This is a genomic window from Henriciella pelagia, assembly GCF_002088945.1.
In the GTDB taxonomy this organism is placed as follows: domain Bacteria; phylum Pseudomonadota; class Alphaproteobacteria; order Caulobacterales; family Hyphomonadaceae; genus Henriciella; species Henriciella pelagia.
The window spans coordinates 110,964-221,993 of the sequence record NZ_NCSU01000008.1 but is presented as its reverse complement, the minus strand read 5'-3'; the positions used below and the strand labels follow the sequence as shown (position 1 = coordinate 221,993).

104 protein-coding genes, 3 tRNA genes and 3 rRNA genes (1 of these 110 cut by a window edge) are annotated in these 111,030 nt (G+C 59.4%); 52 read left to right on the top strand and 58 right to left on the bottom strand.

The features are described 5' to 3' along the window. Positions 1-69: 69 nt before the first annotated feature. A protein-coding gene (locus tag B8746_RS09165; protein ID WP_095380815.1) for an IS3 family transposase occupies positions 70-1,418 on the bottom strand; the annotation gives its coding sequence in 2 pieces (ribosomal slippage) (positions 70-1,085 and positions 1,085-1,418; 1,350 coding nt in all). 248 nt (positions 1,419-1,666) lie between these two features. On the opposite strand from B8746_RS09165, the gene B8746_RS09160 reads away from it, so the two are divergent. Further along, entirely contained in the window at positions 1,667-5,125 is a 3,459-nt protein-coding gene (locus B8746_RS09160; protein WP_158084579.1) for an SIR2 family protein, read from the top strand. A 77-nt stretch (positions 5,126-5,202) separates the two neighbouring features. On the opposite strand, the gene B8746_RS09155 is transcribed toward B8746_RS09160, so the two are convergent. Together B8746_RS09155 and B8746_RS09150 are read right to left on the bottom strand one after the other, a co-directional pair. Next, the gene (locus B8746_RS09155) at positions 5,203-6,096 is read right to left on the bottom strand and encodes a hypothetical protein (protein WP_143434567.1); all 894 of its coding nucleotides are present in this window, start codon (positions 6,094-6,096) and stop codon (positions 5,203-5,205) included. A 4-nt stretch (positions 6,097-6,100) separates the two neighbouring features. Then, entirely contained in the window at positions 6,101-6,934 is an 834-nt protein-coding gene (locus tag B8746_RS09150) for a TIGR02391 family protein (RefSeq protein WP_084393399.1), read from the bottom strand. Between the two features lie 196 nt (positions 6,935-7,130). Between B8746_RS09150 and traG the strand changes: the two genes are divergently transcribed. Further along, positions 7,131-9,053, top strand: coding sequence for an IncP-type conjugal transfer protein TraG (gene traG, locus B8746_RS09145; protein ID WP_084393375.1), 1,923 nt, complete (start codon positions 7,131-7,133; stop codon positions 9,051-9,053). A gap of 3 nt (positions 9,054-9,056) precedes the next feature. Beyond that, the gene (locus tag B8746_RS09140) at positions 9,057-9,434 is read left to right on the top strand and encodes a hypothetical protein (RefSeq protein WP_084393374.1); all 378 of its coding nucleotides are present in this window, start codon (positions 9,057-9,059) and stop codon (positions 9,432-9,434) included. A gap of 15 nt (positions 9,435-9,449) precedes the next feature. Here the strand turns inward: B8746_RS09140 and B8746_RS09135 are convergent, their stop codons facing one another. Together B8746_RS09135 and B8746_RS09130 are read right to left on the bottom strand one after the other, a co-directional pair. Beyond that, the gene (locus tag B8746_RS09135; RefSeq protein WP_084393373.1) at positions 9,450-11,207 is read right to left on the bottom strand and encodes a phospholipase D-like domain-containing protein; all 1,758 of its coding nucleotides are present in this window, start codon (positions 11,205-11,207) and stop codon (positions 9,450-9,452) included. Then, on the bottom strand, positions 11,204-14,710 hold the full coding sequence (locus B8746_RS09130; RefSeq protein WP_084393372.1) for a DEAD/DEAH box helicase: 3,507 nt from the start codon (positions 14,708-14,710) through the stop codon (positions 11,204-11,206). Before B8746_RS09130 ends, B8746_RS09135 begins: the two co-directional genes overlap by 4 nt. Positions 14,711-14,938: 228 nt before the next feature. Here B8746_RS09130 and trbB point away from each other — a divergent pair, with 228 nt between their 5' ends. The 12 genes from trbB to B8746_RS17600 all read left to right on the top strand — a co-directional run bounded on the left by trbB (position 14,939) and on the right by B8746_RS17600 (position 26,277). Further along, positions 14,939-15,919 (top strand): P-type conjugative transfer ATPase TrbB, encoded by a 981-nt coding sequence (gene trbB, locus B8746_RS09125; protein ID WP_084393371.1) that lies wholly within the window; start codon positions 14,939-14,941, stop codon positions 15,917-15,919. Positions 15,920-15,931: 12 nt separating this feature from the next. Next, a complete protein-coding gene (locus B8746_RS09120) occupies positions 15,932-16,264 on the top strand; it encodes a TrbC/VirB2 family type IV secretion system protein (protein WP_051602683.1) in 333 nt (110 codons plus the stop codon). After that, positions 16,264-16,518 carry a VirB3 family type IV secretion system protein gene (locus tag B8746_RS09115; RefSeq protein WP_084393370.1) on the top strand — a complete coding sequence of 85 codons (255 nt, stop codon included), beginning with the start codon at positions 16,264-16,266 and terminating at the stop codon, positions 16,516-16,518. Before B8746_RS09120 ends, B8746_RS09115 begins: the two co-directional genes overlap by 1 nt. Next, a complete protein-coding gene (gene trbE / locus B8746_RS09110) occupies positions 16,512-18,950 on the top strand; it encodes a conjugal transfer protein TrbE (RefSeq protein ID WP_084393369.1) in 2,439 nt (812 codons plus the stop codon). Before B8746_RS09115 ends, trbE begins: the two co-directional genes overlap by 7 nt. Positions 18,951-18,960: 10 nt before the next feature. Next, entirely contained in the window at positions 18,961-19,662 is a 702-nt protein-coding gene (gene trbJ, locus B8746_RS09105) for a P-type conjugative transfer protein TrbJ (RefSeq protein WP_084393368.1), read from the top strand. A 6-nt stretch (positions 19,663-19,668) separates the two neighbouring features. Then, positions 19,669-20,988 (top strand): P-type conjugative transfer protein TrbL, encoded by a 1,320-nt coding sequence (gene trbL / locus B8746_RS09100; protein WP_084393367.1) that lies wholly within the window; start codon positions 19,669-19,671, stop codon positions 20,986-20,988. A gap of 4 nt (positions 20,989-20,992) precedes the next feature. Next, on the top strand, positions 20,993-21,688 hold the full coding sequence (gene trbF, locus B8746_RS09095) for a conjugal transfer protein TrbF (RefSeq protein ID WP_035552024.1): 696 nt from the start codon (positions 20,993-20,995) through the stop codon (positions 21,686-21,688). Then, positions 21,685-22,692, top strand: coding sequence for a P-type conjugative transfer protein TrbG (gene trbG, locus B8746_RS09090; protein ID WP_084393366.1), 1,008 nt, complete (start codon positions 21,685-21,687; stop codon positions 22,690-22,692). The genes trbF and trbG overlap by 4 nt, the downstream gene beginning before the upstream one ends. After that, the gene (locus tag B8746_RS09085) at positions 22,689-23,945 is read left to right on the top strand and encodes a TraB/TrbI/VirB10 family type IV secretion system protein (protein WP_084393365.1); all 1,257 of its coding nucleotides are present in this window, start codon (positions 22,689-22,691) and stop codon (positions 23,943-23,945) included. Before trbG ends, B8746_RS09085 begins: the two co-directional genes overlap by 4 nt. Continuing rightward, positions 23,945-24,181 carry a DUF2274 domain-containing protein gene (locus B8746_RS09080; protein WP_084393364.1) on the top strand — a complete coding sequence of 79 codons (237 nt, stop codon included), beginning with the start codon at positions 23,945-23,947 and terminating at the stop codon, positions 24,179-24,181. Before B8746_RS09085 ends, B8746_RS09080 begins: the two co-directional genes overlap by 1 nt. Positions 24,182-24,183: 2 nt before the next feature. Then, on the top strand, positions 24,184-24,495 hold the full coding sequence (locus tag B8746_RS09075) for a DUF736 domain-containing protein (RefSeq protein WP_013301538.1): 312 nt from the start codon (positions 24,184-24,186) through the stop codon (positions 24,493-24,495). 195 nt (positions 24,496-24,690) lie between these two features. Next, a complete protein-coding gene (locus B8746_RS17600; protein ID WP_370371246.1) occupies positions 24,691-26,277 on the top strand; it encodes a recombinase family protein in 1,587 nt (528 codons plus the stop codon). Here B8746_RS17600 and B8746_RS09060 read toward each other — a convergent pair. The 7 genes from B8746_RS09060 to B8746_RS09025 form a co-directional block, all read right to left on the bottom strand. Next, positions 26,234-26,310: transfer RNA gene (locus tag B8746_RS09060), tRNA-Met, on the bottom strand. The genes B8746_RS17600 and B8746_RS09060 overlap by 44 nt on opposite strands. Before the next feature lie 177 nt (positions 26,311-26,487). Beyond that, a 5S ribosomal RNA gene (gene rrf, locus B8746_RS09055) occupies positions 26,488-26,602 on the bottom strand. Between the two features lie 120 nt (positions 26,603-26,722). Continuing rightward, positions 26,723-29,497 (bottom strand): 23S ribosomal RNA (locus B8746_RS09050). Between the two features lie 280 nt (positions 29,498-29,777). Then, positions 29,778-29,853 (bottom strand) — tRNA-Ala (locus B8746_RS09045). Between the two features lie 53 nt (positions 29,854-29,906). Beyond that, positions 29,907-29,983: transfer RNA gene (locus B8746_RS09040), tRNA-Ile, on the bottom strand. Between the two features lie 182 nt (positions 29,984-30,165). Continuing rightward, a 16S ribosomal RNA gene (locus B8746_RS09035) occupies positions 30,166-31,619 on the bottom strand. The 16S, 23S and 5S rRNA genes sit together here with 3 tRNA genes alongside, the layout of an rRNA operon. 820 nt (positions 31,620-32,439) lie before the next feature. Continuing rightward, the gene (locus B8746_RS09025) at positions 32,440-32,868 is read right to left on the bottom strand and encodes a CBS domain-containing protein (RefSeq protein WP_084393362.1); all 429 of its coding nucleotides are present in this window, start codon (positions 32,866-32,868) and stop codon (positions 32,440-32,442) included. Between the two features lie 255 nt (positions 32,869-33,123). Between B8746_RS09025 and hfaA the strand changes: the two genes are divergently transcribed. The 3 genes from hfaA to hfaD are packed head-to-tail and all read left to right on the top strand — an operon-like array spanning position 33,124 to position 35,799. Then, entirely contained in the window at positions 33,124-33,543 is a 420-nt protein-coding gene (hfaA, locus tag B8746_RS09020) for a holdfast anchoring protein HfaA (protein WP_084393397.1), read from the top strand. Beyond that, complete coding sequence (gene hfaB / locus B8746_RS09015; protein ID WP_084393361.1) at positions 33,536-34,534, top strand: holdfast anchoring protein HfaB; 999 nt, start codon at positions 33,536-33,538, stop codon at positions 34,532-34,534. Before hfaA ends, hfaB begins: the two co-directional genes overlap by 8 nt. A gap of 38 nt (positions 34,535-34,572) precedes the next feature. Then, positions 34,573-35,799 (top strand): holdfast anchor protein HfaD, encoded by a 1,227-nt coding sequence (gene hfaD / locus B8746_RS09010; protein ID WP_084393360.1) that lies wholly within the window; start codon positions 34,573-34,575, stop codon positions 35,797-35,799. A gap of 80 nt (positions 35,800-35,879) precedes the next feature. On the opposite strand, the gene B8746_RS09005 is transcribed toward hfaD, so the two are convergent. Then, the gene (locus B8746_RS09005; protein ID WP_158084578.1) at positions 35,880-36,629 is read right to left on the bottom strand and encodes a DUF4328 domain-containing protein; all 750 of its coding nucleotides are present in this window, start codon (positions 36,627-36,629) and stop codon (positions 35,880-35,882) included. A gap of 112 nt (positions 36,630-36,741) precedes the next feature. Here B8746_RS09005 and B8746_RS09000 point away from each other — a divergent pair, with 112 nt between their 5' ends. Then, positions 36,742-37,137, top strand: a complete 396-nt coding sequence (locus tag B8746_RS09000; protein ID WP_084393358.1) for a DUF4345 family protein — start codon at positions 36,742-36,744, stop codon at positions 37,135-37,137. Between the two features lie 37 nt (positions 37,138-37,174). On the opposite strand, the gene B8746_RS08995 is transcribed toward B8746_RS09000, so the two are convergent. Together B8746_RS08995 and B8746_RS08990 are read right to left on the bottom strand one after the other, a co-directional pair. Then, positions 37,175-39,739: a TonB-dependent receptor gene (locus B8746_RS08995; protein WP_084393357.1), complete on the bottom strand. Its 2,565-nt coding sequence runs from the start codon at positions 39,737-39,739 to the stop codon at positions 37,175-37,177. 202 nt (positions 39,740-39,941) lie between these two features. Further along, positions 39,942-40,904: a hypothetical protein gene (locus B8746_RS08990; protein WP_143434565.1), complete on the bottom strand. Its 963-nt coding sequence runs from the start codon at positions 40,902-40,904 to the stop codon at positions 39,942-39,944. Between the two features lie 199 nt (positions 40,905-41,103). Between B8746_RS08990 and B8746_RS08985 the strand changes: the two genes are divergently transcribed. Next, positions 41,104-41,658 (top strand): PAS domain-containing protein, encoded by a 555-nt coding sequence (locus B8746_RS08985; RefSeq protein ID WP_158084577.1) that lies wholly within the window; start codon positions 41,104-41,106, stop codon positions 41,656-41,658. Here B8746_RS08985 and B8746_RS08980 read toward each other — a convergent pair. Next, entirely contained in the window at positions 41,655-42,188 is a 534-nt protein-coding gene (locus B8746_RS08980) for a gamma carbonic anhydrase family protein (RefSeq protein WP_084393354.1), read from the bottom strand. The two genes, B8746_RS08985 and B8746_RS08980, sit on opposite strands and share 4 nt — an antisense overlap. 244 nt (positions 42,189-42,432) lie before the next feature. On the opposite strand from B8746_RS08980, the gene B8746_RS08975 reads away from it, so the two are divergent. Then, complete coding sequence (locus B8746_RS08975) at positions 42,433-43,233, top strand: PhoH family protein (RefSeq protein ID WP_084393353.1); 801 nt, start codon at positions 42,433-42,435, stop codon at positions 43,231-43,233. 94 nt (positions 43,234-43,327) lie between these two features. On the opposite strand, the gene B8746_RS08970 is transcribed toward B8746_RS08975, so the two are convergent. The 4 genes from B8746_RS08970 to B8746_RS08955 all read right to left on the bottom strand — a co-directional run bounded on the left by B8746_RS08970 (position 43,328) and on the right by B8746_RS08955 (position 45,532). Next, positions 43,328-43,534: a DUF3126 family protein gene (locus tag B8746_RS08970; protein WP_084393352.1), complete on the bottom strand. Its 207-nt coding sequence runs from the start codon at positions 43,532-43,534 to the stop codon at positions 43,328-43,330. Positions 43,535-43,610: 76 nt separating this feature from the next. After that, complete coding sequence (locus tag B8746_RS08965) at positions 43,611-43,991, bottom strand: hypothetical protein (RefSeq protein ID WP_084393351.1); 381 nt, start codon at positions 43,989-43,991, stop codon at positions 43,611-43,613. 65 nt (positions 43,992-44,056) lie between these two features. Next, positions 44,057-44,860 (bottom strand): serine O-acetyltransferase, encoded by an 804-nt coding sequence (gene cysE, locus B8746_RS08960; RefSeq protein ID WP_084393350.1) that lies wholly within the window; start codon positions 44,858-44,860, stop codon positions 44,057-44,059. Positions 44,861-44,935: 75 nt separating this feature from the next. Continuing rightward, on the bottom strand, positions 44,936-45,532 hold the full coding sequence (locus B8746_RS08955) for a PilZ domain-containing protein (protein ID WP_233124128.1): 597 nt from the start codon (positions 45,530-45,532) through the stop codon (positions 44,936-44,938). Between the two features lie 158 nt (positions 45,533-45,690). Between B8746_RS08955 and B8746_RS08950 the strand changes: the two genes are divergently transcribed. After that, the gene (locus B8746_RS08950) at positions 45,691-47,334 is read left to right on the top strand and encodes a choline dehydrogenase (RefSeq protein WP_084393349.1); all 1,644 of its coding nucleotides are present in this window, start codon (positions 45,691-45,693) and stop codon (positions 47,332-47,334) included. On the opposite strand, the gene B8746_RS08945 is transcribed toward B8746_RS08950, so the two are convergent. The 4 genes from B8746_RS08945 to B8746_RS08930 form a co-directional block, all read right to left on the bottom strand. Then, complete coding sequence (locus B8746_RS08945) at positions 47,331-47,858, bottom strand: hypothetical protein (protein WP_084393348.1); 528 nt, start codon at positions 47,856-47,858, stop codon at positions 47,331-47,333. The genes B8746_RS08950 and B8746_RS08945 overlap by 4 nt on opposite strands. 102 nt (positions 47,859-47,960) lie before the next feature. Continuing rightward, entirely contained in the window at positions 47,961-51,086 is a 3,126-nt protein-coding gene (locus B8746_RS08940) for an efflux RND transporter permease subunit (protein ID WP_084393347.1), read from the bottom strand. Between the two features lie 6 nt (positions 51,087-51,092). Beyond that, positions 51,093-52,274 (bottom strand): efflux RND transporter periplasmic adaptor subunit, encoded by a 1,182-nt coding sequence (locus B8746_RS08935; protein WP_084393346.1) that lies wholly within the window; start codon positions 52,272-52,274, stop codon positions 51,093-51,095. A gap of 2 nt (positions 52,275-52,276) precedes the next feature. After that, entirely contained in the window at positions 52,277-52,942 is a 666-nt protein-coding gene (locus B8746_RS08930; RefSeq protein ID WP_233124126.1) for a TetR/AcrR family transcriptional regulator, read from the bottom strand. A 144-nt stretch (positions 52,943-53,086) separates the two neighbouring features. Here B8746_RS08930 and B8746_RS08925 point away from each other — a divergent pair, with 144 nt between their 5' ends. The 3 genes from B8746_RS08925 to B8746_RS08915 all read left to right on the top strand — a co-directional run bounded on the left by B8746_RS08925 (position 53,087) and on the right by B8746_RS08915 (position 57,124). Beyond that, positions 53,087-53,755: a nitroreductase family protein gene (locus B8746_RS08925; protein ID WP_233124124.1), complete on the top strand. Its 669-nt coding sequence runs from the start codon at positions 53,087-53,089 to the stop codon at positions 53,753-53,755. A 92-nt stretch (positions 53,756-53,847) separates the two neighbouring features. Further along, on the top strand, positions 53,848-55,860 hold the full coding sequence (locus tag B8746_RS08920) for a hypothetical protein (RefSeq protein ID WP_084393344.1): 2,013 nt from the start codon (positions 53,848-53,850) through the stop codon (positions 55,858-55,860). Between the two features lie 55 nt (positions 55,861-55,915). Next, positions 55,916-57,124: an MFS transporter gene (locus B8746_RS08915; protein ID WP_084393343.1), complete on the top strand. Its 1,209-nt coding sequence runs from the start codon at positions 55,916-55,918 to the stop codon at positions 57,122-57,124. Here the strand turns inward: B8746_RS08915 and B8746_RS08910 are convergent. Further along, entirely contained in the window at positions 57,121-58,887 is a 1,767-nt protein-coding gene (locus B8746_RS08910; RefSeq protein WP_084393342.1) for an acyl-CoA dehydrogenase, read from the bottom strand. The genes B8746_RS08915 and B8746_RS08910 overlap by 4 nt on opposite strands. A gap of 120 nt (positions 58,888-59,007) precedes the next feature. Here B8746_RS08910 and B8746_RS08905 point away from each other — a divergent pair, with 120 nt between their 5' ends. Genes B8746_RS08905 through B8746_RS08880 form a run of 6 tightly spaced genes read left to right on the top strand, consistent with a single transcriptional unit; the run spans position 59,008 to position 64,590 of the window. Next, entirely contained in the window at positions 59,008-59,628 is a 621-nt protein-coding gene (locus tag B8746_RS08905; RefSeq protein WP_233124122.1) for a YceI family protein, read from the top strand. Positions 59,629-59,657: 29 nt separating this feature from the next. Continuing rightward, on the top strand, positions 59,658-60,398 hold the full coding sequence (locus B8746_RS08900; protein WP_084393340.1) for a YceI family protein: 741 nt from the start codon (positions 59,658-59,660) through the stop codon (positions 60,396-60,398). 17 nt (positions 60,399-60,415) lie between these two features. Then, entirely contained in the window at positions 60,416-61,609 is a 1,194-nt protein-coding gene (locus B8746_RS08895) for a cytochrome b/b6 domain-containing protein (protein WP_084393339.1), read from the top strand. Positions 61,610-61,633: 24 nt separating this feature from the next. Beyond that, positions 61,634-62,569: an L-threonylcarbamoyladenylate synthase gene (locus B8746_RS08890; RefSeq protein WP_084393338.1), complete on the top strand. Its 936-nt coding sequence runs from the start codon at positions 61,634-61,636 to the stop codon at positions 62,567-62,569. Between the two features lie 9 nt (positions 62,570-62,578). Continuing rightward, positions 62,579-63,184 carry an FMN-binding negative transcriptional regulator gene (locus B8746_RS08885; protein WP_084393337.1) on the top strand — a complete coding sequence of 202 codons (606 nt, stop codon included), beginning with the start codon at positions 62,579-62,581 and terminating at the stop codon, positions 63,182-63,184. Continuing rightward, complete coding sequence (locus B8746_RS08880) at positions 63,181-64,590, top strand: FAD-binding oxidoreductase (RefSeq protein ID WP_084393336.1); 1,410 nt, start codon at positions 63,181-63,183, stop codon at positions 64,588-64,590. The genes B8746_RS08885 and B8746_RS08880 overlap by 4 nt, the downstream gene beginning before the upstream one ends. Before the next feature lie 32 nt (positions 64,591-64,622). Here the strand turns inward: B8746_RS08880 and B8746_RS08875 are convergent, their stop codons facing one another. Together B8746_RS08875 and B8746_RS08870 are read right to left on the bottom strand one after the other, a co-directional pair. After that, a complete protein-coding gene (locus B8746_RS08875) occupies positions 64,623-65,786 on the bottom strand; it encodes a zinc ribbon domain-containing protein (protein WP_084393335.1) in 1,164 nt (387 codons plus the stop codon). A 70-nt stretch (positions 65,787-65,856) separates the two neighbouring features. Then, on the bottom strand, positions 65,857-66,396 hold the full coding sequence (locus B8746_RS08870) for a cupin domain-containing protein (RefSeq protein WP_084393394.1): 540 nt from the start codon (positions 66,394-66,396) through the stop codon (positions 65,857-65,859). Positions 66,397-66,569: 173 nt separating this feature from the next. Between B8746_RS08870 and B8746_RS08865 the strand changes: the two genes are divergently transcribed. Beyond that, positions 66,570-67,466, top strand: coding sequence for a fatty acid desaturase family protein (locus tag B8746_RS08865; RefSeq protein ID WP_084393334.1), 897 nt, complete (start codon positions 66,570-66,572; stop codon positions 67,464-67,466). Between the two features lie 87 nt (positions 67,467-67,553). Here B8746_RS08865 and B8746_RS08860 read toward each other — a convergent pair whose 3' ends face one another. From B8746_RS08860 to B8746_RS08835, 7 genes are all read right to left on the bottom strand, one after another. Next, the gene (locus tag B8746_RS08860; RefSeq protein ID WP_084393333.1) at positions 67,554-67,985 is read right to left on the bottom strand and encodes a hypothetical protein; all 432 of its coding nucleotides are present in this window, start codon (positions 67,983-67,985) and stop codon (positions 67,554-67,556) included. 39 nt (positions 67,986-68,024) lie between these two features. After that, complete coding sequence (locus tag B8746_RS08855; RefSeq protein WP_084393332.1) at positions 68,025-68,549, bottom strand: hypothetical protein; 525 nt, start codon at positions 68,547-68,549, stop codon at positions 68,025-68,027. 158 nt (positions 68,550-68,707) lie between these two features. Then, positions 68,708-69,043, bottom strand: a complete 336-nt coding sequence (locus tag B8746_RS08850; RefSeq protein ID WP_084393331.1) for a YegP family protein — start codon at positions 69,041-69,043, stop codon at positions 68,708-68,710. 88 nt (positions 69,044-69,131) lie between these two features. Next, positions 69,132-69,296 carry a hypothetical protein gene (locus tag B8746_RS17120; protein ID WP_158084576.1) on the bottom strand — a complete coding sequence of 55 codons (165 nt, stop codon included), beginning with the start codon at positions 69,294-69,296 and terminating at the stop codon, positions 69,132-69,134. Next, positions 69,289-70,329 carry a cytochrome d ubiquinol oxidase subunit II gene (gene cydB, locus B8746_RS08845; protein WP_084393330.1) on the bottom strand — a complete coding sequence of 347 codons (1,041 nt, stop codon included), beginning with the start codon at positions 70,327-70,329 and terminating at the stop codon, positions 69,289-69,291. Before cydB ends, B8746_RS17120 begins: the two co-directional genes overlap by 8 nt. A gap of 12 nt (positions 70,330-70,341) precedes the next feature. After that, positions 70,342-71,760 carry a cytochrome ubiquinol oxidase subunit I gene (locus B8746_RS08840; RefSeq protein ID WP_084393329.1) on the bottom strand — a complete coding sequence of 473 codons (1,419 nt, stop codon included), beginning with the start codon at positions 71,758-71,760 and terminating at the stop codon, positions 70,342-70,344. Between the two features lie 129 nt (positions 71,761-71,889). Beyond that, a complete protein-coding gene (locus B8746_RS08835; RefSeq protein WP_084393328.1) occupies positions 71,890-72,399 on the bottom strand; it encodes a hypothetical protein in 510 nt (169 codons plus the stop codon). 130 nt (positions 72,400-72,529) lie between these two features. On the opposite strand from B8746_RS08835, the gene B8746_RS08830 reads away from it, so the two are divergent. The 10 genes from B8746_RS08830 (at position 72,530) to ctrA (ending at position 80,211) form a co-directional block, all read left to right on the top strand. Next, positions 72,530-73,150 (top strand): HAD-IA family hydrolase, encoded by a 621-nt coding sequence (locus tag B8746_RS08830; RefSeq protein ID WP_084393327.1) that lies wholly within the window; start codon positions 72,530-72,532, stop codon positions 73,148-73,150. 91 nt (positions 73,151-73,241) lie between these two features. Then, entirely contained in the window at positions 73,242-74,420 is a 1,179-nt protein-coding gene (mnmA, locus tag B8746_RS08825) for a tRNA 2-thiouridine(34) synthase MnmA (protein ID WP_084393393.1), read from the top strand. 208 nt (positions 74,421-74,628) lie between these two features. Then, positions 74,629-74,901 carry a CtrA inhibitor SciP gene (sciP, locus tag B8746_RS08820; RefSeq protein ID WP_095380862.1) on the top strand — a complete coding sequence of 91 codons (273 nt, stop codon included), beginning with the start codon at positions 74,629-74,631 and terminating at the stop codon, positions 74,899-74,901. A 128-nt stretch (positions 74,902-75,029) separates the two neighbouring features. Then, the gene (locus tag B8746_RS08815) at positions 75,030-75,704 is read left to right on the top strand and encodes a hypothetical protein (RefSeq protein ID WP_084393325.1); all 675 of its coding nucleotides are present in this window, start codon (positions 75,030-75,032) and stop codon (positions 75,702-75,704) included. Further along, positions 75,701-76,645, top strand: coding sequence for a flagellar motor switch protein FliG (locus B8746_RS08810; protein WP_084393324.1), 945 nt, complete (start codon positions 75,701-75,703; stop codon positions 76,643-76,645). The genes B8746_RS08815 and B8746_RS08810 overlap by 4 nt, the downstream gene beginning before the upstream one ends. After that, a complete protein-coding gene (locus B8746_RS08805; protein WP_084393323.1) occupies positions 76,642-77,007 on the top strand; it encodes a hypothetical protein in 366 nt (121 codons plus the stop codon). The genes B8746_RS08810 and B8746_RS08805 overlap by 4 nt, the downstream gene beginning before the upstream one ends. Before the next feature lie 90 nt (positions 77,008-77,097). Further along, a complete protein-coding gene (locus B8746_RS08800; RefSeq protein ID WP_084393322.1) occupies positions 77,098-77,358 on the top strand; it encodes a FliM/FliN family flagellar motor switch protein in 261 nt (86 codons plus the stop codon). 143 nt (positions 77,359-77,501) lie between these two features. Beyond that, positions 77,502-78,509, top strand: coding sequence for a flagellar biosynthesis protein FlhF (locus B8746_RS08795; RefSeq protein WP_233124120.1), 1,008 nt, complete (start codon positions 77,502-77,504; stop codon positions 78,507-78,509). Between the two features lies 1 nt (position 78,510). Further along, a complete protein-coding gene (locus tag B8746_RS08790) occupies positions 78,511-79,362 on the top strand; it encodes a nucleotide-binding protein (RefSeq protein WP_084393321.1) in 852 nt (283 codons plus the stop codon). A 123-nt stretch (positions 79,363-79,485) separates the two neighbouring features. Further along, on the top strand, positions 79,486-80,211 hold the full coding sequence (gene ctrA / locus B8746_RS08785) for a response regulator transcription factor CtrA (protein ID WP_084393320.1): 726 nt from the start codon (positions 79,486-79,488) through the stop codon (positions 80,209-80,211). An 84-nt stretch (positions 80,212-80,295) separates the two neighbouring features. On the opposite strand, the gene B8746_RS08780 is transcribed toward ctrA, so the two are convergent. Both B8746_RS08780 and dnaK read right to left on the bottom strand, forming a co-directional pair. Continuing rightward, positions 80,296-81,663 (bottom strand): mechanosensitive ion channel family protein, encoded by a 1,368-nt coding sequence (locus B8746_RS08780; protein ID WP_084393319.1) that lies wholly within the window; start codon positions 81,661-81,663, stop codon positions 80,296-80,298. 74 nt (positions 81,664-81,737) lie between these two features. Beyond that, positions 81,738-83,651 (bottom strand): molecular chaperone DnaK, encoded by a 1,914-nt coding sequence (gene dnaK, locus B8746_RS08775; protein WP_084393318.1) that lies wholly within the window; start codon positions 83,649-83,651, stop codon positions 81,738-81,740. 364 nt (positions 83,652-84,015) lie between these two features. Here dnaK and B8746_RS08770 point away from each other — a divergent pair, with 364 nt between their 5' ends. Beyond that, complete coding sequence (locus B8746_RS08770; protein WP_084393317.1) at positions 84,016-84,294, top strand: DUF2061 domain-containing protein; 279 nt, start codon at positions 84,016-84,018, stop codon at positions 84,292-84,294. A gap of 45 nt (positions 84,295-84,339) precedes the next feature. Here the strand turns inward: B8746_RS08770 and B8746_RS08765 are convergent, their stop codons facing one another. Next, positions 84,340-84,939 carry a nucleotide exchange factor GrpE gene (locus B8746_RS08765; RefSeq protein WP_084393316.1) on the bottom strand — a complete coding sequence of 200 codons (600 nt, stop codon included), beginning with the start codon at positions 84,937-84,939 and terminating at the stop codon, positions 84,340-84,342. Next, the gene (hrcA, locus tag B8746_RS08760) at positions 84,936-86,033 is read right to left on the bottom strand and encodes a heat-inducible transcriptional repressor HrcA (protein ID WP_084393315.1); all 1,098 of its coding nucleotides are present in this window, start codon (positions 86,031-86,033) and stop codon (positions 84,936-84,938) included. Before hrcA ends, B8746_RS08765 begins: the two co-directional genes overlap by 4 nt. 98 nt (positions 86,034-86,131) lie before the next feature. Between hrcA and B8746_RS08755 the strand changes: the two genes are divergently transcribed. Genes B8746_RS08755 through B8746_RS08745 form a run of 3 tightly spaced genes read left to right on the top strand, consistent with a single transcriptional unit; the run spans position 86,132 to position 89,116 of the window. Beyond that, positions 86,132-87,526 (top strand): MFS transporter, encoded by a 1,395-nt coding sequence (locus B8746_RS08755; protein ID WP_158084575.1) that lies wholly within the window; start codon positions 86,132-86,134, stop codon positions 87,524-87,526. After that, complete coding sequence (gene rph / locus B8746_RS08750; RefSeq protein WP_095380857.1) at positions 87,519-88,244, top strand: ribonuclease PH; 726 nt, start codon at positions 87,519-87,521, stop codon at positions 88,242-88,244. Before B8746_RS08755 ends, rph begins: the two co-directional genes overlap by 8 nt. Before the next feature lie 44 nt (positions 88,245-88,288). Then, positions 88,289-89,116 (top strand): hypothetical protein, encoded by an 828-nt coding sequence (locus B8746_RS08745; protein WP_143434564.1) that lies wholly within the window; start codon positions 88,289-88,291, stop codon positions 89,114-89,116. On the opposite strand, the gene B8746_RS08740 is transcribed toward B8746_RS08745, so the two are convergent. The 4 genes from B8746_RS08740 to B8746_RS08725 all read right to left on the bottom strand — a co-directional run bounded on the left by B8746_RS08740 (position 89,082) and on the right by B8746_RS08725 (position 91,308). Further along, positions 89,082-89,918 carry a DODA-type extradiol aromatic ring-opening family dioxygenase gene (locus tag B8746_RS08740; RefSeq protein ID WP_084393312.1) on the bottom strand — a complete coding sequence of 279 codons (837 nt, stop codon included), beginning with the start codon at positions 89,916-89,918 and terminating at the stop codon, positions 89,082-89,084. The genes B8746_RS08745 and B8746_RS08740 overlap by 35 nt on opposite strands. Positions 89,919-89,987: 69 nt before the next feature. Further along, on the bottom strand, positions 89,988-90,494 hold the full coding sequence (locus B8746_RS08735) for a CreA family protein (protein ID WP_084393311.1): 507 nt from the start codon (positions 90,492-90,494) through the stop codon (positions 89,988-89,990). 45 nt (positions 90,495-90,539) lie between these two features. Continuing rightward, the gene (locus B8746_RS08730) at positions 90,540-90,785 is read right to left on the bottom strand and encodes a helix-turn-helix domain-containing protein (RefSeq protein WP_084393310.1); all 246 of its coding nucleotides are present in this window, start codon (positions 90,783-90,785) and stop codon (positions 90,540-90,542) included. Positions 90,786-90,801: 16 nt separating this feature from the next. Continuing rightward, positions 90,802-91,308: a DUF2975 domain-containing protein gene (locus B8746_RS08725; protein ID WP_233124117.1), complete on the bottom strand. Its 507-nt coding sequence runs from the start codon at positions 91,306-91,308 to the stop codon at positions 90,802-90,804. Between the two features lie 139 nt (positions 91,309-91,447). Here B8746_RS08725 and rdgB point away from each other — a divergent pair, with 139 nt between their 5' ends. Next, positions 91,448-92,050, top strand: coding sequence for an RdgB/HAM1 family non-canonical purine NTP pyrophosphatase (gene rdgB, locus B8746_RS08720; RefSeq protein ID WP_084393308.1), 603 nt, complete (start codon positions 91,448-91,450; stop codon positions 92,048-92,050). Beyond that, positions 92,047-93,204: a radical SAM family heme chaperone HemW gene (gene hemW / locus B8746_RS08715; RefSeq protein WP_084393307.1), complete on the top strand. Its 1,158-nt coding sequence runs from the start codon at positions 92,047-92,049 to the stop codon at positions 93,202-93,204. The genes rdgB and hemW overlap by 4 nt, the downstream gene beginning before the upstream one ends. A gap of 31 nt (positions 93,205-93,235) precedes the next feature. Here the strand turns inward: hemW and B8746_RS08710 are convergent, their stop codons facing one another. Beyond that, positions 93,236-94,051 (bottom strand): SDR family NAD(P)-dependent oxidoreductase, encoded by an 816-nt coding sequence (locus tag B8746_RS08710; RefSeq protein ID WP_084393306.1) that lies wholly within the window; start codon positions 94,049-94,051, stop codon positions 93,236-93,238. Beyond that, positions 94,041-95,129 carry a class I SAM-dependent methyltransferase gene (locus tag B8746_RS08705; RefSeq protein WP_084393305.1) on the bottom strand — a complete coding sequence of 363 codons (1,089 nt, stop codon included), beginning with the start codon at positions 95,127-95,129 and terminating at the stop codon, positions 94,041-94,043. The genes B8746_RS08710 and B8746_RS08705 overlap by 11 nt, the downstream gene beginning before the upstream one ends. Before the next feature lie 158 nt (positions 95,130-95,287). Here B8746_RS08705 and B8746_RS17250 point away from each other — a divergent pair, with 158 nt between their 5' ends. Beyond that, complete coding sequence (locus tag B8746_RS17250) at positions 95,288-96,055, top strand: hypothetical protein (protein WP_084393304.1); 768 nt, start codon at positions 95,288-95,290, stop codon at positions 96,053-96,055. A 91-nt stretch (positions 96,056-96,146) separates the two neighbouring features. Here the strand turns inward: B8746_RS17250 and B8746_RS08695 are convergent, their stop codons facing one another. The 4 genes from B8746_RS08695 to B8746_RS08680 all read right to left on the bottom strand — a co-directional run bounded on the left by B8746_RS08695 (position 96,147) and on the right by B8746_RS08680 (position 100,688). Then, positions 96,147-97,691 (bottom strand): acetolactate synthase large subunit, encoded by a 1,545-nt coding sequence (locus B8746_RS08695; protein WP_084393390.1) that lies wholly within the window; start codon positions 97,689-97,691, stop codon positions 96,147-96,149. A 63-nt stretch (positions 97,692-97,754) separates the two neighbouring features. Then, a complete protein-coding gene (locus tag B8746_RS08690; RefSeq protein WP_084393303.1) occupies positions 97,755-99,620 on the bottom strand; it encodes a feruloyl-CoA synthase in 1,866 nt (621 codons plus the stop codon). Beyond that, the gene (locus tag B8746_RS08685) at positions 99,617-100,399 is read right to left on the bottom strand and encodes an ion transporter (protein ID WP_084393302.1); all 783 of its coding nucleotides are present in this window, start codon (positions 100,397-100,399) and stop codon (positions 99,617-99,619) included. The genes B8746_RS08690 and B8746_RS08685 overlap by 4 nt, the downstream gene beginning before the upstream one ends. 46 nt (positions 100,400-100,445) lie before the next feature. Next, positions 100,446-100,688 (bottom strand): hypothetical protein, encoded by a 243-nt coding sequence (locus B8746_RS08680; protein WP_084393301.1) that lies wholly within the window; start codon positions 100,686-100,688, stop codon positions 100,446-100,448. 216 nt (positions 100,689-100,904) lie between these two features. Here B8746_RS08680 and B8746_RS08675 point away from each other — a divergent pair, with 216 nt between their 5' ends. The 3 genes from B8746_RS08675 (at position 100,905) to B8746_RS08665 (ending at position 103,759) form a co-directional block, all read left to right on the top strand. Next, positions 100,905-101,573, top strand: a complete 669-nt coding sequence (locus B8746_RS08675) for a Crp/Fnr family transcriptional regulator (protein ID WP_084393300.1) — start codon at positions 100,905-100,907, stop codon at positions 101,571-101,573. Between the two features lie 114 nt (positions 101,574-101,687). Continuing rightward, a complete protein-coding gene (locus tag B8746_RS08670) occupies positions 101,688-103,376 on the top strand; it encodes a S41 family peptidase (protein ID WP_084393299.1) in 1,689 nt (562 codons plus the stop codon). Beyond that, positions 103,373-103,759 (top strand): hypothetical protein, encoded by a 387-nt coding sequence (locus B8746_RS08665; protein WP_084393298.1) that lies wholly within the window; start codon positions 103,373-103,375, stop codon positions 103,757-103,759. The genes B8746_RS08670 and B8746_RS08665 overlap by 4 nt, the downstream gene beginning before the upstream one ends. Before the next feature lie 103 nt (positions 103,760-103,862). On the opposite strand, the gene B8746_RS08660 is transcribed toward B8746_RS08665, so the two are convergent. The 10 genes from B8746_RS08660 to B8746_RS08615 form a co-directional block, all read right to left on the bottom strand. Next, a complete protein-coding gene (locus tag B8746_RS08660; protein WP_084393297.1) occupies positions 103,863-105,275 on the bottom strand; it encodes a M20/M25/M40 family metallo-hydrolase in 1,413 nt (470 codons plus the stop codon). A 94-nt stretch (positions 105,276-105,369) separates the two neighbouring features. Then, complete coding sequence (locus B8746_RS08655; RefSeq protein ID WP_084393296.1) at positions 105,370-105,897, bottom strand: hypothetical protein; 528 nt, start codon at positions 105,895-105,897, stop codon at positions 105,370-105,372. Positions 105,898-105,983: 86 nt separating this feature from the next. After that, positions 105,984-106,766, bottom strand: coding sequence for a hypothetical protein (locus B8746_RS08650; RefSeq protein ID WP_084393295.1), 783 nt, complete (start codon positions 106,764-106,766; stop codon positions 105,984-105,986). Positions 106,767-106,770: 4 nt separating this feature from the next. Further along, a complete protein-coding gene (locus B8746_RS08645; protein ID WP_084393294.1) occupies positions 106,771-107,259 on the bottom strand; it encodes a hypothetical protein in 489 nt (162 codons plus the stop codon). Further along, positions 107,256-108,008, bottom strand: a complete 753-nt coding sequence (locus B8746_RS08640; RefSeq protein ID WP_084393293.1) for a hypothetical protein — start codon at positions 108,006-108,008, stop codon at positions 107,256-107,258. The genes B8746_RS08645 and B8746_RS08640 overlap by 4 nt, the downstream gene beginning before the upstream one ends. Then, the gene (locus B8746_RS08635; RefSeq protein ID WP_143434563.1) at positions 108,005-108,730 is read right to left on the bottom strand and encodes a hypothetical protein; all 726 of its coding nucleotides are present in this window, start codon (positions 108,728-108,730) and stop codon (positions 108,005-108,007) included. Before B8746_RS08635 ends, B8746_RS08640 begins: the two co-directional genes overlap by 4 nt. Before the next feature lie 41 nt (positions 108,731-108,771). Beyond that, complete coding sequence (locus tag B8746_RS08630; RefSeq protein WP_084393291.1) at positions 108,772-109,503, bottom strand: hypothetical protein; 732 nt, start codon at positions 109,501-109,503, stop codon at positions 108,772-108,774. Further along, positions 109,500-110,291, bottom strand: coding sequence for a hypothetical protein (locus B8746_RS08625; RefSeq protein ID WP_084393290.1), 792 nt, complete (start codon positions 110,289-110,291; stop codon positions 109,500-109,502). The genes B8746_RS08630 and B8746_RS08625 overlap by 4 nt, the downstream gene beginning before the upstream one ends. Beyond that, positions 110,288-110,869: a GNAT family N-acetyltransferase gene (locus B8746_RS08620; RefSeq protein WP_084393289.1), complete on the bottom strand. Its 582-nt coding sequence runs from the start codon at positions 110,867-110,869 to the stop codon at positions 110,288-110,290. The genes B8746_RS08625 and B8746_RS08620 overlap by 4 nt, the downstream gene beginning before the upstream one ends. Next, positions 110,866-111,030, bottom strand: partial view of a hypothetical protein gene (locus tag B8746_RS08615; protein WP_084393288.1) — the 3' portion only. Its footprint extends 327 nt past the window's final position; the window shows 165 of its 492 coding nt (coding positions 328-492); the start codon falls outside the window, past its right edge; its stop codon occupies positions 110,866-110,868. The genes B8746_RS08620 and B8746_RS08615 overlap by 4 nt, the downstream gene beginning before the upstream one ends.

Below are 111,030 nucleotides of genomic sequence, written 5' to 3'. Positions count from 1 at the left end.
TGTCCGTCGTCAGGTATTTGAGACTTCAGGCTGCCTGACTTAAGGAGGGTCTGGCGCATCTGGGTTGAGTTAAGCAGCGGATTGGGCGTGCTGCAAGCGCCGTAGTTTCATGGTCCTCCTTTTGATTTTCTCACGTTCCAGCAGAATGGTCTGGCCGCGGCCCGTATAGACATCTGCCGGAGTGAGATTGTTCAGGCTCTCGTGATAGCGCTGGTGGTTGTAGTAGCCAACGAACGCGTCGATCTGCGCTTCGAGGTCTCCCGGCAGGAAGTAGTTTTCCAGCAGGATGCGGTTTTTCAGGGTCTGATGCCAGCGCTCGATCTTGCCCTGGGTCTGGGGATGATACGGCGCGCCGCGCGTATGCTTCATTCCCTTGTCGGCAAGATACTCAGCCAGATCGCCAGAGATGTAGGAAGGTCCGTTGTCTGAGAGTAGTCTTGGGCGATGGATCACGTTTACTTCATCGAGTCCGGAAGCCTCAAGCGCCAGGTTCAGCGTATCCTGCACATCGCTCGTCGCCATGCCGGTACAGAGCTTCCAGGCAATGATGTAGCGGGAGAAGTCGTCAAGCACGGTGGAGAGATAGAACCATCCCCAGCCGATCACTTTCAGATAGGTGAAGTCGGTCTGCCAGAGCTGGTTCGGCCCGGTGGTCTTCTCCCTGAACTCATCAGCCGCTTTCATCACGATGAAAGCCGGGCTCGTGATCAGGTTGTGCGCCCTCAAAAGCCTGTAAACACTGGCCTCGGAGACGAAGTAGTGCTTCTCATCGGTGAACGTCACCGCCAATTCCCGGGGAGATAGTTCCGGTTGATCCAGGGCCATTTCCAGTACCTGCTGACGCACCTCGTTCGGGATGCGGTTCCAGACCCGGCCGGAGCCGCTGCGCCGATCCTCAAGCCCGGCTTCACCGAACCGCCGGTAAAGGTCATACCAGCGATAGAAGGTCGGACGTGACACGCCGATCTGTTCCAGTGTCTTCTTCACCGGCTGGTGTGATTGTTCGACCAGCCGGATGATCTCCAGCTTCTCAGAGGCAGGGTATCTCATTCGGTATCCTCCCCATCCCCGATCACGCTTTTTTTCAGAATGCGGTTTTCCAGCGTCAGGTCGGCCACGACTTCCTTCAGATCCCGCATCTCGCGCTTCAAGCCGCTCACCTCACCGGACGTCGCCTGGCGCTCGGTATCGCCGGAGAGCCGCCTCTTTCCCGCTTCGAGGAATTCCTTCGACCAGGTGTAATAAAGGCCCTGGGCGATCCCCTCACGCCGACACAGTTCGGCAATCGAATATTCTCCGCGCAGGCCTTCCAGAACAATGCGGATCTTCTCTTCGGCAGAGAATTTGCGCCGGGTCTTACGGCGTATCTCTTTCACATGTTTTTCGGCCGATCCTTCCGGCCCGGATTTCTGTCTCATCTTCGCTCCCTTGGCGGGCTACGATGTGCCAGAAATCCTCCTTAAGCAATTTGGCCGATCTGTCTCATGGTCGCTGACGGGGAACAGTCGGTCAGTCCGTCGAAGATCAGCATAAACTATCTGGTGTCGTTACATCAGATAGGGTTTTTGGCCTGCTGGAGCGAGAGTTCACACGAACTCAGATTGAAGCCGCAGTCGCAGAAGCGCTATCGAGCGTCGGCGAAGTTGACCTCGGTGCTCATCGAACCTTGCTCAAACTGAGCACCCTGCTAACCGGACAGATTCGTATTGTAACGACGAACTTTGATCGGTTGTTTGAGACGGCCGGGAAGAACCTGATCACATCGACTCGGTCAAATCTTCCTCACATAGCTTTCAATGAGGCGGACTGGGGCATCGTACATCTTCATGGTGTCGTTGACAAAGACTATCGCGGAGCAACACAGGATGGGTTCGTCCTTTCAAGTGCTTCATTTGGCGATGCCTATCTCGCGGCGGGTTGGGCACGGGAGTTCGTTAAAAATGTACTTGATAGGCATGTCGCCGTGTTTGTCGGCTATTCTGCTGACGACCCCCCGATCCGTTACTTGCTGGAAGGACTAAGGCAATCCGATGCCTCGCAAGGACGGGCTTATGCATTTCAGGACGCGAGTGATCCTAAAGCAATCGCCGAGTGGGACGAGAAAGGCGTTGATCCCATCCTCTACGACACACACAGCGGATGCGGGCATCGTACTCTATGGGACAGTCTTGAAGTTTGGGCAAAGCGCTCAGTCAACCCATCGAAGTGGCGATCCAAAACACTAAAATCTGCGGCACGAGGACCACGAAGACTGACCCCTGCGGAGCGAGGCGCAGTTGCCCATATCGTTCGTTCGACGGCGGGAGCAAAAGCATTCGCTCAGTATAGCCCGCCGCTCCCATCTGAGTGGCTCTGCGTGTTCGACCCCGTTATTCGATATGGGGAGCCTGCACCAGAAGACGGCTCCTATGATAAAACGAAAAACATAAACCCTTTCGACCTTTACAAGCTGGATAGCGATCACCCGCCACGAAAAGAAGAACAAGGTGGGATGCGGGTAGGCCGTATTCCGCCGGAAACATGGGATGCATTCTCCCCTACGCCTAAGGATCTCCGCAGTATATCGCATGACAATGTAACTCACCTGCGTGGATACTATGCGGATGAAGTGCCACGCCTCCCGCCACGCATAGACTACTTAGCTGATTGGATAGGTCGGGTTGCATATGAACCTGCATGCGCTTGGTGGGCGGGCCAGCAGGGCAATATCCATCGTCGTGTAATGGATGGCGTCGATTTCTCACTGTTTCGCAAACAGGAGGAGGGAACCAGTCAGGCGGTTCTCGACGCCTGGCGCGCGATAAGGGAATTTCATTCTTTAAAAGCCGACAAGGATAAGGCCTATGCGCTCACGCTACACACGGGAAATACAGGATGGTACGAATCGCTTGCACGGGAATATGCGGACATATTCAGTCCATGCCTAAAACTAACAAATTACCGCCGTCGCCCCGTTCCGCCCAAACTATCCAAAAAACTTAAGACCTCCGACCTTGTGCAAGTTGAGGTGGACTATTCAGAAGGGATTCGTCAGGTCGCAGTTCCGGATGAGTATCTTCCAGCGCTACTGCCCAAGTTGAAATCTTCACTGGAGTTTGCCTGGGACCTTGAAAGTCGCCGCTCGTCGTGGGTGGACATTTGCTCTATCGAGCCTGACGAGCCGAACGAAGATGAGGGAGATTCCAGCTTTCATCGAAGCTACAAGCTCTCCGGGCACGTGATCCTCTTTACGGACCTCTTCAAACGTATGGCGGCTATCTCACCCGCGCAGGCGCTCGCCTTGCTCAGAAGTTGGCCGACTGGTGGAAGAATGTGGGAACGCTTGCGCGTTTGGGCATTCGGGAATTTGGATATTGCACCTGCAGACGAATTTGCTGACGTTTTGTTGGCGTTGAGCCGTGATGCATTCTGGCCGTTCAAAGGTGAGCGAGATTTGCTTCTCGGACTGTCAAGGCGCTGGAACGAGATTAGCATCGAGAAGCGAAAGCAAATCGAAAAGCGTATTCGTGCAGGTCGCGCGAAGACCAAGCGCGGGACAAGAGATGATCAGAAAGCCTACGTCGCTCATTCTGTTCTGCGACGACTGATATGGCTCAACACCCAAGGGTGCTCGTTCACATTTGACCTCGACAAAGAACTCGAACTTCTAAGAAAGGATGCCCCCGACTGGAGTGACACATATGCGCAAAGCGCCGCAAGTGCTCACGACGGAGGTGGTGGAATGGTCCGCATCGATACGGATTTTGGTATTTTAAAAGGCGTCGAAAGCGCAGATATCATTCCAATGCTTCTGGATATGAATCGAAGGCCTGTGGGTAAGTTGGTCGAGTACCAACCTTTTAGCGGCTTAAGCGCTGCTGAACCCCGGAGAGCACTGGATGCGCTGTGTGCACGTCTTTCAAGCGGCCATTTTGAAGAGGAGTTTTGGGACAAGTTCCTTCGGGTGGAAAATCGGAAAGGTGACACAACTGCCTTTCGCAAAGAGATTATTGCCGCTCTATGCAAGCTCTCAGCAGAACAGTTTTCAAGCCTGTCTCACTCCGCTTCATTCTGGTTTGAATCAGTGGCTCCCGCTCTCCTGAGCGATGCCCCAGAGAGCTACCAGAAACTTTGGGCGCTATTTGTTGAAACTCTGAAGCAGTGCAACACTGCTGGACAGAGTGCAATAGTCGACACAGAACGTAAGCGTGACTGGGTGAGTGCGGCGATAAATTCTTCCCCCGGAAGGCTGGCCGAAATGCTGGTGAGCGTTATTGGCGATAAGGAGTTTGAAAAAGGCGAAAAACTTCCTGCATCCTGGAAACGAAGCGCCGAACAACTTCTTGCCCTGCCTCAAGACACAAGAGCATTTTGCATTTGTGTGTTCTGCCTGCGCATTCGTTGGTTCAACTATGTTGACCCATCATGGACGCAAGACAACCTCCTTTCCGTCCTGCAAGATGGCTATGATGACTGCCGCGATGTTGAAGCATTCTGGGCTGGCGTGTTCAGTAGCGGCTCCATTCCACAAATACCTCTCTACACTACGCTCCGCCCCCACCTTGAAGCTGTTGTGCGAACACAGGAGGACGATGAGAATAGGAATTCCGAATTCCTGGCTGTTTTCTTTTTGTCGGGGTGGAAAACAACAATCGACGGAAAACGTGTGGTTTCCAACGAAGAACTACGTTCTCTGATCATCGAGGGGAGTGATCGGTTCCAGAGCAACATTCTATGGAGAATAGACCGTTTCTCACGTAAACAAGAAGAATGGTCGGAGGATTTGGTCGAATTCCTTCGCAACGTGTGGCCGAAGCAAAAATCATTGCGCACCAGTAAGATGTCAGCACGCCTTGTAGAGTTGGCTCTAGCTCAGAAAGACAAATTTCCGGAAATTGCAGAGATTGTAGCAACCCTGGTCACAAAAGTCGGCGATGATCGGCTTTTCATCCCCGAACTCCGTAAAAGCGATGAAACGATTGCCGGACAACACCCAACCGCCATGTTGACCCTGTTGTATGCGGTCCTTCCCGATGACAAGTCACGATGGCCTTATGGGGCTGAAACTGCTTTGTCAGTTCTTGCAGAAGCCGATCCCTCGTTGCGATCCGATTCTCGCCTTATCGAACTTAGTCAACGATTGTAGACGCTCTGAGATAGGCAAACGTGGCCAGGCCGCTCTTCTGCATCCGAGAGAAACAACAAGAAGACAGCGCAGGTTCATTATTGGCGGAGATACCACACTATGTTGTCTTCCGGCGGCACTTTTGACGGTGCAATCAAGGTCGGATCACGTTCGTTGTAGAGACGAGCGAACTCGGCATCGGAAACCTCTCGATCCTCGGTGTCTTTAAAGTCGAAAAAGCCGATGCCCTGAGGCAGGAAGTTGATCGAAAACATCGGGCTGACAAGCGGGCATTGGGGAAGATAATACTTCACCAGGAAGGGGTCGGCTTCACTGTCCTTCTTAATGAAACGGTTTCCTTTCGTGCCAGGCAGCATCCATCTGGCCGCCCCGTCAAATCCAAACTGTACGCGGATTATCGACGCCAAATGCTGCAAAGCGCTGAGGGCGTCTTCACGCAACGTTCGATACGTCTCAGGAGAAAAGTGAACAGAACGGTGCCGAAGTCGTTTTAAGGCGCGGAAATCGGCGGTGACGCAATCGGCTTGAAAGATATCCCAAGCCTCAAGAGTGCTGATCGCAACGTCCCAATTATCAAACGAGTTTCTCCTAGCAACCTTTCGGTATTGCTCTGTGCCACTGAACTCGTCCCTCAGGTCCAATATCATATGATTGAGCATACGCTCTCCCAAAGCACAGGCGGCCAGAAGCGCGGGATAGTAATACCCATGATAAAACGCGTACCGTGCCTGATGGTACAATGGGTTGTGATACGAAACGATGGAAAATGGTGCTGATCCGCAGTCTCTAACATTCTTCAACTTCATATCGAAGTTGTGGTCACCAAGTTCCTTGCGAAGGCTCGCCTCAAGACTCTCCCTATTTGTGCGCCATTGCGCCTTTATCTTCTCTTCCCATGAATCTTGAATTTCCGTGCGCAACAACTCGGCGCGCGTGTCAAAGTCAAACGGATAAACCAAATACCTCTTCATCTTCTTAGTTCTTAGCTGTTGTCCTGTCAGGCATATGCGACGCATCAACCCGGCGATGAATCAACGAGACCAATGACAACAAATCCGTCGCATCATCCTTGCTCATGTTCCAATTCTTGCGAGCTTCGTGCGCGGTGGGATTCCGAAACATCCCGAATGTTCCTTTGACGAGGTTGGCAAAACCCTTTTGCTCAGACCTTTCGCTTTCTGTTTTAAGCGGATTTATCGCGAGCATTGGCGGGTTACCGCATAGTGCCCGGTCAACGAGAACGCCTCCATCGTCTTGCAAGCCCGTTCTGGTACGAAGCTTGTCACCGATGCTTTTCGTCGCCTCTAGGACCGCGTGAAAGTAATTGTCCGCGAGAAGCTCTTCCTTGCAGAAAGCCAACACATCAGGATGAACACCGCGATCTTTCAGATCAGCGCGTAGATCATTTGCGCGCCGCCGGGCATCTGAGATAGTGCTTGCCGTTGTTGTTGGAACCAATTTACCCCGATCATCCACCAGCATCCCCGAGAACAGCAAAACGCCATTGAGGTTTCTGCGGAGGGTCTCAAACCTTTCCGGCGATCTCATGTATTTGACCGGCGCCATCGCTCTACGGATGAACTCAAGTACGTTAGTGCGATTTTGCTTGCGGTTCTGCACTTCAGCGAAAGCGTTATATATCCGCTTCCATTTGGTGCCCGGTCCAGGATCAACCATTCGGCACTCGACGATCAGCCGATCAATCTCGCTGTTCGTTAAGCCGTCTTCTGTATCCCCCAGAGCTTGCGCAATCGCCTCAAGTTGGGATTGGGGCAGTGTTCTGCTTTCGCTCTCTTTTGCTTGATCCATGGCCATACTTATACCCAGGCCAGAACAATTGAGGAACAACAAATTGCGTTGGACATTAAGCAATCGCTCTGAACCTAGCCAGTCCTTGCCCCGCGTCCCCGAGACCTCTGGTTCCCTGGAACTCCTCAAGCTCCATGTCGCTTGATGTAGCTTGGCGGGCAATTCTCCTACCGGTTCTCAATCGGACGGGCGGATCATGACCCCTACCAAATTCCTCTTTGGCCAATTTCTTCTGACGCTTTTCCTGATCACCTGTTCGGTGTGGATTGCGACGCAGTGGGTGGCTGGGGTTCTAGACCATCAACCTCGTTTGGGCGGAGCCTGGTTCGAAGTGGCGGGTCAGCCGGTCTACAAACCCTGGCGGCTGTTCCAGTGGTGGTATGCTTATGATGCTTATGCCCCAGACGTGTTTGCACGGGCCGGTGTGATTGCCTCGCTCGGTGGAATCGCCGGGATTGTGATGGCGATCATCGCATCGCTATGGCGGGCAAGACGCGAGAAGAATGCGACGACTTACGGCTCGGCGCGCTGGTCATCGGTTCGGGATGTTCGGCAATCTGGTCTGCTGGGTTCGTCAGGTTTGGTGCTGGGACGGTTCAAAGGGCGCTATCTCCGGCACGCTGGCGCAGAACATGTCATGGCCTTTGCGCCGACACGGTCAGGCAAGGGTGTGGGGTTGGTGATCCCTACCCTTCTTTCCTGGACCGGCAATGCCATCATTCACGACATCAAGGGAGAGAACTGGGCGCTGACCTCAAAGTGGCGATCGAGCTTCTCTCGCTGTGTCCGTTTCGATCCGACGGATTTGTCGAGTTCGCGGTTCAACCCATTGCTTGAAGTGCGGCTCGGCGCGCACGAGGTTCGCGATGCGCAGAATATTGCGGACATACTCGTCGATCCGGACGGCTCCCTGGAGCGACGTAGCCATTGGGACAAGACGGCGCATTCACTGCTTGTTGGCGCCATCCTGCATGTTCTTCACGCCGAGGACGACAAGTCGCTTGCGGGCGTGGCGACGCTGCTCTCTGATCCGACCCGGCCGATCGATGACACGCTGGAGCGAATGCTTGAAGCGAACCATCTCGGAAGCCGCGACCGGCCAATGACGCATCCGGTTGTGGCGGAAGCAGCGCGTGAGCTTTTGAACAAGTCCGAGAATGAAAAGTCGTCGGTCGTGTCGACGGCGGTTTCATTTCTGGGACTCTACCGCGACCCAATCGTTCAGCGGGCGACATCCGGTTCGGATTGGCAGATTGAGGATCTTTTTCGGAGTGGGAAACCTGCGTCATTGTACTTGGTTGTTCCGCCCTCTGATCTCTCGCGAACCAAGCCCTTGATGCGGTTGATCCTCAATCAGATTGCACGGCGGCTTTGTGAAGAGTTGCCCGATGGGCAAGATCGCCGGCAGACGCTGCTTATGCTGGATGAGTTTCCGGCGCTCGGACGGCTCGACTTCTTCGAGAGCTCGCTCGCCTTCATGGCGGGCTATGGGATCCGCGCCTTCCTGATTGCTCAGTCTCTGAACCAGGTAGAGAAGGCATACGGGCAGAACAATTCGATCCTCGATAATTGCCATGTCCGGATCGCGTTCGCGACGAATGACGAGCGCACCGCCAAGCGTATTTCCGACATGCTCGGAACCACGACGGAGCAGCGAAACCAGAAGAATTATACTGGTCACCGGCTCGCGCCCTGGCTCAGTCATGTCATGGTCTCGCAGCAGGAAACACAGCGTCCGCTCCTGACACCCGGCGAAGTGATGCAGATGCCGGCCGATGACGCGCTGATCTTTCTGGCGAGCCATCCACCGATCCGCGCGAAGAAACTCCGCTACTATGAAGACCGGAATTTCACCGAGCGGGTCGGTGCTCTGCCGAGTGTGGCTGCCAGTGCCAATACATCGTGGTTTGGCGGATATCATCAGTCTGGTCCGTCGCCCTCTAACGACGATGCAGGTGGGCTGGCGCGGTCCGTAGGCCCTGACATCGGCGATGAGGATGAGGCCACGCAGGATATTGCGGCGGAGGAAGAACGCGCACCGCAGCAGCGTGGTAGCATCCAAGACCAGATTGCGCGCTACTACCTGCATGCCCAGGAAAATGGCGGACGGGAGATCTAGGACATGGCGCGCAATCCCAGGCTTCATATCCGCGTCTCCGAGACGAACCATCGCAAGGTGAAGCAGTTCTCTGCAGAGCATGGCGTCCACGTCGGCACCTTGATAGATGAGGCGCTGACCCTGCTGTTCACGCCGCCTGAAGATCGGCCCGATGCGGCGATCATCCAGCGGCTGGAGCGCGTTGAAGACCAGATCGAGAAGCTGGAGACCGGAACAGCGTTCCAGACGGACCTCTTGGTCGAATTCATCTTCGAATGGCTGAGGCAGCGGCCGGGCAATAACCCGTTCGAAACGCCGGCGGATGCAGCTCGTGCGCGAAGCGAGCTCGAAGCGCTGACCAAACGCGTCGTCGACCGCTCCAACCCGCATATCTGGAACTAATCGTTGCAGGACCGGCTAGCTTGCATACTCGCGCTTAACCTGGAACTGTTCCCGTAAGTGCCGCGCCGAGCCAGGGGAACGGATCATGACGCCCATTTCTTGGTGTGGCCGCGCATTCGAGGTATCGGCGGATAGCCAATTGAGGCTGGTTATGATCCCATGATCGTCATCGCGCAGGAGCATCTTCGCATGTACTCTTGGAGAGTAAACGGGGGTGATACTGACGCCCTCGCCCTGGTAGCCATTCCGCACCTCTTGTGAGTCTTCGCTGCTTACAGGCCCGCTTGCTTTTGAATAGAACAGGTTTGTCTGTATACCCCTTGCCCGTGTCGCTGACACCATGGGCAGGATAATTGCTGGCACGGCTGTGACGCCAAGCCTGTGACTAATGACGTCGACTTGCCGCTGCGCATTGTCCCTAGCATCAAGCACGCAATCATCGTGCTCTTCCCCAATCAAGATCTTTACCTCGGAGGTCCCATTCCTAGGTGAGCGGATCGCGAGCGTTCGGGCGAGTTGTAGAAAATTGACGCCAATATCGGTAAAGTCCCGATTTGACGTTCGCACCATTTCAGCCAGCTCGAATAACACATCCGAGACCAGTCGCGGGTCGCGCAAGATAACGGACGCTTCAAAGCTGTCGAAACCGGAATACAGCCAGTTGCACGATCCGATCGTAGCGGTAAAATCACCGCTGCCGTCATCGGCTAAGAGTATCTTGGCGTGAGAATTGGTCGAAGCGTTGTGAATTGTTATGTTGGAATTTAACCCCCAGTTCCCTAACTGTATGCGTAACCTTTCCGCTTCGGCCCTCGAACTGGCGGCCTCCGTAGCGCTGTCACCCTGCCCCCAGAACACATGGATCTTTGCACCGCGATTCACTGCTGCCCTGAAATCCTCTTGGAGGGCGAGGAAAGCCCCCTCGCGCAGGAACGTGGTATGAATAACCACTAGTTTCCGAGCCTTGCGCAGCGTCCGTTGTATTAGGCTACGGTGATCAGCTCCGCCTAGGACATAATCCGCATGCCTCACCGCCGTATGACGGACCGGCCGGACTTGTTCCTTGTCCGGTGCAATTATCTTGACCTGTTTGGCCGCCCCATCTGCTTTTGCCTCGCTTGGCACTCTACTGGCTGCTTCAAGTATCGAACCATTCAGTCCGGCTGCATCTCTGGGCAAGCCTTCAACATTATCCCCCCGCACGAGGAATACTGCCAGCCTATCCAAAGGAGGATGGACTGATGGCTTTATTCGAACGACATCTTCATCTTCCCGAACCAACGCCCGGATCAGTGGCGCTGTATGGCCAAAATCAGTATTGCTGATATCTGGCTTGGAGACTTCAACTGCAACTTTCGCTTCTGCAAATTCGCGCCATTCATCGGGTCGCATGAGCTTGAGTTCGCGCTTGTTGAGGACTTTGCCCGACACTAGATCCACTGCAAAGCTCAGCCGCCTGGTTTTCGTTTCTGTCGTGAATGGCAGATCTTCATACATTGCTACAGTCCGTCCGCGGTCCGTCGCGGAAAAGTGGACTTCGCTTGCAGCTTGGCTCAACTCGACCCATCCGGCCCTCATTAGCCGGATGAGTGCTTCGAGTGCGACCCGCCGAGGCATGTTGCCCGCCCGCGAAATATCGCCGGCGGACTGGGCCTTCTGGCAAATCGCTTGGAGGATTAGGTGCTCGACTGCATTCCAGCGCCGACCGCTCTCAAGTTCAAACTCGTATGACTGCTGCAACATGGGCATCGCAACATAGACGGGCCGTTTCATGCCTTGATATCCTCGATCCGGACGTCCCTCACCCTGTGCTGTCCGCTTTTGCCCAACTTGCCGGTCACTTCCAGGTAGGTTCTCAGGAAGGCAGCGTCCTGCCTGGATTCCAATCCCAAAGGTTCTGAGATTGTCTTCAGGAACTCACGGCTTCCCACAAAAACTAGGCGCTCCCGGGCTCGGCTGAGTAGGACATTGAACCGGCGCTCATCAGCTATGAATCCCAACGCACGGCGGATTGTTGCTGCCCGGTTGTTCCTCACAAGTGAGAATACGACCACGTCTGCTTCGTTCCCTTGAAAACTATCGACAGTTGCCACCCAACCACCATCTGGCAAGACTGACCGGAATTGCTTGAGGGATTGCTTGGCATTTTCCGAGTCGTTGATTTCGCGACGAATTAAACGGACCTGCTCCAAGTAAGGGGTCAGCACCACAAGCGAGGGTAATCCCAGCCGGTGCTCCTGGACCGAAAGGTTTGCGATAGCTTCAAGGACGACTTGACATTCCGAGGGGTTTGTAAATCTCGGCTCATGTTCAAACCGGCCCGCACCGATTTCCGTCCTTTCATATGGCATATTGAGTGAGACAATAGGTGCAGATGGCAACTTCGACGGGTCCTTGGTTCCGATCCAAGACTCATTTCGCTTCGCTGAGACCTCCCTTCGCCCAGACGTCACGAGCTTGTTATCATAGAAACACTTCGACACGACTTCACAGATCGCAGGGTGCATCCTGTGCTGTTCCGTCAGCGCCCCTCCGGTCTTCCGGCCCGGCCTCCCTGTTGATTGCCGGTCGATCTCGTCCAACAGGATAGACTTGAACAGCGAAAAGGCTTGAGCGGCCTGTCCGCAGGTTTTCTCCATTTCTTCGACTGAATTCCCAAGGCGTACTTCAATCTCGTCGTCAAGGAGGTGGGCCACGCTGCGGTCCAAGAGCGAAGGCAGGGATACAACTATTTCTTTCAGCCTGGAGGGGTCGCCCAGCAACCTGTCCACTTCGCGCGTGCCGAATGGCGGGAGTTGCTTGTGGTCACCAATTAGCAAGCGCCGGTGGGACAACATCATTGGTGAAAGAAGCTCACTTCCGGTGGCCTTTGCAGCTTCCTCAATGATTGCCCAATCGAACTGGGCATGCTCATCCAACAGCGTCGCCAAGCTTTCAGAGTTGGTGGTTGCCAAGACGATGTTCGCAGACCTGAGAATAAGCGCCTCAAGCGCACGTCCTTCCCGCTCGCCGCTCCCCGATCCCGACGCACAGTCCTGCAGGCGCTGCTCGACTTGACCGGAAGCAACACTGATCAAGCTGGAAGACGTAATACCAGTCGCCAATTTTTTTCGCACACTGTCAATATCGTAGTCGGAGGGAGGACTCCGGTTGAAACGAGACTTGCACCTGACAGTAAGCGGCTGTTCTTCACCAGATTCCTGCCAACCCGAATGGAACTCATGCAGCAAATGATCTAGCGCGTGATTGCCTTGGGAGCTCACCAATAGCCTCGAAGTCTGGTCGCCCCTGAAGCGGCGTTCCAAGAGATCTCTCAGCAGGAAAGTCTTCCCAACCCCCGGCGGCCCCTGGAGCGTGAACAAGGGCAATACCGAGAGGATATCCTCGAGAGCCCTTTGTTTGGGTAGATCCAGTTCTTGGAATGAACTGTCCTTTTTCACCCGCTCATGCGTATCCGAGATACGGCTCCTGGGATCAACCAGGGTTCCAACTAGCTCGGTGTGCTCGCTTAAGAGTTGCAGCGCCTTGGAGCGCCTTTGCAACTGCGTAAAGGTCCCGACCAGGTCCAAGGGTTGCAGGTACCCTTTCCGGCCTGGAATATTGACCCCCAACTGTTCCGTAAATGTATATAGCGGATCATCAGCCGGCTCTTCAGAGAGATGCGCAAATTCGAGTTCAATGTTTGATTGGCTGGTACGCCCAATATTGAGCGACTCACTGAGAATCCAACCATCACTGCTGTCCAATTCCTCTTCGGCAAGCGCTTGCGCGAGGCGTTCAGCAGGATGTTCCATACCCAGGGCGCTTGAGAGCCGCTCAAGCGACGAATCGCGCCTGTATTTTAGGCTGATAGTTCGCTCTTGGGATTGGTGGGATACAATTTCGACTGGAAATGCGAGAGTGGCGGCAAGCGCCACATCGATCGCGTGCAATAAATGGAATCCGGTTACCAGGCGGTCGGATGGACTCGAGAAGTCCTTGTCCGAGCTGTTGAGGGTCGAAAACAGCGTCTCCCAATCCGGTGCCTTGTCGATCACCCTGTCAAACGCTTCATGTGCTTTCCCGATATCAAACAGCCTCAACGCATCTACGCGAATTGGCACTTCGACTTCGGACGGCTTTATGAGTTCTCCTTTCGGAATGCCTTTTGACACAAACGCCATGCGCCAGCTCGGGGTTCGCTTCCTCGAATCGAATTGGCGCAATTCAAAGGCAAGCTCCCTGCCCTTGAGCCAGAAGCGCTTACGACCATCATGCTCCGTGGAAACAAGCATTGCACTCGGGGACAGATCGTCGCTGATCCATCTCAGCTGTCCATCCTTGTCGTCCATTTCCACTTCCTGCGACGACGCTTCCCTCACTGTCCTTGAGAGAGGGCTTGTTTGCGACAAGTTGAAGACAAGGAGCCAGGACGCTTCATTCGCGACCGAGAAGGCTTGAAGGTTAGTAATTATTTCCTTGATGCGTTGCCGGACTTGGGAGCTATTGAAATTGTCGAACAGGCCGGGGGCTCGCATGTCCCTCAGCAGGCGCACTTCGGCGGCTGTTATGTGCTCATGGACACGATGGTCGGCGATCTTGGGGTCACCGAGTCGCTGCTCTTCAATGTTGAACAGGCGGGCAATCAAGAGCGCCAAGTCATGCCAATCCCTAGCAAAGGAAATTACGCCACTATCACCCAATAAATCGTCAAGCTTCTTGTCAGTAGTGCTGCTCAGCCTGAGGGACCATTCGAAACCAGTCAGCTGGAAGTCGGGTTCATCCCCTGCGGACGTCAAGATAGCCCATTCGTCTAGGTTGCGATGAACTATTCCCTCTTTGTGGAGGATCCCGATCCCATCCACGATACAAAGAACATTTTTCCAAATGCGGATGCGGTTTTGGGGTTGGGAGAGCCCGCGCAACCACGCGGCGCGTGAACTTGTACTTTCAAGGAACACTTTCAGTGGGCGGCGTTGGGACGGGCTAAGAACAATATAATAAGAGTCCTTGTCAAATCCGGCTGCAGCAACCTGGCAAATCAGTTCGCTAGCCCCCGGATAGCCGGCGAGCCGATAGAGCTGCCGGAGCTCGTGTTTCCAAATCTCCACGAGATCTTCGTCACCGGCTTTTCGTCGCCACTCGCGAACAATGACTTCATCTCCAGCCGGTGAAAACCCTTCCAGTATTCCCGCTCGGCCACTTCTTGCGTCGGGCGGGACGAGGTATGTCTCGCCAAGCTGGTACCTGTCGAGAAACTCAATTTTTTTCCTTCGCTTTGACGCCGCTTTAGCCAATGAAAGTCGCCTTTGTTGTTTCAACCCCTAGGTACCAAGATTCTCCCGGGTATTCTTCAACTCATTTTCCACAACGCCACAGCGTTGGCAAAACTTCGGCGTAGATACTGGCCCGTTTGGGCTCCTTCCCTATCCTTCCCCATCCTTCGGTCCCCTTCTAGCCCATCTGTGCAGCGACCGGCAACGACGTGATCTTGGTCTCATCAGCGATGAGGACCACGCCCTGCCATGTCTGCCATGCCCCAGCCCAGCGAGACCGAGACCCGCCGCACGGCGATGCTCCGCACCGCCTTTGATGGGCCGGTTGGGGCAGCACTCGCAGCGCCCGATACAATCGAGATCCTCGCCAATCCCGATGGTTCAGTCTGGGTCGAAAAGGCGGGTTTTGGTTTGCGCCGTGCATCCGAGACGCTCGGCCGCGCTGAACGCGAGCGGATCATCCGGCTTGTCGCCTCCTCTGTCGGGGAGGCCTGCGACCGGGCCTCACCCATTGTGTCGGCCGAACTGCCAGGCTCCGGCGAACGGTTCGAAGGCATCCTGCCGCCAATTGCCGAAGCGCCCTGCTTTGCGATCCGCAAACCTGCCGGTTGTCCGATTGCTCTTGATACATATGTCGAGACCGGCGCGCTGACACCCGCTCTCTGCGCCGGACTGCGCCAGGCGCTGGAAGACCGGCTTAACATTGTTGTCGCGGGCGGAACCTCGTCGGGCAAGACGACCTTCACCAATGCGCTCCTGTCTGAGCCCGCTCTGGCAGACGACCGGATTGTCATCCTGGAGGACACCCGCGAACTCCGTTGCTCAGCAGAGGACGTGACTCAGCTCAGGACGCACCGGTCCGGCATCACACTCCGCGATCTCGTGCGCTCAACCATGCGGCTCCGACCTGACCGGATCATCGTCGGCGAGGTGCGCGGCGGCGAGGCGCTCGATCTCCTCAAGGCCTGGAATACCGGCCATCCGGGCGGGATCACCACGCTTCATGCAAACTCAGCCTCCGGCGCACTCACGCGGCTCGAACAGCTGGTCGAGGAAGCGACGACTGCCCTTCCCCATGCCCTGATTGGCGAAGCGGTCGACGTGGTCGTCTTCATGTCCCGCGCGAGCGGCGCGCGCCGCGTCGAGCAGGCACTCCGGATTACCGGCTTTGACGGCGCCGAATACCGGACCGAGCCGCTGGCTGCCCCTTTTCTCAACATTGTCAATTAAGGAGACCGACCGATGTTCTACGACCAGATAAAGGCCCTCAACCGATCGCTTCACGCCGGCGTACTGCTGGCTTCGGTGAGCGTGTTATCGCTCCCCGCCCATGCCGCGGGCACGGGCATGCCCTGGGAAGGCCCACTCGACCAGATCCTGCAATCGATCGAAGGCCCTGTCGCCCGGATTGTCGCGGTGATCATCATCACGCTGACCGGGCTGACGCTCGCATTCGGCGAGACCTCTGGCGGATTCCGCAAACTGATCCAGATCGTGTTCGGCCTGTCGATCGCCTTTGCGGCCACATCGTTCTTCCTGACCTTCTTCAGCTTCGGCGGCGGCGCGGTGCTCTGATGCTCGATGGCTACGAGATCCCCCTCCACCGCTCGCTCGCCGAACCCATCCTGATGGCCGGCGCGCCACGTTCGGCCGCCATCGCCATCGGGACCCTCGCGGCAGCTTTGGCCCTCGGCCTCCGGCTCTGGATACCGGGGCTTGTGGTCTGGGTGGCGGGACACTCGCTAGCCGTCCTCATGGCCCGGTCCGATCCGGATTTTCTCCCCGTCGCAATCCGGTCTGCCCGTCACAAGGAACATCTTTCATGCTGAACCTTTCCGAATACGCGGCGAAACCGGCACACCTCTCAGACTACCTCCCCTGGGCGTGCCTCGTCGCGCCGGGCGTCGTCCTCAACAAGGACGGCGCCTTCCAGGCAAGCTTCCGCTATCGGGGCCCCGACCTTGAAAGCTCGACAGAAGCCGAACTCGTTGCAGTCACTGCACGGGTCAACAATGTTCTCCGCCGGTTCGGGTCCGGCTGGGCGCTCGTCTTCGAAGCGGTGCGGGCGGAAGCCGTATCGCTAGAGGAAAGCTCTTTTGAATGCCCGGCAGCCTGGCTGATTGAGCAGGAACGACGCGCAGCCGCCGAAGAGACCGGCGCCCAGTTCGAGAGCGCCTATTATCTGACGCTGCTCTGGCTCCCGCCGGCCGATGCGACGGGCCGGGCCGAGAAGGCGCTGATCGAGCGGCCCGAGAAGCGGGATGGTGAGGACTGGCGCCAGCGGCTCGAACATTTCCAGACACGCGCCGCGCAGACGCTCGATCTTCTTGCGACGGCCCTGGATGAGATCCATCCGCTCTCGGATGAAGAGACGCTTACCTATCTCCATGCCTGTATATCGTCGAAACGGCACAACGTGTCGGTTCCGGAACTGCCAGTTTTTCTCGATGCGGTGCTCGCCGATGAAAGCTTTGCAGGCGGGCTGGAGCCGCGGATTGGCGAGGCGCACCTCGCGACGCTGACCTTGCTGGGCTTTCCGGCCTCGACACTGCCCGGCATGCTGGATGAACTCAACCGGCTTGGCTTCGCCTATCGCTGGACAACGCGATACATCGCGATGGACAAGGCCGAGGCCGAAAAGCTCCTCGCCAAGAAGCGGCGACACTGGTTTGCGAAGCGGAAATCCGTCGGCGCGGTCCTGCGGGAGACACTGTTCAACGAACAGGCCGCACTTCTCGACAATGATGCCGACAACAAGGCCGCCGATGCCGATGCAGCGCTGCAGGAACTCGGCTCGGATCTTGTCTCCTATGGCTATGTCACGACCACGCTGACCTTGATGGGGTCCTCGCGTGAAGAAGTCGAAGAGCGCACACGCGCCGTGGAGCGCGTGATCAATGGGCGCGGGTTCACGACGATCCGCGAGACGCTGAACGCCGTCGAAGCCTGGCTTGGGTCTCTGCCGGGGCAAGTCTATGCCAATGTCCGCCAGCCGATCCTGCATACGCTGAACCTCGCTCACCTTGTGCCGATCTCGTCGGTCTGGGCCGGCGATGCGTGGAATGTGCATCTAGCAGATCGCGCCCTGATCGAAGCGCAAACCGAAGTCACGACACCGTTCCGGCTCAACCTGCATGTCGGCGATGTCGGACACACGTTGATTGTCGGGCCGACCGGGTCCGGCAAATCGGTGCTCTTGTCGCTCCTGGCATCGCAATGGCAACGCTACGAGGACGCGCAGGTCTTCGTGTTCGACAAGGGCCGTTCGGCGCGCGCGATCACACTGGCCATGAATGGTGCCTGGCTGCCGCTTGCCGGTAAGGAACGCCCCAGCCTGCAACCGCTCGCGGACATCGACACCGATCGCGGCGCGAGTTTCGCGGCTGACTGGCTGATCGGACTAGTGGAAGCCGAAGGCGTAACGATCACACCCGATCTCAAATCCACGCTTTGGGAAGCGCTGAAATCTCTGGCTTCGGCCCCCCGCGCCGAACGCACCCTGACGGGGCTCTGCCTCATCCTCCAATCGGACACGCTGAAAGCGGCCCTCCATCCCTACACGCTGGAAGGCGCATACGGGAATCTGCTCGACAGCGACAGCGAGGCCCTCGACCTGTCATCGGTCGCCTGCTTCGAGATGGACGAACTGATGCAGACCCCGTCTGCGGTCGCGCCGGTGATCACCTATCTCTTCCATCGTCTGGAAGACAGGTTTGATGGCAAGCCCACCCTGCTCATTCTTGATGAGGCCTGGCTGTTTCTCGATCATCCGGTATTTGCCGCTCGCCTGCGCGACTGGTTGAAAACGCTGCGCAAGAAGAATGTTGCGGTCATGTTTGCGACCCAGTCGCTTGCTGACATTGAAGGGGCATCCATTGCGCCCGCCCTGATCGAGTCCTGCCCGACGCGGATATTCCTGCCGAATGAGCGAGCACTCGAACCGACTGCCCAGGCGATCTATCGCCGCTTCGGGCTGAACGACCGCCAGATCGACATTCTCGCCAAGGCCATCCCGAAGCGGGACTATTACTATACCTCGCCGCTTGGCTGCCGGCTATTCGAGCTGGGCCTCGGCGAAGTCGCGCTTGCCTTCTGCGGCGCCGCCTCCCCTGCCGACCAGAAGCTCATGGATCAGTGTCTTGAGGCCGACGCGGAAGCGGGCTTCGCCCGGAGCTGGCTGGAGCTGAAACAGCTTGGCTGGGCCGCCGACCTGCTGGCCGAGCAGCCGAGCGCACCCCTCCCACAAATCGCCGCTGAATAGGAGCCCCCAAATGAAAGCCCTTCTGTCTTCCGTCGCGCTTGTTGCCATTCCGCTGTCTGGCCTGATGGCCCCGCCCGCCTCGGCGCAGCTTGCTGTCTACGACCCGGCCAACCACGCCCAGAACATCCTGCAGGCCGTGCGAGCGCTTCAGGAAATCGATAACCAGGTTCGCCAGCTCACCCATGAGATCGACATGATCGAGAAAATGGCGCGGGATTTGGAAACCCTGCCTGTCGAAGTTGCCCGCGCCATCATTGCCGACCGCATCCGCCGCATCGGAGAACTCATGCGCGACGCCGAAGGGATTGGCTACGGCGTCGAGGAGGTCGAGGAGGAGTATGAGAACCTCTATCCTGAAACCTATGGCGACACACCGCCTCAGTCCGATGTACTTGTAGAGGATGCGCGCGCCCGCTGGCGCCAGTCGCGCAATGCCCACAAGCACACGCTCCTCATGGTCGCTGAGACCGTGCGCAACAATGCCGAGGATTCCGAGGCACTGACCGGCTTGGTGGATGAGAGCCAGACAGCCATCGGCAATCTCCAGGCCCTGCAGGCCGGCAACCAGATCGGTGCACTCTCGGCCGAACAGCTGATCCAGATGGAAGCGCTGATGGCCGCCCATTACCGGGCCATAGCCTTCGACCGGGCACGTGAGCTTGAAGAGGCCGAACGCGGCCGGGCCCGTCTTAAATCCTTCCTCGGAGACTGACCCGTCATGGAAGAGATGGGCGTCATCGACCGGTTCCTCGAAACCTTCATTGCCTATATCGATTCAGGCTTCGGCCTGCTTGCCGGCGATGTCGCTTACCTGACAACCACACTGATAGTCATAGACATCACGCTCGCCGGTCTCTTCTGGGCGCTGTCGCAGAATGCCGACGTCATGTCGGGCCTCCTCAAGAAGGTGCTCTATGTCGGCTTCTTCGCCTTCATCATCGGCAACTTCACCCTGCTCGCCAACATCGTGTTCGAGAGCTTCGCGAGCCTCGGTGTGAAGGCGGGCTCCAGCACGCTGACGGCAGGCGACCTTATGCGACCGGGCTATATTGCCGGGGTTGGGTTCGAGGCGGCAGAACCCTTGCTGGCCGAAATCGGCGACATGCTCGGCCCGATCAGCTTCTTTCACAATTTCATCCTGATTGCCGTAATGTTTCTTGCCTGGACGATCATCCTCGTCGCCTTCTTCGTACTCGCGGTGCAGCTTTTCGTGGCGATCCTGGAGTTCAAGCTAACGACGCTGGCTGGGTTCGTGCTGATCCCGTTCGCGCTCTGGAACAGGACCAGCTTTCTCGCCGAACGCGTCCTCGGCAATGTCGTCACATCCGGTATCAAGCTCATGGTCCTCGCTGTCGTCATTGGCATCGGCTCGACCCTCTTTACCTCCATCACCGATGCTTTCACCGGCCCGGGCGACGTCACCCTTGCGCAAGTCATGGGGACCGTTCTGGCCGCCATCGTCTTTCTCTGGATGGGCGTGTTCGCACCGGGCATTGCGTCAGGCCTTGTCACCGGGGCACCGCAGCTTGGCGCCGGTTCGGTCGTCGGCACAACAGCCGCTGTGGGTGCGGGCGCGATCCTCGCAGGCACAGGCACAATCGCTGCTGGACGCGCCGCAATTGGCGGGGCGTCGGCAGCGGTCAAGGCCGGGGCCTCAATGTCGGGCGCGGCTCGCACCTCGTATGACCTTGGACGGCTTGGTTCCGGCGCCACCGGCTGGCGCGGGCATCTCGCTGGAGCCACAGGTATGGCGCAGGCTGGCTCGGACGCCATGCGGCGCATGGCCGGACGGCCCTTGCAAGGCGCCCGAAATGCTTACAGGCGCGGCAGTGAAGCCGCCTTTGCGGCAACCGGCGGGAGCACAGCATCTACGGGCGTCAGCGATGCCGGAACCAGCGGTTCAAGCCCGGCCTGGGCCCGGCGCCTGCGCACAGAACAACGCCTGCAGCATGCCGGCGCGATCACTGTGCACGCTCTAAAAGATGGCGACCGCGGCATGGCTGGTGAGAACCCGAAACTTCAAAGAGACGAGGACTGATCCCATGTTCAGGCGAACTTCCACCCATTACGGGCAAAGCCCGCATCCCGAAACGCCTTACCAGAAAGCCGGCCAGATCTGGGATGACCGGATCGGATCTGCCCGCGTACAGGCCAGGAACTGGCGGCTGATGGCACTCGGGTTGCTGGTCCTTCTGACGGCCTCTTCAGCCGCCCTTGTTTGGCGCAGCCTGCAATCCACAGTGACGCCATATGTGGTCGAAGTGGACGACACAGGCTCTGTGAAAGCCGTCGGCCCTGCCCTCGCCAATTACGACCCGACCGATGCGCAAGTCGCCCATCACCTCGCCAACTTCATCTCCGATGTCCGCAGTCTTTCCATCGATCCGGTCATTGTCCGGCAGAACTGGTTGGCGGCCTATGACTATGTGACCGACAAGGCCGCCATCACGCTCAGCGATTATGCCCGCGACAATGACCCCTTCGCCGAGATCGGACGTCGCTCGCGCAGTGTCGATGTCGTAAGTGTCGTCCGCGTCTCGGACGAGTCCTTCCAGGCGCGCTGGCTTGAGAAGACCTACGAGAATGGCGCGCTGACCGGCGTCAAACGGTTCACCGGCCTCTTCACCCTGATCCACTCCCCGCCGCGCGATGCGCCGACGCTCCGCGCCAACCCGCTCGGCCTCTACATCCACAGCCTCAATTGGGGCGAAGACCTTGTCACAGGAGACAACCCATGATCCGCACTCTCACACTGGTATCCACACTTGCCCTTGCCACCGCCTGCGCCAGCGTTCCGGAGGCCGCGCCGATCGAGCCGGAACTGTTTGTCGCCGCCGCGCAGGTCGAGGACGCAGAGCCCCGTCCTGTCGAGATCGTCGAAACACCAACACCTTTGCCGCTTCCCGGCCAGATGAAACCGGTCGACGGGGTCAAGCGCACGGTAACCCGTGTCTATACCTCGCCCTCCGAGACGATCCGCAAGGGCACATCAGAAGCCCGGATCGAACCGTCCGTGGACGGCTATGTAAATGCCATTCAGGTCTATCCCTATACAGAAGGGGCGCTGTACAGATTGTATGCCGCGCCGGGACAGGTCTCCGACATTGCGCTGCAGCCCGGCGAGACGCTGGTCTCTGTCTCGGCTGGCGATACGGTGCGCTGGATTGTGGGAGATACATCCTCCGGTTCAGGCGGAACAGCACGCGCACATGTTCTGGTCAAACCGATCGGCGCCGGCCTCTCGACCAATCTCATGATTGCGACAGACCGGCGGACCTATCATCTGGAACTGGAGAGCGGTGACGGCACCTATATGGCGGCGTTGTCTTGGCGCTATCCGGCCGACGAGCTCTCGCAACTCATCTCTCGCAACAGCGTAGCGCTCGCACGGGAAGAGACATCAATCATGCCGGGTGTTGCACTCGACCGGCTGGACTTTGATTACCTGATCGATGGTGACCGTCCAGACTGGCGACCCGTCCGCGTGTTCGATGATGGGCGGCAGGTTTTCATCCAGATGCCGGAAGGGTTGTCGACCATGGAGGCCCCGCCCCTCTTTGTCCTTGGCGTTTCTGGCGAGGCCGAACTCGTCAATTATCGCCTCAAGGGCAATTACTACATTGTCGATCATCTCTTCCGGGCCGCTGAGCTTCGCCTTGGTGAGAAATCCCAGACCGTGGTGCGGATCCGCAAACGCGAACCGAGGTCTGGTCTCGCGAGCCTGTTCGGGAGCAAGGGATGAGCGAGCCAGCCCCTTTCCCGCAGCAGGCCGATGCCCTGAAACTGCGCGCGCGGCCGCGACCCGTCACACGGATCAACCGGAAAGTCCTGATGGTCGGCGCCGGGCTCGGTGTGCTGGGGCTTTTTGCTGCCGCCTCCATTGCGCTCGATCCGCCCAAGGCCGCCGATCCCGCGGATCGCCAGGAACTTTACAACACGGCCACGAAGCGCGCGCCGGATGGACTGGCAGAACTTCCCTCGTCGTATGCGACCTGGACGCCGTCGCCCGGAACGCCAAAGCTTGGCGCACCCATGGCCGGCGACCTCGGCGGGACAGTGGTTTCGGAGGAACGCGAATGGGGGCTCGATCCGGAGTGGGATGTCGCAGCCTCGGATGATTTCAGGCCCTCGCCTGAAGATGAAGCCCTTCGGGCCGAACGTCTTGTCGCGGCTAAGCTTGCCGACGCAGCGGGCAAATCCTCCGTATTCTTTGACATTGGCGCTGGGCCGAGCATCGGGCCGGCATCCCTGCCGTCTGCCGGAGTTCCGGCCTCGTTCGGCTCTGAGCTGCTGGCGCTCGCTAGCCAAAGCGCCGGTGCCTTGCCGACAGGTCCAGGTAAGGATGACAACTTGCAAGCCCGCAAGATCGCCTTCGCGGACGAGGCACGCGATGGGGCGATTTACAACCCGCATGATCTCGAGACACCGGTCTCGCCCTACCAGGTCATGGCGGGCACGCTTATCCCGGCTTCGCTTGTGACAGGCCTCAACTCGGATCTGCCAGGTTCGGTCATCGGGCAGGTCACCCAGCCGGTCTATGACACCGTCACCGGAGCTTATCTTCTCATTCCGCAGGGTACCCGGCTGATCGGGCGCTACCAGTCCGAAATCTCATTCGGCCAGCAGCGCGCACTATTGATCTGGGACCGAATGATCTTCCCGGATGGCAGTTCTGTGCAGATATCTGAACCTGCCGCAGACAAGCGGGGTTTTGCGGGCCTTTCTGACCGCACAGACCATCACTGGGACCGGGTATTTGTCGCCGCTGGTCTTGCGACCGTTCTCGGCATCGGCGCGGAACTAGGATCAGACGAGGATGATATCGAACGTGCCATACGGCGCGGGTTCGGCGACAGCGTGTCTGAGGCCGGGGAGCGCGTCGTTGATCGCAACCTCGGCATCCAGCCGACCCTTCGTATCCGGCCCGGCTGGCCGGTGCGGGTCATCGTGACGCGTGATCTCGTGCTGCGGCCTTATTCTCAGGGAGGCCGCTGATGAGCCTTCGCATTGCCCAACTGCCGGATCGCACGCCGGTCAAACTGACCCTCTCTGTTGAACCCGATCTCGCGTCCGCGCTTGCCGACTATGCGGCGATCTATGCCGAGACCTATGGCGCCGAAGAGAAACCCGAAACCCTGGTTCCTGTCATGCTGGAAACCTTCCTCGCATCGGATGCCGGGTTCAAGCGGGCCCGCAAGGCCCTTCATGCCAGAGCCAGCAAAGGAGAATAGCAATGGCGACAATTGGCACCTTCAGCCAGAAGGATGGCAAATGGACCGGGACGATCCGGACCATGACAATCAATGTGAAAGCCCAGATGGTCCCGGTGACCGAGAAAGCCGAAGGCGGCCCGGACTATCGGATCTTCGCCGGAGGCGCAGAACTCGGCGCCGCCTGGCGCGAGGAAAGCAAGGATGGCGAAACTCCATACCTGGCCGTCAAGCTGGATGATCCGGGGTTCGAGAAGCCACTGAGAGCTGCCTTTTTCGAGAAGGAAGAAGATGGCAGCGGCGTGCTGGTCTGGAACCGTCAGAAGCTGAACTAGATCAGCTTCTGCCTATCGGACCGTGAACCGCAAATACCCCAAACTCGTGTCTCGCGGTCGCCTTCCAAAGGCGATCGCGAAGCCAACTGAACCTCCCGAGGACGAATTTTCTGGGGAAATAGCCCCATCTTGGGCGATTGATCTCGCCGAAGCGCTTGCGCGATATCATGCGAGGTTGGCATATCGGAAAGGGTCATGACCCTAAAAGCCGCCATCTACGCCCGCTACTCGTCGGACCTTCAGTCTATTCGTTCAATCGAAGACCAGATTGCTCTTTGCCGACAACACCTAGAACAGAAATCCTGGACCGAAACCGTCGTCTATTCAGACCGCGCGATCTCGGGCGGCGCAATGGTTACGCGCCCCGGTATACAGGAACTGATTAGGGGCGCCGCGAACGGTCACTTCAATGTCGTTGTATCAGAGGCGCTCGACCGCATTTCCCGCGACCAAGCCGACACAGCCACAATCTACAAGATCCTCGCCTTTCACGGCGTGTCGATCGTCACGCTTTCCGAAGGAGAAGTCGACTCGATGCATGTCGGCTTCAAGGGCGTGATGAATGAGATGTTCCTGCGCGATCTGGCGAAGAAGACGCGCCGCGGTCAGACTGGTGTTGTGAATTCAGGTAGATCGGCCGGAGGACATTGCTACGGTTACGACATCCTACCGGGTGAACAGAATGGCATCCTGACCATCAACGACGAAGAAGCTGAGACCATCAGACGGATCATGCGTCTGTTCGTTGAAGGAAAATCTCCGCGAAGCATCGCGGCCATGTTGAATCAGGAAGGTGTCGCAGCACCGCGCGGTTCAGATTGGCGCGCCTCAACGATCAATGGACAGGTGCATGCCGGCAACGGCATCCTGAACAACGAACTCTATATCGGTCGCCGCATCTGGAACCGCAGGCATAAGGTCACGGATCCCTTCTCCGGCAAGAAGCGTATGCGGGCAAACCCCGAAAGCGAATGGGTCATCAATGAGGTGCCGGACCTTCGGATTGTTGATAATGAACTCTGGCAGGCTGTGAAGCTTCGCCAACAAAGGCACTCCCGCAAACGTGGTGGAGCGAAGCGGCCAACACGGCTCCTGTCGGGGCTTCTGGAATGTACTGTGTGCGGCGGTCCAATGTCGATTGTCTCTCAGAACAGGTACGGTTGCTCGACAAGGCGCGAGAAGGGTACCTGCTCGAACAATCGAACCATTGCGGCCAAAGAACTGGAAGAACGCGTCCTTGCAGGACTGAACAACGCTCTGCTTCATCCGGACGCGCAGAAGGCGGCCGCACGCGAGTTTCACGCAGAACTCGTTCGTCAACAAAAGGCGACTGGGAGCGAGCGGTTTCAGCTTGAGAAGGCTATCGCTGAAGCCGGCAGGCGTATCGACCGGATTGTCGATGCGATTGCTGAAGGAGTCGCGACCACTGCCCTCAAGCAAAAGCTGGTCGCCCTGGAAGCAGAAAAAGTCGAAAACGAGGGCAAACTTGCGGCAATGGGCAGCGAGCCCGTTGTGAGCGTTCATCCGAACGCGGGCGAGCTCTATGCCGAGCTTATCGGCTCACTTGTGGAAGTGGTTTCGGACCCGTCTCCGGATGCTGACGAGGTCCGATCCGTCTTGAGGAAGACCATCCAACGGATTTGCCTTGAGCCGCGCAAAAATGAGAGCGGCTATAACCTTGTTATAAAAGGCGATTTGGCCGCCCTGATTTCTCAGGACGGCCAAACTACTCTTATGATGGGTGCGGGAGCAGGATTTGAACCTGCGACCTTCAGGTTATGAGCCTGACGAGCTACCGGACTGCTCCATCCCGCGTCAGCTTTGGTGGAACCACACATAAATGCGAAGCCCCGGAAACACAAATCCGGCCACGAGGGGCCGGACAGCGTAGACCGGCAAGACGGCCGGTCACGTCCCGCCCGGAGGCGGAAATTGTGAAGGAAAGACGTTGTCTGCAAGGATTAGGAATTAGCTTACCGCCCGTTTCAGCAGACCCGGCAGCGACTTACTCTCCCGCGTCTTAAGACGAAGTACCATCAGCGCTAGGGGGCTTAACGACCGAGTTCGGAATGGGATCGGGTGGGGAACCCCTGCCATAACCACCGGGTCGGCGGAAACGGGCAATGAGCTAGTTCAACATGTCTTGTAAAATACCACTTGGTTGAGGTGTTTTCGATCTGAAAACTTCATAGCGGCGGTACGTTCACCACCACACACGAAGCTTCGCAAGATCAAGCCTATCGAGCAATTAGTACTGGTTAGCTCCACGCGTCGCCGCGCTTCCACACCCAGCCTATCGACGTCGTAGTCTACGACGGCTCTCAAGGGAAACCTGGTTTTGAGGTGGGTTTCCCGCTTAGATGCATTCAGCGGTTATCCCTTCCATACATAGCTACCCTGCTGCGCGGCTGGCGCCACGACAGGTCCACCAGAGGTATGTCCATCCCGGTCCTCTCGTACTAAGGACAGATCCTCTCAAGTTTCCAACACCCACGGCAGATAGGGACCAAACTGTCTCACGACGTTCTGAACCCAGCTCACGTACCACTTTAATCGGCGAACAGCCGAACCCTTGGGACCTGCTCCAGCCCCAGGATGTGATGAGCCGACATCGAGGTGCCAAACGATGCCGTCGATATGGACTCTTGGGCATCATCAGCCTGTTATCCCCGGAGTACCTTTTATTCGTTGAGCGATGGCCCTTCCACTCGGGACCACCGGATCACTATGACCGACTTTCGTCTCTGCTCGAGTTGTCACTCTCGCAGTCAGGCAAGCTTATGCCATTGCACTCAACAGACGATGTCCGACCGTCTTGAGCTTACCATCGCGCGCCTCCGTTACTCTTTGGGAGGCGACCGCCCCAGTCAAACTGCCCACCAGGCTGGGTCCCGTCCCCATCCAGGGGAGCGGTTAGACATCACAAAGAATAAGGGTGGTATTTCAACGGCGGCTCCACTCAGACTGGCGCCCAAGCTTCAAAGCCTCCCACCTATCCTACACATACACTTTATGATGCCACAGCCAAGCTGCAGTAAAGGTTCACAGGGTCTTTCCGTCTGACCGCGGGTACCCCGCATCTTCACGGGGAATTCAATTTCGCTGAGTCGATGCTGGAGACAGTGGGGAAGTCGTTACGCCATTCGTGCAGGTCGGAACTTACCCGACAAGGAATTTCGCTACCTTAGGACCGTTATAGTTACGGCCGCCGTTCACCGGGGCTTCAATTCGGAGCTTGCACTCCTCCTTTTAACCTTCCGGCACCGGGCAGGCGTCAGACTGTATACGTCGCCTTACGGCTTCGCACAGCCCTGTGTTTTTGATAAACAGTCGCAACCCCCTGGTCTGTGCCCCTCATAGCTGGTTGCCCAGTATGAGGCCTCCTTCTCCCGAAGTTACGGAGGTAATTTGCCGAGTTCCTTCAGCATCGTTCTCTCAAGCGCCTTGGCATGCTCTGCCAGTCCACCTGTGTCGGTTTAGGGTACGGTCTTGCGGGAGGGCTATTTCCAGGGACTTCCAGGCTGCCTTTCCAATCCAATAAGGAAAGACAACTTTCGAAATCCGTCACACACTCCCAGGCCACAGAATATTAACTGTGTTCCCATCGACTACGCCTTTCGGCCTCGCCTTAGGGGCCGGCTAACCCTGCGCAGATTAGCTTTACGCAGGAACCCTTGGACTTTCGGCGAGAGGGTCTCTCACCCTCTTTATCGCTACTCATGTCAGCATTCTCACTTCTGATACCTCCAGCACACCTCACAGTGCACCTTCACAGGCTTACAGAACGCTCCGCTACCGCTCCAATGGAGCCCACGATTTCGGTATATAGCTTTAGCCCCGTTACATTTTCGGCGCAGGGTCGCTTGATGAGTGAGCTGTTACGCTTTCTTTAAAGGATGGCTGCTTCTAAGCCAACCTCCTCATTGTCTAAGCAACCCCACATCCTTTCACACTTAGCTATAATTTGGGGACCTTAATCGGTGGTCAGGGTTGTTTCCCTCTTCACGACGGACGTTAGCACCCGCCGTGTGTCTGCCAGATATTACTTCCAGGTATTCGGAGTTTGGTAAGGTTTGGTAAGACGGTGAGTCCCCCTAGCCCATCCAGTGCTCTACCCCCTGGAGTATTCATCTGACGCTCTACCTAAATAGATTTCGCGGAGAACCAGCTATCAGCAGATTTGATTGGCCTTTCACCCCTAGGCACAGGTCATCCGAGAACTTTTCAACGTTCAACGGTTCGGCCCTCCAGTGAGTGTTACCTCACCTTCAGCCTGCCCATGCATAGATCATCTGCCTTCGGGTCTAATGCTACGTACTCAGTCGCCCTATTCAGACTCGCTTTCGCTACGCCTACACCTAACGGCTTAAGCTTGCACGCAACACTAAGTCGCTGACCCATTATACAAAAGGTACGGTGTCACTCCGAAGAGCTCCACCTGCTTGTAGGCAACCGGTTTCAGGTACTGTTTCACTCCCCTCGTCGGGGTGCTTTTCATCTTTCCCTCACGGTACTGGTTCACTATCGGTCGGTAAGGAGTACTTAGGCTTGGAGGGTGGTCCCCCCATGTTCAGACAGGATTTCACGTGTCCCGCCCTACTCTAAAAGGTCTTCATTTTACGGATACGGGACTATCACCCACTTTGGTTGAGCTTCCCAGCTCATTCTCCTTGTTTCAGACCAGGCCTGGTCCGCGTTCGCTCGCCACTACTAACGGAGTATCAATTGATGTCCTTTCCTCCGGGTACTTAGATGTTTCAATTCCCCGGGTTTGCTTTTCAAAACCTATGTATTCAGTTTGAAATACCTCACTAATGAAATGAAAGACATCGGGCACACCGAAGTGCGCCAGTAGTCTCTCATCTCGGAGGTGGGTTTCCCCATTCAGAAATCACCGGATCAAAGGATGCTCTCGCCTCCCCGGTGCTTATCGCAGAGTGCCACGTCTTTCATCGCCTCTTACCGCCAAGACATCCCCCGGATGCCCTTTTGACGCTTGATCTCAATTCGAAACTCGTGTGCGGAGGTGAACGCACGCGCTCACACACTACACACTATTTTCAGATCAGACATGTTGGTTTCTTGCAGACTGACCCTTTGGCGTGAGCTGTTACGTCATACTCCTATGACACTCACGTTGTTCGGCTGAAGCTGGCATCACCAGACCCGAATAAATTCGAGCCGAGCGGCGATACAAGCCGGATCAGTCTTTCCCTCACGATTACAAACATCCCGGATACTGGATCCGGAAACTTGGATACTTCTTTCATTCGCCAAAGGCTTGGTGGAGCCTAGCGGGATCGAACCGCTGACCTCCTGAATGCAAATCAGGCGCTCTCCCAGCTGAGCTAAGGCCCCAAAACCGGAATGTGTCAGCAAAAGCATAGGCCCGGCGCATTCCCATAGGGTCGTGGTGGGCCGAGATGGAGTTGAACCATCGACCTCACGCTTATCAGGCGTGCGCTCTAACCACCTGAGCTACCGGCCCTAATCCCAGGACCCGGGGCTCGCTGAACTATGCCGTCCAGCTGGCCGGCACGGCGAATGAAGGAAGAGAAACGAAGACGGCACGAACAGCCGCATATGTTTTGCTGTCAGAGCGAGCTCTGCAGCGATTTTGCTAAAAGAGCTTTCGAAGTCTGCAAGCAGACAGTCAGAAAGCATCCTTAGAAAGGAGGTGATCCAGCCGCAGGTTCCCCTACGGCTACCTTGTTACGACTTCATCCCAGTCGCTGATCCTACCGTGGTCTGCTGCCTCCTAAGTTAGCGCACAGCCTTCGGGTAGAACCAACTCCCATGATGTGACGGGCGGTGTGTACAAGGCCCGGGAACGTATTCACCGTGGCATGCTGATCCACGATTACTAGCGATTCCAACTTCATGCCCTCGAGTTGCAGAGGACAATCTGAACTGAGACAGCTTTTGGGGATTATCCCATTGTCACTGCCATTGTAGCACGTGTGTAGCCCCGCGTGTAAGGGCCATGAGGACTTGACGTCATCCCCGCCTTCCTCCGGCTTAGCACCGGCAGTTTCCTTAGAGTGCCCACCCAGACGTGCTGGCAACTAAGGATAAGGGTTGCGCTCGTTGCGGGACTTAACCCAACATCTCACGACACGAGCTGACGACAGCCATGCAGCACCTGTGCACCTGCCAACTAAATGAAGGAAACCATCTCTGGTAACCAAACAGGGCATGTCAAACGCGGGTAAGGTTCTGCGCGTTGCTTCGAATTAAACCACATGCTCCACCGCTTGTGCGGGCCCCCGTCAATTTCTTTGAGTTTTAACCTTGCGGCCGTACTCCCCAGGCGGAATGCTTAATGCGTTAGCTGCGTCACCTGCACGCATGCGCGCAGACAACTAGCATTCATCGTTTACGGTGTGGACTACCAGGGTATCTAATCCTGTTTGCTCCCCACACTTTCGCGCCTCAGCGTCAGTACCAGTCCAGTTAGCCGCCTTCGCCACTGGTGTTCCACCGAATATCTACGAATTTCACCTCTACACTCGGTATTCCGCTAACCTCTCCTGGTCTCTAGGCTACCAGTTCCAAATGCAGTTCCGGAGTTGAGCTCCGGGCTTTCACATCTGGCTTAATAGCCCGCCTACGCGCGCTTTACGCCCAGTAATTCCGAACAACGCTAGCCCCCTTCGTATTACCGCGGCTGCTGGCACGAAGTTAGCCGGGGCTTCTTTACTAGGTACTGTCATTATCATCCCTAGCGAAAGAATTTTACAACCCTAAGGCCTTCATCATTCACGCGGCATGGCTGCATCAGGCTTTCGCCCATTGTGCAAGATTCCCCACTGCTGCCTCCCGTAGGAGTCTGGGCCGTGTCTCAGTCCCAGTGTGGCTGATCATCCTCTCAGACCAGCTATAGATCGTAGTCTTGGTAGGCCATTACCCCACCAACAAACTAATCTAACGCGGGCCGATCTTTCACCGATAAATCTTTCCCCCGGAGGGCGTATACGGTATTACCACTCGTTTCCAAGAGCTATTCCGTAGTGAAAGGCACGTTCCCACGCGTTACTCACCCGTCTGCCACTATGTCGTTCGACTTGCATGTGTTAAGCCTGCCGCCAGCGTTCGTTCTGAGCCAGAATCAAACTCTCAGGTTGAGTGTCCGATCTGACGTAAATCCGTCTCAGGAAAATGAGACGGCAATTGCTGATTGCAATTTGCGTTTTGACGGGAAACCCTAATCACAAACAATCCGGCCGAAACCGGATACATTATGAAAAGGTATTTCCTTGAAACGCATCGTCATGATCGTCATTGGGGCCTGAGGCCCCGCTAGCCGCTCATGCCGCCTGCGTTTCTCTTCCTAATCCCTGCGATGTCAAACAACCGGGCCGAGGCCCTTTTCTCGTCAGCGGAGCGTCGTGCCCCGCGTCGGAAGTGGCGGCTTATATGGTCCGCCGTTTTCCCCGTCAACACCCTTTTTTGCGCTTTCTGCAGAAGATCACAGTGACCTGCGAAACCTGCAATATTCAAAGCGCAGAACCCGGTCTCGACTGCCGCGGAAGCGGCCCCGATTTGGGTGGGCGTCTTCAGGAGAGAGGCGGCATATATGAGCCTTACCAAACTCCGTCAACACCCTTTTCTGCACCTTCTGCAGTCTTTGGCATAAAGCCGCTGAACCACAGTATTTAAAGCACAAACCGTACCGCAGAGGTTCTCACAAACCCCGTTGATCCGGCGGGTCTTTCCAGAAGGAGAGCGGCTTGTATGAGCCTGCCCGTCTCCCGTCAACAACCCTTCTGCACTTCTCTGCAGAAACTCGACACAAAGGCCATTTTCCGCAAATTTGGCGCAAAACGCTGCCTCACTGAGCCGGCAAACACCAGCCCCGCAAAGTCAGAGGCGTTTCAGATGGAACGGACCATATAGAATCTGTTCGGGGGTTTTGGCAAGCCCAAATATCACCCGAGAAGGGATTTATCCGCCCTTTATATAGTCCGCCATGGCATCGGCCTCGGCGCGCGTTTCCTCAATCTTCCACTTTACGAGATCGCCAATCGAGATAATACCGGCCAGCTCGCCGTCGCGCATGACCGGCAGGTGCCGGATCCGGCGGTCCGTCATGCGGCCGAGGCACTGGTCGATCGTCTCGGCAGGATTGGCCGTAATGACGCCCCGCGTCATCGATTCTTCCACGGTGAGATCAAGAGCGTCGCGCCCATGTCGAGCCACCTGGCGGGCAATGTCGCGCTCCGACAGGACGCCGGCAAGCGATGTCCCATTCATGGCGACAACCGCACCGATCTTCTTTTCGTCGAGCAGGCGAGCGGCGTCAGAGAGTGATTTTGACGCTTCGATCGTCGTCACGACATCACCCTTGGTCTTCAGAATCTGATCAATCAGCATCTGGGGTCCTCCTTCTTATCTGTTCTTTATACCGCACTCATATCACAGACGCGCGCGCGAGCGAAGGAATCAGTAATTACGGCTTCGCAAGCTGAAACGTGTCGTTTCGGGACGATTCGACCCGTCCAGAGCCGTCCAGGCACCAGATTCGCGGCCAGGCGTTCCCCTGGCAGACGAATTTCACTCTGCGCTTTCCCTCAGACTGGCATGCCCATTGCAAGCAGGTCGGGCATCAAACCCAAAAGGGATCGGCAGATGAAATTCACAACTGAAATCGTGACAGGGCTTCTGGGCATTGCGGGACTGACAGTCCTCGTCGCTGCCCCGCAGGCCAGCGCACAGGCAGCGTCAAGCATGTCTGACTTCGAACGCCCCTATGGCTACGCTTATGGACAGGAAAGCCAGCCGTATTCGGCAGGCACGCGTGACGCCTCTAACAACCGCGTCATCGTCAACGGCCTGATTGAAGGCGGTACCGGCCTCGGCCTCAGCCTCAATACGGGCTGGGGACAGACCGATGGCGGCTACGGCATGATCGGGACCGGCACCGCCGTCGGCAACCAGCTGAACGTGATCACGAACGGCAACAACAACACCGTGATCATCGACTCAACTCAAATCAACAATGGCGACCAGAACGTCTTTCTGAACGGGGAGCTCGACCTCAATGATTAATCTCACCACCCTCTTCGGCCTCGGCCGTGCAAAGGCCTCCGCCGCCGTTCTCGCCAGCGCCATGCTCGCAACAGGCTGTGTCTCGCCGGTTGCAGGTTCGAATGGCCTCTACACCAAGCCCATCGGCAACGCCCCGGTGACGGCAAACCCGACACCTTATTCCGAAGGTCTTGTCTGCATGGGCCACTATGCCCGCCAGTCCAACTACCGCGCGCCGCGAATCGCTGTTGGCCGCATCCTGGACTATACCGGCAAGGCTGACATTGAAGGCGGACGCCGCGTTACGCAGGGCGCTTCGCTCATGGCGATCTCCGCTTTCGCGAAATCCGGTGCTCGCCTCGTGGAGCGATTCGATACGTCGGTGTCCGAGCTTGAGCTGAAATACGCCAACAACAAGCTGATCGGCGACGACATTCCGGAAGATTTCCGCAAGATCACCGCAGGCTCGATCCCGGGTTCCGACTATTATCTTGTCGGCGGCATCACCGAGTTGAACTACAATATCCGTTCTGTCGGCGGTGACGCCTTTGTCGGCGACCTCGACGCGATGGATACCAAAGGCTCGATCGGCGCAAAGCTTTACGTGATCAATGTTGGTCTCGACCTTCGCCTGGTCGAAACCGAATCGCTCGAAGTCGTTGATGTGATCTCCTACCAGAAGCAGATCATCGGCCGCGAGGTTTCGCTTGGCATTTTCGATTTTGCCAATGGCAATGTTTTCGATGTGGGTGTCGGGGGACGCGCGCAGGAGCCGATCCAGCTGGCGATTCGTTCGGTTGTCGAACGCGCCGTGCTGGAGATGATGGCGAACCTTTATGCGGTTCCATCAGGCGACGTCTGCGCGCAAACCGCCGGTGCCATCTCGACCAATAGCGTCACGGGGGACTTCGTGCCACGCGGTGCACCGCTCGAAGAATATAACGGACCATCGCGCGAAGTTGCTTCTAACTGGCACAGCAAGCGCGACACATCCCTGCGCGGCCGCAATTGATCGGCCCGCAGACACCCCTCGCATGAACGGAGGCTGAGATGATCAGCAAGAAAACCCGGATCTCAACCCTTCTGGCGCTCGCCATGTCGGCCTCGACCATCGCAATCGCCCAGGAGGCCGGCACAATCGACCAGGTCCAGATGGGCGATGTGTGGTCGGACATGAATGTCTACGTGCCGGACTACACGCCTGAAGTTGCTTCGACGTCCACCGCGGTCGGAAACGCAGCGGCAGCCGTCCGCAATTCGGGCGACATCACCGCGACGGTTCGCCAGGACTTCAATGCAAGCGCCACGGCGACAAACTCCCTGCGCGGCTATTCGGCAGATACAGCCGTGTCGACGACCACCGCCTATGGCAATGCCATCACCAGCGGCACCGATTACGGCACGAACACACTCTGGGGCACGCAGACGGCATCCGGCACCATTACCGCGAACAGCGAGATGGAACTGCTCGGCACCGCGACCGTATCCAGCGCAACGACCGCCATCGCCAACGTCTCTTCGAGCGACAATAATTTCGGCACCAATATCGCGGACCAGACGCAGTACAGCTCTGCCAATGTCCGCGCCGAAACCGATGCTGACGCCTGCTGCGACGGCTATTATGCGAGCTATGCGACTGTGGCCGGGGGCAACGCAACCTCGTCGACGGGCTATACGAGCAGCAATTACAATCGCGCGCTCCAGAAGACAGAAGCTGGTTCGACCATTACCGGCGTCACCGACGTCTACATGAATGATGGCACGAACGTCACCGCATCGACCAACAGTTTCGGCAACTCCGCGACGGTCAACAATGAGTGGGGCTATGCCACGCTCGGCCTCGAGGGTGCACCAACGACGCAGGTCAATGGTGCCGATGTCGATGCCCAGTCCTATGTCACGCTCGACCACTGGTCCGGCTTTGCAACCTCCAGCGCCTATGGCGTCGGCAACTCCGCCCTGATCTCGAACATCGGGTCGGACACGGCAATCTATGCCGACCAGACCAATGACGGCACCGTCGGCAGCCAGGCGAGCTTTACTGGCCAGTCCTGGACGGGCGGCACCGGCATCGTGACCTCGACTGCCATCGGCAACGCGGCGACCGCAACCGTCTGCAACTATTGCAGCGACGGCGCTGTCGGCGGCCAGATCAACCAGGTCAATAACGGTCAGACTTACGCAACCGGCTCGGCACACGTCGCCTATGGCGGCGCGGTCTATGGCTCCGCAACAGCAATTGGCAACTCTGCCACACTCCAATCAATCGGCGACTAAGTTCTTCCGATTGTGGATCTGCCGATCCAGACCCTCCGCTCCCTCACGGGACCGGAGGGTTTTCGGTTTTCAGTCAGGAATTATTCAAAGGTCTCCGCGATGCCGCCACTGTTGATGGCTTGCTGAGCCTTGTTCAAGCGGCTGGCAAAGGATAGCAGGAACACCGCGCAGATGACGCCAGTCACGCTCGTGACAATATCGAGATAGTTTGTCGTGATAAACAGGTCAAAGTCGGTGATCTCGTCATCAAACGCGCCCGAACTGATGGACAGGCGGAATGAAATATTGCTGATGATGGTCGTGATCAGCCAGAACGTCCACCAAAGGCCAACAGCCAGCGGCACTTTGGGATTGGCGCCGCTCGCCCGCATCGACCCGCGCCAGATCTGAAGGACACCCTCCACAGGCTTCCACAAATTGGCGATCGGAATAAAGAAATACCCCCACACCCAGCCCGGCGGCATCGTCGCATCCTTGGCGCCCACCGCCTGAACATTGTTCATGCTCCGGTGAAAGAAACGGGCATAGGTGAACATACAAAGCACGAACAGGACGATATAGAGAATGCCGAGCGGCGCAGCGACCATGTCGATGGCTGTTCCGGCTGCGATGATGTCCTGATCCGTCGCGTAGTAGCCGCTTTCGACACGGTCAAAAAAGACAAGCGTGACGATGATGCTGACCATCAGCGCGAGATCCACGACAATGTAAGAGATCATCGCGTATTTTAGCCATGCCCAGAGATTCCCGATCGGTTTGACCTTTCGTGATCTGGAAGCCTTGTCCCTCGCCGGCGGCGGCACAGTTTCTTCAATTGTCGAAGCGCTCATGAAGTTCCCCCGCTCGGCCCGATCACGCTCAATCTCGAACATGATTTGCCGGGAAAACTCAACCAAAACTTTCGAAACTGGCCCGCGCTGTAATCTGGACTAGGTCATCGGCATGCTCATTCGAATTTTCCTGGCCCTGATCGCCCTCATGTTCCTCGTCTTTGGTCTGTGGTCGCTGTTCGATCCGCTCGGCATGACGGCGCAGCTCGGCGTCGAGACGAGCGGCCCGAACAATGTGTTCGAGATGCGCGGCATCTATGGCGGGGTCAGCCTCGGGGCTGCGGCGCTCACCGGCCTTGGCGCAGCTCAACCCGCCGGCTTCGAGCGCCCTGCCCTCTGGTTTCTCGCCGCCTATATGGGCGGTTACACCCTGTCCCGCGCTGTCTCTCTGATACTCGGGGACACCCCGACACTGTCCAGCTGGGGCTTTGCCTCATTTGAAGTCCTGACCTTCATCCTGGCATGCATCGCCCTTCGCGTTCGCGGCAACAGAAAAAGCCCCGCCTGAGAGACGGGGCTTTGCCTGTTTTCGCTGGCCTGAAAGCCTAGAAGTTTACCTTGAACTCTGCGCCGTACATGGTCGGCAGGCCCGGATAGACCGCAATGGTCCCGGTCTGCTCAGGCACAACAAAGGCGGAGAGGTTGTAGTATTCGTCAGTGATGTTCTCGCCGAAGATCGAGAACTCCCATGAACCGTCCGCCGCCTGCAGGCCGATCCGGCCGCCAATCAGCGCAAAGGCGTCATTGTCGGCAATACCGGCCGTCGCCGCCGAGGCGATATGTTCGGAATTGTAGCGCGCATTGAGGTGGAACAGGCCGCGCAGGTCCGGCGTGAAATCGTAGAGGTACGTGCCAGACGCCGTCACGACATGCTCGGGGATCAGCGTCAGCTGTTCTCCGCCGCGGGCCAGCAGTTCAAATGTGCCATCCCCGCGCGGGGTGAGCACATCGTCTTCGCGCTCCGCCTTGGTGTAGGCATAGCCTGCCTGCAGCGTCAGGCCGGCAACCGGCTGGATCGAGCTGTCGAGCTCAAGGCCATAGCTTTCGACATCAGAGTTGATCACGCGGAAATTCGTCCCCGTGAAGAAGTTCTCCTGGAAGTCGGACACCTGCTGATAGAACAGGGCACCGTTAAGCGTGGCATCGATCGCGTTGAAAGTCGTCTTCCAGCCAAGCTCATAGCTGTCGACGGTTTCAGCATCGAACTGCAGGTCCGAAGGCTGAGCACCATCGCCGCCGAACAGCACGCTGTCAAAGCCCGACCGGTCGAGATTGTAGCCGCCAGATTTGAAGCCGCGTGCATAGGAAATGTAGGACATGAAGTCCGGCGTGAATTCATAGGCGAGCTTGGCGGTACCAGTCACCTGCGTCTCGTCGAAGCTGTCGCTGTCGGTCCCGTTATATTCGGAATTGATCGCCGGGTTACAGGCGAGTAGCGCGAGCTGGGTCGCACCAATCGCCGAGAGCTGGGCCAGTACGGACTGACCATTCGGCGTAAAGAAGAAATCGCAGGTCGGTGCAGATGAGAAGATGTCGTATTCGAGATCCTTCTCCTCATAGTTCAGCCTGGCACCGAGCGTTGCGGTCAGCTTGTCAGTCAGGAAGACTTCATTGTGCGTGAACAGCGCTGCGGCGTTCGTGGTTACCTGATAGTCGTCACTGTTCTGGCCGTCGCCATCGCCAAGCCCCGGAATGAGGAATGGCGCAAGGCCAGCAGGCACGCCGGGAGCAATACGAAGCGCAGGAGCGCCGTTCGGCAATGTCACGAACAGGCTTGGAATGCCGGGCACGGACCCGGTCAGCTGGAAACCTGACGGTGCCAGCGGATTGGCTGTCGCCCCTGCGGAAACGAGATCGGTGTAGAGATTGGCCTGCGTACCGGTCTGGATCGTATCGGTATATTGCAGCTCCTCATTCATGAAGAATGCACCGACCAGCCAGTCGACATTACCCATCGTGTCCTGGAGACGGAACTCCTGTGTGAACACCTTGTCCTTGATACCCGTGCCATCGCGATAAGCGCGGTCAATGCCGGAGAAGTCGACATCCTGTCCGCGTGTCGCCTGCCAGTCGCGATAGGCGGTCACGGATGTGAAATTCATCGTGCCAAACCGGTTCTTGTATTCACCGGAAACGCCCCACTCCTCGACATCGTCAGAAATGTCCCGGTTCGGCGAGAGCGCAACCTTCAGTTCGTCAGGATCATCATTCACAAAGCCCTGCAGGCCGGCGAAGCTCGACGCGAGGCTGACGGCAGCGGCTGTCGGGCCCTGCACGAGGTTCACACCGATACAGCAGTCTTCGTTCGTCTGACCGTAATCACCGATAAGGCGGAAGCTCGCATTGTCATTGTTCTCCCAGAGGAGTTGTCCCCGCATCAGGAAGCGATCGAGATTGTTGAGATCACGATCACTGTTCACATCGTCAATATAGCCATCGCGGGCGCGCTTGCGGATATCGAAACGTCCGGCGAGGTTCTCGGTGATCCCGCCGGTGGTAGAGGCCTCAACGGTATACATGCTGTAATTTCCAGCCCCGACCTCGATATAGGCATTCGGGTCGAACTGCGGCTTGGCGGTATTGATCGATACCACGCCAGCAGATGTGTTGCGGCCGAACAGCGTGCCTTGCGGACCGCGCAGGACTTCGACCCCGGCAAGTTCAGGAAGTTCGGACAGGGCGATGCCGGTCCGCGTGCGGTACACCCCATCAATGGCCACACCCACGGCTGGCTCGAACCCTGGATTGTTGGATCCGGTACCGATGCCACGAATGGCGATGCTCGTCCCTGAAGCGGCAGATTCGGTCTGGGATACACGGATGGACGGCGCGATCTGCTCGATGTCGTTCAGACGGGCAACCCCTGTATCTTCGAGAAGGGCAGCATCGAACGCCGTGACTGACACTGGCACATCCTGCACAGTCGTGCCTTCGCGGCGGGTCGCTTCAACCACCACGGCATTCAGTCGGCGCGGGGCTTCTTCGGCTTCTTCTTCCTGCGCATTCGCGGCTGACACCGGAGCGGCCATCAGGGCGCTCAGACCAACGCCAACGCAAAGCGATGCCTTGAAGATGGAAATTTGTGAACGAGTTTTGGGAGGTTGCCTCATGTCTCACGTCTCCTGAATCCGTGGATTATTTTTTTCTGGCGCGAATCACGCGCTCCTTAAGGCCTACCAACGCCATGCATGGATGCAACGTGGTAAAGCGGCAACACCGCAAATATTCAGGCGAACAATCTGTGACACCAAAAGAAAAGCCCCGCGCATGGCGGGGCCTTCCTGCTGTATTCATTACGGTTCGACGTCTGTCCTAGTAAACGCCCTGGCCCACGCCGCCATCGAAGACCATCGAGCCGCCAGCGGTCGCGCGAACCTTCTGGACTTCGCGCGTCACTGATTTCATGACCGTGCGCTGCTGCGGCACACACACCTTCTCAGCGTGGCGTCCCTCGAACACCTTGATGCCCGGACCGTGCCGACGCAGCAGTGAGCGCTCATTGCAGTCGCGCTGTGGTTTTTGCGGTGCGCAAGACAGCTGGCCGCCAGGCTTGAAGACTAGCGCTTCACCCTTGGCGCAGGCCATGGACTGGCCCTGATCGAAGCTGGCCTTGCCATCCGTCACAGACCCGATCGTGACCTGGAGGCGCGATCCGGCCACACAGCGGTAGATCTCGCCAGAAAAGCCCGAAGCGATGGACTGGCCGCCATCGACCTGAGACGCTGGATGTGGCGAGCCGGTATCATCAATACAGACCGCCTGAACCGCGCGCCAGGACGTCTTGTAGCTGATCTCATCGACACAGTATTCTTCAATGGTCGGCACCTGCTCGACGACTTTCTCAGTATAATACTCTTCCCCGCCGACGACATTCAGATTGTCGATGGCGGTCATGCCGACAGGCGCAGGGCCGCTGAAGCCGCCACCGCCGCCTGCATAAGCTACCACTTCGGAACTCGCCGACGCCGCTGCCGAAACATTGAGATTGGTCTGGGCCGAGAAGTTCAGTGTGCCACCACCGACATTCACATTGCTGCCGCCAATCGAGATATTCGGTCCGGCGACATTGACGCCTGGGACAAATACGCCGTGGTTTCGCCCGCCGGTACAGCAAGGCGATCCATTATTGGGATTATAGCTCGGCGGCGGTGGCGGCGGCGCATTACAGCCATTGCAGCTGCCTTTGCCGCCTCCTGCAGTCGCTGCGGCCGTGAGGGCAATAATGGCTGCGATACCCGCGCCGGCGATGAATGTGTATCGTGTTGAAACGCGCATGACGTGTCTCCGTGGCTCTTCGCCTCTCAAGAAGCACGTTCCATGCCGCAGCTCGCGTGACCCGCGAAAAATGTCCCAGACCGGCAAGGAATACGCCTCTCGGGTGTTGGGAAGCGTCTGGCCCGCGCCTTGCGACGGCCGTCTCGAACCAGGCGCACGCTGTGCCTACAGTAATAAGTATAAGAGTGACCAAACCGGAATGCTGGACCGCACGCTTCACCCGAACAGCCAGACCCTGCTGACCGCCTGGCAGCGCATGAACGCCGTACACACGGACGGTTCCGCCGCGCCCGCCACACGCGATCATCCAGATCTCGTTTCACGTCTTTTCGTGATTCAGGATGCCGGGGACAGCGACTGGGTTTTCCGGACAGCTGGCGAGCAGATCCAGGCCTCTCTTGGCCGCCAGCTAACAGATCACAACTTCCTGAACTTCTGGGCCGGGCATGACCGGGCCATGCTGGAACTCTTTCTCAAATCGATCCTTGAAGAACGCCTGCCAGGCGTGGTCCGCGGCCGTGGGGAGTCGCTGACGGGCGAGCGCGTTGACCTGGAACTCATCCTGGCACCGCTCGCCAAGCCGCCTCACAAGGATGGCGGCGCGCGCATTCTCGGCCTCTATCAGACGCTCGGCGGAGAGATGTTCCTGCGTGGCCGGCCTGTCTGGCGCCACCGTGTAACCGCCCTCTTCCCGCCCGACAGCGGGAAACCGGAACCACACCTCAAGCTGGTGGCCAGCAACGATATCGACTAGCCGTCGATTCGCTTCAGCCCTTTGCTGAAGCGCTTCCAGTTGTCGACATAGACCTGCGCCGACGCGGCGATCATCTGAGCAGCACCCTCATCAAGCTGCCGGACGACCTTTCCCGGCGCGCCCATGACCAGCGAATTGTCAGGAATCTCCTTGCCTTCGGGGATCAGTGAATGTGCCCCGATAATGCAGTTCCTGCCAATCTTCGCCCGGTTCAGGATGGTTGAGCCGATGCCAATCAGTGTCCCGTCGCCAATCGTGCACCCGTGCAGCATCACCATATGCCCAACGGTTACCTTCTTTCCGATGGTCAGCGGAACGCCAAGATCGGTGTGCAGGACGCTGCCATCCTGAATGTTGGAGTCTTCGCCGATCTCGATCGGGTCATTGTCGCCGCGCAGCACCGCATTGAACCAGACGCTCGCATTCTCGCGCAGAATCACATTGCCGAGAACCGTGGCGTTTTCGGCGACCCAGTACTTGCCGCTCTGCGGTGTGCTCGGTTTGACGCCATCGAGTTCATAGAGTGCCATATTTCTGGTCCTTCCGTGTCACTAAAATTTCTTACGCAGCCTGACTGGTTAAGCGCGCATTAACCTTGGTAATCTCTAATGGTCGAGAGATTCGGGAGGCAAGTACCGATGGTGTTCAGACCATCTCTGCCAGAAATACCCCCCGGCCTTTGTAAAAGGGCCGAAGCTTCCCTCTCCCGCTTTTTCGTAGCCGCCCGGCAATTCTGCCCGGCGGTTTTTTTGTACCCAAAAAGGAGATCCTCACATGGGTAAAAGAGCCTCTGCCAAGCGCCAGAAAGCGAATGCCGAATTGGAAGCCATGGGCTTCCTGGAGGAAATGGGGGGTAAATCGAGAAACGAAGCAAGGCTCTACGCAATTCAGGGCGGCTGGCATCCAGATGATGCTGACAAGGTCCGCAATCCGAATACACCGCGCGAACAGCGTTACCAGAAAACCGTCAAACCGAGATCTGAGAACCAGGCACGCCTGATGACGGCGCTCGAAACAAAGTCCCTCGTCTGCGCCCTCGGCCCGGCCGGCACGGGCAAGACCTATCTCGCCATTTGCAAGGCCGTCGAGGCACTACAGAAAGGAAAGGTCGCGCGGATCATCCTGTCCCGCCCCGCCGTCGAGGCTGGCGAGCAGATCGGCTTCCTTCCAGGCGCGATGGAAGACAAGCTCGCGCCTTACCTACGGCCGCTCTATGACGCGCTCGCAGACCGGCTCTCGCCACAACAGCTCAAGCACATGATGGGCGAAGGCCTGATCGAGATCGCCCCGATCGGGTTCATGCGCGGGCGCACCCTTAATAATGCCTTCGTCGTCATTGATGAGGCGCAAAACTGCACCTACACGCAGCTCAAGATGCTGCTCACGCGGCTGGGCTGGCACTCGACCATGGCGGTGACCGGCGACCCGGCACAATCTGATCTGCTCCCGCACCTGTCCGGCCTCGCCCAGGCGGCTGAAAAGCTTCAGGGGCTTTCGGATGCTGAAGTGGTCTACCTTGAAGGCCAGGACATTGTCCGCCACCCGCTCGTCGCGGAGATGCTCGACGTTCTCTAGGCTTTTCACCCAGCGGGAAAGGCAAGCATGAAGAAACGGGCGGTCAGAAGGACCGCCCGTTTTTTGTTGGGAACTGTCGATGTAATCGAGCGCGCTAGCCCAAATCTTCAGCCAGCACCGTCATCTGGAACTGGTAGGACGTTTCGCCCTCATCCACATCCTTGTAGATCACGGCAATGAACTCGGCGCCGAGATACACCTCAACGGAATCATCCGTCTGGCTGCGCGCGACGAGACGGACGCCCGGATTGAGCTTTTCCTTCAGATACGCCTCAAGGCGCAGGATTTCTTCTTTTTCCATGATTGTCTCCTGTCGTGTACGGGACAGGCCTTACGGCAATTGGCGTCCAGCTCAAATGCCAGAGCCCTGATTTTCCTCAGCTCTCATAATATGTCGGCGGTGCATCCGAACGAGGCGCACTGGCAGCAGAGGGCTTCGGTGTCTCTTCCGGCGGGTTCACCGCGCGCCACATCACGCCGAATATCCAGAACAGGAACTCGATCACCGCCCGCGCGATCAGCGTCATGATAATACCGAAGATCGTGTTCTCATTGACCAGCGTGCGGAACAGGAATTTGCCCCTGTCGTCCATGTTCGGGTCGCGGATCTGGCCCTCGATCCAGTTCGTAAAGTCGGCCATCCGGTTCAGCAGGTCCGGAAAGAAGGCAAAGCCCAGCAACATCAGGAAGATGACCATGAAGAAGGTCGCGATGATCTTTGATGTAACCAGCCCGAAGCCACCTAGCAATTTCCACATGTCCCACCTCGCCTGCTTGCTGACGGGGAGACCCTAGAAGAAAGTGCCTGGCTTAGCGAGTCTGACTATTTGGTGTCCGGGATCGTCTGGTCCATGCTGCGGGCTGGATTGTTTGCCTCGCCGCCCACAATACGCGCCGGAACGCCGGCCACGGTCGTATGCGCCGGCACATCTTTCAGGACGACGCTGCCGGCAGCGATCTTGGCTTCGTCGCCAACCGTAATGTTGCCCAGCACCTTCGCGCCGACCGATACGAGCACGCCGCGTCCGATCTTGGGATGTCGGTCACCAACTTCCTTGCCGGTACCGCCAAGCGTGACGCCCTGCAGGATGGAGCAGCCGTCGCCAACGACAGCCGTTTCACCGATGGTGATATTGGTGGCGTGGTCGAGCATGATGCCCCTGCCCATCTTCACGGCAGGATGGATGTCGACGCCGAACAGTTCGCTGGAACGCGACTGGAAATGGAAGGCGAGCGTCTCGCGGCCCTCGCGCCACAGGCGGTTGGCCACGCGTTGCGTCTGGAGCGCGAGAAATCCTTTGAAGAACAGGAAAGGCTGCAGCATTCCGCGGCATGCCGGATCGCGCTCAAGCACGGCCTGCATGTCCATTTCGGCCGCCTCGACCAGGGCGTGGTCGTGATCATAGGCGGATGCGATAATGTGCCGGAATTGCTGCGCGCCCATTTCCGGACCGGCCAGCTTTTCTGCAAGATGGAACGCCAGTGCCCGGCAGATCGTGTCGTGCGAGAGGATGGCCGCATCAATATAGCTGGCGAGTGCAGGCTCATCGGCGGCGGCCGCCTTGGCCTCAAAGCGCAGACGTTTCCATGGTGGCGGCGGCGCGCCAATATCGGGATTTTCGACCATGGGGCCTCCAGACTGTCACGGTTCAGATGGCTAGGAAACCTGCCTCGTTCAAGTCACAATGTCGTAAGTTCGCGCCTAGGCGCCCTTGGGCAGGTAACGGATCGCAAACCCGTTTCGCAGTGTCCGGACGACTTCCCCCTGGAGATTGCCGACCGAAACGATCTCACCGATCGGCGGCGCTGGTCCGTCACCTTCGAAAGCGGCACCTGTCAGGGAGATGTCCACCGTTCGACACTGAAGGACACGCCCATTGGCGCGCGTCACCATGGCAGGGCCACCGCCAGCATAACGAGGCGCGACCCGCTCATCTTCAAGACCGAGCTGTTTGTAATTGGCAAGCCAGGTAAGCCTGTCGGCGACCTTGTCGCGTTTGCGGCTGGTCAGGTTGAACCGGACAGCAAAGCCTTCCTCGGTCGCGCGCACAAATTCAGCCTCAAGTCGGCCGAGGTCCTCGAAATAGCAGATGAGCGGCGCGCCGGCGGTCGGCCGTACATTGGCGATGAGGTCTGCCCCGCCGCAGGAAATATTACGGGTCAGCAGGCTATGGTCTTCATTGTCGCCGGACAGGAACCGACCGCTCAAGGCGATGCTGACGCGCGCATTGCGTCGGCGATCCTTTTGCAGGTCGCTGCGGATCCGAATACTGGACACTTTCTTCGAAAGAGCTTGCAAGCGCCCCTCCCAATCTCGCCGAATCGGCAGGAATGAACGCCCACCGTACAGGGTGAAACTAGGCTGTGTGGGTTCATAAAAGGTTGAAGCTTTGGATAAAGCTGACACTATCGACCGGTATAAAAGAAGCATAAGAATCACGGGCGGAATAGCGGACTATGAGCAAACCCACAGGATATGACTATGTGATCGTCGGTGCGGGCAGTGCAGGTTGCGTCCTCGCCAACCGCCTCAGCGCTGACCCGGCAGTGTCCGTCTGTCTTATCGAAGCGGGGGGAAAAGCCGACGGGCTGATGGTCCGCATGCCCGCCGGCGTCGGCAGCCTCATCAAGGACGCCAATCCGCACAATTGGGGCTTCTACACCACGCCCCAGGCCCACATGAATGCACGTGAACTCTGGTGGCCACGCGGCAAGGGCTGGGGCGGATCTTCAGCCATCAATGGCATGATCTACATCCGTGGCCATCCGCGCGACTACGACCAGTGGCGTCAGTCCGGCCTGCGCGGCTGGGGCTATAGCGAAGTGTTGCCCTACTTCCGCCGCTCCGAGAATTATCAAGGCGGAGCCACCCCTCATCATGGCGCGGACGGGCCGCTCATTGTCGAAGAAAGCCCACTCGATTCAGTGTGTTATAATGCATTCATTGAAGCAGGAGAACAGGCTGGTCATGCGAGGACGAGCGATTTTAACGCCAGCCAGCAGGAAGGCGTCGGTCGCTACCAGCGGACCATCAATGACGGCGAACGGTGGAGCGCCGCGGCTGCTTTCCTGCGGCCCGTTCTGAAGGAACGCGCAAACCTCACCGTCCTGTCCACTGCCCTCGTCAGCCGCATCCTGCTTCGCGGCGGGCGCGTGCACGGCGTCGAAACCATTGCACAGCGTGGCGCGCAGGCCGAGACCATAGAAGCCTCGCAAGAGGTGATCGTGTGCGCCGGTGCGGTCCAGTCCCCGCAGCTCCTGAAACTGTCCGGGATCGGGCCGGCAGACGAACTTCGCGCCCACGACATTCCCGTCATCGCAAACAGCCCCAATATCGGCCGCAACCTGCAGGACCATCTCGACGTGACGGTCATTCACCGGATGACCCAAAAGCTGTCGGCCTATTCAAAACAGGCCGGCCTGAAGAAAATCGCGGTCGGGCTCAATTACATGCTTCGCAAGCAGGGACCGGGACGCGATAACTTCCTGCAGGCCGGCGCCTTCCTGAAATCGCGCGAAGGCCTCGACCGCCCGGACCTGCAGCTGCACTATGTGAATGCCATGATGGTCGATCATGGCCGAACCCAGGTAAAAAGTGACGGCTTCACCATCCATGCCTGCCAGCTGAGGCCGGAAAGCCGCGGCACCATCACCCTCGCCAGCAATGATCCGTTCGACCATCCGCTGATCGATCCGAACTACCTTGCCACAGAGGAAGATCGCCGCGCGATGCGCGAAGGCGTGAAGATCAGCCGTGAGATCGCCGCTCAGGACGCCTTTTCAGACTTTCGCGGCGATGAATTCATGCCGGGGCCCGGCGTGCAGTCAGACGATGAGATTGATGCTTTCGTGCGCGAGACCGGCGAGACGATCTACCACCCTGTCGGCACGGTCAGCATGGGCATACATGACGCCGATCCGCTCGACGGCGAGTTGCGCGTCCGGGGTGTCGAAGGATTGCGCGTCGTCGACGCATCGGTCATGCCGACGCTGATTGGCGGCAATACAAATGCCCCGACCATCATGATCGCTGAAAAGGCTGCCGACATGATCCTCGGAAAACCGGCGCTTGAGCCCGCTGACATCAGCGAACCGGCCTAGGCGATCTTGGCGTCCCAGACGTTCCGGATGTGAACATCGGCTTCGGGGCCGAGGTTGAGCCAGGCCAGTCGTCCTGACGTCGCATTCGCGATCATGACCTGATCGGCCACGCCGAGCGCCGCCTGGATACGTTCGCGGACACGCGCCTGCCGGACGGTCGAGCGCAGCGCCCACACTCCGGGCATGACTTCGGCAAACTTGCCAAGCCGGTTCAGCACCGACATCATCTGCATCTCGCCCGTCGAAGCGAGACGGGCGATGATGAGATAGTTCGACGGCTCTGATTCAGCTTCGCTGGTTGTCGCCCGCAGGCCTGCAAAGGCTGTGGCGAGGTCTTCATGTTCGCGCGCCAGGACGAAAGCGCCGCCATCACCGCACGCCACCTTTGTTTCCTCGACAATCCGCCGCTCCCGGATGAATGCCTGCATCTGGCCGCGCGTATATGGGCCATACACCGACCCATGTACGAGCACGCGCCACTGCGGCGGATCAACCTTGGAAAGATCAAGCGTGGAAGAATCCATCAACAGAACAACCTGTTATGTAGTAAATACAACACAACTCTTATGCCTGCCAAAAGTAATCAGTGTGTTACGGCGCGTGCATGCTGGCGAACCGGTCTGACGCTATTCAGCCGCTCTCGTTGCAGGCTCCCGGCGTCCGCCGAACACACTTCGCCAGGCTTTCTGAAACGGCTTCATCGTCATGATGCGGTAGACCGCCGGCGCAAAATAGAGCGCCAGCAGGGCTGACCCTGCCACACCGCCAGCAATTGCCGTCGCCAGAGGCAGCCAGAACACGTCACCCGTCAGGATGATTGGCACAAAGCCGCCCATCGTCGTCAGCGTGGTTGCCACGATATGGCGCGTCGCATCGACGACGATCTCCCTCTGCGCGATGACATCATCATTCCGCGCCGCTTCACTGCCTTGCAGCAGCGACAGGACCACAATCGAACTGTTGATCGAAATGCCCAGCAGGCCGAGGGCGCCAATGATGGCATTGAAGCCGAGCGGCAGGTTGAACAGCCACACCCCGCCAAAGGCGAGCCCAACAGATAGTCCGCCCGTCAGCAGGATGAGCAGGCTCATCCGGAACGAGTTGAAGACCAGCGCGACGGCGCCCGCCATAATCAGGATCAGCGGCACGGCAAGCGACATCAGATTGCCCATCGCCTGGTCACGCGACTCCGCTTCGCCGCCAATGATGATGTCGTAGCCAGGCGGCGTCTCGAACCCTTCGCGCTCCAGCGCTTCCTGGAAATTCGACATGATCGGCGCCGGCAGCGAGTACGGCTCGGTATAGCCGTAGATCTGGTTGGCACGGCGACCGTCGAGGCGTGAGATGACCGCCGTTTGCGGATCCAGCGTGATCTCGCTGATCGACGCAATCGATGCGCCGAAGGCGCCTGGCGAATTGCCGATTGTCTTGGCGCGAAGATCGGCCAGTTCTGAGCGGCGGGCTTGCGGAGCAATCACCCGGACCGGCACCTCTTTTATCCCTTCGAGGATTGACCCGGCCGGCAGGCCTTCCAGCTCTGCGCGCAACTCATTGGCCAGCTCTGCCAGCCTTTCGCCCGACATGGCTGTAGCGGTCTCATCGGCGCGAATTGTGACAACCGGCGCGCCCGTTTTGAGGCTTGCCTGTGTGTATGTGATGCCCGGCACGCCAGCCAGAATACGCCTCGCCTCGTCGCCCAGCCGGTTCAGGGTTTCGAGATTGTCACCGCGTATGAAGAATTCGATGGGCGCATCGACTGGCGGTCCCTGTTCGAACGGAAGCGCCAGGAACTGTGCATCAGGAAACTCCATTCGCAGTTCGTCCTGGATCGTCCTAACCATGATACGCGTGGAATGATTGTCCTTCAGCTGCACCCATCCTGCAGCAAAGCCGGCGACGCCCTGCGTATTGTTGAAGGAATTGTAGTAGACTCGCGGCGCCCCCTCCCCGAGCGTGAAATTGACCATTTCGACATTCGGATAGCCATACAGCAGCTCGGTTGCGCGCTCGGTGGCGCGCCTTGCATCATGGATGGTCGCCGATGGCGGCAGCGTTATCTCCACCTGGAACTGGTCTCGCTCGGTCTGCGGGAAGAATTGCACTGGCAGAGAGCTGCCCACCATGAAACCGAGCACCGCTGGCAGAACACCAATCAGCACACCGAGCGGCGGGAAAGCCAGCACGACGCCGATCGTCCAGCGATAGCCGTCCGTCACCGCATCCAGGGAAACCCCATCGCGCAGCCAGTTCTTTTTCTCGTTCGGCTTGCGTGTGCGGTCGAGCCGGCCAGCCATGAAGGGGATGATCGTGATCGCAACAAGGAAGGACATCACGACCGAAAAGATCACCGAGACGCCAATCATGCCGATGAACTCACCTGCAGACCCCGGCATCAGGGCAATCGGCGCAAAGGCAAGCGCGGTCGTCAGCGTGGACGCAAACAGCGGCCCAAACAGCTTGCCGATCGCAATGTCGATAGACTGGATGATGCTGTGTCCGCGGCCACGCTCCTGATCGTATTCGTCGAACACAACGATCGCATTGTCGATGAGAAGGCCGAGCGAAATTACCAGCCCTGTCACGGACATCTGGTGCAGCGGATAGTCGAAGATGTTGAACAGGATCAGCACCAGCGCCACGGTTAGCGGTAGCGCCGAACCGACCACAAGCGCCGCGCGCCATCCCATGATGATGAACAGCACCAGAAACACGATCAGCGCCGAGAAGAGCAAATTCTTCGCAAGCCCGTTCAGCCGTGCGTCGGTGTATGTGCTTTGGTCGAACAGCACACGGACATCGATTTCCGACGGTGAATTGCGCTCGAATTCGGCGACCAGCTCGCGCGCTGACGCGGCCCAGAGATCGACGCGTTGTTTCGGCTGAATATAGGCAGCGACCAGCACCGAGCGCTTATTGTCGGTGAAATTCATCACCGTCGCCGGGTCTTCGATTCCCTTCTGGACCTCGGCAATATCCCCAACGCGCAAGGCTGTGCCATCTGGCCGCTGCACAAGCGGTACGGACCGTATCCTCGCGATCCCGTCAAACGCCCCGCCGACTTCCAGCCCAATGTCCGCGCTGTCGCCGCGCAGCTGTCCGGCGGGCACTTTCGCATCGGCTGCGGTGATGAGCTGCGCGGCCTGCGACATGGACAGACCGGCTGAAGCCAGCGCTTCCGGATCCATCACGACGCGCACCTCTTCCTTGGGCAGGCCGAATATGTCGGTTTCCTCAGTGCCCGCGAGGTTCTGGAAACGATCCGCAAGATTGCGGGCATACCGGGCCATGACCGCAAGTTCCGGATCACCCTGCCCTTCCCAGACGAGGCCGACCAGCAGCGTGGAAGCACCGACATAGAGCCGGCGGACTTCAGGCGTGTTCGCGCCGTCCGGCAGGGCCGCGCGCGCGCCCTCCACCTTGCCGCGGATCAGCGTCCACGCATCGTCGACTTCCGCCTCGGTCAGGTCTTCACGGATCAGAACGGTTATCTGCGAGACATTGGCCCGCGAGACAGACTGCACCTCATCGATCTCCGGAAGCTCGCGTATCGCCGTCTCAATCGGATCAGTCACAGTCGCTTCAATGCGCTCCGCATCCGCGCCGGGCAGCGTCGTCAGGACGTAGCCGAACCGTTCGACAAGCGTCGGGTCCTCCTGCCTGCCGAGCGTCAGGATCGACCCGATGGCGCCGGCAATGGCGATCAGGATGACCAGGATGGAAAGCCGCGGCAGCCGATAGAAGAGCGTTCGCATGCTCACCTAGCCTTCATTCGCCGTCGTCGCGGTCGGCGCAAGCTTCGGATGGATCGCCTGTCCGGGGGTGATCCGCTGCAGGCCGTCAATGATGATCCGGTCGCCATCGGATACGGCGCCGCGCACATAGGCCCGCTCACCCTCGCTCTGGATCACTTCGACAAGACCCGGCCGGGCGCGCCAGGCGCCCTCTTCCTGCTTGGCAATATACAGCGACCAGAGGCCGCGCTGGCCTTCAGACAGGGCACTTACCGGTACCCAGAGACCGAGCTCTGATACGCTTCTCTGCATCTCCAGCCGGACCACAGCGCCGGTGGAAACAGCATCACTGTCGAGGATATCAAACACCGTCGTGACCGTGCGCTGGCTGCTATCTATGATGCCCGTGACCGATCTGAGCGTCGCTGCGACCGGCCCGCGATCGCCCAGCAATTCATAGGTGTCTCCGACAACAAGTTCCGCTGCGAGGCTCGACGGAAGCCCGATCCGCGCTTCCAGTGCACTGGATTCAACCAGTTCGAACACCGGCGCCCCCGGCGAGGCGATGGCCCCTTCATCAAAGTTCCGGCGCGTGATCACGCCGGCATAAGGCGCCGTGATGCTCGACAGGTCGATCTGGACGCGAAGCGTGTCGGCCTGTGCCCGGGCTGCATCAATCCGAGCGCGCGCTGTGGTCGCTTGCGCAACCGCTTCATCGACGCGCTGCTGGGCGACATGCCCTTTTGCAAGCAATGCGTTCTGCCGTTCCACCGTCGACATGGCGAGTGCGTGATTGGCAACCGCTTCGGCAATCTGTGCCTCGGCCGAATTCAGCTGTGACCGCAGCCCTCTTGTATCCAGCGTCGCCAGCGACTGGCCGGTTACAACCCGGTCGCCCACATCTGCATTCATTCGTGCAATTCGACCGCCAGCGGAAAAACCGAGTTCACTGGTCCGCTTCGCTGCCACGAGGCCGGTGAATTTCTCATCGAGATCGAGTGACTGCTGCAGGCTGGCGGTCATCACATCGACACTGAGCGGCGTCGGGTCTTCGGAGATGATGAGCGGTCCCTCGCTGGACCGCTGCGTCAGCACAAATATTGCCAGCCCAGCGACCACAATCAGCAGGACGAACAGGAATAGCAGCCCCTTGATGAAACTCGGCTTCGGCTCGCGAACCTCGCCATGGTCGTGTTCAGACACCGACATGTTCAACCGCCCCTCTTCTCAACAGCCTGGCCAGGATGTGTTTCCAGGCCGCGAATGGTGAGATCTGCGTGAAAATCGACAAATGCATCGCGCGAAAGCTCACTCGGCAACACGCTCATATTCGGAAAGGTCTGGAAGTGCGACATCATCATCGCGATGCCGTGCATCGACGCCCAGACCGCCTTGGCCGTATCCAAGGGATTGAGTTCCGCCCGGAAGTGCCCGTTCGTGATGCCCTCTTCGACCATGCCGGCGAGCACCATGAAGGCCTGCGCGCGGTTGGTGCTGCGAAAAGCCTCCGGGTCGGACGGCGTTGGAGCAAGCGGTGCCTGACCGGCAAAGGCCGCTATATAGTGATGTGGCTTTTCAAGCGCCGTGCGGACATATCCTGTCACGCAGGCCCGCGCCCGCTCCGGAAATGAAGCCGAACATTCATAGATGTCATTGATGTTCGTCAGGATGCGCGCAAAGAAGGCTTCCTTGAGCTCATTGAGCAATTCATCCTTCGACCCGAAATATTTGTATATCGCAGCCGGCGAATAATCGATTTCGTCGGCAATGCGCCGTATGGACAGGCCGGCCTCCCCCTCATCGGCAAAGACCCGCTCTGCCGCTTCCAGAATGGAATCGCGAACGCGCAGCCGCCGTCTCTCGGCGGGAGAAATCATATGGTCATCCATCCCGTAAGCCTCTGGAGCCTGCTTCCCCATAGCCTGAAATGAAATCAAAGAAAAGGATGTTCATTTTGTGAACAGTGTTCACTTCATCATTTACTTTGCAACTAAGACTTATTCGCATTATTTGCCGCCATCATGGCTGACAAAGCGGCCAGCCCGGCCTATCAAGCCCGCATGACTGATATCTTCCCGCCCGCGCCGCCCGTCGGCACACCCATGCTTCCTGTGCGTCCGTCTGTTGAGACATGCCGTTTCCTCTCGCTCCGCCGTTCGGCCAACAAGGCCATGCTTGCCGCCCCCGGCCCCACCGGAAAAGCATTGGACGATATCCTCGCCACAGCCATGCGTGTGCCTGATCACCGCCGCATGACACCCTGGCGCTTCATCATCTTTGAAGGCGAGGCCCGATCCAGATTCGGCGAAGCCGCTGCCCGCATACAGGCAGACGAAGACCCTTCGGCAAGCCCGGAGGCTATCGAGATCACAAAGAAACTTCTCCTGCGCGCGCCGACCGTCATTGCTGTCGTCTCCAACCCGACCGATGATGGCAGGACACCTGTCTGGGAACAGGAACTGTCGGCCGGCGCAGTCACCTACAATCTCCTCCTCACCGCAAACGCAGCTGGCTGGGCCGGTGTCTGGCTGACCGAATGGATCAGCTTTTCCAAAGGCATCGACAGGCTGCTCGGCCTTTCAGGGACTGAGCGGATTGCCGGCTTTGTATATCTCGGCACCGCAAGCGCCCACCCGCAGGAACGCGCCCGGCCCGACCCGGCAGCGCTTATTCAGCACTGGGGCAGATAGCACGAGCAGGCGTCGGATTTCCCGTCTTGCGAATTGCGATTGCCTGATCAGCCGGTAAAGCTGTCTCCTGTTGATTCGGGGACAGAGCACACATGATCAGAACACTCACCGCCCTTCTCGCAATTGTTGCTGTCGGCCTCCCGGCCCATGCCTGGAAAAATTACAGCTCCACCGACCGGTTCGACACTGAATGCCGAACCCCTAACAATGGCGTCGGCTGCATCATCGAGGCCGAACAGGTCTATGTTCGCCCGTCAACGGAGGGCGCCGCCCCCAAGAAGCTGTCCTTGGTGAAGCAATTCATACTCGGCGAGGAAACACTCATCCCCATCTTGGAACGCCAGGGCACAACCGGGCCGGCTTACGAGAAATTCGCGCAGGACCATCTCGGCTTCGGCAAGAACAACTATCTCTACTACATCGCCAATCAGACTGTCCTGACCGGCATTGCGGACGACCAGGGAAACATCCTGCTGCCAGCTGAATACAGGTGGGCTTATCCCGTCTCCGACAAGCTCGCCTACGTGCAACGCCTCGATCTGCAGTATGGGTACGTCACGCTGGACGGCACAGCATCGTTTACGCCGACCTCTTTCTACTGGTCGCATATCAATCAAGCGTACGGGAAAACGCCAGATCAGCCACTCGTCGTCCGGTTTGAAGGCCCCACGAATTCAGACGGTCTGAAATCCTACCTCTTCCCGGGGCCTACAGGAGAGATCGACCTGACCATTGACCACGTCGTGGAACGGCGCGAGCCGGACCAGGGCAACGACTATTACGTCTTCAACAACAATCTCTACGCCTTCCCCGTGCGCGCCGAAGATGGCAGCGAATTCTCTGTCTATATCGACCCGTTCAAGCTGGAGATCGACCATCTCGGTCCTCAGCTCACCATCATGGCGATTGGTCACTCGCTCGATAACACGCCCCCTAATCAGTGGATCCGGCTCAGCCCCAAAAGCTATGATGAACTCAATCGTATCGCATTCGGGTCCGGCACCGACTTTGTCAGTATGCCGCTGGAAAAGCGGGGGACGCTCGCCTCCGGCCACGGCCTCTTCAACGGCGACATCTATGTGCCGCTGAGCTTGAAGGATGGCACGCCGGTCGAAATGAAGGACGGCGCCGTGGGCATGGTGCCGCTGTACGTAAAAGACCACATGGATTTTTCGGTTACGGGTGTCCGCGGATGGCTCGTTGTCTACGGCGAAGGGTCGGAACGATATTACCGCTTCATTACCCATGTCGTAGGCGGGCCGGAGTTCATGGAGCCATTATCCGGTAACGTGCACGAGCTGGCACCGATCAATGTCAACCTGTATGCGGTCAACGCACTCAAACTGGCGGATGTCTGGGTCGGCTCAATGGACGAGGAGGTGTACCGCGACATGTTCAGGGGCCAGAACCCCGACGACATTCCATCCATGCCGCTTCACGCCGCCGTGCGCTTCTTCGAAGACCCGGACCTTGGCGCGGCAGGCGGTATATCTGACTGGTACACGCTCGGCACTTCCGGGGAAGACGCGTATGTCCGCCAGACAGCGGAGCACCGCAATCCACAATTCTACAAATCATCTCCCGATGATCCGCAAACCCTCGTCACCGAAGAGATCATCAAGCAAGCACGGGCCCTGTTCGAGGAAAAATACGACTCCCGCATGGGGCGCGAATATCCGGAAGAATGGGCCGCCGTCCGCGCCGAGCGCCTCGCCAAAAGCCAGCGCGAAAAGGCCGATGAGATCCTCGCCAATGGCTACGAAATTGAGTTCAACGACGTCTTCTACACCGTCGCCCGCACGCAGGGCGGCAAATACCTGCAGGCCTACTGGAACAGGTACAAACAGTTGCCGAACGAAGCCGATGCAAGCGACATCTGCAGCCGCTTCGGCAACAATAGCCGCGAGTGCGGAACTGTCTGGCGCTGGGCTCAAGCCAGGTATGAGGGCCGCGCCCAAGCTGAGCGCGTTGCCGCCGAAGAGTATGCCCGCAAGGCCTATCGCGACCCGATCTTCGACTGGAAACCCGATTACCGGCCGCCCCCAAACTATCAGGGCCGGTGTTACAATCAGGGCGATGGCACGGAGAAATGCTTCTACGACTGACCGCCCTTCCTGATCGGGCATTTGCAAACCCGGTAAAGCGCGTCACAAGGGCGGCATGTTTGCTTTCCTGAAGACAAATGCGCGATGGATCGCCGGCGGCTTCCTGCTGACCTTCTTCTCCTCCTTCGGGCAGACTTTCTTCATCGGCCTGTCTGGCGAGGAGCTGCGCGCAAAGTTCGACCTCACCGATGGCGAATTCGGCCTCACCTACATGCTCGCCACACTTGGCAGCGCCGCCACGCTTTCCTTCCTCGGCCGCACGCTGGACTATATGCCCGGTCGAAAGGTCATCCTGTTTGTGCTTCCCTGTCTTGCCGCGGCCTGCCTGCTGATCGCCTACGCCCCATCGGTGATCGTCATGGTGCTTGCGCTCTACATGCTTCGCCTCTTCGGTCAGGGCATGATGACCCACACGGCTTTCACCGAAACGGGCCGGTGGTTTTCCGCCAATCGTGGGCGGGCGATCTCACTGGTAGCACCCGGTATCGAGGGCGGCACCGCGATCCTGCCCGTCGCCTTCTCTTTCGCGGCAGCCACGATCGGGTGGCAGGCTGGCTGGGTCGTCGCGGCCATAACCCTGCTCGTTTTCACCCTACCACTCGTCAGGCTACTCTGGTCTGTCGACCGCAGCCCCTCCAGCAATGAGGTCTCGGACACGCCGGAACGCACAGCACGGGACTGGCGCCTTGCCGAAGTGCTCCGCGATCCACTGTTCTACCTGATGCTGGCCTGCGTCCTCGCCCCGCCCTTTATCGGCACCACCATCTTCTTCCACCAGGACTATCTCGTGGAACTGAGAGGTTACAGCCCGCTCGCATTTGCAGGCGCATTTCCGATCCTCGCACTGACCAGTGTCTGTTTTGCCCTCATCTGCGGACAGCTGGTCGACCGGTTTGGCGCGTCCCGCCTCCTGCCCTTCTTCCTGCTGCCTCTAGCGCTGGCAAGCGCTGTCGCCGGTCTGCTCGATGCCGTCTGGGGGATCTATGTCTTCATGTTCCTGATCGGCGTCAGCAACGGCTTCACGGCGACCCTGCTCGGCGCGCTGTGGCCCGAAACTTACGGAATCAGATACCTCGGCTCCATCCGTTCCGTCGTGATGTCCGCCATGGTCTTCTCAACCGCGCTCGGACCGGGGCTGACAGGGGCGCTGATCGATATCGGCATCGCCCTGCCAACCCAGCTCTTGTGGATGGCCGGCTGGTGCATCCTCGCTTGCGCCGTGCTGGGTCTGATTTCTCCGAGACTCGTTGCGCGCAGCGCCTAGGCGAGGCCGAACAGTGCGTCGCTCTCGGCGAGGAAGCTGTCGCCACCGCGCGTGATGCCCGACACCCTGCCCGGTGCTTCGGCGAGGGATGTCTCGGCGAAGAAGCCGGCCAGAGCTGTCATCCGCCCACGCAGCGGCCCGCTTTCCTGGCGCCCGGCCAGCGCGCCCATCGTCAGGAAATGCCCGCCGATCACATCGCCGGCGAGCTTCAGATACGCTGTCGCGCCGGAGAGGCCCTTTTCCTTGTCAGCCTTCATCGCCTCGGCCATCCAGGTCGTCGCCTCTTTCAGCGCATCGGCAGCTGCCGCCAGCCGGTCGGCAATCTGGACCAGTTGCGGGTCATTCGTTTCACGCGCCGTCCGGGCGGTTGCCTGCACTTCGACGATCATGTCCTCCATCGCCCTGCCGCCCGCCATGGAGAGCTTGCGGCCTACAAGATCAATGGCCTGGATACCATTCGTGCCTTCATAGATCGGCGCAATCCGCGCATCGCGGTAAAGCTGCGCGGCCAATGTCTCGTTCATGAAGCCCATGCCGCCATGGATCTGCACGCCAAGGCTTGCCACATCGACACCAACATCCGTCGCCCAGGCTTTTGCAATCGGCGTCAGCAATTCTTCGCGCAGACGCGCCGCTTCGCGCTCTGACTCATCTTCGCACGTTTCAGCGAGATCCGCCGCCACGCCGCATGCATAACAGATCGACCGAGCAGCCATCACATTAGCGCGCATGGTCGTGAGTGTCCGGCGAATGTCGGCATGATGAAGGATCGGCGCGGGCCCATCGACGCCATCCGCCTTGCCCTGTTTGCGCTCCTGCGCATAGGCATAGGCGGTCTGATAGGCCGCTTCACCGACCCCGACGCCTTCAAGGCCGACATTGAGGCGCGCCGAATTCATCATGGTGAACATGCAGGCCAGCCCCTTGTTCTCTTCGCCCACAAGCCACCCCGTCGCACCATCATATTCCATCACACAGGTTGGTGAGGCGTGGATGCCGATCTTCTTTTCGAGCCCGATGCACTGGACCTTATTGCGCTCGCCCAGCGTGCCATCATCCTTCACCAGAACTTTCGGGACAACAAAGAGCGAGATACCGCGAGAGCCCGCGGGCGCCTGCGGCAGCCGGGCCAGCACCAGGTGGATGATATTCTCCGCCATGTCGTGATCGCCCCAGGTGATGTAGATCTTCTGGCCTGAGATCGCATAGGAGCCGTCGCCATTCGGAACGGCCTTCGACTTCAGCGCGCCGACATCCGAACCGGCCTGCGGCTCCGTGAGGTTCATCGTGCCGGTCCATTCCCCAGTAATCAGTTTTGGCAGGTATTTTTCCTGCTGCTCGCGTGCGCCATGCGCCACCAGCGCCTCGATGGCACCAAGGCTCAACATCGGACAGAGCCCGAAGCTCATATTCGCCCCGTGGATCAGCTCCAGCACCGCATTTGCCAGCACTTTCGGCAGGCCCTGCCCGCCCCATTCGACCGGCGCAGCAAGCCCCATCCAGCCACCTTCGACAAATTGGCGGTAGGCCTCGGCAAAGCCGTGTGGCGCAACAACGCCGTCACCTGTCAGCTGTGCGCCCTGTTCGTCGCCCGGCTGATTGAGCGGTGCCAGCACTTCGCTCGCCAGCTTGCCAGCCTCTTCCAGCACCGGCTCGATCAGCTCCATGTCGAACTCCGGGAACGCCCTGCCCGACAAACGGTCAAGGCGTGCCATTGACTTCAGCGCGAACGCCATATCTTCGACTGGGGCCTCGTACGCCATCTCATGCACCTCCCGGATATGTGCTATGAAGCATTTTCTATTGGTCGCAATAAAACTGAATGCGACCTAGGTTAATCTCAGCAGAGCAGATACATGTCGGATACTCAAAGGAGAACATCCATGCGCAATATCATCGCATCCGTCTCGGTCGCCGCCCTAATCGCGGCCCCCGCACTTGCCGAGCAGACGCTCGAAGGCGTGGCTGCGGACACTTACCAGCTCGACAAGACGCATGCTTTCCTGACATGGACGGTGCGCCACAATGGCCTGTCCGGTTATACGGTGAACTTCACTGATTTCGATGCGACGCTGGAATTTGATCCAGAAGACCTGTCCGCTTCCTCGATCACCGTCACGATCAATCCGATGGCGCTCGAAACCAATTATCCGGACGAAGCCAAGCGCGCCGAATGGCACACAGAACTTTCCACCGATGACCGCTTCCTCAATGGCGACGAATTTCCGGAGATCACCTTCGTCTCGACCAGCGCCGAGCAGACCGGCGACTTCACCGGCACCGTAACCGGTGACCTCACCTTCCTGGGTGTGACCAGGCCAGTCACCATGGACGTGACCTATAATGGCACCGCCAACGTCCCCTGGTACGGAGAGAGAGACCTGCTGGGGTTTTCAGCTGAAACCACGATCAAGCGCTCGGACTTCGGCATGACCGCCATGCTCGGCATGATTTCCGACGAAACAAGGATCGAGTTCTCAGGCGAATTCCTGCAGAACGAATAGTCTAACCGAACGACGCAAGGGTCAGACCCATGAAACTTTCCACCTTCCTGCTCGCTGGAGCGAGCGCCATTTTCATCGCGGCCTGTTCGCAAGGCGAGGATTCGATCGAGATCGAAGCGACTATGCCTCCGGCGGAAACCGCCGACACCGAAACGGCCGAACCCGAGACTGCCGAACCAGAAGCGCCCGCCGAAACCCCGGTTGCGCATGCCGCGACCTACAGCATTGAACCAACCCACGCCTTCCTGTCCTTCACGGTGATGCACAATGGGCTGTCGGAATACACGGTCGACTTCACTGATTTCGACGCCACGCTGGATTTCGACCCAGACGCGCCGGAAGCGTCGACACTGACGGCAAGGATCAATCCGCTCGGCCTCAATGTGAACTACCGCGCAGACTACAAGGCCGGACATCCCGACAGCGAGTATGACACATGGCCGGAGGCGCTCAGCAAGGACAGCCGCTTCCTCAATGCTACCGAGTATCCGGAAATCACCTTCGTCTCGACCAGCGTCACAAAGACTGGCGAGAATACCGGCACCGTGACCGGCAATCTCACTTTTCTGGGTGCCACCCGGCCCGTCACCCTCGACGTCACCTACAATGGTGTCGGCAGTGCCCCTTGGTATGGCGAACGTAGTCTCATCGGCTTCGACGCCACGACAACGATCAGCCGCTCGGCCTTCGGCCAGGACTCATTGCCCGGCATCATCTCCGACGAGGTCGTCATCGAGTTCTCAGGTGAATTCCTCGAGAACGAAGAATAGAGGCATTTACACGCCCCATGACCGTATCGTCCCGCTATAGCGCCATAGCGATTGCCCTGCACTGGGCAATCGCGCTCGGCATCATCGGCATGATCGCCCTCGGCTGGAACATGGACGGCAATGAGAGCCTCTACCAGCTGCATAAGTCGATTGGCATCACGATCCTGGTCCTGACCATCGCCAGGATTGTGTGGCGGGTGATGAACCCGCCGCCGCCCCTTCCCGATGACATGAAACCGCTTGAGAAGACAGCAAGCCACCTTGTCCACTGGGCCTTTTACGGGCTGATGCTGGCCATGCCACTCACTGGCTGGCTGCTGGTTTCGACGTCCCACGATTTCGATATTCCAACCGTGATATTCGGCCTTGTCAGCTGGCCAGACATTCCAGGCGTCAGCTTTCTCGCGAACGAGACAGGCCACGCCATTGTCGAATTCTTCCACTCAAAGCTCGCCTGGGTCGCAATCGTCCTGCTGGGTCTGCATGTGGCTGGTGCGGTGAAGCACGAGATTTCGGCTGAAGAAGGCGTGCTGAAGCGGATGCTCCCCGGCCTGTTCGGCAAGACCGACAAGCCCAGCCCACCGCCGCGCGGCTTCCTCGCCGCCTTCGGGGCTGCCATAGGCTTTTTCGCCCTCATCGCCTTTGTCCCGATGCTATTCACCGGCGGCTCCGGCGCATCGACCACAACCAGTGAGACACCGGCGAACATGTCCTCGAACTGGACAGTCGATCCCGCCCAGTCCGGCATCTATTTCTCAGGCATTCATGATGGCAGCGAGTATGAAGGCGCGTTCGGAGACTGGAACGCCAACATCCGGTTCGACCCGGAACAGCTCGCAGACGCCCGCGCCGTCATCACGGTCCGCACAGGCTCGGTGACCGCCAGCAAGAAGCTCTACACCGACAGTCTGAAATCCGCCGAATGGTTCAATGTCAGCGGCTTTCCAACCGCCACTGCGACGCTGGAAAACTTCCAGAAGACCGGCGACGGTCGCTACAGCGCAGACCTTACCCTTGCCATCAAGGACAGCTCGGTCACCGTGCCTTTCACCTTCGAACTCGACATTGATGGCAATGAGGCGCGCATGAAGGGTGAGGCGACCGTCCAGCGGACGCCCCTCAATCTCGGCCAGACATCAGACCCGACCGCAGACTGGGTCGGTGAGAATGTGCTGATTGATGTTGAAGTGCTGGCCTCGCGTAAATCCTGATTGGGTGCTAAGCGCGGGCGCACCATGACAGCGCCTGTCCTCAAACCTGACGCCGACGCCATTAAAAAGGCGGCGACCTGCCTGCTTGAAGGCGGCCTCGTCGCCATGCCCACCGAGACGGTGTACGGTCTCGCCGGGGATGCGACCAATCCTGACGCAGTTGCGCGCATATACAGGGTGAAGGAACGCCCCGTCTTCAACCCGCTCATCGCGCACGTCGCTTCCATAGAGACGGCCTTCGGGCAGGGCCGCTTCAGCGAGGCTGCCAGGATGCTGGCCCGACATTTCTGGCCGGGGCCACTGACGCTGGTCGTGAAGGCCACCCACACAACCACAGTCTGCGACCTCGCGAGGGCTGGCCTGGAAACGCTCGCCATCCGTGTCCCTGCGCATCCCGTCGCCCGTGCGTTGCTGGAAGCGACAGGCCGCCCACTGGTGGCGCCGTCCGCAAACCCGTCAGGCCGCATCAGCCCGACCAGTGCCGCTCATGTCGCCGCAGACCTCGGCACCAAACTCGACTTCATCCTCGACGGCGGCGATTGTTCGGAAGGCCTGGAATCGACAGTGATTGATGCGCGCGGCGAAGCCCCTGTCCTCCTGCGGCCGGGCACAATCAGCCCCAATGATATTAACGCCATCTGGCCCGGCCTCACGCGCGGCGGGGAGGCGGGCGCACCAATCTCGCCCGGCCAGCTTCTTCGTCATTATGCACCGAATGCCCGCCTCCGCCTCAATGCCGCAGCGCCTGGGCCCGGTGAAGCCTATCTCGGTTTCGGCCCGGGCGACGCGACGCTGAACCTCTCACCCTCAGCCAGCCTCACTGAGGCCGCGGCAAACCTCTTCTCCATGCTGCGAAAGCTTGATGAGACGCATGACCGCATCGCTGTCGCCCCGATTCCCGAAGCCGGATTGGGCCTTGCCATAAATGACCGTCTGGAACGCGCCGCCAATCGCGACTAGAACGGGAAAATGCATCCGGCCCCGGCCTTTCTCGAAACTGACCGCGACCGGCTCCTTCGCCGGATCGATGCCTGGCCTTTTGCCCTCGTCATCTCTGTCGCTGAAACAAGACCAGTCGTTGCGCATACGCCTGTCCTGGTCGACCGCGAGGGCGTGCTCAGCTTTCACCTGTCGCGCGGCAATCCGGCTGCGCGCGCCATCGAGGCCAGCGGACGGGCCCTCCTCGTCTTCTCCGGGCCGCACGATTACATCTCGCCGGACTGGTACGAACAGAACGACGAAGTCCCGACCTGGAACTATCTTTCCGTCGAGGCGGAAGGGCCGGTGCGCGCGCTGGACGATTCAGGCAAGACAGCGCTCCTTGATCGCCTGTCTGAACGGTTTGAGGGCGACCTCTACCCCAAGCCCGAATGGACCCGGGCGAAAATGAGCCCCGGCCGCTTCGAGACCATGCTTGGCGGCATCGTGGCCTATACCCTTGCGCCTGACCGTCTTCAGGGCATCACCAAGATCAGCCAGAACAAACCCGCCGAGGCGCGCAAACGCGCCGGCGCGCACTTGAAAGCCGCTGGCGGAGACCCAACCATCTCCGCCATGATGGAACGAGACACATGACCGAGCTTACTCCCGCATTTCTCGATGGCGCAAAGGCCCTGCTAGGCCCGAAGGGCTGGAGCATGGAGGCCGACGCCCTGAAGCAGGCCGCCTCCCCCTGGCGCGGCACTTGGCCGGGCGAAACCCCCTTCCTCGCCATGCCGGGATCGACCGACGAAGCAGCCAGCCTTGTCCGGCTCTGTGCACAGCATCGCATCGCCATGGTGCCGCAGGGCGGCAATACCGGTCTCGTCGATGGCGGCACGCCGCATGGCGAGATCACCGTGTCCATGCGACGGATGACGCGCGTGCGGGCTGTCGACACGCTCAACAACTCCCTCACCATCGAAGCCGGCGCACCGCTCGTGAATGCCCAGAATGCCGCCGATGAAGCCAACCGGCTGTTCCCCCTCTCGCTCGGGTCAGAAGGCCAGGCGACCATTGGCGGCCTCATCTCGACCAATGCGGGCGGCGTCGCCGTTCTGCGATATGGCATGATGCGCGATCTCATTCTCGGACTGGAAGTCGTCCTGCCTTCGGGCGAGGTCTGGGACGGCCTGTCGGGCCTTCGCAAGAACAATACAGGCTATGACCTCAAGCACCTTTTTGCTGGCGCCGAGGGCACGCTCGGCCTGATCACCGCCGCAACGCTGAAACTCTTCCCCAAGGTCGCAAAGGCCACGGCCTGGGTGATCTGCAAGACGCCGCAGGATGTCGTCGACCTTCTCGCTCTCACCCGCGACCATGCCGGCGACACGGTGACCAGTTTCGAAATCATTCCCGCCAATGCAATCGAGATGGTTCAGAAGGATGTGCCGGACACGCGCGACCCTGCACCATCCGCCCTGCCCTGGCGTGTGCTGGTCGAAGTCTCCATGGCCCGCGAGGATCAGGCCCGCGACACGCTCATGAGCGCGCTCAGCGACGCCCTCGAACGCGGCCTCGCCGACAATGCCATCATCGCTGAAAGCGGGCAGCAGGCCGCAAGCTTCTGGCATATCCGGGAAACGATCCCGCTATCCAAGCGCGCTTATGGCACGGCAATCAATCATGATGTGTCGGTGCCCGTCTCTGCGATCCCGGAATTCCTGGATGCCACCGAAAAGAAGATCCACGCAGTGGTCAGCGAGGCCGACATTGTCGCTTTCGGCCATGTCGGCGATGGCAACCTTCACTACTCGGCTTGCGAGCCGAAGGGTGCGAGCGACCCCATCCTGTCGAACCATGCTGACGAGATCACCCGTATCGTTCACGAACAGGCCATGGCGTTTGGCGGTTCGATCAGCGCGGAACATGGCGTCGGGCGCCTGAAGCGCGACGAACTCGCCCGCATCCGTCCGCCTGCCGCGACGGAGACGATGCGTGCGATCAAGGCCGCGCTCGACCCGCTCGGCATCATGAATCCGGGCCGCGTCGTCAGCGTATAGCCTCCCGCATGGGCAGGGCTGGCTCGCGCCGTTCAGGCTAAGCGCGCCGCCCTGCCCCTGCCGGAAGCCAGGACAAGCAAAGCGACCAGCGCAATACTCGTCCCCTGGGAGGAAAACACTTCCAGCATGATAGCGAAAAACCAGGTCGGCAGCCCCTTTGTCGGGCCCTCTGCATTGAGCACTGCAGGGCCGCCCTCTCCCAGCAGGCTCATCCGCGCCGTCTCGATCTTGGCCTCAAGCTCGGCCCGTCTCTTGGCGAGACCAAGCTCATTCTGCGCATCGCGATAGGGTTTCTGGTGTGTGCGTCCGGCCGCTTCCACTCCGCGAAGATAGGCTTCCAGCCCTTCCACCGAGCGGGTTTCAGGCGGGATGCCGTCGAGTTGTCTGGCATAGTCGGCAATCTGCGCTTCGATCAGCGGACGGGCTGCGGCGGCGCTGGCCTCTGCCTGCAATCTTGCATCAGCATTCGACTGCATGAACAGCGCCGTGCCGAGCACACTCGTCGCCGCGCCCGCAAGGGCAAAGACAAGCGCCCGTGCACCTTCCTTGTGTCGCCCGCCAGACACATGCCACCAGAAGAAGGTGAACCCGCCAAATGAGCAGACGGTCGCGATGACCCCCGCCCAGCCCCAGACCCTGCCCTGGACAGGATCCGCAACACTGGCGCTGAACGCCTGGAAATTGGCAAAGGCCGAGAGGCCGGCTGCCGCGAGCCCTGCGATAAGGAAAACCAGCGACAGAAGGCAGATGATCAGGGTCTCGAACACGCCGCGCCCTGCGGCCCGGCTCCGCACCGGCGCCTGCGCTTTCTCATCCGCTGCGACAGGTTCGTCTTCCAGAAGTTCGGCGCGCCAGACAGGCTCAGTCTCGACTGGCGCTGGCCGGGATTGAGGCTGCAGCGCCGGCACGGGCGACCGGTCAGCATGCAGTGGAATGATCTCCGCTTCGCTGAATACGTCAGCTTCCTGCATGATTTCGGCGTCTTCCAGCTCACTCAGATAGGTGCGGATCGGCGCCGCAATCCCACAACTGGAACATCGCGCCTGCCCGGTCGCAAGGCTGAGCTTCAGCGCGCGCGGGGCGTTGCAGGCGGGACATTCCACGCGCGCCGTGTCGCTATCTGCGAAGAGGTCTGCAAAGCCGTGCGCAACGAGGAGCGACCACAACTCACCGGTACGTTCCTGAATAGCTTCCATGAAATTTCGCCCTGTTTACCAATAAACTCGCCCAATAAGCGAACACAAACAGAACAAAACGGGAATTAAGTCAAGACCTGTCAACAAGCACAGCGACGAAAAGTGCGGGCTGGTTACCTTCAACGACCCAGGCGTGATTGGTCGCACGCTGCACGACAACCTGGCCCGGCTCGATGATGGTCTCATCCTCGTCGAGAAGCAGTTTCACCCGTCCGCTGATCAGGATGATGGCGTCGATCGTGTCCGTCTTGTGCATCGCCGGATGGCGGCTGGTGTCGGGCTGGTGATCTGCGGCCCCCATTTCGACAAAGCGGGCCCGGGTGAAGGCGCGCATCTCCTCGTCCGAAATGCCTTCGGGCGCAGGCTCGATGGCAAACCACCTGATTTTCACCCCGCCCCTGGGCGGCGAAAGCACGGGCTTGCCCTGGCCCCAGTCCACGGTATCGGCGGCGTCGATAGGCCCCGTCAGCGTATCGGTCCAGATTTCGTACAGCCCGCCAAGTTCACCGCTCCGGAATTCAGCCGCCTGCGGGCCGTCTATCAGGATGCGCGACCGCCCGCGCTCATCCTCTCCTGTCACCACGCGGCGAAGCTTCAGTCTCTCACTCATGCCTGTCTCCTCCTCAAGCTTGTCCTGGTCGGGCGCGACTTCTGCGACACAATTGCGCTCCAATGCAGTGTTGTCATCACTTTGCCTCTTTCGGAAACTGATAATCATTCTTAAGATTCTGCTAGGCGATACAGGCGACACTCAGCCTGGCGCACTATTCTCTGGAGGGCCGAATGCCGAAAATACCGCGATCACTCGCGATCCCGAAAAACTGGAAGACGTTTAATTTTGCGAGCTGCTTTTCTGCGTTCATCTACCCGGCCCTGGGCCTCGCCATGCTCATTACCATGCTCGCGCTCGGCTTTGCGCTGACCCATGTCGAGCTGAAGCTCTGGTACCTGCCGCTGTCGCTCGGCGTGATCGCATTCACCGTGTTCGTCTGCAATGCCGGCATCGGCCCGCTTCACCGCCTGATGCAGCACCGCGCGGGCGAGATGCGCTGGCCCGCGCAGGTTATCACCATGCTCAACCTCGTCATCGCCATGCAGGGCGAGGTAAAGGACTGGGTCAACTACCACTCCCAGCATCACCGCTTTGCCGACGGTCCGGGCGATCCGCATAACCCCTTCGAGTCAAAGCGCTGGGCCTGGGTCGGCTGGATCCTGTTCCGCGACAAGAAGGACATGATGCGCCCAATGCCGCTCTGGCTGAAGAACCACCCGATCATCGTCTGGATGGACGGCTTCTACAATTCAATCTCACTGGTCGTGCACCTGTTCATCCCGGCCGCGATCTACCTGATCGTCTGGGCCGCTGGCGGATCGCTTGTCCTGACTGCGATCATTCATGCCAGCGTCGTCATCGGCCGCGCCATCCAGTTCCACGCGACGACCTATGGCATCAATGTGCTGGGCCACCTCAAGACCCCTGCCTGGGCCGATCACCTGATGGCACTGTTGACGGGCGGCGAAGCCTTCCACGACCATCACCATGATGAGCCTCAATCAGCGCTGCACCGTCCGCGCAAGGGCGTCTGGAACCGGATCGTCGACTATAATGGCACCATGCTGCTATTCTATGAGAAGATCGGCTGGGTGAAGAATCTGAAGATTGCGCCGCAATTCGCCTGAGGCTGCGACTTTTCCCACCAAACAAAAAACGGCCCGCCAGAGCGCGGGCCGTTTCTTTTCTGATGAATGTGAACGCAAGCCTCGGCTCTAGTTGCCTTTGCCCTGCGTGTTCCCCATCGTGTGTTTGTCCAGATAGAAGGACTGGGTGGACGTACCGACCCGATTGCAGATCATGTTGCCGAAACCATCATCCGCCCAGCTGAACGTGACGAAGCTGGTATCTGATGTTGATTGCGCCGCATCTATCAGGACAGGGTCATCTATGTTGCAGAGGATGCGGTCGCCATCAGCGTCTTCTGCCTGACAGAAACCAAACTCGAATCCGCCCGCAAATGAGCGCGTTCCACAGCCGATGAACACGTCACCATCCTTGTCGTCGCGTGCGCTAATTAAATCGCCTTGAGCGAAGAAATTGTCGAGATCGACCTGCACCGGTGCGGGCTGGGTCTGTCCCGCGCTCGCCGCTGGCGCCAGCGCCATTGCGCCGAGTAGCGCCGGTATCACCATTCTGAGCTTCATGAGTTTCCTCCCTGTTTGTGGACGGTTGAATCCGTCCTGTTAAAACCTGGCATCAAGACGGCCATCATTTACCGCCTTGTTGAGCTCTCCGAGGACCTGCCGCCGATGTGCCGGCGGAAGTCTGGCAATATTGTTTTCAAGGGCAATCAGTTCGGCCTGACTCGCCTGTCCCTGCGCAATGAGCGAATAGAGCTGCTCATCGACCCGACGCTTGAATGCCGGGTCCGCCGGTTCGTCAGGCGGGACGGTTTGGGCGGCGTCAGAAGACGCAGCGCGCGTGTTCCCAGCCGGGTCAGGAAGCGTTTCGGAGAAGGTCTCCAGCTCTTCGCGGACAATCTGCCGAAGGGTGACCTGAGACGCCATGTCAAACTCGACCAGCGCAGTTTCGGCTGGAAGCTCAGCAGACGTGGCGAATTTTGGGAGGGCCGCATAAGACTCGGCACGTGCAGAACGTTCCTGCGACAGCGAATCCACACGCATGCCGAGATCATAGACGCGCACGACCAGCAGGCCGATCAGGGCGATTTGTACTATGAGAAGTATCTGTGTTGCAGCGCCACGCATTGTCCCCCCCCCACGTCGAGACAGCACGTCTGGTTCGCCCAGAACTCTCCAGATCACGCTGGAGTTGTCTCTTCTGACGCGAGTAGACTATGCGCTCTTCGCGTCAGAAGTGTCAATCTCGATAAACGACGAGCGTCTCGCCGCCCACCGGGATGTGGTCAGGCCGTCTGGTCCTCGACCTTGGCGTCGGCGGCGTTCTTCATGACCGACTGCACGCCATTGTCGCGCCCGGATTCTGTCTTGTAGCTCTGCGAGCTGCCGACGACCTGGCCATTGGAGGCCTTTAGATTGAACATGAATTTGTCGGCACCGCTCGCCTTCTTCTCGAAGCGCGCTTCGCTCGCCGAATTCTTCTTGACCGACTCGATGCCCTTCACTGCGCTGGCACGTTGCTTGTAGCCCTCACTCGTCAGGATGATCTCGCCATTCCCGGCCTTCAGACGAAAGCGGAATTCGCCCGCCTTGTCTTTGTAGAGCTCGAATCTTCCGGCCATGTTCTGTTCCTCTTATTACAGATCGCAGGATTTGATCCTCATCCGGAATTGCCCTGCTCGCGGCCAAAGTCAAGCAATCGCCCCGCGCTCACGCCTCGAGGAATAGCAGCCCTCTCAAGGTATAAGCGGCAAGAGCGACGACCAGCACGCTGACCAGCGCAATGCCAGCAAACCAAAGCAGCTTCGCGCCGACCGGGGACGACGCCTCGCCCGTTTCATCCGGCCCTTCCGGCTCGAACAGGCCCTTAGTCATGATAGGCCTCGTCAGGGTCCACCTTTCCCCAGAAGAGCGAGTACACATAACCGGTATAGATCAGGATCACCGGCAGCATGATTGCCGCACCGACCAGCATCAGGCCGAGCGCATTGTCACGCGCCGCCGCCTCCCAGATATCGACTTCGAATGGCACGAGATTCGGGAACAGGCTGACGGCGAGTCCGATATAACCGGAGAGGAAGACGCCCACAGAAAAGAGATAGGGCCGCCAGTCCGGGGCATGTACATTCAGCGTAAGATCGCGGGCGGCGAGCACCACCATCACGATCCCGAAGAGTGGAATGGGCGACAAGGGCAAAAGCTTGCCAAAATCCATATGAGTCATCGAGAAGCCCCAGCGTTCCGTCACGCGCGGATCAATCGAGAGGGTGGCGAGGCTGACCGCCGCAAAACACACGCCGACGCCCACCAGTGCCATGAAGGCCCGTTTACGCGCGCGGTCCTGCACGTCTCCTTCTGTTTTCAGGATAAGCCAGCAGGCACCAAGCAGCACGTAACCGATCGCCACGGACACGGCGACCAGCAGCGAGAACGGCGTGAGCCAGTCAAACGCGCCGCCGGCAAAGGCCCGGCCCTCGACCGTCACCCCCTGTATGAACCCGCCCAGGATCAGCCCTTGCGCGAGCGCCGCAGCCAGGGAACCGCCGAAAAAGGCACCATTCCAGAACAGCTTGGTCGGCTTGCGGACCGCCTTGTGCCGAAATTCGAATGCCACCCCGCGGAAGATCAGCGCCGCCAGCATCAGCAGGACCGGCAGGTAGAAGGCCGGCATCAGGATCGCATAGGCCAGCGGGAAGGCGGCAAACAGACCACCGCCACCAAGGATCAGCCAGGTCTCATTGCCATCCCAGACCGGCTCGATCGTGGCCGTCATCAGGTTTCGCTCCTCATCATCCTTTGCGAGGCCAGTGAGGATGCCGATGCCAAGGTCCATGCCGTCAAGCAGGACGTAGAGCATGACAGCCACCGCGATCAGGATAGCCCAGATAAGCGGAAGATCGAGATCCATGGCGTAGCCTCCCTATTTAGCCCGCTGCCGATTGGGTGTCGGCATTTCGGCCTTGTCATCCACGGCCCCAAGCGCGCTGCCGGGTGCACGATTCTCGCGTTCGGGCGGATCGGCGGGGTCGTCGCCAAACCCTCGCGTCGCAATCCGTGCCATATAGACCGTGCCAGCCGTGAAAACGATCGCATAGACGATCATGAAGATGAGCAGCGACGTCGCCACCTGCTCTGCCGAGACCGGCGCCACACTGTCCTCGGTGCGCAGGAAACCATAGACGGTGTAAGGCTGGCGCCCGACTTCCGCCGTAATCCAGCCCGTCAGCACAGCGACGAAGCCCAGCGCGCCTCCGGGTACGGCCAGCAGGTGGAACAGGCCCGGCTTGTCGATCCTGTCCCGCCACCACAAGATTGCGCCCCAGATACCGAGCGCCAGCATGACAAGCCCGGCACCGACCATGATCCGGAACGCCCAGAACACGATGAAGACGGGCGGGCGGTCCTCCCTGGCGAAGTCCTTGAGCCCCTGAAGCGGCCCATGCGCATTCGCAAACAGGTACGGACTTGTGCCCGGCACGGTGATCTCCGCAATGTTGCGTTCATTATCTTCGTCCGGGATCGCGAACAGGACGGTTCCCTGAACGTCGCGGGTATCCCACCAGCCTTCGATCGCAGCGACCTTTGCCGGCTGGTACTCATGCGCGACTTCGCCCGACCAGTGGCCTGCCCAGATCTGCAGCGGCATCAGCAAACACAGCGTGCCCGCTGCCATCCGGATCTGCCAGCGTGTTGGCTGGCTGGAATGGCCTCGGATCACCTGCCACGCGCCGGCCGCCATGATGACGGCCGCCGTCGTGATGAACGCCGCCAGCATCATGTGCACATAGCGGGACGGGAAGCTCGGATTGAAGATTACCGCCCACCAGTCTGTCGCATAGAAATTGCCCGTCTCGGGATCGGTCGCGAAGCCGACCGGCGTCTGCATCCAGCTATTGGCCGAGAGGATCCAGAAAGCCGAAATCGTCGTGCCAATGGCAACCGCACAGGTCGCGATGAAATGCAGCTTGTTGCCCACCCGCTTCCAGCCAAACAGCATCACGCCGAGAAATGTCGCCTCGAGGAAAAAGGCCGTCAGCACCTCATAGCCAAGCAGTGGCCCGATCACGCTGCCAGCCTTGTCCGAGAAGACCGACCAGTTCGTGCCGAACTGGTAGGACATCACCACGCCCGAAACGACACCCATCGCAAAGGCGAGCGCGAAAATCTTGATCCAGTGCAGGTAAAGGCGCTTGAACACATCGCGCTTCGTCCACAGCCACAGCCCCTCGCACACGGCAAGAAAGGCGGCCAGGCCGATGGTGAAAGCCGGGAACAGGATATGGAATGCAACCACAAATGCGAACTGCAGCCGGGACAGGATTAGGGCGTCGAGTTCCATGCACAGTCTCCCCTGATCGGATGAGACTGTACGTATTTTCGCGATTGCTTACAAACGGCACATCACGCCGCGCGGCAGGATGGCGCAACACATCTCCTACACGCTGTCAGTGGCACCAGCGCAGGCCAGTCAGGGAAACAGCTTTTCGGCTTCCTCCACGCCAATCGCAGCATGCACGCACAGCCGCGTAATGTGCAGCTGCACCGACAGCGTCCGCATCGCCTGCTCCATGCGCTGCGTCTTGCGCGACAATCCCTGTCTCATCCAGCTGCGCTCGACCAGGTTGACACGGCACGTATCCGGCCCGGTCGATGTCAGCGTATAGTCACGCCTGTTCTTGACGACGGCGCTCAGCTGTTCATCGGTTTCGAACCGCGTCTCAAAGCTCAGCGTTTTGGGCCACCGGAAGTCTGTAACGTCATACACATAGATGATGTCGGGCGTTGCTGGATTGGTTGCACGGAACCGGCCGAGAGCACCTTCCGGCTCCTCAAGGAACAGGAATCCACGCTCGCGCAGGGCATTGCCAGGTGCACTGAAATCGAGCAGCTCAAAAAGACGCTCTATAGGAGCGTCTGCATTCAGCTCGACCTCGACCTTAACGGCTCCCTCGGACAGGAGCTGTCGCGCAAAATTCATGAAAGATGTCTCCGTCACCCTTGAGCGACATATTCTCGTTAATCTACCTTGCCGCGACTTTGCCGAATTGTTTGAATTTTGATCTAAACCGCGTCTTTCCACAGCTAAACGGCTGAAAGGTTCGTCATACATGCAGCACCCCCGGTACAAACTCATCGCCTGGGACTTTGACGGTGTCCTGAATGCCAATGTTACGGACGGCATCTTCGCCTGGATGAAGACGTTTGACGAAGATACAGGCATGTCGGTCCGTTCACTTGCGACCTATCTGTTCAATGGGCGGTTTCAGCGTGCCATGGTCGGAGAGGCAGACCTGCATGAACTTGTCGGCGAATGGGCAGCAAGCGAAGGCGTGCCGCATCGGGCTGGCGAGGTGATCGACTACTGGTTCGACAGGGATCACATCCCCGACGAAAAGACGCTCGCTATCGTTCGCAAGGCCCGCACGGCAGGCGTCACCAATGTCATCGCCACCAATAATGAAGTGTACAGGGCCGACTGGATCGAGCAGCAGGGCTTCGGCGATCACATGCATGCCGTGTTTGCTGCCGGCCGCATGCGCCTCGCCAAACCCGACCTCGCCTACTTCGCCCATATCGAAGACGCGATGGGCGTCACGGGAAAGGACGTCATCCTCGTCGACGACCTTGAAGAAAACGTCCAGGCCGCGCGAGCGCACGGCTGGGACGCCTTCCATTTTGTACCGGGGTCGCACGAGGCACTGGAAGCGAAGCTGTACCGACAGGGCTGATACCCGCGCCTGACAATCGTGCGCTTTTCCATTATGGAACGCACTCACTTAAATGTTTCTGCTTCGGGCCTTGAACCCGCTGGAGGATGATATGACCGATACGACGACCGCCTGGACAGGCGGGCTCAATTCCCTTGGCTTTGCCAAACCCCCATCTGAAACACGCGTGGTCGCGGCCATGTCCGGCGGCGTGGACAGCTCCGTTGTGGCCGCAATGCTGGCCGAAGAAGGCTATGATGTCATCGGCATCACGCTGCAGCTCTATGATCACGGCGCCGCCATTGAGAAGAAGGGGGCGTGCTGCGCTGGCCAGGACATCCACGATGCGCGCAACGTTGCTGACCAGGTCGGCATCCCGCATTATGTGCTCGACTATGAAAGCCGCTTCCGCGAGCAGGTGATGGAAGACTTCGCCGACACCTATCTTGCCGGCTCGACCCCTATTCCGTGCATTCGCTGCAATCAGACGGTCAAGTTCTCCGACCTCCTTGCCACCGCGAAGGAGCTCGGCGCCGACTGTCTTGCGACCGGGCACTATATAAGGCGTGTCGATGGCCCGAACGGGGCAGAGCTTCACCGCGCCGCAGACCCGTCGCGTGACCAGTCCTACTTTCTCTTCGCAACGACGCGCGAGCAGCTCGACTATCTGCGCTTCCCGCTCGGCAACCTTCCCAAGACGCAAGTCCGCGAACTGGCAGAGAAGTACAGCCTGCCCGTCGCGGCCAAGCCCGACAGCCAGGACATCTGCTTCGTCCCGACAGGCTCCTATGCCGATGTCGTGAAGAAGATGCGCCCCGGTGCCGGACGCGGCGGTGAGATCGTGCATCTCGATGGCCGCGTGCTGGGCGAGCATGAAGGCGTCATCCACTATACGATCGGCCAGCGCCGCGGCCTCGGTGTTGCCACCGGCGAGCCGCTATTCGTCGTGAAGATCGATGCGGCAGCGCGCAAGGTGATTGTCGGCCCGCGCGAAGCCCTGCTGACGGCAGGCCTCACCATGGAAGAACTGAACTGGCTCGGTGACGGCACTCTGGAGGAGGCCTGCGACGCCGCCCAGCCAGTGCTCGCCCGCGTCCGCTCCACACGCGAACCCCTGCCCGCAAGGCTTGGATGGCACGGAACTCAACCTGCGGTGTATTTCGATATACCAGAGGAAGGGGTCGCGCGCGGTCAGGCCTGCGTCCTGTACGAACTGTCATCTAAAAATCGTGTAATGGGCGGCGGATTTATTTCATCCACGATCCCGGCCGATGAACGTATTTCGGCCTGAATCTGTAGGATTCTGTACAGATCCGGCACAATTGCCCCATGCCGGGACAGGTTTGCAAACATGGATTTAACGCGTTCGCGAAGAACGTTTTCAATTTTCATGAAAACTCACAGTCTGCGCTGAAACCTGATTTAAGATGCCTCGTGTAAACCCACCTTCATAGGCGCAGAAGCGTCTTCGGTATCAACCGCTAATAATGGTGGATCTCATGGCGCAGCAGAATGCGAGAACTTTGAGCGTTAAGGGCCCAGACGGCCAACCAATGACCCGGGATGACCTCCCACCCCCTGGCATCAGTCGCTGGGTGACTCGCCGCAAGGCAGAAGTCGTCGCGGCTGTCCGGGGGGGTCTTCTTTCCCGCAAGGAAGCGTGCGACCGCTACTCCCTGACGGAAGAAGAACTGAATGGATGGTCCCAGCTGTACGACAAGCACGGCACCAAGGGCCTGCGGACAACGCGACTTCAGCAATATCGCGCCTGACCGTATTGGCATCTGGCACTCCATCACGGCTCCTGATTCATCGTTAAAGCGCCGTTTACGCTGATACGCCATTCTGACTGCAGTCGTCGCCATTGATTTCAGATGGTGGCCTGCAGCGGGAAGGCTCCATGTCAGCACTTAAGTCCAACATGCCCGGAGGCACGCGGCTTGCCACGCTCATTGCGTTGGCAATCACCGCGTGCCTACTTGCATGGCGGGCCAATGATTTCCTGACCGACCACCGCCTCGACCGCGGTGAGATGACCCCCGCCCAGGCTGAACTGACCAACCTTCTCGAACCGGTGCTTGGACGCGGTGACGTGCGCGTCGCCATCCATCAGTCCGCCGATGACAGCCGCAGCTTCCTCATTCTCGTGAACCGCCCGGGACAGTCTTTTGCCATCGCGCCGCAGAAAGCCGCCCAGGTCGAGATGATCCTGGAGGCCGCCGCCGGCTATGATGCCAGCACCGATCGCCTCCAGATCCAGCCCATCGTCTTCGCTTCGGGCCTTGCCGGCGGGTTCTCCACCGAGCAGCTCATCGAACTTGCCGCCTTGCTCGCCATTGCGGGCCTTCTTGGCATGCTGCTCATCTCCGGGCGAAACCAGACGGAAGAGACGGGCGCGCCGCGCATCGAGGCGCCAGCGAATGATACTCCACGGCTTCGCGCGGTCCCACTGCCGGACCACGCGCCCGCGCAGGACGCTGCAGCAGAAGCCCGCCGCATCGCCCGCGAAAACCCGAAGGAAACGGCGCGCATCCTCAGAAGCTGGATGACTTCCAGCGAGGACGGCACCCGATGAGCGTCCCTGCCCTCGTCCAGGATCACAGATCCGTCTTCGGCCGCGGCGTCGCACGGGCTGCACGTCTGATGAAGGCCCTCGGCCCTGCCGCGTCCGGCGTCTGGGCAGAGCTTTCGCCTGAAGAAGCCGACCAGCTCAGCGTCGCCATGAATACCCCGCACCCTCATTCATCCGCAACATCGCCCTCGGACGATACGGCAGACTTTGTCCGCAGCTATGAAGCCGTTCCTACCCCCGAACCCGGTTCTGCAGAAAGCTCGATCTGGGCGCGCCTCAGCCAGATGGACCCGGCCCAGATTGCCCGCGGCTTCGAGACGGAGAACCCGCAGGTCATCGCCGTGATCCTGTCACGCCTCGCCCCGGACGCAGCCGCCGCCACCGTGCGCGCCCTTCCCCGGCCGGTCGCGACCGACGCCCTGCAGCGCCTGCTTCACCTCGGCCGCATCCGCACCGAAGCCCTGAGCGTCATCGAACAGGCTGTCGGCGACCTTGTCGCGTCCGGCCTCGACGCAGCGACCGGCAATGGGCACGAGACGGTTGCGCGCATCTTCGACGAGATGGGCGGACAGGATGAAAACGGCCTCCTGGCCGCGCTCGACAAGAATGAACCGGGAAGCGGGCAACGCATCCGCGCCCTGATGTTTACCTTTGACGATCTTTCCCGCCTCGAACCGGCGGCCATCCAGACTATCCTTTCCTCGGTTGACCGCGCCGTTCTGGGCATCGCCCTCAAGGGGGCCCGCCCCGCCGTGCGCGAGGTATTTCTGCGCAACATGACGAAGCGCGCCGGCGATCTTCTCGTGACTGAGATCGATTCCCTTGGCCCCGTCCGGCGCTCTGAAATCGATGAGGCCCGGCAGGACATCATACGCATGGCGCGGTCGCTGGCCCGGCGTGGTGACATCCTGTCCGCCAATGATGATGACGAGCTTGTCGAATGAGCAAGACCAGGCCCGCCACTGTCACCCCGTTCGATTTTCGCAGCGACTTTACTGCGCCAGAGCCCCCGGCCACAGATCAGGATGCGCGCATTTCCATCAGCGTGGCCGAGCTCGCCGCCCTTCTGGAAGACACCCGCCAGAGCACAGCTGCGCTGATCCGTAACGAACAGGTCGAACAGCAGACCGAAGCAATCCGCCATACGAATGAACAGCTAAAAGCAGCATTGGCCCAGATCATTCAACTCGCGGAAACCCTTGAGAAAATTGATCTTTCTGAAGCAGACCGCTCGGAGGTGAATACCCAGGTCTGCCGCATCGCATCGGAGATGATTGACGGCCAGGGCAATCTTTTCCAATCCTGAGCGTGAATTGACCGGGCACAGAGCTTAAGCGTTCATAACCCGGAAACCATTCAAGGCGAGTTTTGTGATTCGCACCCACGGAGTTGTTGCATGACCGTCAATCGCGCCCTCGAATCCAGCCTCATGGACGTGCCTGTACGCGTGGATGTGGTGCTGGGTGAAGCGCGCATGCCGATCGAGACGCTTCTCAATCTCGGCCCGAGCGAAATCGTTGCGCTCGAGAAGAAGACCAATGAGCCAGTCGACATCTATGTCTCTGACCGGCTCATGGCGCGCGGCCGCCTCGTCGTCGCCAATGGAGAGCTTGGCGTTAAGCTTTCAGAAATCGTGGACGAGAAACACGCCGCCTGATCGACCTGCGAAACGGCCACCGCCGGAATAGCGACGGGCATTCCACAGCTCTTTCACGAAGATTTCCGACTTCCTAACAAATCAACAGATTTCGTTAACCTTTACGCGCCAAGGTGTGATTCCAGAAGTGGAGTTTATTGCCCATGCGCATGAAAATGTTCGCAGCTGAGAGTTTCGAGGCCGCAAAGGCGGCCATCTTTGCCGAAATGGGCGAAGATGCGATTATCCTGTCTGAGCGTGAAGTACCTGGTGGCGTTGAAGTTCGCGCTGCAACCGACAAGCTTGGTGGCGGCATGGTCCCGAGTGAGCCCCGGTTCCTGACACGGATGCATGCCAATAACGGGCACGGCCGCGCGAATGAGAACCCGCTTCGCAACCGGGTCCGCGACGCCCTCCTCTGGCATGGCGCACCACAGAGATTTGCTGACCGGGTGGCCGATGCCGGTGCCCCCCTGAGCGCGAAGTCGCAGGATCCTTCAGAGATCATGGCCTCCGGCCTCGACGCGCTGATTACCTGCGATCCGATCCCGGCCATGCCAACGCGCGACATTATCCTGGTCGGCCCTCCCGGTCATGGCCGCACAGCGACCGCCGCCAAGATGACCCGCCGCGCCGCAGTGACGAACACCGAGATTCTGCCCGTCGCAGCTGATCTTGACGCGACAGCCGGCGGGGCCCAGCTTGCAGCCTATCTTGAGCTCGAGCAACGCCAGATCCGCTCTGCCAATACACCGGACTCCCTGTTCGACCTGCTGCGCGGGGCCCGCAAGGATGGTTATCGGTGCGTGATCGACCTGCCGGCCATCGTCCCCTTCGATGAAGAAGACATGGCCAGCCTGAAAGACCTGATCGCCGTGATCGACGCTGAGCCGGTCCTTGTCATTTCCGCAGAAGGCCATCCCGACGACCAGGTCGAAGCTGCGCGCGCCTTCGCTGATGTCGGTGTGCGCCGCGCAATTGTCACGAAGCTGGATGTAACCCGAAGACGCGGCGGCATCGTCTCTGCCCTGTCGAGCGCAGGCATCGCGTTCTCGCATCTGGCCGTAACCCCCTTCATCGGCGGCGGCCTGGTTCCTGCCGCGCCGGCACGCCTATCGAAAATACTGCTGGAAGAAGCTCCAGCAGACATCGCTTTGAGAGGAGCTGCATGATATGAGCTTCATGCTTCCAAAATCGATGGACAGGCCATCGGATACGCCAGGCAAACGCACGCCGTCGCGTGTTCAGCCAGGCTCCATTATCGCCGTCGCGTCCGGAAAGGGCGGTGTCGGCAAGACCTTTATGTCGATCACCCTGGCGAGCGCCCTCGCCCAGGCCGGACAGCGCACCCTGCTCGTTGACGGAGACCTCGGTCTCGCAAACGTAGATGTCCAGCTCGGCATCGCGCCCGAAACCGACCTCGCAGCGGTTGTCGCCGGCTGGATCGAGCTTGAAGACGCCGTCATCAACGTGGATGGCGGCGCTGGCCAGGGCGGCTTTGACGTCCTGCCGGGTCGCTCCGGTTCAGGCACGCTAGCTGAACTCAGCACGGACGAAGTCTCCCGCCTGACGGCTGGCATATCCGCGCTCTCCCTCCAGTACGACAAGATCGTCCTCGACCTTGGCGCCGGCATTGAAGCCAACTGCATGCGCCTCGCCCGGTCAGCTGACCGGGCGCTGATGGTTATCACCGACGACCCCGCCTCGATGACGGACGGCTACGCCTTCATCAAGGTGCTTCGCGGTTATGCACCGGATGTCGAACAGAGTATTATTATCAACCAGGCCACGACCCGAGCCATGGGTCAGCAAACCTATGAAGCGATTGCCCGCGCGTCCAAGCAGTTCCTTGGTTTCCGCCCGGCACTTGCCGGGATTGTCATGAGGGATGAGAAGGTCCGCGAGGCCATGCGCGCACAGCGGACGCTGATTTCCACAGATCCTTCAGCACAACCCATTCAGGACGCCATCGCCATCGCCCAGACCCTTATCGGCAATAGTGGCGGGCAAAATCTGCACTGTTAAGACGTATGAACAAAGTTGGGCAAATTTCTGCCCACGTTAAATTCTTGGTAATTAACGGTACGTAGATTCACATTGGTTAACAACGCGGCTACGGTTGTCGCTGACTGATTCGGGAGCAAGGCTATGAGGGTTCTTCTAATTGAAGACGACAACTCCGTCGCCCGCAGCATCGAGCTAATGCTGAAGGCTGCAGGGTTCAATATTTACACCACCGACCTCGGTGAAGAGGGCGTCGACCTCGGCAAGGTGTACGAGTACGATATTATTATCCTCGACCTGTCTCTCCCTGATATCTCCGGCTACGAAGTGCTCAAGCAGCTCCGTATGAGCCGCGTGAATACACCTGTTCTGATTCTTTCAGGCAATCCAGACATTGAAGCGAAAGTGAAAACGCTCGGTTATGGCGCTGACGATTACCTGACCAAACCGTTTAACAAGGACGAGCTGATTGCACGGATCACGGCAATCGTTCGCCGCTCCAAAGGTCACGCCGAAAGCGTCATCCGTACCGGCGAGATCCTGGTCAATCTCGATGCGAAGACTGTCGAAGTCGACGGTGACCGCGTCCACCTGACCGGCAAGGAATACCAGATGTTCGAGCTCCTTTCCCTTCGGAAAGGCACGACGCTGACCAAGGAAATGTTCCTCAACCACCTGTATGGTGGCATGGACGAGCCTGAGCTGAAGATCATCGACGTCTTCATCTGCAAGCTGCGCAAGAAGCTCGCAAAGGCAACGGCGACTGCCGACAATCCTGACGGCGAACATTATATCGAAACCGTCTGGGGCCGCGGCTATGTCCTGCGTGACCCGAAGAAATCGAAGGACGAGGCGCTGGCAGCTGCCTGACGCGCTCTTTCGAACCGAGCAGTCAGAAAACCCCGGCCGCGCTGGCCGGGGTTTTTGTTTACGCTGCGAGGGATGCCACGACCGTTAGCCCTCAGCCTTTCCGCCGCCGCTTTCAGCTTCCCCCTTGTCGCCGCCTTCGCCAGCAACGCCCCGGCCATCGGGGCGTGGGGCCCCGCGCTGGCCGCCCGGATTGCGCTTCGACGCCTTGACGCTCTCGCTTTCGGGCGTCTCAGGTACCTTGTCATCGTCTGCAGGCGCCCCTTCCCCATCCGACGGCGGCTCAAAGGCTTCAGGCGCGGCGCCATCGGGCAATTTCTCGAAGTAGAGCGACCGGCTCGGAAAGGCGAAGCTTGCCCCCTCGTTTTCGACAATCTTCTTGATGTGGAAGGCGAGCTGCTCCTTGATCGCGAGCCACTCCCCCCAGACCGTCGTCCTGGTAAAGCAATAGACCATGATATTCACCGAGCTGTCGGAGAACTCGTCAATATGCACGAAGGTCGACACTTCCGCGGCTGGCGCGAAATCATCGCTACTGGTGATATAGTCTTCTATGGCGCCGCGAATGGCCGCCAGCTGGTCATCTGTCGTTCGATATTCGAGGCCGATCTTCCAATAGATCCGGCGATGCGTCATGCGCGAGAAATTGGTCAGCGGATTGTCCGCGAGCTTGGCGTTCGGGACATAGACCGGTGACTTGTCAAACCGGCGTACCGTCGTCGAGCGGAACCCCACATCCTCGACCGTGCCTTCGACCACCCCGTCGACAAAGATCCAGTCACCCCGCGACAGGCGGCGCTCACCAATGATCGTCATGCCACCAATCAAATTCTTGAACAGGTCCTGTGCACCGAGCGCGACAGCCACCGACAGGAGAGACAGCGACGCCAGGAACGGCAATACCGGCACACCCCAGACATCCAGGATTGCCGCGCCTCCGACAAAGACCACGATTGCCTTCAGGATACGGCTGATCCACCCAAGGAAGGTTTCACCGAACAGGTGCCGCATCCCCCTGATCAGCATCAGGAGCGGTGTGATCAGGCGGAACAGGGCCCAGAAGATCGCGCCGATGACGATGGACTTGGTCACCGCAACGAAGAACTCGTCCACTTCGCCCGTCGCGCCCATGGCCTGTGCAGCAAAGAAGATGCCCGCCGAAATCGGCAGGAGCGTCAGGGGTGGCTTCAGCGCCTTGACCAGATTGTCATCGAATGTGGTTTCGGTCTTGCCGGCGAGCTTGCCGATCGTGCCAGCGATCAGGTGCGCAACGACACCGCGCATCATGTAGGCGACAAGCAGGATACCAATGGCGAGGAGGCCACGGCCAATTGGCTGGCCCAGAAATCCCGTGCTGAACACATCCTCGACCTGCGCCCAGTAATCGTTGAGCGTCGACACAATGCCGAGATTGTCGGTGTTCAGGCCCTCGCCCTCTTGTGCCCCAAATTTCATCGCGACCAGACCCCTATAGTAAAACGCCCCGCAGAAGCTGCGGGGCGCCAGATTTTACATCACTCTACGAAGCACTAGGCCGACTTGCGGTCGTCGTCCACTTCCTCGAAGTCTGCGTCGACCACATCGTCGTCGCCGTCTGCAGCCGCGTCGGCTTTCGCATCCGCTTCGGCTGTATCTGCCTGCTGGCTCGCATAGATCGCTTCACCGAGCTTCATCGCAGCCGTCATGAGCGCCTGATGCTTGGCCTGGATGTCGGCGAGATTATCACCTTCCGCAGCCTTCTTGAGCTCTTCGGCGGCCTTTTCGATCTCGGCCTTCACGTCAGCATCGACCTTGTCGCCATGCTCGGCGAGCTGCTTTTCGGTCTGGTGTGCGAGCGCTTCGGCGGCATTCTTGGCTTCGACGAGTTCGCGGCGCTGCTTGTCAGCGTCGGCATTCGCCTCAGCGTCCTTCATCATGTTCTTGATCTCGTCTTCAGAGAGGCCGCCATTCGCCTGAATGGTGATCTTCTGCTCTTTATTGGTCGCCTTGTCCTTGGCGCTGACAGACACGATGCCGTTGGCGTCGATGTCGAACGTCACTTCGATCTGCGGGACACCGCGCGGCGCAGCCGGGATGCCTTCGAGATTGAACTGGCCGAGGATCTTGTTGTCGGCCGCCATTTCGCGCTCACCCTGGAAGACGCGGATCGTCACAGCCGGCTGATTGTCTTCAGCGGTCGAGAAGGTCTGCGACTTCTTGGTCGGGATCGTGGTGTTGCGGTCGATAAGGCGGGTAAACACGCCGCCCAGCGTCTCGATACCGAGCGACAGTGGCGTCACGTCGAGCAGGACAACATCTTTCACATCGCCTTGCAGCACGCCGCCCTGAATGGCTGCGCCAATGGCAACAACTTCATCCGGGTTCACGCCCTTGTGCGGCTCCTTGCCGAAGAAATCCTTCACGGCAGACTGCACAGCAGGCATGCGGGTCATGCCACCCACGAGAACAACCTCGTCAATCTCCGAGGTCGACTTGCCAGCATCTGCAAGCGCCTTCTTGCAAGGCTCGATGGTGCGCTTCACGAGGTCCTCGACGAGGCTCTCGAACTTGGCACGGCTGAGCTTGATATTGAGGTGCTTCGGGCCGGTCTGGTCAGCGGTAATGAATGGCAGGTTCACTTCATACTGGCTCGCGGACGAAAGCTCCTTCTTCGCCTTCTCGGCTTCTTCCTTCAGGCGCTGCAGGGCGAGCTTGTCCTTGGACAGGTCGATGCCCTGGTCCTTCTTGAACTCGCTGACGAGAAAATCGACGATACGAAGGTCGAAGTCTTCACCACCGAGGAAGGTGTCACCATTGGTCGAGAGAACTTCAAACACACCGTCGCCAATCTCGAGAATGGAGACGTCGAACGTACCACCGCCAAGGTCATAGACGGCGATCGTCTTGTTGGTGTCCTTGTCGAGACCATAGGCCAAGGCCGCAGCCGTCGGCTCGTTGATGATGCGCAGCACTTCGAGGCCCGCAATCTTGCCGGCATCCTTGGTTGCCTGACGCTGGGCGTCGTTGAAGTAGGCCGGAACGGTAATCACCGCCTGCTCCACCTTCTCACCGAGATAGGCTTCGGCGGTCTCTTTCATCTTGGTCAGGATGAAAGCGGAGATTTCCTGCGGCGCATATTCCTTGTCGCGGCCCTTGACCCAGGCATCGCCATTCGCGCCCTTCACGATCTCGAAGGGGGAGATTTCCTTGTCCTTCTGCGCGGTCGGATCGTCGAACTGACGGCCGATCAGGCGCTTGATCGCGTAAAAGGTAAAGTCGGGGTTCGTGACGGCCTGGCGGCGCGCCGGCATACCGATGAGGCGTTCGCCGCCTTCAGTGAAAGCGACAACGGACGGGGTCGTGCGTGCGCCTTCGGAGTTCTCGATAACCTTGGCTTCGCCGCCATCCATGACAGCCACGCAGCTATTGGTGGTGCCGAGGTCAATACCAATGATTTTTCCCATTTTATCACTCTCTTGTTTTAGCCGCCGCCGCTTCTCTTCCGGGCCTGTCGGGCAGCACCCCGAAACAGCAGCTCTTGGATTGTGAACTGTGCGCCTGCAGGGGCAGACGCGTCTTACTGCAGCGATATGGGAAGCCGGTGCGTTCGCTCAAGAGGCAGGCTCACATTTCGGTGATCAAGCTCAGTGAATTCACTGCAATTCCAGTGAGCAATAAGGATTCACACCTATGACGCCGCACCTCGGCACGCCCATCCCGGCTCAGTCTCCCCAACCTATCGACTTTTTCTATGTTTTACACAACAACTATTGAATTGCTAATGCGTCTCACTCAATTAGTCTGATCCCCGCACGACTGAGGAACAAAATGCCCCGCGCCCTGATCAAGACCCTGACCTATAGCCTGATGCACCTCGCAGTGGCGATCACGGTCGCCTATGCGCTCACAGGCAATCTCGCCATTGCCCTTGGCATCGGCATGATCGAGCCCCTGGTGCAGACCGTCGCCTATTCCATCCATGAACGCATCTGGGAGAGGTGGCTGCCGGGCAAGTTGGTGCCGGTGGCATCCATACACGCTTGTGAGACAACTATGACGCGGATCAGCGAAACCTTCGAAAGCACGCACCTGCCCAATACGGCCTGACCAGATCTCGATCAGACCGTACGGACAGGTTTGACCGCCTCAAGACTAGCTCGGCTTGCCCGCGCTGACGGCAACCATCGCAGCGCGCAGTGTGCGCTCACCGATCTTCCAGCCTGACTGGAACGTCTCGGCGATGGTTCCGGAGGGCTGATCGGACGGGATCTGGCTGACGGCCTGATGCATATTCGGATCGAACGTCGCGCCGGGCGCTGCATCGATCGCCGTCACGCCATGGCGTGCCAGCACGGTGTGCAGCTCCTTCTGCGTCATCTCGATACCGCCGAGCAAATTCTTGCCCGCTTCGGTCAGCACTTCTCGTTCCTCATCCGGCAGCGCGCCGAGCGCGCGGGCGAGATTGTCAGACACATTGAGCAGGTCAGCGGCGAACTTCTCGACAGCGTAAACGCGGGCATCGGCGACTTCCTTGGCCGCGCGCTTGCGCACATTGTCGGCCTCGGCAAGCGTGCGCAGCACCTGGTCCTTCAGCCCGAGAATCTCGCCTTCAAGCTCGGCGATGCGCGTTTCAGGCGTCGGTTCGCCATTGTCCGCAACCGCCGCCTCTTCCAGCACTTCGGACTCCGGCGATCCGGCATCCAGGGTTTCGGTTTCTACAGCTTCTGGCGGTCTCTTCCGGTCTTCACTCATTCTCGTTCACTCTTCCAACTGTTTTGCCGCTCGCCGAGGATCTGTCCCACCATGCGCGCGGTATAATCCACCATCGGGATCACGCGGGCATAGTTGAGACGGGTCGGACCAATCACGCCGAGCGCGCCTATAACCTGTCTTGACGCGTTCATATAGGGAGCAACAATCAGGCTTGAACCCGACAACGGAAAAAGCCTGTTCTCCGAACCGATGAAAAGCCGCACACCTTCGGCTTCCCGGGTCGAATCCAGCACGTCCAGCATGCTCTGCTGGCGCTCGAGAATGTCGAACAGCTGACGGACCTGCTCCATGTCCTCAGCCGCCTGCGTGTCGGCCAGCAGATTGGCGCGTCCATGAACGATCAGCGCGCGTTCCTCGCCCGGCACTTCCCCGCCCCATTCGGCGAGTCCCTGCTCGACAAGGCTGGTAGCGGCCTGATCCAGTTGTGCCCGCCGCTCGCTGATCTCCTCGCGCACGGCCTGCGCGGCTTCGCGCAGCGTGCGGCCCTTCATGCGCGCCGCAAGGTAATTGCCAGCCTCTATCAGCGTCGTTGCTGGAAGGCCGGGCGGGATTTTCACCAGGCGGTTCTCCACGTCGCCCGCCTCGTCAACGAGGATGCACAACGCCTCGCCGGTCGCCAGCGGCACGAACTCGACGTGGCGCACAGGCCGCTCTCGCGTCGGCGATGACACCAGTCCTGCTCCGCCCGCAAGACCGGATAGAAGCGAGGACGCCTCTTTCAGCACGCCCTGCATGTCGCGCCCATTAGCCCGCAACCGGTCCTCGATCTCGGCGCGATCCGCCTCTGTTGGCTCACCCATTTCCAGGAAGCCGTCGACGAACAGGCGCAGACCGACATGGGTCGGCATGCGGCCGGCCGATATGTGCGGGCTGTCGAGCAGGCCAAGATCAGTCAGGTCCGACATCACATTGCGGATCGAGGCTGGCGACAGGCCAATGCCGCTCTTTGACAAAGTGCGCGACCCTACCGGTTCACCTGTCTGCAGATAGGTTTCGACAATCTCGCGGAAGATCTGCCGCGAGCGTTCATCGAGGCTTTGCAGGAGGCCGGATGGAATGTTTCTGTCGCTCATCTCGCGGGAATCAATATGAATTGCAATCAGCAGTTTCAATAGGGCGTTTTTGCTTGGACGACGCGCCCAAATCAGCTTGTCTGGCCAGCATGACAACCGTGCCAGCAAAACTGCCCCTGAAGCAAGTCATCGCATACGGCTCCGTCGGGATTCCCTTCGGCGCCGTTGGTCTGCCCATGGCGGTCTACATCGCTCCATTCTATGCCGAAGAAATGGGCATGGGCACGGCGCTTGTAGGACTGATCTTCATGTTCCTGCGCTTCTGGGACCTGTTCTCCGATCCGGTGATGGGCTGGCTGGTGGACACCAAGCCGTCCCGCTTTGGCCGGGTGCGCCACTGGCTGCTGATCGCCGTGCCGATCCTGCTACCCACGGTCTGGTTCCTCTACAATCCGGGCGACCCGCCGGTCTCGCCGCTGATGCTCGGGATCATCCTGTTCATCTTCTACATCGGCACGACTATGGTGGTGACGCCGCACCAGGCCTGGGCGCCTTCCATCGCCAGGACCTATGACGAGCGCTCCCGCCTGTTCATGTGGCGCGAACTGTTCACTATCTCGACCATGCTGATCATGCTCGCCCTGCCGGCCATCATGTCCCAGGCAGGAGATGTCAGCTTCTCGCATCAGGTGTCACTCATGGGGTGGTTCCTGATCATCGCCCTGCCGCTGACCATCGGCGCGGCGGTGTGGCTTGTTCCCGACCCCAAGCCAAAATCAGACGAGCCAAAAGCCAGCTTCCACCCTCAAGCCATCCTGGCGGCCCTTCGCCAGCAGACCCTGTGGCGGCTGCTGGCCACCGAAATCTTCGTCGGCATCGCCATTGCGGGCACAGCCGGCACCTTCCTGTTCGCCGCCCAGTGGGGATTCGGCGTCGCGCGCGACGAGGCATCGCTCGTCCTGCTCGCCCACTTCGTGGCCGGCTTTGCCGCCATGCCGGTCTGGGTATGGATTTCCAGACGCACCGAGAAGCACATCGCGATGAGATATGTCTGCCTCTGGTCGGCGCTCACCTATATCGCCTATCTCCCGCTCTCCATGAGCGGCGGCGGCTTCATCCCAATCCTGGCCGTCGCAATCGTCTCCGGCCTCGGATATGGCTCACCCTTCATCCTCGCCCGTTCCATGATGGCAGACCTTGTCGAAACCGAAGAGGCCAAGGGCGGGCAGAACCGAGCCGGCCTGTTCTATTCTCTGATGTCGGGCGCCTACAAGACAGGCGCGAGCTTTGCCATCGGCATCCCCTACCTGCTGCTCGGCCTGCTGGTCGGCTTCAATCCGGCCACCGACAATTCACCTGAAACGGTCCAGGGGCTGATGCTGGTCTTCGTCGGGGTGCCCGTCGTCTCCTATGCCCTCGCCGCGCTCCTGATCTGGACCTATCCGATCACGCGCACGGAACAGGCCAAAGCAGCTGCGGCCATCAATGCGGGTGGACAAGCCACGCTGGAATCGCTTCACCCCCCGGTGAAAGAAGGAGATTTCCATGACTGACCTTATCCGTCCGTCCGGCCGCGCCGCTGACCAGCTTCGCGATATCGTGCTTGAGACCAATGTGACCCGCTATGCCGAAGGCTCCTGCCTCGCCAAGTTCGGCCACACACACGTCCTTTGCACCGCCAGCTGGCAGGACAATGTCCCGCCATGGCTGCGCGGACAGGGCAAGGGCTGGGTCACTGGCGAATACGGCATGCTGCCCCGCGCCACGCACACACGCGGCCGGCGCGAAGCTGCCGCTGGCAAGCAATCCGGGCGCACGCAGGAAATCCAGCGCCTTATCGGCCGCTCGCTCCGCTCTGTCGTGGATCTCTCTGCCCTCGGCGAAAACCAGCTCACCATCGACTGCGACGTCATCCAGGCCGATGGCGGTACGCGTACAGCCTCCATCACGGGCGGTTTCGTGGCCATGGCCCTCGCCATGAAATATCTTCGCGAAGAAGGTATCATCCAGAAAGACCCCATCCAGAAACAGGCCGCCGCCGTTTCGGTGGGCCTCTTCAAGGACCACCCCGTCCTCGACCTCGACTACCCCGAAGACTCCGGCGGCGAAGGCGACATGAATGTCGTCATGAGCTCCGACGGCGGCTTCATCGAAATCCAGGGCACCGGCGAAGAACGCCCAATGACCCGGCCCGAAGTCGAGCGCCTGCTGGAACTCGCGGAAAAGGGCTGCACCGAGCTGTTCGAAGCGCAGAGGAAGGCAATCGGCTAGACCTATTGCTGCGTCTAGCCAATCGAGTTTACCTATGATTGCGAATGGTGGGACAACGAAAACATAATCGCCCGAAGCGACCAGATGAGTTCTTTCCAACTCTTTGGTGGATGTTGGTCGCCGCAATTGTGTTTGGCGGTCTCGGGTACTTCTATGGCTATCTAGCCGCAGCAACCGCTGATTCGGCAGACGCTAGCAGCATAGCAGCCTCAAGCCTGTCTGATACACAGCGAGCTCAGCAAAATCTCGAAGCGCAACAGTCCATGGCCTCAACCGCAACATGGATGTTGGCGGTGTCGGCTTTGGGAGTACTTCTCATTGGCTGGACTTTGCGTGCCACATACCAAATGCTTGTCGAAGCGAGAGATACCACTGATGCCGCATGGGAATCGGAGAACACAAACCGCAAAATCGGCGAGCGACAGTCCAGAGCATACGTTTTCGTACGACAGATCGAAGTCCTAAATTTTTTGTCTGATAGGACCAGCGAATGCATTCTGAAATTCGAACTTCGCAACACAGGGAGGACACCAGCCCATGATGTCCAATTCACCAGACGCGCATTCGTAAGGCTGGTGGACGAAGAACACATCCCGTCAGAGAAAACGATAGCTCGCTCGCAAAAACTCTATCTGCCGAGCGGCGAGAGCGTGTTTCCAAGCTTTCATTTTCAACTCCACCATCAACAAAAGATCGCGATTCTCAATGGTACGGCGGAATTGATCTTTAGAGGCGTGGTCCAGTATAGAGACTGCTTTGGCACCCGGAGATTATTGACATTCAACTATGTTATGGACCGATATTTGCCGCTCAAAAACAAGCCCAACTCGTACGGGTTCAGTCTTTCGGAAGACCATAATCGAGCGAACTAAGTTGAGCCGCAACCTCACCGCCAAACCGGTAAGCGTCCATCGCCAGCACGCCATATGTCGTGCTCTGGTGCAGACGTTCGCCAGCCCCCTCCCCGCCAGCGCCGAGCGCAACAAAGAAGGGCAGGATGTGGTCCATGCTTGGATGGTTCTGCCGCGCCATCGGACCCTGCTCGACAGCCTCAATTAGCGCGCCGCGATCGTTCGCGGCGACCTTTTCTGCGACCCATTCGGAAAACAGCGTCACCCATTCAGGCGCGTCTGAATCGATCTTGTAGCTGCCGGTGAAGAAGGCTCGCAGATTGTGCGTCGTCCCGCCTGAGCCGATGATCAGGACGCCCTCATCGCGCAGCGGCGCAATCGCCTGCCCCAGCCGGTAATGCCATTCCGGCGACTGGTTCATGCTGATCGAGAGCTGCACGACCGGAATATCGGCCTCCGGATAGGCAAGCTTCAGCGGCACCCAGGCGCCATGATCGAGCCCGCGCTCACCGTCCGTCACCGCATCAAGGCCGCTCGCCCGCAGCATCGCGGCCGCCCGCTCGGCCAGCTCCGGATCGCCCGGCGCTGGATACTGCATCGCATGCATCTCCGGGCCGAAGCCGCCAAAATCATGAATGGTCCGGGGCGCCGCACCTGATGTCAGCGTCGGATTGCGCGCATCGAAATGGGCGGAAATGATCAGGATGGCCTTCGGCCGCTCTAATTGCGTGCCCAGTCGTTCGAGAAAATCACGCGCCGGAGACGCATCGAGCACAAGCGTCGGCGCACCGTGCGAGATGAAGAGGCTGGGTTGCTGTGTCATCTGCGAAAGTTGGCGATTTCAGCAGCCGCTCACAACACGCCCGCCAGCATGACACTTATTCCAGCATGTCTAGTCGCGCGGGTCGGGCCGCTCCCGCCCGGCCCAGGTCACATCGCCATCATAGAGCGAGACTGTCGACAGGCTCATCTTGGCTGAGCCGTCCACCGGCTTTCTTGAGAAGGAAACATACATCATCGTGTCGCTGTTCGGGTCATAGATGCGGCGCACCGCCAGCTGCTTGAAGATCAGCGAGCGGCCCCGGTCCCAGACCTCTTCACCCGAACGGTCAAGGTCGATTTTCCCGATCACAACCGGCCCGGTTTTCAGGCATGAGATGGAAGAGTTGGACGGGTCCTCGAACCAGTTGCCCTTTCCAATCCGGTCCCAGACGCCCCGGTCGAAATAGGCAATGTGGCAGGTGATGCCCTGCACCTTCGGATCGGCCAGCCGGTCGATCTTGATCTCATTGCCCAGCCAGTCATTCTTGAACTCGCCGGCTTCGCGGTCGCTGCCCGTGCAGGCGGACGCGATCATGGCAGCGCCAAGCAGCGCCAGTGCAAATTTTCCGATTGTCATGAGAAATGAACCTCCACCATCGCTGGAAGGTTCCGCGCAGAAGGCCTACGCCGCCTCTTCATCGCCTTTCGCCGCGGTGCCGTCTTCTTCCTCGTCAAACACCAGAATGTCGCCCGGCTGGCAATTGAGTTCGCGGCAGAGCGATTCCAGCGTCGAGAAGCGGACGGCCTTGGCCTTGCCCGTTTTCAGGATTGAAAGGTTGGCGAGCGTCACGCCGACACGGTCGGAGAGCTCGGTCAGCGACATGCGGCGCTCCAGAAGAACACGGTCGAGAGTTACACGAATGGCCATATCTGTTCTCGGCCTCCTAAATCGTCATCTTCTCTTCCTCACGCAGCCGGCTTCCTTCTCGGAAGACCTGCGCCAGGATGAAAAGCGCTACCACAGCAGCCCATGCTGCAAGGTTTATGCTCAGCCGCACGGGCTGGTCGGAGCCAAGGTCCACAAATGCATTGAGCAGAATAACAGTTACGTACCGGGCCAGTTCCACAGCGCCGATCGCGACAGCGATGCGCGTCAGGCGCGGGCCGTTTTCCGGCACGAACGGATCGCCCTCAGCCAGCGTACTCAGGATCGCCTTCAGCTGCATACAGACATAGATGATGCCGGGCGCGAAGACGACGAGACCGGCAAGTCCGGCGACAAACTGGCCAGGCTTTACATCCTCGACATAGGTCTCCATGCCGGGCACCTTCACAGCGCCGCCATTCAGGCTGCCGATCAGGCCGGCACCGATGAGGAGAAACGCGATAATGCCGGCGACAACAGCGACCCAGATGATCACTTGCATCAGCATGGACAGGACAGCTGCCATGGAGTTTTGCTGGCGGACACTCATATACGTTCGGTCAATCCTTGGGTACGAAGCCGGTCTCTCTAGCACAAAACCGGTAATTTACCGTTAAACGATAATACTATTCATCAATAAAGCAATACCGGAGCCACATTCAGTCATGACTCGCACACTTGGAAAAGGCCGACTGGTTGCCGCAACCCATAACAAGGGAAAAGTGAGGGAGCTCAAGGACTTGTTCGAGCCTGTCGGCATGGAGGTTGTCTCCGCCATTGATCTTGATCTTCCGGAGCCGGACGAAACGGAACTCACCTTTGCGGGCAATGCCCTCATCAAGGCCCGGGCGGCCTGCAAGGCGACGGGCGCCCCAGCCCTCTCCGACGATAGCGGCCTGGAAGTTACGGCGCTTGGTGGGATGCCCGGCGTCCACACTGCCATCTGGGCTGGCGAACCGCGTGATTTCTACGTCGCCATGAAGAAGGTGGAAGACCTGCTGCAGGACATGCAGGCCACCGACCGCTCAGCCCGGTTCGTCTCCACCCTCGCTGTCGTCTGGCCCGATGGCCAAGAGGCGGTCTTCGAAGGGACAGTGGATGGCACGCTCGTCTGGCCACCGCGCGGCGACCGGGGTTTTGGCTATGACCCGGTTTTCGTTGTCAAGGGCGAGACAGAGACCTTCGGCGAGATGGACCCGGCGAAGAAGCATGCGATGAGCCACCGCGCCGACGCCTTCCGCAAGCTCAAAGCCGCCCTGCTGCCATGAGCACGCCCCTGCCCTTCGGACCGGATTACGGCTTCGGGCTCTACGTCCACTGGCCCTATTGTTCGAAGATCTGCCCCTATTGCGACTTCAACGTCTACACCGCAAAGGGGCGGGACAGTCGCTCGCTTGTCGAAGCCATATCGCGCGACCTCGCCCGGCATGCTGAAGCCCTGCCCGATCACCCGCAGCTTGGCTCTGTCTATTTTGGCGGCGGGACCCCATCCCTGCTCGGCGCTGGTGACATTGCACTTCTCATCGAACTGGCCGAGCGCAGCTTCGGACTTGCGCCTGACGTGGAAATCACGCTGGAGGCCAATCCGAATGATGTCCTTGCTGCCGACCTCGAAGCCTGGTCCGCTGCCGGCGTGAACCGCCTCTCGGTCGGCCTGCAGTCGCTGGACGATGCGGCCCTTGCCTTCCTTGGACGCGACCATGATGCCGCCAATGCCCGCCTTGCCGCAGACGCGGCGCTGACCACATTCGACAATGTCACGCTTGACCTCATCTATGCCCGCCCTGGCCAGTCCGCCGAGAGCTGGAAGGCTGAACTCACCGATGCCCTCTCTCTCGGTGCGCCGCACCTCTCGCTCTATGAACTGACCATCGAGGAACGCACCGCCTTCGGTAAACGCGCCGCTCGCGGAGAGCTCATCCCGATGGAAGACGATGACCAGGCAGACCTTTATGAGCTGACGCAAGAGGTCGCGGAGGCGCACGGCCTGCCCGCCTATGAGGTCTCGAACCATGCCCGCTCATCCGGAACCCAGTCACAGCACAATCTCACCTATTGGCGCGGCGGCGACTGGATCGGCCTTGGCCCCGGCGCCCATGGGCGGCTGACCGTCGACGGACAACGCGTTGCCACGCACGCCGCTCTGAAGCCGGCCGAATACATCGCCTCGGTCGATACAGGCCTGTCACCTGAGCCTCTGTCCAGCCTCGACACGGCCCGCGAGCTGCTCGCACTCGGCCTGCGCCCTGCCGAGGGTTTCGACCTGTCCCGCATTGAGGCCCTCATCGACGCGCGCACCGATCCGGAAACACTCGCAACCCTGAAAACAAACGGTCTGATCAGGCAAACAGGCACCAACGTCGCCCTGACCGCCGAAGGGAGACTGCTCGCAGACCGTATCGCCGCGGAGCTATCGCCCTGAACCTTCGCAGGGTGCACGGTCGGGACGCTGCTTAATCCCCGTCTTTCATCCAGAAGCGCTTTGACTGCTGCTTCATCACAGCCCGGCCGAGCGGCTCCGGCACCAGCTTCGTCAGCGTCGCGAGCCCCTTGTTGACGGCACCCGGAACGACAACCGGCTGGCCCTTCGTGACCGCCTCGATCCCCGCCTCGACAACCGGCCCGGCCTTCATCCAGATCCAGTCCGGCGACTGATCAGCCGCCTCCCGTGTCCCATTGGCATCGTGGAACTCGGTACGAGTGAAACCCGGACAGAGCGCCGTGCAGTGAATGTTGTGTCCAGCCGCCTGGGCCTCGGCATGCACGCTTTCGGAAAACTTGATGAGACCGGCCTTCACGCTGCCATATAGCGTGTGGCCACTGGCCCCCGGCGCATAGCCGGCAAGCGAGGCGACATTGATGATCCGACCGAATTTGCGCTCCACCATGCCCGGCAGCACCTTGTGCACAAGCTCGATCGGCGCGGTGTACAGCACACGGATAAATGCCGCCTGATCTTTCCAGCTCGTATCGAAAAAGGTGCCGGGAAGGCCGTAGCCGGCATTGTTGACCAGCGCGTCGACATACCGGCCCGCCTCTTTCAGCTCGCGCAGGATCGTGTCCACGCCCTTCACCAGCGCCAGGTCCTGCGAGATCGTGATTGTGGCGATCTTGTGCTTTTCCTCAAGCTCCCGCGCGAGCGCATCCAGCCGGTCGAGCCGCCGTGCGGTCAGTGCCACATCCCAGCCTTTCGCCGCATATTGGCGAGCAAACTCGGCGCCGAGACCTGCAGATGCGCCCGTGATCAATGCCAGCCTGTTATTCGCCATCTCCAGCTCCTCCCGCATGCTTGCGCCAGACATTCACCTTGGTGAGGAAGGCAATTTCCGTTCGCTCCAGTGCAAATCCCGCCTCCTGCATCGGGGCGGCAAAATCCCAGCCGAGATAGGCTTTGTAATACGGCTCATGAAAGCCTTCGGGGAAGTATTCGAGAATACCGTCCAGCTTCTCATTGTCCTTGAACTGAAGACTGTCGGCGATGATGAACACCCCGCCCGGCTTCAGCACGCGCGACACCTCTGCCATCACATCCCGGCGCGCTTTTTCGGGCAGCTCATGAAAAAGGTAGATCGAGACAACGACATCCAGCGACGCATCCTCCAGAGGCAACGCCTCCGCCAGCCCCTCGATGATATCGACCTGCGGCCAAGGCGCGACCTGCATCCGCGCGCGCTCTGCATAGTTCGGTGAGAGGTCGAGCCCACTCGCCTGAAGCCGGGGGAAAGCCCGCATCGTCTCGCGCAGGAAGCGGCCCGTTCCGCAGGCAAGGTCCATGAGGCGCACCTCGCGCTGGTCGCGGCCTTTCAGCTCCCGTGCAATCTCGGCGAGCGCCGCCCGCCGCATCGCATCGGCAGAGCCGGTAAACAGCGCCTCGACCTGGTGATCATAAAGCTTGGCGCTCTCATCGGAGAGCCAGCCATCTGTCTGATAATGGAAGTTCTGGCGGTAATAGGCCGGATAGCGATTATGGCCGTCCAGCCGGTCCCGCACCTCGGCACCGTCACGCGCCACGCGCCTCCGGTCGACATCTTCCACATCTTCCATGAAATGCCGCGCCCGCTTCACCGCTTTTGGCAGGTCGACCAGGCGGAAATCCTCCGGTGCGGGATAGAGCCCGGCCTCGATATTGGCGCGGTCCTTCGCGAACAGTCTGAAATAGCTTGCGCGCAATTCCTTCGTATCAACCGGATTGGTCGGCTTGAAAGCCGGCTCGCCAGGCCGGTTGAAGCCCGCCGAGCGGCGCTTGGCGATGGCATATTGCGCGCCATACCAGGCAGAGCGGATGCCTTGCGCGGCGGTATAGCGCGCCCGGCCCGCCGTTTTCTGAGCGTCATCGAACAATCCCATGCCCCAAAAGATGGGGCAGTGTTCAAACAACGTCCAGTCCGCCGTATAATATACTGAAATTAATTGACTTTTCCCTTCAGCCTCCGTTCAGTTTGGTTTGCTATGGTGGCACTCGACGACATGCGGGCCTTTGTAGCCCCGTGCTGAAAGGAGAATTCATGTCCAGTTTGAAAGTGGGTTTTGTTGGAAGTGTCGCCGCGCTCGCCATGGCGCTGCCTGCCAGTGCCCAGGGCTATGGCTACAATGGCTATAATGGCTACGACGATTACGGCTATCAGCAGCCGACCTACCACAATTCCGGCTGTGAAGCGGCGAGGCGGTCAAACCAGACGGCAGGCGGCCTGCTTGGCGCCGTCGCTGGCGGCCTGATCGGCGCAGCGATCGCAGACGATGATGATGATCGCCACCGTCATCGCGGCCACCGCTATTCACGTGGCTGGGACCGGGGCTACGGCTATGGATATCGCGGACGCGGCCATCATCGACACAAGGGTAATGGCGACCAGGTCGCCGGTGCCGTCATCGGCGCGATTGTCGGCGGTGTTGCCGGCAGTGCAATTGGCGGCAGCGCCACTAATTGCAATCAGGAGCCGCGTCAGGTCTATAACGCCCCGCCGCAGCAGCCCCGCCAGGTCTATGGCAGCCAGTATGGCAGCCAGCCATATGGCTACAACAATCGCCAGCAGGCCACCTATGGCTCAACCGATTACGGTTATGACGGCTACGGCAATGAAGAGCTCTACGGCTCCCGGTACGACCCTCATTATGGCGCGACCACGACCGGCTATAATGCAGGCTATACGCAGAGCTATGACAGCGGCGAATGCCGCACTGTCTATCGCGACCGCTATGTGAACGGCCAGCGCGTCAGCGAACCTGCCACCGCCTGTAATGTCGGCGGCGACCGCTGGGAATTCGTCGACTGACAGCTTAACCAGGGACGGTTAGTCCGGGCTCCCCCGAGCCTACGGCAGAGGGCCGCGAGCAATCGCGGCCCTTTTTGCTGATCCCCACCGATCACCCCGGCACAAGCGCTGCGATCAGCCTCGGTCCCTTCTGCTTCATCGCCTCTTCAAACGCCGCATCAAACTCTTCAGCCGTCGTCGCAGCCGTGGCTGGCACGCCCATGCTCTGCGCCAGGCTCACCCAGTCGATGTCCGGTTCGCCAATCGCCAGCATGTCCTTCGCCGTCGGCCCCGGATTGCCAGCGCCTGTGCGATGAAGCTCGATATTCAGGATACGATAGGTGTGATTGACGAACACGATGGTCGTCACGTCGCAGCCTTCGCGAACCATGCTCCACAGCGCCTGATTGGTGTACATGCCCGCGCCATCACCCGACAGCGCGATCACTTTCCGGTCCGGAGCCGCCACCGACGCGCCGAGCGCCAGCGGCAGGCCCTGCCCGATCGCCCCGCCCGTCAGCATCATCCAGTCATGCGGCTCGGCCCCCTGCGTCGACAGGAAGACTGGCAGGCTGTTCGACACGCCATCATCGGAGACAATGGCATTCTCCGGCATGTGCCGCGCAACACTTGCCCCGACGCTGGCCGCATTGAGTTCACCCTTCGGCGCGTCCGGCTTTTTCAGCGCAGCTGGCGCGGCCGCCTCCTTCGCGCCGAGCGCATCAGCAAGAATTTCCAGCGTGGTCGCGCTATCGGTGTCATGCCCGCCCAGGTTCAGCGTCTCGCAACCCTCCGGCACGAGCAGGCTCGGCTTGCCGGGATAGGCGAAGAACGCCGCTGGCAGCGAGGTGCCCGCAACGAGCATCAGGTCAGCGCCCTCAAGGTCTGCCATAGCGCCTTCGGCAAAATACTGCATCCGGTCCGGCGTGAACACGCCCGCCCCGCGCCGCATCTTCCAGTAGAACGTGTCGGTCATGACGCGAATACCCGCCGCCTTGAGGCGTGCAGCCTGCGCAAGGCCCGCTTCCGTCAGCGCCGTCCCATTGATCAGGATAAGCGGCGACTTTGCCTTGCCAACCGCCTCAACAGCCGCATCAATCGCGGCCTTCGGCGTCTGGCGCAGTGCCGGCACACTCGTCTTGCCGCCCTTCTTTCCGCCCTCAGTCCAGGCAGAGTCAGCGGGCAGGATGAGCGAAACCGGCCCCGGCTCAGGCCCGAAGCTCGCCGCATAGGCTTCGGCTGCGAGCTTGCCCGTTACCTCAACGCTGTCAGCCGACTTGATCCAGATCGAATTCGGTCCGGCCAGGCCCATAATGTCGGAATTGAGCGGCGCATCATAGCGGCGGTGCGGCACGGCATGATCGCCGATCACATTGATCATCGGCGTGTGCGCACGCTTGGCATTATGGATGTTCGCGCCGCCATTGAGGTAACCCGCACCGAGGTGCAGCAGTGTCATCGCCGGCGTCCCGGCAATCCGCGCATAGCCATCGGCAGCACCGGTCGCGACACCTTCAAACAGGCAGAGCACAGACTTGATCCGCGTCTCCCGGTCGAGCGCGGTGACAAGGTGCATTTCCGACGTGCCCGGATTGGCGAAACACGCCGTCACCCCATTGTCGGCCAGTGTTGAAACGAGCGCGTCAGCGCCAGTCATGGTCGTTGTCTCGGTGTCAGCCATGTCAGAATTTGCTCCCTGTACAGACGGCATAGCGCCGCCCTATTTGATCTCGATAATCTCGGCGTCAGGCTGTTTCGCGAACAGCCGCTCGACGTCGCCTGCCCGTAGCGCCTGCACCTTGCCCTGATTGATATAGCCCTTCTCGGTGATTTCACCGGCATCGGCTTTCGGCATGTCCTTCTGCAACAGGATACGCGCCACGCGCGCCGCCGCATTCGGATGCTTGCGATTATAGTCGAGCAGGCCGTCCTTCACCGCGGTCCTCACCTGCTCATCGGTTGCAAGTTCTTCCAGCGGCACATTCCGCCCGGTCTTGCGGCGGCACCAGCTCTCATTGAGAAAGCCGAGCAGCGCAATCTCCTCGCGGTTGAGCCCGCACACCACGACATCCGACAGCGCACCATCCACCGCCTCGACTGCCTTCACGCGCACTGTCCCTGCGGACACCCATGTGCCGTTGGAAAGCTTGAACTCCTCGGCGATCCGGCCATCAAAAGCGAGGCCTTCATTCGGGTCGTCCGGGTTCTTGAACTTCACCGCGTCACCGAGACAGTAATAGCCTTCATCATCAAACACTTCGGCCGTCTTTTCAGGGTTCTTCAGATAACCCTGCGTGATCCCCGGCCCGCGCACACGCAGTTCCATCTTCTCACCCACGGGCACCATCTTCATCTCGGCGCCCGGCAAGGGAAGACCGAGAAGGCCCATCGTGTCACTTGGCCAATGAACATTGGAGATGGTGGGCGATGTCTCGGTCGCGCCATAGCCAGCCGACAGGCTGATCCGCTCGCCCGTCACCTCGACGGCGACCTTCTGGATACGCTCATAGATGTCCTGGCCGAGCGCCGCGCCGCCATAGGCCATGACCATGATGCGCGAGAAGAATTTTTCCGCGAGCGTCCTGTCCTGTTCCAGCTCTGTTGCAATGGCCGCCCAGGCCGCCGGCACGGTGGTATGTTGTGTTGGCGCCACCTCCTTCAGGTTACGCAACATCTCGGGCAGCCGCGCGGGCGTCGGCGCGCCCCAGTCAATGTAGAGCGTGCCGCCCCAGTCCAGCATCGAATGCAGGATGGAATTGGCCCCATAGGTGTGGCTCCACGGCAGGAAGCTGATCATCACCTGCGGCCCACCGGCCATGGCCTCCAGCTTCTCCACATCCCAGACCGAGCGGATCTTCTTCACCATGGAGGCGATATTCCCATGCGTGTTGATCACCGCTTTTGGCTCACCCGTGGAGCCTGAGGTCAGCATGTATTTGGCAATGCTCTCACTGCTGATCCGGTCATAGGCAAGGTCGACAAAGCTTGTTGGCTCGGCTGCAAATTCATCGAGCGACTTCGCATTCACACCGCTCGGCGCATTCTTGCGGTAGAGAACGAGCCGGTCACCGACGTTCATGCCATCAAGCCCGCGCTGATATTCCTCGCCATCCTCGACATAGATAAAGGCGGGCTCGGTCAGCGCGTCGATATAATTGAGGCGTGCGAAATCCTGGCTCAGCGTCGCATAGGCCGGCGTTACGGGCACGACCGGGCTGCCCGCCCACATGGCAGCATACATGACGAGCGCGTTCTCGATCGCATTCCGCGACAGGATCATCACCGGCCTGTCCTGTCCGGCACCGGCATCAAGGAAGCCCTGCGCCAGCGCGCGGATCTTCCGCAGCGCCTCCCTATAAGTCAGCGTCTTCCAGCCCGGCTTCGACGGATCATCCGGGTCCCGCTGGGCGAGGAAGACCTGGTCCGGGCGGGCGGCGGCCCAATAAACGACAGGCGCGAGCATGTGCGGCGGGTAGGGCCGAAGCGGATGGCCGTTGCGCAGCAGGATGGAACCGTCATCGCGATAGGTAACGTCTAGCTTCTGCGGCAGGTAGGGAATGTCGCGAAACGGAATGTCTGAACTCATGTAAGGCCTTCGGTCTTGATCTTGATCGGCGAACCGCAATGCTTGCAGTGAATGGCGTCCCGGTCATGCCGCACCAGTCCGCATGTTTCGCACTCGCAATCCACCTTTTGATCCGGCTCGATCAGGGCACGCAAGAGCTGCAGGAACAGCGACAGGCCCAGCACCATGATCATGATGGCCAGCAGGCGGCCAAGCTGGTTGTCCATGATGATATCGCCATAACCTGTCGTCGTCAGGCTGGAGATCGCGAAATAGAGGGAGTCCAGATAGGTGCGAATGTCATCATTGCGGCCGACTTGCGTGGCATAGACAATCGCCGCCATGATGAACACGAAGACGACGAGGTTGGTGACCTTGTCGATGATGCGTTCATAGCGCTGGAAATACGGCGTGATGCCTTTCACGCGGCGGATGAAGGTGAAGGCACGCACGGCCCGCACCGCCCGCAGGATACGCAGGAAGGCAAAGTTGGAGACCAGCAGCGGTGCGAACATGGTGACCACAACAACAAGGTCAGCCCAGTTGATCCACTTCAGGAAGAAGCGGTGCTTGTGACGGGCGATGTAAAATCGCGCCACAAGGTCGAACAGGATAACGATGCCGATGACGTAATCGACGGCATAATGAGACCGTTCACGCTGGTCGAAGGGCGCCCACAGAAAATATCCGATGGTGAGGATATCGAAGATCAGCAGAGCCCAGCGGAAGACGAACGGGCCTTTCCCCGTCCCCTCATACAGCCAGAACAGCTGGCGATTCAGGCCCGCGCGATCACTCATGGCGAGGGTGTCCCACGACACCCTTTCAAGATCAATGGATTAGCCGTCAGTCCGAACGGTCGAGCCGGTTTCTGTCCGGCGCGAGATAGACCTGCACGGAATTGTTCTCGGCATTCCAGATCACGTCTTCAACCATCATTGCGACGCGCCGGCTTTCGATCCAGACGATTTCGCCCTTTCGTGGAACGGCGGTCATCTCGACCGAGGATAGCTTGCGATTGGTCGAAGACTTGTAAAGGTCGACCGCAATGCTCTGCAACTCGGTTCTGGCCTTTAATTGTTGCTCCATAACTCCCTTTCATGCGGTTCAGATCGTACCAGCATCCGGAACGGTCCATCTCCTCACGATGAATCAGCCTGAGCTCCGATTCCCGCTGATTAACCGTTCCGACGCCTCCCGCTGCCGGTTGCAGCTGGAAATCAGACGCGCATTTATTTTATCTACTGCTAAATTATACATTCGCGCTATGATTCCGAAGACTAATTATTTAAACATTCCAGCATCGTGTCCCGAATCTTCGACTTCAGCATTCCCGCCCTGTTTGACCTGCTGCACGCAGACGCGGCTGCCGCGTTGAAGGAGGCGGCGACCTCCCGCAATTACAAGGACGGGGACATAATTCACGTACAAGGCGAAACCACAGAACATATGAACTGGGTGGAATCCGGCGCCGTCGCGTTCGGCACGCTCACCGAAGCGGACGGGTTTCTCCAGATGGTAGAGCTTGGCCAGGGGCACCACTATGGGGAGTTCGTCTATTATGAGTGTCAGCCGCGCAAACTCTCTGCCCAGGCGATTGGCCCAACCGTCATCATGGCCGTTCACTTCGAACAGTTCCGCAAAATCGTCGAGGAATTCCCCGAAATCCTGAAAGCCTGTTTCCAGGTGACCAGCAGCAAGAACGCCCTGCTCCTCGAAGTCTATGATGATGCGCGCCGGCTCCCCTCCGCGCAGCGTATCGCGAAGATGCTGGTTATTCTGTCGCGAGGCCGGAAACCGGAAACCTCCCTTCCCTTCACGCAGTCTGACTTCTCCGTCATCCTCGGAATCTCCAAGGTGACCGTGAACCAGACACTCAAGAAGCTTGAAGAGCAGGGTATTATCGAGCTCGGCTATCGTTTCATCAGAGTGCTGAATCTCGACAAGCTTCGCCAATGCGCCAAGCGTAGCTGAGGCTTCTGCCTGCCCTCCCTCTCCCCGGCCCTGCTCACCGCGTGTCGCTCCGGCTTGCGCTCTGCGCGCCTCTGTGGCTCCTGTTTCAACCTGGAGCGTCAGGGAAATACATACATGCCGATGAACCGTCCGTCCGCCATTCTGGCGTCAGCCATTCTTTTCGGCCTTGCCGCCTGCGGGGGCGGCGGAGGTGGCGGTGGCGGAAGCAGCGCACCGCCCGCTCCACCCCCTCCCCCTTCACCCCCGCCATCCGGCGGTTCAGGTCCGACCTACACGCCGGGCGTGTATGAGGATGCAAGCCTCTTCAAGGATCAGTGCGAGACCCCGCGAACCGGCGTCGACATTGAGGGTAATCCATTTCCCGATGAGGCAGGCTCGCTGCTGGAAGAGCTTCTCTGGCTGCGCTCATGGACCGACGAGACCTATCTGTGGCGGACTGAAGTGCCCGATCTAGACCCGGACAATTACACCGCCCGCGTCCCCTATTTCGACGATCTCAAGACCAGCGCCGTCACCGCATCAGGCGAGGCCAAGGACGATTTCCATTTCAGTGAACCCACCGAGGACTATCTTGCGGCGCGCAACTCTGCGCCATCGCCAGCCTATGGCGCGAGCTATGCCATCCTCGCCGCCACACCGCCGCGTGATGTCCGCATCCGCTATGTCGAGCCCGGCTCGCCGGCAGCCGAGATCGTCTCCGGCCAGCAGAACCTCATTCGCGGCACCAGGCTTCTGAGTGTGGACGGCATCGACATCGTCAATGCCGCCTCGCAAGCTGCGGTCAACCAGATCAATGCGGCCCTCTTTCCGGACACGGTCGGCGAGAGTCACACCTTTACCGTGTCCGACCCGGGCACCTCGGCGACGCGGACGGTCACCCTGTCTGCCGCCAATATATCGCGCCAGCCCGTCATCCGCACTTCGGTCATTCCAACCGCGACAGGGGATGTCGGCTATATCGTCTTCAACACATTCAGCCCGTTCTCGTCGGAAAAGCAGATTGCCGATGCGATGCAGACCCTTGCGACGGCTGGCGTCACCGACCTCGTTCTCGACCTGCGCTACAATGGCGGCGGCCTTCTCGCCGTGGCCAGCCAGCTCTCCTACATGATCGCCGGCAATTCCCGCACCAGTAATCGCACCTTCGAATTGCTGCGCTTCAATGCGGCTGCTGGCAATATCAACCCGGTCACAGGGGAGGTGAATAGCCCCATTCCCTTTTACCGCACCGGTCTCGGCTTCAGCCTCACCAATGGCGCCAGCTTGCCGACGCTGGATCTTGGCCGCGTCTACATTCTCTCCACCGGCAGCACATGCAGCGCGAGCGAGGCGGTGATCAATGGCCTGCGCGGCATCGATGTCGAAGTGGTCCTCATCGGCGACATCACCTGCGGCAAGCCATATGGCTTCTACCCACAGGACAATTGCGGCCAGACCTATTACACGATCCAGTTCCAGGGCGTGAACGACAAGAACTTCGGTGACTTTGCCGACGGCTTCGTCCCGGCGAATTCATCTTTCGCCTTCGGTGTCGAAACCCCGGGGTGTGTCGTCAGGGATGACTTCCAGAACCAGCTCGGCGACACCAGCGAAGCGCTCCTCGCCGCCGCGCTGCAATATCGTAGCGATGGCACCTGCCCCGCGCTGCCTCCGGGCGCGAGCGCTGACCCATCCGGCGAGAAGGGCACGGCCTCAGCGCCCGATGAGACGCTCGGCGCACGGCTCGAACTGCCGGAACCGGACGTACTCGAGAATAATATGGACCTTTCCATGCCGGGCGATTACCGTGGCCGCTCACAATGAAGAACCCGATCAAGCTCATCCTCTCCGCGATCGCGACGCTGAACCTGGTAACGGCCTGCACAACCGCGCAGACCAGCGAACCGGCCACGCTGACCCGTTCGGATGACACAACCCTGTCGCGGGTGAAATCCGTGCTCGCCGAAGCTATGGGCCGCAATGACATCCGCCTCGGTGCCGGTGACCTCACAGAAGAAACCAGCCTGACCGTCCTGCCGCCCAGTCTCGGACCGCTGGAAACCAGCAGCCCGTCCATTCCGATACCCTTCGATATCGTCACCGATGGCCGCCACTGCTTCGTGGTCCGCCGCGAGACGGGGGAGAAGTACAGGCTGTCCGACGTCAATTGCGTCGCCGCACCCCGAGCACAAGCGTCCGCAATCTAGGCCGGGACCCGTCCCAAGCGACACAGGAACAGGCAGGCACCCAAAGCCGGACACCGAATGGTATCGCTGCCTGGCTCGGCAAGCACCTGCCTGCTCGCCAGGATCAGGCCTCCGGCGAGGCAAGCTCCTTGATCACGATATAGAAATGATCGAGCCCGTCATAGAAGCTCTTCACCGGCAGACGCTCATTCAGTCCGTGGGCAAACGTGTCGTTCTGCTTTGCGGCAGCGCCCGAAATGCCGACCGTGTCATAGCCGAGATTGCGGTAGTGCATGCCGTCCGTGCCACCTGATGACATGTGCGGCAGGATCGGCACATCAGCCCCGCGGGCCGCAAGAGCGGTCTCTAGCGCCGCCATCACATCCTCGCGCAGCACTGATTCCGGGCTTTCGACGAGATCGGAGATCAGCTTGAATTTCACATCCTCATTCGCGACCACCTGTTTCAGCGTTTCTTCTGTCGCCTCGATGCCGACACCCGGGAAGATGCGGCAGTTCACGGTCGCCGTTGCCGACTGTGGCAGCGCGTTTTCGGCATGGCCGCCGCGCAGCATGGTCGCAACGCAGGTCGTTCCGATTGTGCCGACTGTCGCCGGATTGGCGCGCAGCACCGCAATCGCATCCTCATCAGTCGGGTCATCGGCAAAATCCCGCATCGCCTTGCCGAGGCCGTCGAGCCGCTGTCGCCCACTCGAGCGCAGGGAGGCCCGCGTCAGCTCGCTCGACATTACCGGGAATTCATAGGCCTGGATCGCCTTCAGCGCATCGGCAAGTTCATAGATCGCATTGTCCTTGCGCGGCGTCGATGAATGCCCGCCCGGATTGGTCACCGTCAGCTCGAAGGTCGCATAGGTCTTCTCTGCGCCCTGCACACCATAATAGAGCGGTTCACCATCATCGCCGAGCGCAAGACCGCCAGCATCAGCGTTCAGCACGAAGGCCGGCTTCACGACCTCATCGACATATTTCGCCTGGCCGCGCGTCGAGACCATGCCGGTCTCTTCATCGCCCGACAGCACCATGACAAGGTCGCGCGTCGGCTCAAATCCCTCTTCCTTGAGACGGATGAAGGTGGAGACGAGCTGCGTGACGCCATACTTGTTGTCAGCCGTGCCGCGCCCGAAGAAATAGCCTTCTTCCTCGATCAGCTCGAAGGGCGGGCGCACCCAGTCCTCGGCCAGCGCATCGACCACATCCATGTGGGCAAGAAGGACGATCGGGTCCTCACTTGGATTTTCCGCGCGGTACCAGACGATCAGGCCCTGCGTCGCCTCTCCCTTATTGTCGTAATCGGTGATCTCGAAATCATCCTCCTCGAAGCCGGCCTCCTTGAGGACAGCGACGAGATAGTCGACCATTTCGGGCATCTTCTCCTGCCCGCGCGCCGAGCGGATCGAGACAATGTCCGAATAGATTTCGCGCGCTTCAAGCTCATGCGGGGCGCGCTCCTGCGCGGTCATGCCGGGCGCAGTCGCGCAGCAACAGAGCGTCGTGGCGAGCAGCAGCTTCCTGATCATCCTTTATCCTCTCTTTTCGGGTCTGTATTGCAGGGACCCTAGCGATTGTGACCGGCTTGTCAGCCTTTAAATTCGGGCGACCGGCCGCCAGCCCTCAGGAGACCGCCTGCAGCGGGGACGCCTCTTCGCGCTCCCCAAACATGGTGAACAGGCCGAGCGAGGATGGCGGCGTGCTCAGGGCAAGAAATTCCTGGAAGGCTGGCGAATAGGCGCCGCGCCGGTGCGGCCACCACCCCTCCTTCACGCCGGGACTGTGATAGAAGCGCAGGATCGAATTTTCCCATCCGGCCCACTGGCTTTCATCCAGCGCACCCGATTCATGCTGGTACCAGGCCTGCTCGCAAAGCTTGAAGAAACTGAACAGGAAATAGTGGGCGAGGATGCGTTGGTCCCGGCTGGCTTCTTCCCAGTCACGTGTGGCAACCTGCAGGGCATCGCCGAGCGCCGGGGACTCACTGCCGGGAATATTGATCGCGGCAATCGCCGACGTGATCGACTGGACCGAAGCGGTTTTCTGCGCGCGGGTATTCTGGCGGACGGAAATGATCAGCGCGATCAGGGACGGAATAACCGCCGCTGCTGCAACAATCTGCGAGACCAGATAGACCTCGTTCAGCGACATTGTCTGAGCTCCGGCGCACGCCTGCGCGTTGGCAATTTTACGCCAAGACGAATAAATTTGAAATCAGCACAATCGCTGCAAGCCGCCTAATCTTCGCGATCTGCGATATCGCGCAGGTCGGCCACCATCTCTGCATTGACGTGTTCAAGGTCGGTGATCGCCGTTTCGAGGTCTGCAAATCGGATTTGCAGCGCTTCGACAAGGCCCTCATCGCTGCGTAACAGAGTCGCCGCAGCGGCGATATCAGCTTCCGGAACTGACAGGGTGCAATCATAGGCGAGCGACCCGCGGATCGCGTCAACATCGCCTGTCGGCACAAACCTGTCGCCACACTCGCGCAGAACCGCTGCCTGCACCTTGGCCGGCACCTTGCGCCTGAAGATTTCCCGGATCGGTGCGTTGCGGCCCTCTTCGGCGATGACATCCAGCAACGTGGTCGTGAACAACGTAATCGCCGTGGTTCGAAGCGTGTCATCCTCGATCAGACCAATCTCACCTGTCGAAATCAGCTCATCATAAGTCGCGCGCCCGCGATCATTGTATTTGTACTGTGTGGCCCTGTAGGCATTGATCACGAACTGCTCGTCGGACAGCGGGGCGGCGCCGGAAATGGAATCGAGTGCGGCTCGCGCTGCCGAGCGAACATCCTTGTTGTATTCGATCAGGTAATCATAGGCCCATGCCTCATAGCGAAGATCGGCGATCAGCCGCTCGCTGAAATCCTTTGCCCGCTCCTGCGTTTCGCGGGCCTCATTCCAGTTGCCCAGCTGAATGCCGAGAAAAACACCGAACACGACAATCAGCGTTTCGATCACAACTGTGAACCAGTCCTGCTTGCGCAGCGCAGTGGCGAGGCTTCGAAGGATCATCCGGTCACTCCACAGCCTGCAATTGATCCCATAGATCGATGGGGGGCACGTCGCGTACCATCCCATCCACCATGTCGGCGAAGCCGGTGTTGAAATAGCCCCGGCAAAGCTGCCAGAGCGCCCGGCCGCGCGGCGTACCAAGAACGAAATAGATGACGCCCTGATACGTCTCCCATGACTCCTTCGTGATGGCGCCATTCTGATATTGCAGCCACTCATATTCTCGCGCCCGCATCTGCCCGATCATCCAGAAGAAAAGCTTGGTCTTTTCCTCGAAACTCGGCGTTTCGGCCTGCGAGAAGATGCGGCCCAGCTCCGGAAAATCGACGAATTTGTAGACGCCGGTCTGGTCATAGGTGAGCTGCGCCTGCCGGCCTTCGGAGCGCATCTGTTGCGCGCCCTGATGCACCTGCATGGCAAGATAGATGAGGGTCGCGGCGACGACTACCACACCGACAATCTGCGCAATAAGGGCGGCTTGTTCGAGGGTCATGATCTCTCCTCCAGCAATGTTTTCGTCGCATCGAGCTCTTCCAGCACGCCCACTGAAAGCGGAGTCAGATTGTTCTGCCAGCGATGCCACGAGAACAGGGCCTTGATCAGCTCACCCTGCTTGCAGGCCTCGGTGAGCGGCGCTGAAAGGACCAGCGGATAGCTCTTGTTCCATTGATAAATTCGCCCTGCATATTCGGTCTCGCGCGGCGGCAGCGGCGTGCCGATACCGAGCACGGGCACGTTCTCAATGGGAATGTCGAGCGGGTGAAACTCCGCCCAGCTCGCCTCGACCTCGTAAAGGTCGAACATGAAGGCGAGATCCGAAAAGCGCTGGCGCTCCTCGCTGGTCTGCTGCGACAGCAGGACCGGGTCGCTTGTCAGAGCATCAAGAGAGGCGCGTCGCAGCCGTATGCTCGCTGTTCCGCGCGCCGACGACAGCGCTTCATCGATCAGCGCCTTCGCGCCCTCGGTATCGCTACAGGCCTGAAGAGTCTCAATCGCCGCCTCGGCACGAGGAAGGTCTATGGCGAGGTCAGCAATGACGCGCTCGAGCTCGGCAACGTTCCTGTCGATCTCTGCGTCGAAGCGAATGAGGGCCTCGTCATAGGCTACCCCGTCGGCTCGCGCCTGGTTCCAGTTATTGACCTCCAGACCGATGAAGACACCAAACACGACAATCAGCGTCTCGGTGGCGACGGTGAACCAGTCCTGCTTGCGGATGGAAGTGGCGAGGCGTCGGAGGATCATGGCGCTACGTCCGAGACGATATCGATACGCCACCGGTCTTTCAGCTCTGTTGCTAGAAGCGGAAGAAAAGCCGTATAGGCATCCAAAATAGGCCGATAGGCTTCAAGGCGCTCAGCCGTCCGATAGCTGATTGAGGAAACAGCGTTCGCGACGCTGGCATCGGCGCAGAGCACGTCAATATCGTAATCAACGCCCCCTCTGTGATTGGGAACGAACGGATTGCTGATCGTTCGAGTCATGTCGTATCGCGTTTTGCTTTCAACGAACTGACTGTGATGCTCCAATGTATCGATCGTTGACGAAAACCACGCTTCCCGCCATTCGACGATCGAAACAATGCGCGCGAGCGCGTCCACAATTTCGCTGTTCTCGATCATGTCCGTGCGGCCAGATGAAATCAATTCATCGATCGTGCGTCGATAAAGCCGTGGCGGGTTCAGCCAGCCAAGTGTGGCAATACCGCGTTGCACTGTCATGCTATCTTTCGGCGCAACGGCGCAATCATCCAGCGCCTTCAAAACCACAGCCTGGTCGGCCAGCTGCTGCTCGAGAAATCCAATGTCGCGGCGCTGGCCTGCGATGCTTTCCTCGATATCTTCGTACAGCCGGATCAGGGTCGCGCGCTCCACGGACCGATCCATGCGCGTGTCGTTCCAGTTATTGACCTGCAGACCAATGAAGACACCCATCACAACAATCAGCGTCTCGATGGCGACAGTCACCCAGTCCTGCTTGCGCAGCGCGGTAGTGAGACGGCGGAGGATCATGAAGCGCGCTCCCGTTCCTGTCTCAGGAGCTCCAATATGGCTTCAATCTGGTTGCGGCACCGGACCAGGATGAGATGATAATTGTCCTGGATCAGGTATGCGTTCTGCAATGCGGCGAGAACTTCCGGGTCTTCCAGAATTACCGCACGATCAACAGATTCGACGGCGCCGACCTGAGAAAAGGTCTCCGACGGGATGCCTGACGCGACCAGCTTTTTTGCCCTGAACAGAACACGGGCCAGTTCGTCCACGGGCGCCGTGAAACTGCCGCCAAAAATTTCGCGCCCGAACATAATCGAACTGTCATACTCATAGAGCTTGTCCCGCAAATCCTCATTCCGGATCAGGTGTAATCGACCCGTGGCCACGAGTTCCTGAAACGCCGCCGATGGTCCGGGCAAGGTCGAAATCGTGTCCACGAAAGCGACGTCCTCGAAGAGCGTCTGCTCATCGAACTCACCTGTGTGAATGGAAGTGATGAGCCGGCTGGTCGCCTCGAGCAACAAGACCTGCTGTCCAATGCTGCGATTGGTGAGCGAGAGTTGCAGTTCGAAATCGCGCTCCAGCCGCTCCAGCACGTTCTGAGTATCCACTCGCTCAAGACGCCCCGCATTCCAGTTATTGACCTGGAGGGCAATGAAGACGCCGAACACCACGATGAGTGTTTCGATAACGACGGTGAACCAGTCCTGCTTGCGTAGCGCGGTAGTGAGGCGGCGGAGAATCATTGTTCTGTCTCCAGGTCGGAGACGAGCGATGCTGCCTGTCGATCAAGGTAATCAAGAAATGTCGGCAGCCACGCAAGTTTGCTCAGCTGGAAATTCAGCTGCAATCGGAGCGTCTCCGACTCCCGGAGACTTTTGGCTGAGCGCAAAAGAAGAGCGATATCTTCTGGCGGCGGACAGTTTTCATAGAATGTATCAGGGTTTGCGCTTGGCTGGCTGGGTTCGGGACTGGGTGCCGAGGAGAGACAGTCAATCATGAGCATGCCGACGCGCCCTTCGATCAATTGGCGCGACAGATCGCGATAGCCTGATTGGAATATCATCAGCGTTTCAATCTCGTTGACCGAGTCTTCATAATAGTCGCGCAGTCGGCGCTGCATCGATCCGCTGGCAATGAGGTCGAGATCACCAGAATTCTGAAGTTCACTGTAAATCTGCGCCGATGGCTCGAACGGCCATTCGCCGCCCGCAATCCAGCTGTCGAGAACAAATCCCCACGTCTCATCAATCGTTTCGGGCGGATCGGAGCGCAGCGCTTCATCCACGCGCAGGGCGGCTTCCTGGACTTCCTCGTACCATTGCCGGCGAACCGCGAATGCATCGAGATCAGCTTGGAGTTCGGCAATCAGTCGCTCACGCGAGGTCTCCGCCTCCACCCGGTCCTTGCGCGCCTCATTCCAGTTGTTGACCTGCAGGCCAAGGAACACGCCGAGCACGACGATCAGTGTCTCGATGAAGACAGTGAACCAGTCCTGTTTGCGGATGGAGGTGGCGAGACGGCGGAGGATCATCGGGCCGACCCCAGGGGCTTTTGCATGAACACCATCATCGGCTTCATGCGGTCCGGATAATCGATATAAGCCTCGCAATCTGCGAAGCCGAACGACCGGTAGAGACCGATTGCCTCTGTCATGTCGCGCGTGGTGTCGAGCACCATACGGCGAAAGCTATTCGCCGCGGCCAGGTCAAGCAGTGCCGCGCAGAGCGCCCGTCCGATGCCCTTCTTGCCAGCCGCGCGGGCGACATACATCCGCTTCATCTCGCACGTATCGGGAGAGCGCACCCGATAGGCGACGCCTCCGACAATTTCCGCGCCATCCAGCGCGATCAGCGTGCGCCCATTGGGCGGGCCATAGGTGGTGCTGAGCGCTTCGAGCTCCCGGTCGAGCGACTGGTGACTGAACGCCATGTCGACCAGCCACTCCTGCGCCGCATAGCGCTCCCGGCACCAGCCGACATATTCGGAGATGAGCGCGCCGAAACCGGCATAGTCTGCGGCTGACGCGGCCTCGCGGATGGTTACCGAAGCGCTCAATCCCCTGCCAGCCGGCTGGACCGGGCGGTCTGGATCCGTCTCACCGGTCGTCATGTCTCCATCTCCAGCAGCGGCGCTGTCGGTCCGGCCTCGATCAGCCCATCGACAAGCTTCCGAAAATCGTGCGGAAAATGGTGGCGTCGCGCCGTCCAGAAGGACTGGTAGTATCTCGAGGCGAGATGGTCTCGGAAATGGTTCTGGGAATGTTGCCAGAA

Coding starts and splice junctions, on each gene's coding strand:
- B8746_RS08780 (WP_084393319.1), bottom strand. CDS start 81,663: ATGAAATTTGGGGCACAAGAGGGCGAGGGCCTGAACACCGACAATCTC.
- hfaB (WP_084393361.1), top strand. CDS start 33,536: ATGATTAATCTCACCACCCTCTTCGGCCTCGGCCGTGCAAAGGCCTCC.
- B8746_RS08690 (WP_084393303.1), bottom strand. CDS start 99,620: ATGAGTTCAGACATTCCGTTTCGCGACATTCCCTACCTGCCGCAGAAG.
- B8746_RS09115 (WP_084393370.1), top strand. CDS start 16,264: ATGCTCGATGGCTACGAGATCCCCCTCCACCGCTCGCTCGCCGAACCC.
- B8746_RS17250 (WP_084393304.1), top strand. CDS start 95,288: ATGTCCAGTTTGAAAGTGGGTTTTGTTGGAAGTGTCGCCGCGCTCGCC.
- hrcA (WP_084393315.1), bottom strand. CDS start 86,033: ATGAGCGACAGAAACATTCCATCCGGCCTCCTGCAAAGCCTCGATGAA.
- hfaD (WP_084393360.1), top strand. CDS start 34,573: ATGATCAGCAAGAAAACCCGGATCTCAACCCTTCTGGCGCTCGCCATG.
- dnaK (WP_084393318.1), bottom strand. CDS start 83,651: ATGGGAAAAATCATTGGTATTGACCTCGGCACCACCAATAGCTGCGTG.
- B8746_RS08685 (WP_084393302.1), bottom strand. CDS start 100,399: ATGAGTGATCGCGCGGGCCTGAATCGCCAGCTGTTCTGGCTGTATGAG.
- B8746_RS09075 (WP_013301538.1), top strand. CDS start 24,184: ATGGCGACAATTGGCACCTTCAGCCAGAAGGATGGCAAATGGACCGGG.
- B8746_RS09150 (WP_084393399.1), bottom strand. CDS start 6,934: ATGGATCAAGCAAAAGAGAGCGAAAGCAGAACACTGCCCCAATCCCAA.
- B8746_RS08765 (WP_084393316.1), bottom strand. CDS start 84,939: ATGAGTGAAGACCGGAAGAGACCGCCAGAAGCTGTAGAAACCGAAACC.
- mnmA (WP_084393393.1), top strand. CDS start 73,242: ATGACCGATACGACGACCGCCTGGACAGGCGGGCTCAATTCCCTTGGC.
- B8746_RS08725 (WP_233124117.1), bottom strand. CDS start 91,308: ATGGCAGCTGTCCTGTCCATGCTGATGCAAGTGATCATCTGGGTCGCT.
- B8746_RS09120 (WP_051602683.1), top strand. CDS start 15,932: ATGTTCTACGACCAGATAAAGGCCCTCAACCGATCGCTTCACGCCGGC.
- B8746_RS08625 (WP_084393290.1), bottom strand. CDS start 110,291: ATGATCCTCCGCCGTCTCGCCACCTCCATCCGCAAACAGGACTGGTTC.
- hfaA (WP_084393397.1), top strand. CDS start 33,124: ATGAAATTCACAACTGAAATCGTGACAGGGCTTCTGGGCATTGCGGGA.
- B8746_RS08895 (WP_084393339.1), top strand. CDS start 60,416: ATGACCGTATCGTCCCGCTATAGCGCCATAGCGATTGCCCTGCACTGG.
- B8746_RS08865 (WP_084393334.1), top strand. CDS start 66,570: ATGCCGAAAATACCGCGATCACTCGCGATCCCGAAAAACTGGAAGACG.
- B8746_RS08650 (WP_084393295.1), bottom strand. CDS start 106,766: ATGATCCTTCGAAGCCTCGCCACTGCGCTGCGCAAGCAGGACTGGTTC.
- B8746_RS08830 (WP_084393327.1), top strand. CDS start 72,530: ATGCAGCACCCCCGGTACAAACTCATCGCCTGGGACTTTGACGGTGTC.
- trbB (WP_084393371.1), top strand. CDS start 14,939: ATGTCTGCCATGCCCCAGCCCAGCGAGACCGAGACCCGCCGCACGGCG.
- B8746_RS17600 (WP_370371246.1), top strand. CDS start 24,691: ATGACCCTAAAAGCCGCCATCTACGCCCGCTACTCGTCGGACCTTCAG.
- B8746_RS08645 (WP_084393294.1), bottom strand. CDS start 107,259: ATGACCCTCGAACAAGCCGCCCTTATTGCGCAGATTGTCGGTGTGGTA.
- B8746_RS08630 (WP_084393291.1), bottom strand. CDS start 109,503: ATGATTCTCCGCCGCCTCACTACCGCGCTACGCAAGCAGGACTGGTTC.
- B8746_RS08835 (WP_084393328.1), bottom strand. CDS start 72,399: ATGAATTTTGCGCGACAGCTCCTGTCCGAGGGAGCCGTTAAGGTCGAG.
- B8746_RS08620 (WP_084393289.1), bottom strand. CDS start 110,869: ATGACGACCGGTGAGACGGATCCAGACCGCCCGGTCCAGCCGGCTGGC.
- B8746_RS08880 (WP_084393336.1), top strand. CDS start 63,181: ATGACCGAGCTTACTCCCGCATTTCTCGATGGCGCAAAGGCCCTGCTA.
- B8746_RS08680 (WP_084393301.1), bottom strand. CDS start 100,688: ATGGAGCAACAATTAAAGGCCAGAACCGAGTTGCAGAGCATTGCGGTC.
- sciP (WP_095380862.1), top strand. CDS start 74,629: ATGGCGCAGCAGAATGCGAGAACTTTGAGCGTTAAGGGCCCAGACGGC.
- B8746_RS08740 (WP_084393312.1), bottom strand. CDS start 89,918: ATGACACAGCAACCCAGCCTCTTCATCTCGCACGGTGCGCCGACGCTT.
- B8746_RS08900 (WP_084393340.1), top strand. CDS start 59,658: ATGAAACTTTCCACCTTCCTGCTCGCTGGAGCGAGCGCCATTTTCATC.
- B8746_RS08990 (WP_143434565.1), bottom strand. CDS start 40,904: ATGCGCGTTTCAACACGATACACATTCATCGCCGGCGCGGGTATCGCA.
- hemW (WP_084393307.1), top strand. CDS start 92,047: ATGAGCACGCCCCTGCCCTTCGGACCGGATTACGGCTTCGGGCTCTAC.
- B8746_RS08855 (WP_084393332.1), bottom strand. CDS start 68,549: ATGCGTGGCGCTGCAACACAGATACTTCTCATAGTACAAATCGCCCTG.
- B8746_RS08860 (WP_084393333.1), bottom strand. CDS start 67,985: ATGAAGCTCAGAATGGTGATACCGGCGCTACTCGGCGCAATGGCGCTG.
- cysE (WP_084393350.1), bottom strand. CDS start 44,860: ATGGTCGAAAATCCCGATATTGGCGCGCCGCCGCCACCATGGAAACGT.
- B8746_RS08915 (WP_084393343.1), top strand. CDS start 55,916: ATGTTTGCTTTCCTGAAGACAAATGCGCGATGGATCGCCGGCGGCTTC.
- B8746_RS08980 (WP_084393354.1), bottom strand. CDS start 42,188: ATGGCACTCTATGAACTCGATGGCGTCAAACCGAGCACACCGCAGAGC.
- B8746_RS08800 (WP_084393322.1), top strand. CDS start 77,098: ATGACCGTCAATCGCGCCCTCGAATCCAGCCTCATGGACGTGCCTGTA.
- B8746_RS08670 (WP_084393299.1), top strand. CDS start 101,688: ATGCCGATGAACCGTCCGTCCGCCATTCTGGCGTCAGCCATTCTTTTC.
- B8746_RS08735 (WP_084393311.1), bottom strand. CDS start 90,494: ATGACAATCGGAAAATTTGCACTGGCGCTGCTTGGCGCTGCCATGATC.
- B8746_RS08660 (WP_084393297.1), bottom strand. CDS start 105,275: ATGATCAGGAAGCTGCTGCTCGCCACGACGCTCTGTTGCTGCGCGACT.
- ctrA (WP_084393320.1), top strand. CDS start 79,486: ATGAGGGTTCTTCTAATTGAAGACGACAACTCCGTCGCCCGCAGCATC.
- B8746_RS08965 (WP_084393351.1), bottom strand. CDS start 43,991: ATGTGGAAATTGCTAGGTGGCTTCGGGCTGGTTACATCAAAGATCATC.
- cydB (WP_084393330.1), bottom strand. CDS start 70,329: ATGGATCTCGATCTTCCGCTTATCTGGGCTATCCTGATCGCGGTGGCT.
- B8746_RS09135 (WP_084393373.1), bottom strand. CDS start 11,207: ATGAAACGGCCCGTCTATGTTGCGATGCCCATGTTGCAGCAGTCATAC.
- B8746_RS09085 (WP_084393365.1), top strand. CDS start 22,689: ATGAGCGAGCCAGCCCCTTTCCCGCAGCAGGCCGATGCCCTGAAACTG.
- B8746_RS09155 (WP_143434567.1), bottom strand. CDS start 6,096: ATGAAGAGGTATTTGGTTTATCCGTTTGACTTTGACACGCGCGCCGAG.
- B8746_RS08940 (WP_084393347.1), bottom strand. CDS start 51,086: ATGCGAACGCTCTTCTATCGGCTGCCGCGGCTTTCCATCCTGGTCATC.
- B8746_RS08975 (WP_084393353.1), top strand. CDS start 42,433: ATGGGTAAAAGAGCCTCTGCCAAGCGCCAGAAAGCGAATGCCGAATTG.
- B8746_RS08815 (WP_084393325.1), top strand. CDS start 75,030: ATGTCAGCACTTAAGTCCAACATGCCCGGAGGCACGCGGCTTGCCACG.
- B8746_RS08850 (WP_084393331.1), bottom strand. CDS start 69,043: ATGGCCGGAAGATTCGAGCTCTACAAAGACAAGGCGGGCGAATTCCGC.
- B8746_RS08790 (WP_084393321.1), top strand. CDS start 78,511: ATGAGCTTCATGCTTCCAAAATCGATGGACAGGCCATCGGATACGCCA.
- B8746_RS08710 (WP_084393306.1), bottom strand. CDS start 94,051: ATGGCGAATAACAGGCTGGCATTGATCACGGGCGCATCTGCAGGTCTC.
- B8746_RS08805 (WP_084393323.1), top strand. CDS start 76,642: ATGAGCAAGACCAGGCCCGCCACTGTCACCCCGTTCGATTTTCGCAGC.
- B8746_RS08950 (WP_084393349.1), top strand. CDS start 45,691: ATGAGCAAACCCACAGGATATGACTATGTGATCGTCGGTGCGGGCAGT.
- traG (WP_084393375.1), top strand. CDS start 7,131: ATGACCCCTACCAAATTCCTCTTTGGCCAATTTCTTCTGACGCTTTTC.
- B8746_RS09000 (WP_084393358.1), top strand. CDS start 36,742: ATGCTCATTCGAATTTTCCTGGCCCTGATCGCCCTCATGTTCCTCGTC.
- B8746_RS08810 (WP_084393324.1), top strand. CDS start 75,701: ATGAGCGTCCCTGCCCTCGTCCAGGATCACAGATCCGTCTTCGGCCGC.
- trbJ (WP_084393368.1), top strand. CDS start 18,961: ATGAAAGCCCTTCTGTCTTCCGTCGCGCTTGTTGCCATTCCGCTGTCT.
- B8746_RS09005 (WP_158084578.1), bottom strand. CDS start 36,629: ATGAGCGCTTCGACAATTGAAGAAACTGTGCCGCCGCCGGCGAGGGAC.
- B8746_RS08995 (WP_084393357.1), bottom strand. CDS start 39,739: ATGAGGCAACCTCCCAAAACTCGTTCACAAATTTCCATCTTCAAGGCA.
- rph (WP_095380857.1), top strand. CDS start 87,519: ATGACTGACCTTATCCGTCCGTCCGGCCGCGCCGCTGACCAGCTTCGC.
- B8746_RS08930 (WP_233124126.1), bottom strand. CDS start 52,942: ATGATTTCTCCCGCCGAGAGACGGCGGCTGCGCGTTCGCGATTCCATT.
- B8746_RS08705 (WP_084393305.1), bottom strand. CDS start 95,129: ATGGGATTGTTCGATGACGCTCAGAAAACGGCGGGCCGGGCGCGCTAT.
- trbG (WP_084393366.1), top strand. CDS start 21,685: ATGATCCGCACTCTCACACTGGTATCCACACTTGCCCTTGCCACCGCC.
- B8746_RS08795 (WP_233124120.1), top strand. CDS start 77,502: ATGCGCATGAAAATGTTCGCAGCTGAGAGTTTCGAGGCCGCAAAGGCG.
- B8746_RS17120 (WP_158084576.1), bottom strand. CDS start 69,296: ATGACTAAGGGCCTGTTCGAGCCGGAAGGGCCGGATGAAACGGGCGAG.
- B8746_RS08745 (WP_143434564.1), top strand. CDS start 88,289: ATGGTGGGACAACGAAAACATAATCGCCCGAAGCGACCAGATGAGTTC.
- B8746_RS08910 (WP_084393342.1), bottom strand. CDS start 58,887: ATGGCGTACGAGGCCCCAGTCGAAGATATGGCGTTCGCGCTGAAGTCA.
- B8746_RS08665 (WP_084393298.1), top strand. CDS start 103,373: ATGAAGAACCCGATCAAGCTCATCCTCTCCGCGATCGCGACGCTGAAC.
- rdgB (WP_084393308.1), top strand. CDS start 91,448: ATGACTCGCACACTTGGAAAAGGCCGACTGGTTGCCGCAACCCATAAC.
- B8746_RS09080 (WP_084393364.1), top strand. CDS start 23,945: ATGAGCCTTCGCATTGCCCAACTGCCGGATCGCACGCCGGTCAAACTG.
- trbL (WP_084393367.1), top strand. CDS start 19,669: ATGGAAGAGATGGGCGTCATCGACCGGTTCCTCGAAACCTTCATTGCC.
- B8746_RS08985 (WP_158084577.1), top strand. CDS start 41,104: ATGCTGGACCGCACGCTTCACCCGAACAGCCAGACCCTGCTGACCGCC.
- B8746_RS08655 (WP_084393296.1), bottom strand. CDS start 105,897: ATGTCGCTGAACGAGGTCTATCTGGTCTCGCAGATTGTTGCAGCAGCG.
- B8746_RS08885 (WP_084393337.1), top strand. CDS start 62,579: ATGCATCCGGCCCCGGCCTTTCTCGAAACTGACCGCGACCGGCTCCTT.
- B8746_RS09140 (WP_084393374.1), top strand. CDS start 9,057: ATGGCGCGCAATCCCAGGCTTCATATCCGCGTCTCCGAGACGAACCAT.
- B8746_RS09025 (WP_084393362.1), bottom strand. CDS start 32,868: ATGCTGATTGATCAGATTCTGAAGACCAAGGGTGATGTCGTGACGACG.
- B8746_RS08945 (WP_084393348.1), bottom strand. CDS start 47,858: ATGGATTCTTCCACGCTTGATCTTTCCAAGGTTGATCCGCCGCAGTGG.
- B8746_RS08870 (WP_084393394.1), bottom strand. CDS start 66,396: ATGAGTGAGAGACTGAAGCTTCGCCGCGTGGTGACAGGAGAGGATGAG.
- B8746_RS08695 (WP_084393390.1), bottom strand. CDS start 97,691: ATGACTGGCGCTGACGCGCTCGTTTCAACACTGGCCGACAATGGGGTG.
- B8746_RS08935 (WP_084393346.1), bottom strand. CDS start 52,274: ATGTCGGTGTCTGAACACGACCATGGCGAGGTTCGCGAGCCGAAGCCG.
- B8746_RS08925 (WP_233124124.1), top strand. CDS start 53,087: ATGGCTGACAAAGCGGCCAGCCCGGCCTATCAAGCCCGCATGACTGAT.
- B8746_RS08770 (WP_084393317.1), top strand. CDS start 84,016: ATGCCCCGCGCCCTGATCAAGACCCTGACCTATAGCCTGATGCACCTC.
- B8746_RS08970 (WP_084393352.1), bottom strand. CDS start 43,534: ATGGAAAAAGAAGAAATCCTGCGCCTTGAGGCGTATCTGAAGGAAAAG.
- trbE (WP_084393369.1), top strand. CDS start 16,512: ATGCTGAACCTTTCCGAATACGCGGCGAAACCGGCACACCTCTCAGAC.
- B8746_RS08840 (WP_084393329.1), bottom strand. CDS start 71,760: ATGGAACTCGACGCCCTAATCCTGTCCCGGCTGCAGTTCGCATTTGTG.
- B8746_RS08890 (WP_084393338.1), top strand. CDS start 61,634: ATGACAGCGCCTGTCCTCAAACCTGACGCCGACGCCATTAAAAAGGCG.
- trbF (WP_035552024.1), top strand. CDS start 20,993: ATGTTCAGGCGAACTTCCACCCATTACGGGCAAAGCCCGCATCCCGAA.
- B8746_RS08640 (WP_084393293.1), bottom strand. CDS start 108,008: ATGATCCTCCGACGCCTCGCCACTTCCATCCGCAAGCAGGACTGGTTC.
- B8746_RS08875 (WP_084393335.1), bottom strand. CDS start 65,786: ATGGAAGCTATTCAGGAACGTACCGGTGAGTTGTGGTCGCTCCTCGTT.
- B8746_RS08905 (WP_233124122.1), top strand. CDS start 59,008: ATGCGCAATATCATCGCATCCGTCTCGGTCGCCGCCCTAATCGCGGCC.
- B8746_RS08920 (WP_084393344.1), top strand. CDS start 53,848: ATGATCAGAACACTCACCGCCCTTCTCGCAATTGTTGCTGTCGGCCTC.
- B8746_RS08730 (WP_084393310.1), bottom strand. CDS start 90,785: ATGGCCATTCGTGTAACTCTCGACCGTGTTCTTCTGGAGCGCCGCATG.